General features: G+C 67.9%; 118 protein-coding genes, 3 tRNA genes, 2 pseudogenes and 1 riboswitch (2 of these 124 only partly in view). Of the genes and pseudogenes, 57 read left to right on the top strand and 66 right to left on the bottom strand.

From position 1 onward, the window contains the following. Both AB0E69_RS15090 and AB0E69_RS15085 read left to right on the top strand, forming a co-directional pair. Nucleotides 1-352, top strand: the final stretch of a protein-coding gene (locus AB0E69_RS15090; RefSeq protein ID WP_360144698.1) for a LacI family DNA-binding transcriptional regulator. Its footprint begins 653 nt before the window's first position; the window shows 352 of its 1,005 coding nt (coding positions 654-1,005); the start codon falls outside the window, past its left edge; it ends in the stop codon at nt 350-352. Nucleotides 353-438: 86 nt separating this feature from the next. Continuing rightward, nucleotides 439-837, top strand: a complete 399-nt coding sequence (locus AB0E69_RS15085; protein ID WP_360144695.1) for a hypothetical protein — start codon at nt 439-441, stop codon at nt 835-837. A gap of 85 nt (nt 838-922) precedes the next feature. Here the strand turns inward: AB0E69_RS15085 and AB0E69_RS15080 are convergent, their stop codons facing one another. After that, nucleotides 923-1,144, bottom strand: coding sequence for a hypothetical protein (locus tag AB0E69_RS15080; protein ID WP_360144692.1), 222 nt, complete (start codon nt 1,142-1,144; stop codon nt 923-925). An 83-nt stretch (nt 1,145-1,227) separates the two neighbouring features. Here AB0E69_RS15080 and AB0E69_RS15075 point away from each other — a divergent pair, with 83 nt between their 5' ends. Then, complete coding sequence (locus tag AB0E69_RS15075; RefSeq protein ID WP_360144689.1) at nt 1,228-1,818, top strand: helix-turn-helix domain-containing protein; 591 nt, start codon at nt 1,228-1,230, stop codon at nt 1,816-1,818. Here the strand turns inward: AB0E69_RS15075 and AB0E69_RS15070 are convergent. Both AB0E69_RS15070 and AB0E69_RS15065 read right to left on the bottom strand, forming a co-directional pair. Further along, nucleotides 1,801-2,658: an LLM class F420-dependent oxidoreductase gene (locus AB0E69_RS15070; protein ID WP_360144686.1), complete on the bottom strand. Its 858-nt coding sequence runs from the start codon at nt 2,656-2,658 to the stop codon at nt 1,801-1,803. The two genes, AB0E69_RS15075 and AB0E69_RS15070, sit on opposite strands and share 18 nt — an antisense overlap. Continuing rightward, a complete protein-coding gene (locus AB0E69_RS15065; RefSeq protein ID WP_360144683.1) occupies nt 2,655-3,218 on the bottom strand; it encodes a TetR/AcrR family transcriptional regulator in 564 nt (187 codons plus the stop codon). The genes AB0E69_RS15070 and AB0E69_RS15065 overlap by 4 nt, the downstream gene beginning before the upstream one ends. 77 nt (nt 3,219-3,295) lie before the next feature. Between AB0E69_RS15065 and AB0E69_RS15060 the strand changes: the two genes are divergently transcribed. The 5 genes from AB0E69_RS15060 to AB0E69_RS15040 all read left to right on the top strand — a co-directional run bounded on the left by AB0E69_RS15060 (nt 3,296) and on the right by AB0E69_RS15040 (nt 7,789). Continuing rightward, nucleotides 3,296-4,045: a hypothetical protein gene (locus AB0E69_RS15060; RefSeq protein ID WP_360144680.1), complete on the top strand. Its 750-nt coding sequence runs from the start codon at nt 3,296-3,298 to the stop codon at nt 4,043-4,045. Beyond that, complete coding sequence (locus AB0E69_RS15055) at nt 4,042-4,584, top strand: hypothetical protein (RefSeq protein WP_360144677.1); 543 nt, start codon at nt 4,042-4,044, stop codon at nt 4,582-4,584. The genes AB0E69_RS15060 and AB0E69_RS15055 overlap by 4 nt, the downstream gene beginning before the upstream one ends. Next, nucleotides 4,581-5,117 (top strand): GrpB family protein, encoded by a 537-nt coding sequence (locus AB0E69_RS15050; RefSeq protein WP_360144674.1) that lies wholly within the window; start codon nt 4,581-4,583, stop codon nt 5,115-5,117. The genes AB0E69_RS15055 and AB0E69_RS15050 overlap by 4 nt, the downstream gene beginning before the upstream one ends. Before the next feature lie 433 nt (nt 5,118-5,550). Then, nucleotides 5,551-6,639: a glycosyltransferase gene (locus AB0E69_RS15045; protein ID WP_360144671.1), complete on the top strand. Its 1,089-nt coding sequence runs from the start codon at nt 5,551-5,553 to the stop codon at nt 6,637-6,639. Then, nucleotides 6,623-7,789, top strand: coding sequence for a hypothetical protein (locus tag AB0E69_RS15040; RefSeq protein WP_360145952.1), 1,167 nt, complete (start codon nt 6,623-6,625; stop codon nt 7,787-7,789). The genes AB0E69_RS15045 and AB0E69_RS15040 overlap by 17 nt, the downstream gene beginning before the upstream one ends. Here the strand turns inward: AB0E69_RS15040 and AB0E69_RS15035 are convergent. Beyond that, nucleotides 7,760-8,329: a TIGR03086 family metal-binding protein gene (locus AB0E69_RS15035; RefSeq protein WP_360144668.1), complete on the bottom strand. Its 570-nt coding sequence runs from the start codon at nt 8,327-8,329 to the stop codon at nt 7,760-7,762. The two genes, AB0E69_RS15040 and AB0E69_RS15035, sit on opposite strands and share 30 nt — an antisense overlap. Nucleotides 8,330-8,450: 121 nt before the next feature. On the opposite strand from AB0E69_RS15035, the pseudogene AB0E69_RS15030 reads away from it, so the two are divergent. The 3 genes and pseudogenes from AB0E69_RS15030 (at nt 8,451) to AB0E69_RS15020 (ending at nt 10,369) form a co-directional block, all read left to right on the top strand. Continuing rightward, nucleotides 8,451-8,908, top strand: a pseudogene (locus AB0E69_RS15030) (SRPBCC family protein). Nucleotides 8,909-9,074: 166 nt separating this feature from the next. After that, nucleotides 9,075-10,028: an aldo/keto reductase gene (locus tag AB0E69_RS15025; RefSeq protein ID WP_360144665.1), complete on the top strand. Its 954-nt coding sequence runs from the start codon at nt 9,075-9,077 to the stop codon at nt 10,026-10,028. After that, nucleotides 10,025-10,369, top strand: coding sequence for a YciI family protein (locus AB0E69_RS15020; protein WP_360144662.1), 345 nt, complete (start codon nt 10,025-10,027; stop codon nt 10,367-10,369). The genes AB0E69_RS15025 and AB0E69_RS15020 overlap by 4 nt, the downstream gene beginning before the upstream one ends. Here AB0E69_RS15020 and AB0E69_RS15015 read toward each other — a convergent pair. The 10 genes from AB0E69_RS15015 to AB0E69_RS14970 form a co-directional block, all read right to left on the bottom strand. Next, a complete protein-coding gene (locus AB0E69_RS15015; RefSeq protein ID WP_360144659.1) occupies nt 10,366-10,797 on the bottom strand; it encodes a GNAT family N-acetyltransferase in 432 nt (143 codons plus the stop codon). The genes AB0E69_RS15020 and AB0E69_RS15015 overlap by 4 nt on opposite strands. Before the next feature lie 159 nt (nt 10,798-10,956). Further along, the gene (locus AB0E69_RS15010; RefSeq protein ID WP_360144656.1) at nt 10,957-11,220 is read right to left on the bottom strand and encodes a hypothetical protein; all 264 of its coding nucleotides are present in this window, start codon (nt 11,218-11,220) and stop codon (nt 10,957-10,959) included. A 497-nt stretch (nt 11,221-11,717) separates the two neighbouring features. Beyond that, a complete protein-coding gene (locus tag AB0E69_RS15005) occupies nt 11,718-12,002 on the bottom strand; it encodes a hypothetical protein (protein WP_360144653.1) in 285 nt (94 codons plus the stop codon). 11 nt (nt 12,003-12,013) lie between these two features. Beyond that, nucleotides 12,014-13,162, bottom strand: a complete 1,149-nt coding sequence (locus AB0E69_RS15000; protein ID WP_360144650.1) for a VWA domain-containing protein — start codon at nt 13,160-13,162, stop codon at nt 12,014-12,016. Further along, nucleotides 13,162-15,336, bottom strand: a complete 2,175-nt coding sequence (locus AB0E69_RS14995; RefSeq protein ID WP_360144647.1) for a DUF5682 family protein — start codon at nt 15,334-15,336, stop codon at nt 13,162-13,164. The genes AB0E69_RS15000 and AB0E69_RS14995 overlap by 1 nt, the downstream gene beginning before the upstream one ends. Beyond that, nucleotides 15,333-16,415: an AAA family ATPase gene (locus tag AB0E69_RS14990; protein WP_360144644.1), complete on the bottom strand. Its 1,083-nt coding sequence runs from the start codon at nt 16,413-16,415 to the stop codon at nt 15,333-15,335. The genes AB0E69_RS14995 and AB0E69_RS14990 overlap by 4 nt, the downstream gene beginning before the upstream one ends. Next, nucleotides 16,412-17,866 (bottom strand): DUF5691 domain-containing protein, encoded by a 1,455-nt coding sequence (locus AB0E69_RS14985; RefSeq protein WP_360144641.1) that lies wholly within the window; start codon nt 17,864-17,866, stop codon nt 16,412-16,414. Before AB0E69_RS14985 ends, AB0E69_RS14990 begins: the two co-directional genes overlap by 4 nt. Continuing rightward, complete coding sequence (locus AB0E69_RS14980) at nt 17,863-18,993, bottom strand: SWIM zinc finger family protein (RefSeq protein WP_360144638.1); 1,131 nt, start codon at nt 18,991-18,993, stop codon at nt 17,863-17,865. The genes AB0E69_RS14985 and AB0E69_RS14980 overlap by 4 nt, the downstream gene beginning before the upstream one ends. Before the next feature lie 344 nt (nt 18,994-19,337). Continuing rightward, a complete protein-coding gene (locus AB0E69_RS14975; RefSeq protein ID WP_360144635.1) occupies nt 19,338-21,764 on the bottom strand; it encodes an MFS transporter in 2,427 nt (808 codons plus the stop codon). A 358-nt stretch (nt 21,765-22,122) separates the two neighbouring features. After that, nucleotides 22,123-23,259, bottom strand: coding sequence for a LysR family transcriptional regulator (locus tag AB0E69_RS14970; RefSeq protein WP_360144632.1), 1,137 nt, complete (start codon nt 23,257-23,259; stop codon nt 22,123-22,125). An 88-nt stretch (nt 23,260-23,347) separates the two neighbouring features. Here AB0E69_RS14970 and AB0E69_RS14965 point away from each other — a divergent pair, with 88 nt between their 5' ends. Next, nucleotides 23,348-24,235 (top strand): LLM class flavin-dependent oxidoreductase, encoded by an 888-nt coding sequence (locus tag AB0E69_RS14965; RefSeq protein ID WP_360144629.1) that lies wholly within the window; start codon nt 23,348-23,350, stop codon nt 24,233-24,235. On the opposite strand, the gene AB0E69_RS14960 is transcribed toward AB0E69_RS14965, so the two are convergent. The 5 genes from AB0E69_RS14960 to AB0E69_RS14940 form a co-directional block, all read right to left on the bottom strand. Further along, the gene (locus AB0E69_RS14960; RefSeq protein ID WP_360144626.1) at nt 24,214-24,987 is read right to left on the bottom strand and encodes an amidohydrolase family protein; all 774 of its coding nucleotides are present in this window, start codon (nt 24,985-24,987) and stop codon (nt 24,214-24,216) included. The two genes, AB0E69_RS14965 and AB0E69_RS14960, sit on opposite strands and share 22 nt — an antisense overlap. Continuing rightward, nucleotides 24,984-25,712 carry an SDR family oxidoreductase gene (locus tag AB0E69_RS14955; protein WP_360144623.1) on the bottom strand — a complete coding sequence of 243 codons (729 nt, stop codon included), beginning with the start codon at nt 25,710-25,712 and terminating at the stop codon, nt 24,984-24,986. The genes AB0E69_RS14960 and AB0E69_RS14955 overlap by 4 nt, the downstream gene beginning before the upstream one ends. A 96-nt stretch (nt 25,713-25,808) precedes the next feature. Continuing rightward, nucleotides 25,809-26,234: a LysR substrate-binding domain-containing protein gene (locus tag AB0E69_RS14950; RefSeq protein ID WP_360145949.1), complete on the bottom strand. Its 426-nt coding sequence runs from the start codon at nt 26,232-26,234 to the stop codon at nt 25,809-25,811. Further along, nucleotides 26,167-26,742 carry a LysR family transcriptional regulator gene (locus AB0E69_RS14945; protein WP_360144620.1) on the bottom strand — a complete coding sequence of 192 codons (576 nt, stop codon included), beginning with the start codon at nt 26,740-26,742 and terminating at the stop codon, nt 26,167-26,169. The genes AB0E69_RS14950 and AB0E69_RS14945 overlap by 68 nt, the downstream gene beginning before the upstream one ends. 135 nt (nt 26,743-26,877) lie before the next feature. Then, nucleotides 26,878-27,060 (bottom strand): hypothetical protein, encoded by a 183-nt coding sequence (locus AB0E69_RS14940; protein WP_360144617.1) that lies wholly within the window; start codon nt 27,058-27,060, stop codon nt 26,878-26,880. 236 nt (nt 27,061-27,296) lie between these two features. Between AB0E69_RS14940 and AB0E69_RS14935 the strand changes: the two genes are divergently transcribed. The 3 genes from AB0E69_RS14935 to AB0E69_RS14925 all read left to right on the top strand — a co-directional run bounded on the left by AB0E69_RS14935 (nt 27,297) and on the right by AB0E69_RS14925 (nt 29,148). Then, nucleotides 27,297-28,088: a SigB/SigF/SigG family RNA polymerase sigma factor gene (locus tag AB0E69_RS14935; RefSeq protein WP_360144614.1), complete on the top strand. Its 792-nt coding sequence runs from the start codon at nt 27,297-27,299 to the stop codon at nt 28,086-28,088. Further along, a complete protein-coding gene (locus AB0E69_RS14930) occupies nt 28,085-28,579 on the top strand; it encodes a DNA polymerase ligase N-terminal domain-containing protein (protein ID WP_360144611.1) in 495 nt (164 codons plus the stop codon). Before AB0E69_RS14935 ends, AB0E69_RS14930 begins: the two co-directional genes overlap by 4 nt. A 224-nt stretch (nt 28,580-28,803) precedes the next feature. Continuing rightward, nucleotides 28,804-29,148 (top strand): hypothetical protein, encoded by a 345-nt coding sequence (locus AB0E69_RS14925; protein WP_360144608.1) that lies wholly within the window; start codon nt 28,804-28,806, stop codon nt 29,146-29,148. Here the strand turns inward: AB0E69_RS14925 and AB0E69_RS14920 are convergent. The 4 genes from AB0E69_RS14920 to AB0E69_RS14905 all read right to left on the bottom strand — a co-directional run bounded on the left by AB0E69_RS14920 (nt 29,109) and on the right by AB0E69_RS14905 (nt 31,903). Further along, the gene (locus AB0E69_RS14920) at nt 29,109-29,756 is read right to left on the bottom strand and encodes a nitroreductase family protein (protein WP_360144606.1); all 648 of its coding nucleotides are present in this window, start codon (nt 29,754-29,756) and stop codon (nt 29,109-29,111) included. The genes AB0E69_RS14925 and AB0E69_RS14920 overlap by 40 nt on opposite strands. Nucleotides 29,757-29,768: 12 nt before the next feature. After that, complete coding sequence (locus tag AB0E69_RS14915; protein ID WP_360144603.1) at nt 29,769-30,386, bottom strand: L-threonylcarbamoyladenylate synthase; 618 nt, start codon at nt 30,384-30,386, stop codon at nt 29,769-29,771. A gap of 18 nt (nt 30,387-30,404) precedes the next feature. After that, a complete protein-coding gene (locus AB0E69_RS14910; protein WP_360144600.1) occupies nt 30,405-30,977 on the bottom strand; it encodes a class F sortase in 573 nt (190 codons plus the stop codon). Between the two features lie 71 nt (nt 30,978-31,048). Further along, a complete protein-coding gene (locus AB0E69_RS14905; protein ID WP_360144597.1) occupies nt 31,049-31,903 on the bottom strand; it encodes a DUF4397 domain-containing protein in 855 nt (284 codons plus the stop codon). Nucleotides 31,904-32,158: 255 nt separating this feature from the next. Between AB0E69_RS14905 and AB0E69_RS14900 the strand changes: the two genes are divergently transcribed. Beyond that, complete coding sequence (locus AB0E69_RS14900) at nt 32,159-32,839, top strand: hypothetical protein (protein ID WP_360144594.1); 681 nt, start codon at nt 32,159-32,161, stop codon at nt 32,837-32,839. A gap of 4 nt (nt 32,840-32,843) precedes the next feature. After that, nucleotides 32,844-34,313 carry an MFS transporter gene (locus AB0E69_RS14895; protein ID WP_360144591.1) on the top strand — a complete coding sequence of 490 codons (1,470 nt, stop codon included), beginning with the start codon at nt 32,844-32,846 and terminating at the stop codon, nt 34,311-34,313. On the opposite strand, the gene AB0E69_RS14890 is transcribed toward AB0E69_RS14895, so the two are convergent. After that, a complete protein-coding gene (locus tag AB0E69_RS14890; protein WP_360144588.1) occupies nt 34,310-35,038 on the bottom strand; it encodes a DNA alkylation repair protein in 729 nt (242 codons plus the stop codon). The two genes, AB0E69_RS14895 and AB0E69_RS14890, sit on opposite strands and share 4 nt — an antisense overlap. Continuing rightward, a complete protein-coding gene (locus AB0E69_RS14885) occupies nt 35,035-35,778 on the bottom strand; it encodes an SDR family oxidoreductase (RefSeq protein ID WP_360144585.1) in 744 nt (247 codons plus the stop codon). The genes AB0E69_RS14890 and AB0E69_RS14885 overlap by 4 nt, the downstream gene beginning before the upstream one ends. A 196-nt stretch (nt 35,779-35,974) precedes the next feature. Between AB0E69_RS14885 and AB0E69_RS14880 the strand changes: the two genes are divergently transcribed. The 9 genes from AB0E69_RS14880 to AB0E69_RS14840 all read left to right on the top strand — a co-directional run bounded on the left by AB0E69_RS14880 (nt 35,975) and on the right by AB0E69_RS14840 (nt 45,711). Then, a complete protein-coding gene (locus tag AB0E69_RS14880) occupies nt 35,975-36,358 on the top strand; it encodes an STAS domain-containing protein (protein ID WP_360144582.1) in 384 nt (127 codons plus the stop codon). Between the two features lie 118 nt (nt 36,359-36,476). After that, nucleotides 36,477-37,529, top strand: coding sequence for a LacI family DNA-binding transcriptional regulator (locus tag AB0E69_RS14875; RefSeq protein ID WP_360144579.1), 1,053 nt, complete (start codon nt 36,477-36,479; stop codon nt 37,527-37,529). Between the two features lie 131 nt (nt 37,530-37,660). Then, entirely contained in the window at nt 37,661-39,028 is a 1,368-nt protein-coding gene (locus tag AB0E69_RS14870) for an extracellular solute-binding protein (protein ID WP_360144576.1), read from the top strand. Between the two features lie 3 nt (nt 39,029-39,031). Further along, a complete protein-coding gene (locus tag AB0E69_RS14865) occupies nt 39,032-40,015 on the top strand; it encodes a sugar ABC transporter permease (RefSeq protein WP_360144573.1) in 984 nt (327 codons plus the stop codon). After that, nucleotides 40,015-40,863 carry a carbohydrate ABC transporter permease gene (locus AB0E69_RS14860; protein ID WP_360144570.1) on the top strand — a complete coding sequence of 283 codons (849 nt, stop codon included), beginning with the start codon at nt 40,015-40,017 and terminating at the stop codon, nt 40,861-40,863. The genes AB0E69_RS14865 and AB0E69_RS14860 overlap by 1 nt, the downstream gene beginning before the upstream one ends. Nucleotides 40,864-40,865: 2 nt before the next feature. Next, a complete protein-coding gene (locus tag AB0E69_RS14855; RefSeq protein WP_360144567.1) occupies nt 40,866-41,810 on the top strand; it encodes an ROK family protein in 945 nt (314 codons plus the stop codon). Continuing rightward, on the top strand, nt 41,807-42,400 hold the full coding sequence (locus AB0E69_RS14850; RefSeq protein WP_360144564.1) for an SIS domain-containing protein: 594 nt from the start codon (nt 41,807-41,809) through the stop codon (nt 42,398-42,400). The genes AB0E69_RS14855 and AB0E69_RS14850 overlap by 4 nt, the downstream gene beginning before the upstream one ends. Continuing rightward, the gene (locus AB0E69_RS14845; protein ID WP_360144561.1) at nt 42,397-44,850 is read left to right on the top strand and encodes a glycoside hydrolase family 38 C-terminal domain-containing protein; all 2,454 of its coding nucleotides are present in this window, start codon (nt 42,397-42,399) and stop codon (nt 44,848-44,850) included. The genes AB0E69_RS14850 and AB0E69_RS14845 overlap by 4 nt, the downstream gene beginning before the upstream one ends. 135 nt (nt 44,851-44,985) lie before the next feature. Next, the gene (locus AB0E69_RS14840; RefSeq protein WP_360144558.1) at nt 44,986-45,711 is read left to right on the top strand and encodes a polyprenol monophosphomannose synthase; all 726 of its coding nucleotides are present in this window, start codon (nt 44,986-44,988) and stop codon (nt 45,709-45,711) included. Here the strand turns inward: AB0E69_RS14840 and AB0E69_RS14835 are convergent, their stop codons facing one another. Beyond that, the gene (locus tag AB0E69_RS14835; protein ID WP_360144555.1) at nt 45,712-46,062 is read right to left on the bottom strand and encodes a metallopeptidase family protein; all 351 of its coding nucleotides are present in this window, start codon (nt 46,060-46,062) and stop codon (nt 45,712-45,714) included. Nucleotides 46,063-46,084: 22 nt separating this feature from the next. Next, complete coding sequence (locus AB0E69_RS14830; protein WP_360144552.1) at nt 46,085-47,005, bottom strand: hypothetical protein; 921 nt, start codon at nt 47,003-47,005, stop codon at nt 46,085-46,087. A 118-nt stretch (nt 47,006-47,123) separates the two neighbouring features. On the opposite strand from AB0E69_RS14830, the gene AB0E69_RS14825 reads away from it, so the two are divergent. From AB0E69_RS14825 to AB0E69_RS14810, 4 genes are all read left to right on the top strand, one after another. Beyond that, entirely contained in the window at nt 47,124-48,296 is a 1,173-nt protein-coding gene (locus AB0E69_RS14825; protein WP_360144549.1) for a hypothetical protein, read from the top strand. A 163-nt stretch (nt 48,297-48,459) separates the two neighbouring features. Further along, nucleotides 48,460-48,532, top strand: a tRNA-Glu gene (locus tag AB0E69_RS14820). Between the two features lie 59 nt (nt 48,533-48,591). Next, nucleotides 48,592-48,668, top strand: a tRNA-Asp gene (locus tag AB0E69_RS14815). Nucleotides 48,669-48,713: 45 nt separating this feature from the next. Beyond that, nucleotides 48,714-48,786 (top strand) — tRNA-Phe (locus AB0E69_RS14810). 74 nt (nt 48,787-48,860) lie between these two features. On the opposite strand, the gene AB0E69_RS14805 is transcribed toward AB0E69_RS14810, so the two are convergent. From AB0E69_RS14805 to AB0E69_RS14760, 10 genes are all read right to left on the bottom strand, one after another. Then, complete coding sequence (locus tag AB0E69_RS14805; RefSeq protein WP_360144546.1) at nt 48,861-50,072, bottom strand: tyrosine-type recombinase/integrase; 1,212 nt, start codon at nt 50,070-50,072, stop codon at nt 48,861-48,863. Beyond that, nucleotides 50,069-50,311: a helix-turn-helix domain-containing protein gene (locus tag AB0E69_RS14800; protein WP_360144543.1), complete on the bottom strand. Its 243-nt coding sequence runs from the start codon at nt 50,309-50,311 to the stop codon at nt 50,069-50,071. The genes AB0E69_RS14805 and AB0E69_RS14800 overlap by 4 nt, the downstream gene beginning before the upstream one ends. Next, the gene (locus AB0E69_RS14795) at nt 50,308-51,618 is read right to left on the bottom strand and encodes a DUF3631 domain-containing protein (RefSeq protein ID WP_360144540.1); all 1,311 of its coding nucleotides are present in this window, start codon (nt 51,616-51,618) and stop codon (nt 50,308-50,310) included. The genes AB0E69_RS14800 and AB0E69_RS14795 overlap by 4 nt, the downstream gene beginning before the upstream one ends. Further along, nucleotides 51,615-52,487: a bifunctional DNA primase/polymerase gene (locus AB0E69_RS14790; protein WP_360144537.1), complete on the bottom strand. Its 873-nt coding sequence runs from the start codon at nt 52,485-52,487 to the stop codon at nt 51,615-51,617. The genes AB0E69_RS14795 and AB0E69_RS14790 overlap by 4 nt, the downstream gene beginning before the upstream one ends. 26 nt (nt 52,488-52,513) lie before the next feature. Beyond that, a complete protein-coding gene (locus tag AB0E69_RS14785) occupies nt 52,514-52,936 on the bottom strand; it encodes an RRQRL motif-containing zinc-binding protein (protein WP_360144534.1) in 423 nt (140 codons plus the stop codon). Beyond that, nucleotides 52,936-53,304, bottom strand: a complete 369-nt coding sequence (locus AB0E69_RS14780) for a hypothetical protein (RefSeq protein WP_360144531.1) — start codon at nt 53,302-53,304, stop codon at nt 52,936-52,938. The genes AB0E69_RS14785 and AB0E69_RS14780 overlap by 1 nt, the downstream gene beginning before the upstream one ends. 200 nt (nt 53,305-53,504) lie before the next feature. Further along, the gene (locus AB0E69_RS14775) at nt 53,505-55,721 is read right to left on the bottom strand and encodes a cell division protein FtsK (protein WP_360144528.1); all 2,217 of its coding nucleotides are present in this window, start codon (nt 55,719-55,721) and stop codon (nt 53,505-53,507) included. Between the two features lies 1 nt (nt 55,722). Beyond that, nucleotides 55,723-56,583, bottom strand: a complete 861-nt coding sequence (locus tag AB0E69_RS14770; RefSeq protein ID WP_360144525.1) for an ABC transporter permease — start codon at nt 56,581-56,583, stop codon at nt 55,723-55,725. After that, on the bottom strand, nt 56,580-56,807 hold the full coding sequence (locus tag AB0E69_RS14765; protein WP_360144522.1) for a hypothetical protein: 228 nt from the start codon (nt 56,805-56,807) through the stop codon (nt 56,580-56,582). Before AB0E69_RS14765 ends, AB0E69_RS14770 begins: the two co-directional genes overlap by 4 nt. Further along, the gene (locus tag AB0E69_RS14760) at nt 56,804-57,202 is read right to left on the bottom strand and encodes a DUF6284 family protein (RefSeq protein WP_360144519.1); all 399 of its coding nucleotides are present in this window, start codon (nt 57,200-57,202) and stop codon (nt 56,804-56,806) included. The genes AB0E69_RS14765 and AB0E69_RS14760 overlap by 4 nt, the downstream gene beginning before the upstream one ends. 172 nt (nt 57,203-57,374) lie before the next feature. Between AB0E69_RS14760 and AB0E69_RS14755 the strand changes: the two genes are divergently transcribed. From AB0E69_RS14755 to AB0E69_RS14730, 6 genes are all read left to right on the top strand, one after another. Beyond that, nucleotides 57,375-57,611 (top strand): hypothetical protein, encoded by a 237-nt coding sequence (locus tag AB0E69_RS14755; protein ID WP_360144516.1) that lies wholly within the window; start codon nt 57,375-57,377, stop codon nt 57,609-57,611. Nucleotides 57,612-57,752: 141 nt separating this feature from the next. Then, complete coding sequence (locus AB0E69_RS14750; protein WP_360144513.1) at nt 57,753-58,946, top strand: helix-turn-helix domain-containing protein; 1,194 nt, start codon at nt 57,753-57,755, stop codon at nt 58,944-58,946. Beyond that, the gene (locus AB0E69_RS14745; RefSeq protein ID WP_360144510.1) at nt 58,943-59,488 is read left to right on the top strand and encodes a flavoprotein; all 546 of its coding nucleotides are present in this window, start codon (nt 58,943-58,945) and stop codon (nt 59,486-59,488) included. Before AB0E69_RS14750 ends, AB0E69_RS14745 begins: the two co-directional genes overlap by 4 nt. Nucleotides 59,489-59,613: 125 nt before the next feature. After that, a complete protein-coding gene (locus AB0E69_RS14740; RefSeq protein WP_360144507.1) occupies nt 59,614-60,333 on the top strand; it encodes a hypothetical protein in 720 nt (239 codons plus the stop codon). A gap of 272 nt (nt 60,334-60,605) precedes the next feature. Next, nucleotides 60,606-60,917: a hypothetical protein gene (locus tag AB0E69_RS14735; protein WP_360144504.1), complete on the top strand. Its 312-nt coding sequence runs from the start codon at nt 60,606-60,608 to the stop codon at nt 60,915-60,917. Between the two features lie 85 nt (nt 60,918-61,002). Further along, nucleotides 61,003-62,007 (top strand): hypothetical protein, encoded by a 1,005-nt coding sequence (locus tag AB0E69_RS14730; RefSeq protein ID WP_360144501.1) that lies wholly within the window; start codon nt 61,003-61,005, stop codon nt 62,005-62,007. A gap of 238 nt (nt 62,008-62,245) precedes the next feature. Here the strand turns inward: AB0E69_RS14730 and AB0E69_RS14725 are convergent, their stop codons facing one another. From AB0E69_RS14725 to AB0E69_RS14685, 9 genes are all read right to left on the bottom strand, one after another. Continuing rightward, nucleotides 62,246-62,377 carry a hypothetical protein gene (locus AB0E69_RS14725; protein WP_360144498.1) on the bottom strand — a complete coding sequence of 44 codons (132 nt, stop codon included), beginning with the start codon at nt 62,375-62,377 and terminating at the stop codon, nt 62,246-62,248. A 127-nt stretch (nt 62,378-62,504) separates the two neighbouring features. Then, nucleotides 62,505-63,029, bottom strand: coding sequence for a hypothetical protein (locus tag AB0E69_RS14720; protein WP_360144495.1), 525 nt, complete (start codon nt 63,027-63,029; stop codon nt 62,505-62,507). 63 nt (nt 63,030-63,092) lie between these two features. After that, a complete protein-coding gene (locus tag AB0E69_RS14715) occupies nt 63,093-63,362 on the bottom strand; it encodes a hypothetical protein (protein WP_360144493.1) in 270 nt (89 codons plus the stop codon). A 257-nt stretch (nt 63,363-63,619) separates the two neighbouring features. Next, nucleotides 63,620-63,955 carry a tyrosine-type recombinase/integrase gene (locus AB0E69_RS14710; protein WP_360144490.1) on the bottom strand — a complete coding sequence of 112 codons (336 nt, stop codon included), beginning with the start codon at nt 63,953-63,955 and terminating at the stop codon, nt 63,620-63,622. A 728-nt stretch (nt 63,956-64,683) separates the two neighbouring features. Continuing rightward, nucleotides 64,684-66,702, bottom strand: a complete 2,019-nt coding sequence (locus tag AB0E69_RS14705) for a hypothetical protein (RefSeq protein WP_360144488.1) — start codon at nt 66,700-66,702, stop codon at nt 64,684-64,686. A 1,799-nt stretch (nt 66,703-68,501) separates the two neighbouring features. Further along, nucleotides 68,502-69,041 (bottom strand): hypothetical protein, encoded by a 540-nt coding sequence (locus tag AB0E69_RS14700; protein WP_360144485.1) that lies wholly within the window; start codon nt 69,039-69,041, stop codon nt 68,502-68,504. A gap of 44 nt (nt 69,042-69,085) precedes the next feature. Further along, nucleotides 69,086-69,409 carry a hypothetical protein gene (locus AB0E69_RS14695; RefSeq protein WP_360144482.1) on the bottom strand — a complete coding sequence of 108 codons (324 nt, stop codon included), beginning with the start codon at nt 69,407-69,409 and terminating at the stop codon, nt 69,086-69,088. A gap of 173 nt (nt 69,410-69,582) precedes the next feature. After that, nucleotides 69,583-70,881, bottom strand: a complete 1,299-nt coding sequence (locus tag AB0E69_RS14690) for a hypothetical protein (RefSeq protein ID WP_360144479.1) — start codon at nt 70,879-70,881, stop codon at nt 69,583-69,585. A 150-nt stretch (nt 70,882-71,031) separates the two neighbouring features. Next, entirely contained in the window at nt 71,032-71,778 is a 747-nt protein-coding gene (locus tag AB0E69_RS14685) for a hypothetical protein (protein WP_360144476.1), read from the bottom strand. A gap of 338 nt (nt 71,779-72,116) precedes the next feature. Here AB0E69_RS14685 and AB0E69_RS14680 point away from each other — a divergent pair, with 338 nt between their 5' ends. After that, on the top strand, nt 72,117-73,220 hold the full coding sequence (locus tag AB0E69_RS14680; RefSeq protein ID WP_360144474.1) for a hypothetical protein: 1,104 nt from the start codon (nt 72,117-72,119) through the stop codon (nt 73,218-73,220). Continuing rightward, nucleotides 73,217-74,422: a hypothetical protein gene (locus tag AB0E69_RS14675; RefSeq protein WP_360144471.1), complete on the top strand. Its 1,206-nt coding sequence runs from the start codon at nt 73,217-73,219 to the stop codon at nt 74,420-74,422. Before AB0E69_RS14680 ends, AB0E69_RS14675 begins: the two co-directional genes overlap by 4 nt. Here AB0E69_RS14675 and AB0E69_RS14670 read toward each other — a convergent pair. The 3 genes from AB0E69_RS14670 to AB0E69_RS14660 all read right to left on the bottom strand — a co-directional run bounded on the left by AB0E69_RS14670 (nt 74,378) and on the right by AB0E69_RS14660 (nt 77,555). Next, on the bottom strand, nt 74,378-74,857 hold the full coding sequence (locus AB0E69_RS14670; RefSeq protein WP_360144468.1) for a GNAT family N-acetyltransferase: 480 nt from the start codon (nt 74,855-74,857) through the stop codon (nt 74,378-74,380). The genes AB0E69_RS14675 and AB0E69_RS14670 overlap by 45 nt on opposite strands. 103 nt (nt 74,858-74,960) lie before the next feature. Beyond that, entirely contained in the window at nt 74,961-76,028 is a 1,068-nt protein-coding gene (locus tag AB0E69_RS14665) for a serine hydrolase domain-containing protein (protein ID WP_360144465.1), read from the bottom strand. 102 nt (nt 76,029-76,130) lie between these two features. Next, on the bottom strand, nt 76,131-77,555 hold the full coding sequence (locus AB0E69_RS14660; protein WP_360144462.1) for an MFS transporter: 1,425 nt from the start codon (nt 77,553-77,555) through the stop codon (nt 76,131-76,133). A gap of 91 nt (nt 77,556-77,646) precedes the next feature. Here AB0E69_RS14660 and AB0E69_RS14655 point away from each other — a divergent pair, with 91 nt between their 5' ends. Continuing rightward, nucleotides 77,647-78,318: a TetR/AcrR family transcriptional regulator C-terminal domain-containing protein gene (locus tag AB0E69_RS14655; protein ID WP_360144459.1), complete on the top strand. Its 672-nt coding sequence runs from the start codon at nt 77,647-77,649 to the stop codon at nt 78,316-78,318. A gap of 72 nt (nt 78,319-78,390) precedes the next feature. Then, a complete protein-coding gene (locus AB0E69_RS14650; protein WP_360144456.1) occupies nt 78,391-78,576 on the top strand; it encodes a YegP family protein in 186 nt (61 codons plus the stop codon). Nucleotides 78,577-78,629: 53 nt separating this feature from the next. Here the strand turns inward: AB0E69_RS14650 and AB0E69_RS14645 are convergent, their stop codons facing one another. Then, entirely contained in the window at nt 78,630-78,992 is a 363-nt protein-coding gene (locus tag AB0E69_RS14645; RefSeq protein ID WP_360144453.1) for a YciI family protein, read from the bottom strand. A gap of 367 nt (nt 78,993-79,359) precedes the next feature. Continuing rightward, a riboswitch (cyclic di-AMP (ydaO/yuaA leader) is annotated at nt 79,360-79,553 on the top strand. Here AB0E69_RS14645 and AB0E69_RS14640 point away from each other — a divergent pair. Then, the gene (locus AB0E69_RS14640; RefSeq protein WP_360144450.1) at nt 79,554-80,399 is read left to right on the top strand and encodes an NlpC/P60 family protein; all 846 of its coding nucleotides are present in this window, start codon (nt 79,554-79,556) and stop codon (nt 80,397-80,399) included. A gap of 148 nt (nt 80,400-80,547) precedes the next feature. On the opposite strand, the gene AB0E69_RS14635 is transcribed toward AB0E69_RS14640, so the two are convergent. After that, nucleotides 80,548-81,201 carry a response regulator transcription factor gene (locus tag AB0E69_RS14635; RefSeq protein WP_360144447.1) on the bottom strand — a complete coding sequence of 218 codons (654 nt, stop codon included), beginning with the start codon at nt 81,199-81,201 and terminating at the stop codon, nt 80,548-80,550. After that, the gene (locus AB0E69_RS14630) at nt 81,198-82,385 is read right to left on the bottom strand and encodes a histidine kinase (protein WP_360144445.1); all 1,188 of its coding nucleotides are present in this window, start codon (nt 82,383-82,385) and stop codon (nt 81,198-81,200) included. Before AB0E69_RS14630 ends, AB0E69_RS14635 begins: the two co-directional genes overlap by 4 nt. 142 nt (nt 82,386-82,527) lie before the next feature. On the opposite strand from AB0E69_RS14630, the gene AB0E69_RS14625 reads away from it, so the two are divergent. The 3 genes from AB0E69_RS14625 to AB0E69_RS14615 all read left to right on the top strand — a co-directional run bounded on the left by AB0E69_RS14625 (nt 82,528) and on the right by AB0E69_RS14615 (nt 84,648). Beyond that, nucleotides 82,528-83,415: an ABC transporter ATP-binding protein gene (locus AB0E69_RS14625; RefSeq protein ID WP_360144443.1), complete on the top strand. Its 888-nt coding sequence runs from the start codon at nt 82,528-82,530 to the stop codon at nt 83,413-83,415. A 26-nt stretch (nt 83,416-83,441) separates the two neighbouring features. Then, a complete protein-coding gene (locus tag AB0E69_RS14620) occupies nt 83,442-84,254 on the top strand; it encodes an ABC transporter permease (protein ID WP_360144440.1) in 813 nt (270 codons plus the stop codon). Between the two features lie 205 nt (nt 84,255-84,459). Then, nucleotides 84,460-84,648: a DUF3073 domain-containing protein gene (locus AB0E69_RS14615; protein ID WP_360144437.1), complete on the top strand. Its 189-nt coding sequence runs from the start codon at nt 84,460-84,462 to the stop codon at nt 84,646-84,648. 212 nt (nt 84,649-84,860) lie between these two features. On the opposite strand, the gene purM is transcribed toward AB0E69_RS14615, so the two are convergent. From purM to AB0E69_RS14600, 3 genes are read right to left on the bottom strand one after another with little or no spacing between them, the layout of a single operon-like run. Then, nucleotides 84,861-85,934, bottom strand: a complete 1,074-nt coding sequence (gene purM / locus AB0E69_RS14610; RefSeq protein WP_360144434.1) for a phosphoribosylformylglycinamidine cyclo-ligase — start codon at nt 85,932-85,934, stop codon at nt 84,861-84,863. A gap of 30 nt (nt 85,935-85,964) precedes the next feature. Continuing rightward, nucleotides 85,965-87,527: an amidophosphoribosyltransferase gene (gene purF / locus AB0E69_RS14605; RefSeq protein ID WP_360144431.1), complete on the bottom strand. Its 1,563-nt coding sequence runs from the start codon at nt 87,525-87,527 to the stop codon at nt 85,965-85,967. Nucleotides 87,528-87,565: 38 nt separating this feature from the next. Continuing rightward, nucleotides 87,566-87,697: a hypothetical protein gene (locus AB0E69_RS14600; RefSeq protein ID WP_360144428.1), complete on the bottom strand. Its 132-nt coding sequence runs from the start codon at nt 87,695-87,697 to the stop codon at nt 87,566-87,568. A gap of 100 nt (nt 87,698-87,797) precedes the next feature. Here AB0E69_RS14600 and AB0E69_RS14595 point away from each other — a divergent pair, with 100 nt between their 5' ends. Continuing rightward, entirely contained in the window at nt 87,798-88,781 is a 984-nt protein-coding gene (locus tag AB0E69_RS14595; RefSeq protein ID WP_360144425.1) for a LuxR C-terminal-related transcriptional regulator, read from the top strand. 462 nt (nt 88,782-89,243) lie between these two features. On the opposite strand, the gene AB0E69_RS14590 is transcribed toward AB0E69_RS14595, so the two are convergent. The 5 genes from AB0E69_RS14590 to AB0E69_RS14570 are packed head-to-tail and all read right to left on the bottom strand — an operon-like array spanning nt 89,244 to nt 94,872. Continuing rightward, nucleotides 89,244-90,614: an NAD(P)(+) transhydrogenase (Re/Si-specific) subunit beta gene (locus tag AB0E69_RS14590; protein WP_360144422.1), complete on the bottom strand. Its 1,371-nt coding sequence runs from the start codon at nt 90,612-90,614 to the stop codon at nt 89,244-89,246. Then, the gene (locus tag AB0E69_RS14585) at nt 90,611-90,916 is read right to left on the bottom strand and encodes an NAD(P) transhydrogenase subunit alpha (protein WP_360144419.1); all 306 of its coding nucleotides are present in this window, start codon (nt 90,914-90,916) and stop codon (nt 90,611-90,613) included. Before AB0E69_RS14585 ends, AB0E69_RS14590 begins: the two co-directional genes overlap by 4 nt. After that, on the bottom strand, nt 90,913-92,037 hold the full coding sequence (locus AB0E69_RS14580) for an NAD(P) transhydrogenase subunit alpha (RefSeq protein ID WP_360144416.1): 1,125 nt from the start codon (nt 92,035-92,037) through the stop codon (nt 90,913-90,915). The genes AB0E69_RS14585 and AB0E69_RS14580 overlap by 4 nt, the downstream gene beginning before the upstream one ends. 43 nt (nt 92,038-92,080) lie before the next feature. Beyond that, nucleotides 92,081-93,415: a dipeptidase gene (locus AB0E69_RS14575; RefSeq protein WP_360144413.1), complete on the bottom strand. Its 1,335-nt coding sequence runs from the start codon at nt 93,413-93,415 to the stop codon at nt 92,081-92,083. Nucleotides 93,416-93,462: 47 nt separating this feature from the next. After that, entirely contained in the window at nt 93,463-94,872 is a 1,410-nt protein-coding gene (locus AB0E69_RS14570; protein ID WP_360144410.1) for a serine/threonine-protein kinase, read from the bottom strand. 138 nt (nt 94,873-95,010) lie between these two features. On the opposite strand from AB0E69_RS14570, the gene AB0E69_RS14565 reads away from it, so the two are divergent. From AB0E69_RS14565 to AB0E69_RS14515, 11 genes are all read left to right on the top strand, one after another. After that, nucleotides 95,011-96,075, top strand: coding sequence for a hypothetical protein (locus tag AB0E69_RS14565; RefSeq protein ID WP_360144407.1), 1,065 nt, complete (start codon nt 95,011-95,013; stop codon nt 96,073-96,075). 14 nt (nt 96,076-96,089) lie between these two features. Beyond that, nucleotides 96,090-97,271 carry a hypothetical protein gene (locus AB0E69_RS14560; protein WP_360144404.1) on the top strand — a complete coding sequence of 394 codons (1,182 nt, stop codon included), beginning with the start codon at nt 96,090-96,092 and terminating at the stop codon, nt 97,269-97,271. A 269-nt stretch (nt 97,272-97,540) separates the two neighbouring features. Then, nucleotides 97,541-98,482, top strand: coding sequence for a hypothetical protein (locus tag AB0E69_RS14555; RefSeq protein ID WP_360144401.1), 942 nt, complete (start codon nt 97,541-97,543; stop codon nt 98,480-98,482). Nucleotide 98,483: 1 nt separating this feature from the next. Beyond that, a complete protein-coding gene (locus AB0E69_RS14550) occupies nt 98,484-99,719 on the top strand; it encodes a hypothetical protein (protein WP_360144398.1) in 1,236 nt (411 codons plus the stop codon). Nucleotides 99,720-99,774: 55 nt separating this feature from the next. Beyond that, nucleotides 99,775-100,512 carry a metallophosphoesterase family protein gene (locus AB0E69_RS14545; RefSeq protein ID WP_360144395.1) on the top strand — a complete coding sequence of 246 codons (738 nt, stop codon included), beginning with the start codon at nt 99,775-99,777 and terminating at the stop codon, nt 100,510-100,512. Nucleotides 100,513-100,529: 17 nt separating this feature from the next. Beyond that, on the top strand, nt 100,530-101,660 hold the full coding sequence (locus tag AB0E69_RS14540; RefSeq protein ID WP_360144392.1) for a histidine kinase: 1,131 nt from the start codon (nt 100,530-100,532) through the stop codon (nt 101,658-101,660). A 9-nt stretch (nt 101,661-101,669) separates the two neighbouring features. After that, on the top strand, nt 101,670-102,410 hold the full coding sequence (locus AB0E69_RS14535) for a LytTR family DNA-binding domain-containing protein (RefSeq protein WP_360144389.1): 741 nt from the start codon (nt 101,670-101,672) through the stop codon (nt 102,408-102,410). After that, nucleotides 102,407-102,787 (top strand): hypothetical protein, encoded by a 381-nt coding sequence (locus tag AB0E69_RS14530; protein WP_360144386.1) that lies wholly within the window; start codon nt 102,407-102,409, stop codon nt 102,785-102,787. Before AB0E69_RS14535 ends, AB0E69_RS14530 begins: the two co-directional genes overlap by 4 nt. Beyond that, entirely contained in the window at nt 102,788-104,326 is a 1,539-nt protein-coding gene (locus AB0E69_RS14525) for a cation acetate symporter (RefSeq protein WP_360144383.1), read from the top strand. 174 nt (nt 104,327-104,500) lie between these two features. Then, a complete protein-coding gene (locus AB0E69_RS14520; protein ID WP_360144380.1) occupies nt 104,501-104,833 on the top strand; it encodes a DUF485 domain-containing protein in 333 nt (110 codons plus the stop codon). Nucleotides 104,834-104,844: 11 nt separating this feature from the next. Then, a complete protein-coding gene (locus AB0E69_RS14515) occupies nt 104,845-106,476 on the top strand; it encodes a cation acetate symporter (RefSeq protein ID WP_360145946.1) in 1,632 nt (543 codons plus the stop codon). 121 nt (nt 106,477-106,597) lie between these two features. Here the strand turns inward: AB0E69_RS14515 and AB0E69_RS14510 are convergent, their stop codons facing one another. The 6 genes from AB0E69_RS14510 to AB0E69_RS14485 form a co-directional block, all read right to left on the bottom strand. Further along, entirely contained in the window at nt 106,598-107,218 is a 621-nt protein-coding gene (locus tag AB0E69_RS14510; RefSeq protein WP_360144377.1) for a hypothetical protein, read from the bottom strand. Next, the gene (locus tag AB0E69_RS14505; protein WP_360144374.1) at nt 107,215-108,060 is read right to left on the bottom strand and encodes an ImmA/IrrE family metallo-endopeptidase; all 846 of its coding nucleotides are present in this window, start codon (nt 108,058-108,060) and stop codon (nt 107,215-107,217) included. Before AB0E69_RS14505 ends, AB0E69_RS14510 begins: the two co-directional genes overlap by 4 nt. A 19-nt stretch (nt 108,061-108,079) precedes the next feature. Then, nucleotides 108,080-108,436, bottom strand: a complete 357-nt coding sequence (locus tag AB0E69_RS14500) for a helix-turn-helix transcriptional regulator (protein WP_360144371.1) — start codon at nt 108,434-108,436, stop codon at nt 108,080-108,082. A gap of 703 nt (nt 108,437-109,139) precedes the next feature. Beyond that, the gene (locus AB0E69_RS14495; protein WP_360144368.1) at nt 109,140-110,627 is read right to left on the bottom strand and encodes a CYTH and CHAD domain-containing protein; all 1,488 of its coding nucleotides are present in this window, start codon (nt 110,625-110,627) and stop codon (nt 109,140-109,142) included. A 31-nt stretch (nt 110,628-110,658) separates the two neighbouring features. Next, entirely contained in the window at nt 110,659-110,799 is a 141-nt protein-coding gene (locus tag AB0E69_RS14490) for a hypothetical protein (RefSeq protein ID WP_360144365.1), read from the bottom strand. Continuing rightward, nucleotides 110,796-111,596: a methyltransferase gene (locus tag AB0E69_RS14485; protein WP_360144362.1), complete on the bottom strand. Its 801-nt coding sequence runs from the start codon at nt 111,594-111,596 to the stop codon at nt 110,796-110,798. Before AB0E69_RS14485 ends, AB0E69_RS14490 begins: the two co-directional genes overlap by 4 nt. A 28-nt stretch (nt 111,597-111,624) precedes the next feature. Between AB0E69_RS14485 and AB0E69_RS14480 the strand changes: the two are divergent. Beyond that, nucleotides 111,625-111,733, top strand: a pseudogene (locus AB0E69_RS14480) (winged helix-turn-helix domain-containing protein) (its annotated part continues 188 nt past the right edge of the window); the annotation flags it as partial.

Here is a 111,733-nt window from a genome sequence, read left to right as displayed (position 1 = left end):
CGGCGTCCCGCACGCCGACGGTCATGCGGCGGCGCGCAAACTGCTGTCCCGCAAGAAGCCGCCGACGGCGATCTACACCGTCACCGACCTGCTCGCGTTCGGCGTCCTGGACGGCGCCCGCGCGGTCGGCGCCCGGGTCCCCGACGACGTCTGGGTGATCGGCTACGACAACACCGAGATGGCCGCCTGGGAGTCCTTCGACCTGACCTCGGTCGACCAGCCGGTGCACGCGATCGTCGAGCAGGGCATCGACCTGCTGCGGCAACGCATCTCCGACCCGACCCGGCCGACACAGACGATCACCCTGCCCTGCCCACTGGCGATCCGCGGGTCGACCGCCAACCGTCACTAGTTCGCTAGCAGGAGTAGGGCTGGCCCCACCCTGGTGTGTGGCTGACCCCGTACCGCGGGGTGCCGGAGATTTCTAGCGTTCTGGGTATGACGAAGACCGAGCTTTTCGAGTCCAGCAAGAAGTGCATCATGATCTTCGGCGTCGCGAGCGCCGTCGTCCTCTCGACAGTCATCGCATCCGCCGCGAGCCACGGCACCGTGAGCACGTTCATGTGGGTCCGCGCAGTGCTCCTCCTTGCGGCCGCGCCCGTCCTGCACCGCCTCACCACACGCGCCGCCAACGGCAACCGCCGCAGCCTCGACCGCCTCCGAACGGTCACCACAATCCTCCCGATCGCGATCGTCGCGGTCGACCTGATCCCCGGCATCTGCCCACCCTGGTACGCCGCCCTACAGGCCGTCTCAGCCATCCCCCTGATCGCAGTCGCCATCCTCACCCGCCGCCAGGAAGCACTCACCACCGAACCCCACCCCAACGCCACCTGACGCCCGGCGCCGCCCGGACTCGACCTACCGCCCGGCTTGCCGCGCCTCGACCTACCGCGCCCGACCTCTCGGGCCTCGACTCGGCCTATCGCGACTCAGCCTTGGTGCGGCGGGTGTCACCGAGCCAAGCCAGCGCCGCACCGCCGAGCACGAGCACGAGGTCGGCGACCAGCGCACCGCCGAACCCGCCCGGCATCCAGCCGACGAGACCGCGGTTGCCGTGGTCGACCAGCAGCCGAATCGCCCCCTGCACCCCGATCACCAGCACCACCATGCCCACCACCAGCACTCCGACCCACCCACTCATGACGCCTCTCCCTCCGTCCCGATTTTGATGCGATCGCACCATAACACGCATTGGTACGATCGCATCACAACGAGGAGGACGCGGTGGCCCGGGACGAGAACAGGGAGCGCCGGCGCCGGCAGATCGCCGAGGCCGTCTGGCGGTTGGCCGCTCGCGAGGGCCTGGAGGCCGTGACGCTGCGGCAGGTCGCGGACGAAGCCGAGGTCTCGATGCGCCTGGTGCAGTACTACTTCGGCAACCGCACGACATTGCTGGTATCGGCCCTGGAGATGCTCAACGCCGACGCGGAAGCGGTCGCCCAGGAGCGGGTCGGCGCGCTCGGTGACCTGTCGCCGCCCGAGCTGGTGCGCGCCGTACTGATGGAGCTCCTGCCGCTCGACGAGGACCGGAGGCGACGGTACGTCGTGCACTCGGCGTACTTCGTGCGCTTCCTCACCGACCCCCAACTGCAACAGGTCGCGCGGAACGCGGACCCGGCGCTGGAATCGTTGCTCGAGTCGCTCCTCGACGCCGATCCGTCGACCCGGTCGGACGATCCCCGCGCCGACGCGGAGCTGCTGATCGCGTTCGCGTTTGGGTTGCAGGCCCAAATGCTCCTCGACCAGCTCGACGGACCACACGCGCTCCGGTTGCTGGATCGCACACTCGACCGGTTGCTACCCGAGTCGCGGTAGTACCTCGCGGAGGACCTGGGCGTGGTCCTCGGGCTTCGCCAGGCCCATGTTCATCGTGTTGACGCAGAGGTGGGTGGCGCCGAGCTCGCGCCAGCCGTCGGCGTACGCGCGCCACTCGCTCTCCGGTACGGCGCCGAGCGTCAGCCGCGGCTCGATGCCGATCGTCTGCGGATCCCGGCCGGCCTTCTCGGCCGTCTCGCGGATCATCGTCAGCTTCGCGCGGGCCTCGTCGTCCGGCGCGAGCTGCGGCATCCAGCCGTCACCGATCCGGCCGGTACGACGCAGTACCGCATCCGCGCCACCGCCGAACCAGATCGGGATCTGCCTGCCCGGCAACGGGTTGAGGCCCGCCTCCTGGACCCGGTCGAACTCGCCCTCGAAGCTGATGACCGGTTCGGCCCACAGCTTGCGCAGCAGCTCCACCTGCTCGGTCAGCCGCGCGCCACGCTTCTCGAACGGGATGTCGAGCGCGTCGTACTCGACGTGATTCCACCCGATGCCGACACCGAGCCGGAGCCGGCCGCCGCTCAGTACGTCGACCTCGGCCGCCTGCTTCGCGACCAGGGCCGTCTGTCGCTGCGGCAGGACGAGCACCCCGGTCACGAGCTCGAGCTTCGTGGTGATCGCGGCCAGGTACCCGAACAGCACGAAAACCTCGTGGAACAAGGACTTGTCGGTGTACCCGGTCCAGCCGGGACGGTTCGTGGGGTCAGCGCCCAGGACGTGGTCGTACGCGAGCACGTGGTTGTAGCCGGCCGCCTCGACGATCGTCGTCCAGTCGCGGACCGTGCGGGGGTCCGCTCCGATCTCGAGCTGCGGGAACACCGCGCCGATCTTCACTTACTGGCCTCCTTGAGTAGGTCGGTCAAGCCGTGAACCGCCAGTTCGAACGGCTCGGGCGAGCCGGCCGCGCGGGCGAGTACATATCCACCCTGCAGTACCGCCGCGATCGTCGCCGCCGTCCGCGCGGCGTCCAGCGACTCCGGGAACTCACCACTTCGCTTGCCCTCAGCAACCACCTCGGCCAGCCGCTGCCGCAACCACGCGAACGTCTCGGCGACCGGTGCCCGCAGTACCGGATCCCCAACCACCTCCGGATCCGCTGCCAGCCGCCCCACCTGGCACCCCTTCAGCACCGCCCGCTCACGCCCGAGATACCCGTTGATCCGCTCACCCGCCGTACCCGCCCCACCCAACTGCTCGTCCGCCGCCGCCCGCAACTCCCCCGCCGACCGCTCGATCGCCACCTTGGCCAACTCCGCCTTCCCGGCAAAGTGGTGGTACATACTCCCCTGCCCCGCCCTCGCCGCCCGCTGAATCGCCTTCGGCGAAGTCCCCACATACCCCCGCTCCCACAGCAACTCCTGAGCACTACGAATCAACCGCTCCACCGTCTCCACCCCCCAACTGTACCCAGAGGTACAGCGGTGGTTTCTGAAAGGTTGAATCCACCGCTCAGAGCGACTACTCTGACGTCATGCAGACCGTCCCGGCGCCGATCGTTTCCTGGGAAACCGTCGTTCGGATGAGCGACCCCACCCACGAGCCCTCGCGCGAGCGACTGCGCACGCTGAAGCGTGCCCGGACGGCGTACGACGGGATTCGGGTCACCCACCGTGCCCACGGCCGCGCCAACGGCAGCGCGACGTACTACAGCGCGGTCACCGCGCTCGCCGCCGCCGTCAAGCAGACCGGGGACGAAGACACCGCCCAGCAACTGTCCGACTCGGGCAGCAAGATCGAGGCCAGGTTCAAGGAGCCGCTTCGACTGTTCCTGAGCGTCAGCTCGATGGACCAGCTCGAGGTCGCACCGTTCTACGCCGACCTGATCAAGGAGACCTGGAAGGCGCTCGACGTCGTCTGGCCGAAGCTCGACGGCAGCCTGATCGCCGGTCAGGTCAAAGAAACGCGGAACGACCTCACCCACATCCTGGTCGACTACTGGGACGAGCCGGCTCGCGTCGATCTCCCGGCCGGCCTGCTGGCGAAGCTCAACGTGCACACGGGCGACTGGGTCTGGATCATCCGGCGCCTGGTGCAGTCAGCTGCCGTGCTGACCGTGCTGCCGGCGGTGTCGGCGCGGATTGCCGGCGATGACGACAAGCTCGGCCGTGAGTACCTCGAGAGCGGGCCGGGCGCGCCGATCAGCCGGGCAGAGGCGGACTTCTTCGAAGCCCTCTCGGACGACGAGATCCCGACCGCTCGCGTTCTGAGGCTCGCGGGATGATCCTGGACTGGCGGGATGCCGAACGTGGCGATCGCTCGAGGATCCACTCCTTCACCTGCACAACGCCCCCTCCCAAGGACCCGGGCCGGCGAGCGAAAGCCCATCCCAAGCAGTGGGAGTACGCCGTCCAGAAGGCGATCCACCAACTCCACGTCCCGATCCGCGGTGCGGACGGCCGACTCCTGCTCGGCATGACGGAGGACGGCGCCGTAGGAGCCCTGTCGCTCTGGTCCGAGCTCCAGCACCGGCTGTACAAGACCCGGATCATCGCCGTCGCACAGGCCTTCCGTGGTCAGTCGACCAGTGCTGCTCTGCCGGGTGCCGTTGCCAGCGAGGCCCTCGACATCACCATCCAGGAGATGGCGAAAGACGGCCCTGGTGGCCGGGTCTTCGGCCTGATCGACCGCAACAACCGCGCAAGCCAACGCCTGGTGTCCGCACACGGCTTCCAACTCACGCCCAACTTCCCGGTCGCCGATCCCAACCTCCAGGCCTGGACAGCTCGCCTCCCCGGCGACGAAATGTCCGCCACCCGATGATCACGATCGAGTCCTACAACCCGGCCTGGGCAGCCGAATTCGCCCAGCTGGGACTACATCTCCGCAACGCACTGGGCGACGTCGCGCTCCGCATCGACCACATCGGCTCGACCGCCGTCGTCGGCCTGGCCGCCAAGCCCATCATCGACATCCAGATCTCGGTGGCTGCTCTGGAGCCTGTCGACCTGTATCGCTCTGGCCTGGAGTCCCTCGGTTACATCTACCGCGCCGACAACCCGGAGCGCACCAAGCGCTACTTCCGAGAGCCTCCCGGCACCCGCCGAACACACGTCCATGTCCGCAAGCTCGGATCCTTCTCCCAACAGTTCCCCCTCCTCCTCCGCGACTACCTCCGCACCCACCCCGCCGAACTGGCCCCCTACGAGTCCCTAAAACGCTCGTTGGCCGCCCAGCACCCCCACGACCGCACCGCCTACACCAACGCCAAACTCCCCTGGTTCTGGCAAACCATCCAAGCCGCCGACACCTGGTCCCAAACAACCGCCTGGGAACCCGGCCCCTCCGACGCGTAAACCGTCACCCCGTCTCCCCGTCAGGTCCATTCCACCCACACGCGCCCATCACCCCGTCCACCTAGATACGCCGGTCCTACCCACACCTGTCCGCTAGACCTGCACTCCGGCCCGCCACTCATCACTCCCTCCCGGCGACCACGCGCCTGCCGCAACCACGCTCGCCACCGCCGAAGGCGCAAAAGACTGCCGCCGCGAAGCGGTGTTCTCTGCCGCAGTTCCACACCACCACCCCGCCGCGTACACGCCCCGCTCGCCCGCCCCGCCACTCATCACCTCCCGCCTGGCGACCACCTCCGCCCACAACCACCTCCCCCGCCCGCCGGAGGCGCAAGAGAACTGCCGCCGCGGAGCGGTGTCCTTCGGGGGTTCTCGTGTCGGGACGTGTAGTTGGGTGAGCGGTTGTTGGGTTGGACCGATAGTCTCGGGCGCCATGAGCATGAGCGTCGCCATCGCGGTGATTACCTTCAGGCGACCTGCTCTTTTGCGGGGGTTGTTGACGAGTTTGCAGGCGCAGGAGCTGCCGGCCGACGGGGATTACTCCATCCGGGTCGTGGTGGTGGACAACGACGCGGACGGGTCGGCGGCCGGGGTGCTCGAGGAGTTCGGGGCGGGTACGCCGTACCCGATCGAGTCCGTCGTCGAACCGGAGCCGGGGATCCCCTTCGCCCGTGAGCGCTCCGTCGAGCTCTGCTGGAACGACGACGCCCTGATCTTCGTCGACGACGACGAGGTCGCCCCGCCGGGCTGGCTCAAGACCCTCCTCACCACCTGGGAGGCGACCGGCGCCGACGTCGTCACCGGACCGGTGAAGGGCAACCTCCCACCTGGCGCCCCGCCCTGGAACCACTACAGCGACGTCCACGACTCCACCGGCCGGCACACCACCGGCGAGGAGCTGCGTAAGGCGTACACGAACAACACCCTGGTCAGCCGCCGCGTCTACCACACCGTCACGCCGGGCTTCCATCCCGCGTTCCGCTACACCGGCTCCAGCGACCTGCACTTCTTCCTCCGCGTACACCGCGCCGGCTTCCGCATCGTCTGGTGCGAGGAGGCCTGCATCGCCGAAGAGGTGCCGGTGGGCCGCACCACCCTCCACTGGCTGGTACGTCGCGCCTTCCGCTCTGGCAGCGGCGACACCATCAGCCGGCTGCTGATCCGCCCGGGCGCGATCAGCTACGTCCTGGTGCTGGCCTATGCTTCGGCCCGGGTGATCTCGGCTTTCGGGCTCGCCCTCGCCGGGCTGCTGCTCGGCCGGAAGACGCACCTGCTGAAGGCAGTCCGCCGGTTCTTCTCGGGCGTCGGGAGTCTCGCCGGGATAGTTGGGATCAACCATGACGAGTACCGGGAACGGCACGGGGCCGAGTCAGGACCTGCCGACCCAAAAGCCGACCCAGAAGCCGACGGTAGCGACCCTGTGCGCCGCCATCTGGCAGGTGGAGAAGGATCTGGACCTGCTCGAGTGGCGGATCCGGGACACGCATCCCTGGCCGATCATCCGGATGCGCGTCTTCCATGAGCTGACCCGCCGCACCGGCATCCACGGCGCCTCGCACCCGGTACGCCGGACGAAGGCCGACAGCCTCGCCCTGGTCGCGAAGCACGTCACCGGCATCGTCACCCGCAACCCGTTCCCCGGCCGGTACGACGCCCTCGTCGTACCCCATCCGCGGAAACCGGGCGGTGTCGAGATCTACACCGACGAGCTCAGACGAGCCCTCCACGGCCGCGCCCTGATCCTCGACTCAGGCATCAACGGCACCCCGCTCCCGGGCAGCAAGAACCTCGACTTCTTCACCTCCGCCGCCGGCGCCATCCACCCCCGCACCGCCGACGACCGGGGCATCACCCAAGCACTGGAGAAACTGACCGGTGTCACGGTCCCGATCGGCCCGCTCCTCGCCCGCGAAGTACCGAAGCACCGCCGCCTGCGAGCCCTCTACCGAGCCCTCCTCAAGCGCCATCAGATCAAGACCGTGTACGTCGTGGTCGCGTACTTCCACCAGCACATCGTCGGCGCCGCGCGCGACCTCGGGATCCGCGTCGTCGAGCTGCAGCACGGCGCGATCAGCCCGTACCACCTCGGCTACAGCTACCCCGGCCGCCCGCAAGTCGCCAACCAGCCGGACGAGCTCTGGTGCTTCGGCGATTACTGGACCGACGTCGCGGACCTCCCGGCCGGCATGCGCACCGAGGTCGTCGGCGCCCCGTTCCTCCCGGCAAGACGCCCCAAGGACCCCGCGAAAGCGGTCTTCCTCTCCCAAGGCACCGTCGGCGCCGAACTCGTTCACGTCGCCGAGGCCGTCGCCAAGGCCAACCCCGACCTCGACGTCGTCTTCCGCCTGCACCCGAGCGAACGCGAGTCCGACTACACGATCCCGCCGAACGTGAGGGTGTCCACAGGCGGCAACACGCTCGACCTGCTGGCCGAGGCGACGTACCAGGTCGGAGTCTCGACCACGGCGCTCTTCGAGGGAATGGCGCTGGGCTGCCGTACGGCGGTCGCGAACCTCCCCGGCCACGAGTACCTCGACCCCGCGATCGCCAAGGGCCACGCGATGCTCCTCCAGCGCCCCACCGACCTCACCCGAGCGCCGCTCTGCACCGATCCGAGCGCGTACTACGCCCCCAGCGACATCTCACGGCTCACGGCCGAGCAACCCCAGTAGGCGGTCCTGCAGCGGAGCGTCCGGCGGCACCGCCACCTCGGGCCCGTACACCTCGACGCCGGCCCTCAATGCGCCCGGCGTCCGGTACTTCTCCATCAGCTCCGGCGAGATCGCGATCGCTTTCGACCACAATCGCTCGATGTCGACCGGATCGATCGTCTCGTCCTGATCAGTCGATCGCGCCAGATCCCATCCGTGCAGGACGAGATCGTCTGAGATCACTTGATCAATCTGCTGCTCAGCGGTCATTCGACCAGCCGGCGTATCGGTCTCGGTGAGCGCGAGGATCGGGTCGTCGAGCACGTCCTCGACCGCCGCCCGCGCCTCCTGGAAAGCGGTCAGCGGATCGTCGGCCGGCTCCAGCTTCCGCGCGACCGGTTTCAGCATCACGCCGTGCATTTCGATCACATGCTCAAGAACGTTCAGGGCGGTCCACTTCGCACAGGGCGACTGGTTCCTCCACTGGTCCGGCTGTACGGCGGCAACCTTCCGCTCGAACACCTCGGCCCGTCGCCGGTACCGCTCCGCGATCTCACCCATTCCCGCATAGTGCCGCCAGACCACGCCCTGCGGAAGACCGGGCATATGACGGAACCGCCGGGGTACCGGGCCGCTTCCCAACAAACGAATCCCGGCGAACGAATCCCGGCGAACGAGAGGAATGCAGATGAGTGGCATCACCCAGTCCGTCGACGTCGACGTACCGGTGACGACGGCGTACAACCAGTGGACGCAGTTCGAGTCCTTCCCGCACTTCATGGAAGGGGTCGAGGAGGTCAGGCAGCTCGACGCCACCCACACCACTGGGTGACGAAGGTGGGCGGTCAGCGGCGCGAGTTCGACGCGACGATCACCGAGCAGCACCCGGACGAGCGCGTGGCGTGGCGGGCGGACGCGGGTCCGCAGCACGCCGGAGTGGTCACCTTCCACCAGCTCACGCCGGAGCGGACCCGCGTGACCGCGCAGATGGACATCGACCCGGAGGGGTTCCTCGAGAAGGTCGGCGACAAGCTCGGCATGGTCGAGGGGCGGGTCAAGGGCGACCTGCAGCGGTTCAAGGAGTTCATCGAGCAGCGCCCCGGCGAGACCGGCGCCTGGCGCGGCGACGTACCCCGCTGAGACCGGCGCCTGGCGTGGCAACGTACCCCGCTGAGACCGGCGCCTGGCGCGGCGGCGTACCGCGCTGAGACCGGCCCTCTGACCGCCTGGAGCTGAGCACTCGCGGCCCGGCGCGGCAGATTGTGAACCGCCCGAACTGTCGGTGCGGCCTCCTAGCCTCGGCTCCATGCGGATGGTGGAGCTGGGGCAGACGGGGTTGCGGGTGAGCCGCCTCGGTTTGGGGCTGGCTTCGGTCGGGGGGATGTTTGCGGCGGTCGCGGAGCGTCAGGCGGTCGCGACGATCGACCGGGCCTGGGAGCTCGGGGTCCGGTTGTTCGACACCGCGCCGGTCTACGGCTACGGGCGATCAGAGGAGCGCACCGGGCTCGCGCTCCGCGGCCGCCCGCGGCACGAGTTCGTGCTGTGCACCAAGGTCGGCCGGCTGATCGAGCCCGGCGGACCGGACCTCCAGCCGATCTGGGCGGAGCCGCCCGCCGGCGTCAGTCCGCGGCTGGACTACTCGTACCGCGCCACGATCCGCTCGTTCGAGGACAGCCTGCAGCGGATGGGGATCGACCGGATCGACATCCTGCACATCCACGACCCCGAGCTCGACTTCGTCAGCGCGTCGACCGAGACCCTCCGCGCGCTCGCCGAGCTCCGCGGCCGCGGCACGATCCGCGCCATCTCGCTCGGCGTCAACCACGCCGACGTCGCGGCCCGGTTCCTCCGCGAGACCGGCCCGGACGGACCGGACTGCATCCTGCTCGGCGGTCGCTACACGCTCCTCGACCAGTCCGGCGCCGACGAGCTCCTCCCGCTGTGCGAGAAGCTCGGCGTGGTCGTCCTCGCGGCCGGCGTCTTCCAGGGCGGCGTCCTCGCCGACACCGCCAACGGCGCCCCTCACGGCTACGAACGCGTCCCACCCGAGGTACTGCGGACCATCGACGAGCTCCGCGGCCTCTGCCGGCGGTACGGCGTACCTCTCCTGGCCGCCGCTCTACAGTTCCCGCTCAGGCACCCCGCCGTACCGGCCGTCGTGGTCGGCGCGCGCAGCCCGCAGGAGATCACCGAAGTCGCGGCGTGGCTCGAGCACGACATACCCGAGAGGTTCTGGACCGCACTAAGGTCTCGGCTATGAGGTTCATGCTGCTGCACAAGACCAACGACAACCTGGAGGCCGGCAACCCGCCGGACCCGGAGATCCTGGCCCGGGCGGACGCGGTGCTCGAGGAGATGCGTCAGGCCGGCGTTCTCGTGCTCGGCGAGGGCCTGATGCCAAGCTCGCGCGGCGCCCGGATCACGTTCCCGGTGCCCGGCGACCCGCGGGTGGTGGACGGCCCGTTCGCCGAGACCAAGGAGCTGGTCGCGGGCGTCTCGATCATCCGCGTCGATTCCAAGGAGGACGCGGTCCGCTGGGCGCTCCGCTTCGCCGAGGCCGACCCGTACACCCCGATCGACATCCTGGAGATCGCCGGCTAGCGCTTCAGGTGCAGGATCGGGTACGGCTTCCCGGTCGAGTCCAGCGGGCTGCGGGAGACCAGGCGGAAGCCGTGGTGCTCGTAGAAACCGACGGCCTCCGGGTTCTGCTCGTTGACGTCGACCGTCGTGGCGGCGAAGTGATCGAAGGCGTGCGCGAGCAGCAGACTCCCGCCGCCCTGCCCGTGGTACGCCGGGTCGAGGAACAGCATCTCGACATTCCCTTCGGCGACGCCGATGAACCCGATCAGCAGCCCGTCGTCCGACCGCAGCCCGGCCAGCTGCGCGATCTCCCCGAACGACGCCCGCACCAACGGCCGGAACTCGTCCAGGTCCGCCTCGGTGACAAAGTCATGCGTCGCCCGCACCGACGCCTCCCACAACTCCGCCGCCCGCCCGTACTCCGTCGGCGCAATCTCCGTGACCCTCATACCGACCCCACCGACGCGTGCCTCAGCAGTTGCATCGGGATCGTCTTGCGGTTCCGTGTCCTGGCCCGTGGTCATAAGCCGTTCTAACACCTCGCTACCCCACCGGCCGAGCGCATTACGGGACGCTGACACGCTGGTCAGCGTGCCCGTCCCGGCCTGTCAGCCGGCGGGGAAGTAATAGCCGTTGTCCAAATCGGCGAGCAGGCTGGGCTGAGCGGGCTCCCAGCCGAGGGCCCGCCGGGTGACGAGGTTGGACGCCGGGTAGCTCTGCGTGACGATGTTCGCGAGGAACCCGAAGTATGTGGCAACTTGGCGGCGATGACGTTTCAAAGCGCGGTTGAGCACTCCAACCGACAAACTGCCGCCGCCGCTGGGTGCAGAGAAGTAGAGCAGGACGCCGTCACCGGTCGAGCGAATACACAACACACCACCTCACCCCCCGGCAAGAACCCTCAACCCCCGATCACCCTCCCCGCCCGCCGAAGGCGCAAGCTGCCGTCGCTCGCGGCAACGGTCACGGCACCGGTGGCCCGCCAGATCCCACCCACGAAACAGCCGCCGCGAAGCGGTGTCCTGTCGGGCAGCCACCCATTACAACCTCATCCCCGGCAAGAACCCCAGCACGCGACCCCCCCTCCCGCCCGCCGAAGGCGCGAGAGACAGGCGCCGCGAAGCGGTGACCTTTCCGGCGGCCACCACCTCACTGTCGGCAAGAACCCTCAGCCCGTAACCACCCTCGCCGCCCGCCGAAGGCGCAAGAAGCGGCCGCCGCGAAGCGGTGTCGTCTCCGGGTCACCACCTCACGCCGGGCGAGAACCCTCAACCCGCAACCACCCTCTCCGCTCGCCGAAGGCGCGAAAGACGGGCGCCGCGAAGCGGTGTCCTTTTCGGGTGGTTGACACCACCTCACGCCGGGGGGTTTAGGCGAGGGTGCCGTCTTCGGCGGAGACCAAGGTGTTGATTGCGGCGAAGAAGCGGGTTATTCCGGGGAGGTTTGCGCCTTTTGTGCGGGAGGCTTCGCGGTCTTCTGGGGTTTCCCATTCGACGATGTCCAGCCACTCGTCGTCGGGGAGGCGGACCAGGCGGGCGTTGAGGAAGCCGGCGCGGTCGGCTTCGAAGTCGAGGAGCATGTCGGCTCGGGCGGCGAGGAGCTCTTCCGTGTTCTCCGGGAGTACGCGGAAGCGGGTCAGTTCGACGGTCGTCATCAAAGGCCCTTTCAGGTGAGGTTGGTGGCTGCCCAGCCGGTGATGTCCTCGTGCCGGATCGCGGCAGCCATCAGGTCAGGAAATAGGTCCGGCGTACAGGCAAACGCGGGTACGCCGAGGTCCGCCAGCGCGGCCGCGTTCTCCGCGTCGTACGACGGTGTACCCGAGTCCGCCAGTGCGAGCAGAGCGATCACCTGCACCCCGGACTCCACCAAAGAACGCGCCCGGCGCAACATCTCTTCCCGGACCCCACCTTCGTACAGGTCGGAGATCAGCACGAGCACGGTCTCGGCCGGCTTCGTCACCAGCTCCTCGCAGTACGCGAGTGCCCGGTTGATGTCCGTCCCACCGCCCAGCTGCGTACCAAACAGCACGTCCACCGGATCATCCAGCTGATCGGTCAGGTCGACGACCGCGGTGTCGAACACGACCAGACTTGTCCGCAACGTACGGATCGACCCAAGCACCGCACCGAAGAGCGAGGCGTAAACAACCGACTCAGCCATCGACCCTGATTGATCGATCGCCAGGATCACATCGCGCTGCACGCTGTGGTTGCGGCGTGCATAACCGACCAATCGATCAGGAACGATCGTGCCGAGCGTCGGCGAGAAGTGCTTGAGGTTCGCTCTGATCGTTCGATCCCAATCGATGTCCGAGTGCCGCGGCCGACTCGCCCGGCCGGCCCGGTCGAGCGCGCCAGTGACCGCCGCCCGGGTCCGCTCCGCCAGTCGCGCCTCGAGCTCGCGCACGACCTTGCCGACGACCTCGCGCGCGGTCTGCTTCGTCTCCTCCGGCATCACCTCGTTGAGCGCGAGCAGCGTGGTCACCAGGTGTACGTCGGGCTCAACCGCACCCAGCAGCTCAGGCTCCATCAACATCCGGGTGATCCCGAGGCGCTCAACCGCATCCCGCTGCATGACCTGGACGACCGTGCTCGGGAAGTACTGCCGGATGTTCCCCAGCCACCGCGCAACCCGCGGCGCCGACGACCCCAGCCCGGCCGAGCGCTGCGTACCCGTCTCCCCCTCGGGTGCGTCGTACAGCGCGCCCAACGCGGCGTCGACCGACCGATCCTCGGCAGACAGCGTCGTACCGATCTCGTCCGAGGCCTCCCCGCCAAGGACCAGCCGCCAGCGCCGCATGCGTTCGTCGCTCATCACACCCCCAGCAACTGCGCGACCACCGGAAGCACGGTCACCGCCAGCTCGGTGTCCAGATCGTTGTCATCAGCAACAACCGTCGCGGTTGGATCAGCGAGGACCTGGGCCCGCGCACCGATCGACCGGCGCTCCGGCACGGCGAAGGTGCCGAAGGTACGCCGAAGCAGCGGGAGCACCTCGACGAATGCGTCGTCCGGGATCGTCCCCAACCAGCTGTCGACCATCGCCAGCAACCGCTCGTCATGCACCAGGAGCAGTCCCCCACCGGCGAGGAAGCCTTCGACATACCCGGCCGCGTCGGCCGTCGGAGTGCCTGGGGACAGCGCTCGCCCCAAGCGCAGAGCGATCTCGGAGTCCGGCAATCGCGAGGTGTCCAGCATCAGCCTGGTGAGTCGGCCGCGGATGAGTGGCGGCACAGCGGACCTGTCGCTGAGACCCTGCAGCGTAGTGAGCCAGTGATCCCGGGTGGCCTCAGGCAGCAGCTGGGTCGCATCCTGGACGCCGTCGATCTGCTGCTGTACGGCGGCCGCCGCATCGGGATCGAGCCCGTGCACAGTCCGGCCGAGGCCGGCGCACACCCGCGACACCATCCGCCCGGCGACCTCCGCGAGCCCGGCGCCGTCGGTACCGCGAACATCGCCGTACCGCGACGCACGAGCGAGGGCGGGCAGCGCGCTCATCAGGTGGCCGACGTCGGCATCGGCAGCAGCACGCGTGTCGACACCCTTCAGCAGCGTCGGCATTGCGTCCGCGAGATCGGCGAGCAGCGACTTCTCGAGCGCGGCTGTGACGTCGGCGAGGGTGGCGGATTCGGCGGCCTTGAGCATCACGGTCGTGGCCGCGCCGAGCACAGTCGTACCGTGGGCGCCGGCCGCGACCAGGTCGACCTCGAGGCCGGGATCCCAGGTCAACCGCCAGATCTCGCGGAACGTGCCCTGCGCCCGGCGCTCGTCGACGGCCGGCAGGCCCCAATGCACGCCGAGGACCCGCAGACGGTGTAAGAGCCGAGACTTCTCGAGGTCGTTCGGTTTGCGCAGGTCGAGCTCCACCACGCGCTCGGTCGCGTCCCGCTTCATCCGCAGCCGCCGCGCTTGAGCAGCCAGGTCGGCCGCGACCGGCGCCTGCGGAGTGTCGCCGGGAACCGTGCCGAGCAGTTCGCCGACGACGGCCTCGCGCGTCACGAGATCGAGCAGTACGTCGTTTCCGCCGCAGAGAACCGCGCGCGTCGCCTCGGTCACCTCGCTCAACCCCGCGAGTGGGCGCTCGCGCAGCGCGGCCAAGGTATCGGCGAGGCGAACCGCCTCGATCACATGAGCGCTGGAGACCGGAAGGTCTTCGGCGCGCAGCACCTGAGCCACCTTCGACAGCCATCGGGTGGTGATCTGGTCCGGCGCGGTGAACAGATGGTGATACCAGCCAGGTGACGTGATGCCGGCACCGTACCCGCTCGCCGCGGCCAGCCGCCCGTGCGTCCACGGCACCCACGTGCAGGCGACCTTGCGCTTCGGCAGACCCTTCAGGATCCGCTGGTCGTGAGTTGCTGGAGGCAACGGTACTTCGAGGGCGGGCACGTGCCAGGCACCGCAGATCACCGCGATGCGCTCGTAGCCTTCCCGCAGAGCCTTGCGGATGACCGTCCGCATGTACGCCTCGCGCTGCGCCTCACGCCCGGTCGCCTGCTCGCCGTGCCGGAGCTCGCGCATCGCGTCGGCGATAACCGTGAACGGTTCGGCGCCGCCGCGACGGGACTCGATCACGTCGTCCCACCAGCGCTCGGGATCGTCGTACCCACCCGCCTGAGCGAGCGTCGCCAGCGGGTCGATGGACGCAGTACGGCGCTCGCCCCCGCCCGACGACGCGAACTGGTTGGCGGCAGGCAGATCGCAGAACCGAACCGGTACGCCGGCAGCAAGTCCGTACTTGATCGCCTGCCACTCCGGACTGAAGACCGCGAACGGCCAGAACGCAGCACGAGTGGAGTCGTTGACGGCGTACGCGAGCAGCGCGACCGGCGGCTCCATCTCCTTCGACGCCGCCAACTCCACGATCTTGTCGGCGTCCGGCGGGCCCTCGATCAGGACGATGTCGGGCTGGAGCTCGGCCAGCGCGGTGGCGACCGCGCGCGCCGAGCCCGGCCCGTGGTGGCGGATCCCGAGGAGATGAACGGTCATCCGGAGATCTCGCGGCAGGCCCGGTAGAACGGCGCCCAGTCGTCGCGTTCCCGGACGACGGTCTCGAGGTACTCCGACCAGACCACGCGGTCCGCCGACGGATCCTTGATCACCGCGCCGAGGATGCCGCCGGCGACGTCGGTCGGCCGCAGTACGCCGTCACCGAAATGGGCGGCGAGGGCGAGACCGCCGGTCACGACGCTGATCGCCTCCGCGGTCGAGAGCGTGCCGGACGGGGACTTGACCGCCGTACGCCCGTCCTCGGTCCGGCCGGACCGGAGCTCGCGGAAGATCGTCACCACGCGGCGGATCTCGTCCAGCGCGTCGTCCGGTTGCGGGAGCTCGAGCGCCGTACCGAGCTGGGCGACGCGGCGGGAGACGATCTCGACCTCGTCGTCGGCGGAGTCGGGCAGCGGGAGTACGACGGTGTTGAACCGGCGGCGGAGCGCGCTCGAGAGCTCGTTGATGCCCTTGTCCCGATCGTTGGCGGTGGCAATGACGTTGAAACCCTTGCGGGCCTGCACCTCCGTGCCGAGCTCCGCGATCGGCAGCGTCTTCTCGGACAGGATCGTGATCAGCGCGTCCTGGACGTCGGACGGCATCCGGGTGAGCTCTTCGATGCGAGCGATCTTGGCGTCGGCCATCGCGCGCTGCACCGGGCTCGGGACCAGGGCGGCCTCGCTCGGACCTTGGGCGATCAGCTGGGCGTAGTTCCAGCCGTAGCGGATCGCTTCCTCGGCGGTGCCCGCCGTACCTTGCACCAGCAGGGTGGAGTCGCCGGAGATCGCGGCAGCCAGGTGCTCGCTGACCCAGGTCTTGGCAGTGCCCGGTACGCCGAGGAGCAGCAGCGCGCGGTCGGTGGCGAGGGTGGCGACCGCGACCTCGATCAGTCTGCGTGGCCCGACGTACTTCGGAGAGATCTCAAGGTCGCCGGCCTTCCCGCCGAGCAGGTAGGTCACCACTGCTGCCGGCGACAGCTGCCAGGCCGGCGGACGTGGCTTGTCGTCGGTCGCCTTGAGCGCCGCGAGCTCGTCGGCGTACTCGACTTCCGCATGCGGGCGCAGTACCTCAGTTGTCATGACAGCTCCTCATACATCTCGCGGCGGAAGGTCAGGGTCTCGATCAGGCGGCGCCGCCAGGTGTCTTCCTCGCTGGTCGCCTCGCGGGTGATCGGATGGTCCAGTACGGCGGGCGGCACCGCGCGCGCCGCGATACTCGCCAGCCGCGCCCAGGCCCGGTTGCTCCCCACCTTGCCCAACTGATCAAGAATCATCGTCCCCAACTCCTCAGGCCAAGGCACCGGCAACCCACCAACAAGCTCGGCAACATCGACGCTCTTCCGCAGTACATCCACAGCGCCGGCCCACTCGTTGCCCGGCAACAACCGCAACAGCTCCGCCGGACTCCGGGTCCCGGTATCTGCAGCCGCCCCCAACAACTCCCGGGCCCACACCGTCGACCTGCTTTCGCCGGACAGTTCAGGGCTATCACCACGGTCCGCGCCAGCGGAGCCTTCGCGGATGGCTGCCTCGGTCCAGCCGACCTGGAGCACCGCCGGCGCGCACCCCTCGACGGGCAGATGCAGCCAAGCAACGTCCATCTGCTCCAACGGCGTGTTCGCAACGATCTGCTCGAACAACCAGGCCCGCTTACCGACACCTTCAGGGTTCTGCGAGTCGATCCCATCGCGTTCCATCGACTGCGTCACGCGCCGCGGGAGGTCCACCGCCAGCACGCCCTGCGCGACGGTCAGGTGCGAATGCAACCGCTCGGCCATCCGTACGCCGTACTGAGCCCCCGGGACGCCCGCAAGCAACCGCGCCGCCGCTCGCCGTACCTCCTTGGAGCGGTCGTCGAGCGCCGCCTCCAGGAACTCCTCGTCCTCCAGCGACAACCCATCGGCGAGCACGTTCAGGAAGTCCATGCGAGTCGCAGCGGCCTCGCTCGGCCAGACCTCGGCGAGCGCCTCGCGAGCAGCCGCCGGATCCTCTCGCCGCAGCACGCGCAGCCAGGTCCTGCGCTGGATCGCGTTCCCGTGCGTCCACAGCTCCGGATCGTTGCCATCAGCAATCGCCGCGTGCAGGAACCGCCACTCCGGGTTGAGCTCCGCCATCCAGCGCGCCCGACGACCCGCGGCTTGAATCACCAGCGGCCGGTACTCCGCCCGGTTCCGCGCGTAGTCCGCCAACGCCGGCAGATGCTCGGGCGGCACGCCCCACCCCTTCGCGTCCGCCGCCCGCAACCACTCGCCGAGCGCCGAACTCTGGAACCCACCCAGCATCGCCGCCAACCGCCGAACCGCCCCGGACCTTGGCAACGGCCGATCCTCACCAGTTGCTGCAGGCAACGGCTCCAGGTCCGGCAACGGCTTGCGGCCGGCCCGCTTGTAGACGGTGGCGAGGGCGGCGGCGTCGAGCAGACCGCCGTCACCAAGGGCGTCCTGAATATGTTCGGGGAGTTCCTCGAAGTGCGGTGGTCGACGGTCGGTGCCGAGGAGCGCCGAGCTGACCAGCCCGTCCCAGCCCTTCACAGGATCACCGGCCGATCGCCGTGCCAGCAGGTCATCGGGCGGAAGCCGGCGCGGTTCCACTCGCCGGCAACCGTAATCGGGTCGCCGGCCGAGACCGCGAGCAGACGCCACACGTCCCAGCCGGGCAGGATCTCGAGGCCGTCGCCGTCCGCATCGACGAGCGCCCAGCCTTCGCCGTACCGAGCCGGGCGGACGTCCTGGAGGACGAGCGGCCAGCGTTCGTTCCACGGGTCGGCCGCGACGGATTCGACGTACGACGCCAACGCCTGGCGGGCGCTGAATCCGGACGGGCGCGGGGCGGGGCGACGCGGGTCGGACTGGGTGAGGAGGGCGCGCATCGGGAGGGCGCCGGGGTAGAACGAGAGCGCGCCCGGGACGTACTCGCCGGGGCGGCCCGGCAGCGGGTCGAGGGGTCTTCCGGCAGCGGCGAAGGTGAGGATCAGGCCGAGGCGACCAGTTGTTGCCCCGCGCAACCAGACGCGGCGGACGGTGAGGCGGTCGTCGGGTTCGATCACACGACCGAGGACGAGCCAGTCGTCCTCGACCCTCTCGCCTTCGACGAGAACGCGAGCGGTCTCGGTGCTCCAGCCAATCCGTGTCTGCACGGTGTCGGCGAGCGCCGGCGGCAGGTCGGCGAGGCGGTCGTGGGCGGAGACGATGAGGTGGATGAGGGAGAGCTCTTCGAGCAGTTCGCCCGGCCAGTTGTGACCGCGTCCGACGACGCCGGCAGCACGCCGTACCGCGCCGGCGACGCCCGGGGCCTGTGCGTCGACCATCCGTGCGGCGAGTCTGCTCAGCTCGGAGTACGCGCGCTGGTCGAAGCCGCCGAGCCCTTGCCGTACCTGGTCGTCGAGCCAGCTCGCAAGCTCCGCCATCCCCGCCGAAACCCGATCCGCCCGCCGCGCCGCCCGCGCCTGAGCCGCGATCGGATCCGCCACCTCACCCGGCTTCCGCTCCGGCCGCTCCGCTCGCGCTGCCCGCTGCTCCACCCAAGAACCGACCCACTCCGGCACATCCGCCGGCGCTACCTCGCCCTGGGCCCACAGGAGCAGGAGGCCGATCGCGTGCTTGCACGGGAACTTGCGGCTGGGACAGGAGCACTTGTACGCCGGACCTTCCAAGTCCACCGCTGTTTGGTAGGGCTGCTTCCCGCTGCCCTGACACAACCCCCACACGGCCCGGTCCGAGGCTCCCACCTCGGGCCACTTCGGCCGCCGAGCCAATCCCTGCCCGGCTTTCGCGGACGCGGCATCAGACGCCAGCCCCAGCACCTGCTCCACATCCCACAACCCCACACCTCCTCCACTCATCCCCCCGAAGCATGCCACCCACCCCCGACACCCCTGCCCCGCCCCCGCCCCGCCGCATTCGAGGGGATACCCACTGATCTTGAGCCTTCACCCCTGGTGTCCGAGGGGAGAAGGCTCAACTCGTGGGGTTAACCCCTCGAATGTTGTGGGGGTGGGGTGGTTCAGCCGAAGGGCTGGCGGGTGTGGAGGTCTTCGGGGTAGCCGTTGCCGGTGCTGGTGTGGGGGTAGCCGTTACCCGGTGTGGTGTGCTGCACGGTCAGCGGTTGGGTGGTGTGGGTGACCGTGGCGGACTGCGGCTCAGAGGTCGGAGAAGGGGCGGAGGATGGTTGAGCCGTGGAGGGTGCCGCAGTCGGTTGCTGGGGTGCGGTCGAAGAGAGGTTGTCGCGGATGGTGCCCAGGAGGCGGTGTTCGACGGCTTCGAGGTCGGCGATGCGCTGCCGGATCTCCCGTTCCTCGGCGCGGGCCTCGTGGAGGAGCTCTTCAGCTTCGGCCTTGGCGGTTTCGCGGAGGTGGTCGGCGGTGCGCTGACTCGAGCTGAGTACGGCGAGCTCGTACCGCCGGAGCTCGTCCACCAACTCACCCGACGACCGCTGCGAGTCGACAATCGCCGCGGCCGGCTGTGGCATGGTCGCACCGGGCAGCGTGCTCTCCAGTTCCGCGATCTGATGGTCGACGCGGGTGAACAGGTCAGCAACATCCGTCCGCATCTGCCGGATCGCATTCGCCGCAGCCTGCACGTGCTCGTTGGCTTCCCGTTCCCGCTCCCGAGCCGTCCGCTCGGCCGAGGCAATCACGTCCAATGCAACCACCGCAGACCGCGCCGCCGAATCAGCCTCCACAGGTTCGGTAGCAGGTCCGGGTTCTGTTGTGGAGTTGGGCGTTGGGGTCATCGCGACGGTGCGGCGGAGGGGGACCTCCTTGATGAAGAGGACTGCGAGGAGACTGGCCAGGGCAGCGCCGGCGGCGATGGTGAAGATGCGGCCGGTCGCGTCGCCGTACGCCTCTCGGACGATGGTGGCGACCGGCGCCGGCAGCGCATTGACGTCCAGGACGCTGCCAGAAGAACCGCTGGGAAGCGCGGCTGCGACGCCCAGCGCACGCAGGTGTCCGGTGATGAGGTCAGTGACTCGGTTGGCGAGAACCGCGCCGAGGACAGACACACCGACCGCACCGCCCAGGCTGCGGAAGAACGTGACCGTCGCGCTGGCCGCGCCGACCTGGCTGACGTCAACCGTGTTCTGCACCGCGAGCACCAGGTTCTGCATCGTCATGCCCATGCCGATGCCCATCCCGAGCATGCCGAGGCCGATGTACCAGTACGGCGACGTGTGGTCGATCGTGCCCAGCACGCCGAGCCCCGCGGTGAGGAACAGCCCGCCGATCACGAGGTACCGCTTCCACTTCCCGTACCGCGTGATCAGCTGCCCGGATCCGACCGACCCGAGGAACGACCCGAACATCATCGGGATCGTCAGCAATCCCGCCTCGGTCGCGCTGTATCCGCGCGCGACCTGGAAGTACTGACCGAGGAACACCGCGCTGCCGAACATCGCGATCCCCACCGCCAGGCTCGCCACGATCGCCAGCGCGGTCGTCCGCTCCCGGACCACCTTCACCGGTACGAGCGGCTCCCGCGCGTGCACCTCGACGATGACGGCCAGCAGCGCGAGCACCGCAGTACCGCCGAGGTAGGCGCCGGTCTGCCACGACCACCACGCGAAGCGCGTCCCGGCGAACGACACCCAGATCAGCGGCAGGCTCGCCGCGCCCGCGATCAGCACAGCGCCGAGGTAGTCCAGCTTGACCTTCCGCTTCACCAGCGGCAGGCGCAGGTACTTCTGCAGGACGATCAGCGACAGCACTGCGAGCGGCACGCACACGTAGAAGCACCACCGCCACCCGAGCCACGAGGTGTCGACGATGACGCCACCGACGAGCGGGCCGGATACGGTCGCGAGCGCCATCACGGCGCCCATGTAGCCGGAGTACCGGCCGCGGTTGCGCGGTGGGATCGCCGCGCCGATGATCGCCTGCGCGAGCGCCATCAGCCCGCCCATCGCGAGCCCCTGCAGCACCCGTGCCCCGATCAGGAACGGCACATTGTGCGACAGACCGGCCAGCATCGAGCCGATCACGAACAGGATGATCGCGAGCTGGACGAGCAGCTTCTTGCTCATCAGGTCCGACAACTTGCCCCACACCGGCGTCGACACCGTCATCGCGAGCAGGCTGGCGGTGATCACCCAGGTGTACTGCGTCTGCGTGCCCTCGAGGTCCGCGATGATCGTGGGGAGGGCGTTGCTGACGATGGTCGAGCTGAGCACAGCCGTGAACAGGGCGGCGAGCAGACCGGCGAGGATCTCGAGGATCTGCCGGTGGGTCAGCTCGGGGTCCGCGGGCGTTGGTACGGCGGTCTGCGGACCGCCGGGCTGCGGCGAACCGGCCGGGTGGCCGCCAGGTGGGGAGCCGGGCGTGGCTGCGGGCTCGGGGGCGTCGGCATAGATCGAGCGGTAGCTGGTCGGCCGGGGCTGATCGGCGGCGGGTTGCGCCGTCGCGTCGGCCGGGGCTTCGGACCGGGTGACTGACATCGGGATCCGTTCGTACGGGGGGTCGCTGCGGCCGGAGCGGCGGCCGGCGTGCACGGGCCTGATCGGTCCTGCACGGGCTGCTGCTCCGGGGCGGAAACGACCGGCGGGTGCGGTCGCCGTGGGGGTACGGCGGTCGCGCCCGGATCCTCACCCGGTCCGAGTATTTGGTTGCAACTCCCAACAATAATCCCGCTCCGTCAGCAACCGCTCACCGGGCGCCACCGACCGTCGCTCCGACGAACCCGACTCGTTATGAGACGGGCCCTCCTCGGAACGGGTTTTCCCGCGTACGATCCGGTGCTTGTTGAGCAATCAACACTCCCCCGGCGGAGCTGTCAGGGCCCGCCGGGGGACCCACTCAGGCGAAGGCCGCGACCAGTACGTCGACGCACGCATCCGGCCGGTCCGCGGCGACGACCAGGTTGACGGGCGCGCTGAGCGGCGGGTCGAACGGACCCATCCACAGGACACCCTCGGCCTGCTCGCACGCGGTCCCGTAGACGACGGTCCACGCCGGCGCCCCGGACGACATCTCCACGATCGCCGCCTCCAGATCATCCACCGGCCGCCCAATCGTCGGCTCGAACCCGGCCTCCCGGCACGCGCTCACCAGGTAACCCGCGAGCCAGGCGTCGGCCGGCAACCGAAGCGGCACTCCCGCGAGATCAACAACCTTCACCCCGCCCTCGGCCCGGTACGCCCACGGCACCAGAACAGACAACGGCTCCCGCCAAACCTCCACCACCCTGACACCCGCCGCAGCCACCTCCCCCCGAACGAATGCCGCATCCAGCTCCCCCGCCCTGACCGCCTCCAGATGCTCAGAAACAGAACCCGCGCGCAACTTCACTTCCAGCCCAGAACCACCACCCGCCGCACGCCCCACCGAACCTACACCCGCCCCGGGCTCCACCACCGACCCCACGCTCGAGCCGGGCTCCACCACCGACCCCACGCTCGAGCCGGGCTCCACCACCGAACCACCGCCCAGCCCAGGCACCACCGAGCCCACGCCCGGCCCGGGCTCCACCGGCGGGCTCGGTTTGTGCGGGGGCTCCGGCTTGCGGCTGACAGTTGCTTGTTTGCTGGGTCCTGGGTCTGCGTCGGCCTGGGCCCCGAGCGTCGAGGTTCGGCTGGCTTCTCCGGAGGTGTGGTTTTGGAGGATGGCGAGGCCGCGTTCGAGGCGGTCGCGGATGCCTGGGATGGTGCCGAGGCGGAGGGTGCCGGACTGGCCGGAGGCTAGGTCGGCGGCGATCGACGACGCGCGGTCTGCGGCGGCGAGGACTGCGCGGGCTTCGGTGAGCATGCGTTCGCCGTCGCCGGTGAGGCGGACGTGGCGGGAGGAGCGGTCGAGGAGTTTGAGGCCGAGTTCGCGTTCGAGGCGGGCGACCTGCTGGCTGACCGCGGGCTGGACGATGTTCAGCCGGTCGGCCGCGCGGCCGAAGTGGAGCTCCTCGGCGACGGTGACGAAGTACCGCAGCTGCCGCAGCTCCATCGGACCCCTCCGGCGATCACGCGTCCTTATCGCTGCACAGCCTAATTGCGTCTGGGTCCGCGGCTCCCGGATCCGTTGACTGGTGCCCATGAGGATCGGACTGTGGATCGACGAAGAAGGCCACCGCATCGACGAGGTCGGCGCCGCCGCGAAGGCCGCCGAGGATGCCGGCATCGACCGGATCTGGTTCAGCCAGCGTCTTGGCTGGGACGCGCTGACGCTGGTCGCCGGCGTAGCGCCGTACACCTCGACCATCCGCTTCGCGGCCGGCGCCGTACCCGTCTACCCACGCCATCCCCGCGCGCTCGCCGCCCAAGCCCTCAGCGTCCAGGCAATCTCCAACAATCGCCTCGCCCTCGTGCTCGGCGCCGGAGTCCCACCCGTCATCGAAGCCCTGCACGGCCTGTCGATGGAGCGCCCGGCCGACTACATGCGCGAGTACGTCGAAGCTCTCACACCGCTCCTCGCGGGCGAATCCGCCAACTACCAAGGCGACCGAATCACCGCCCGCGGCTCGATCGACATTGCCACCGCGGAACCCCCCGAGCTGCTCCTCGCCGCCCTCGGCCCGCACATGCTCCGCCTGGCCGCCGAATCGACCGCCGGCACCGTAACCACCTGGGTCCGCCCAGACCTGATCGAGTCCTACATCCGCCCAAGGATCGGTCCTGGGCGGGAGATCATCGCGACGGTCTGCGCGGCCTTGACGCAAGACGCGGACACAACGCGGCGATGGATCAAGGAGCGGTTCGGCGCGGCTGGAGACATGCCCGCGTACCGGAAGGTGATGGATCGGGGTGGAGTTGCCGGACCCGAGGACACCGCGGTCCTGGGAGACGAGGAGACGGTCACCCGGGAGCTCGAGCGGTTCGCCGCGGCCGGGGTCACCGAGTTTGTTTTCTGCCCGGTGGGGTCTCCGGAGGAGCAGCGGCGGACCGTGGAGTTCGCCTACGGCTACGCGGCGGGACAGCAGTAGCCGCTGCCGTAGAAGTCGTCGGTGGTGAGGTTCTTCAACGCACCCGACATGCCGCTGAAGTGGTCCACCCGCTCGGCCAGGGTCGGGAGGATCTCGCCGCAGACGGGAAACACTGACAGATCGGGGTGACGTGCCAGCACGCCGCTGAGGGCCAGGTCGGTGACAGCGCGGGCGGTGTCGAAGGGAAACTCGAGCATCGCCCGCGGCCGGTCCAGCGCGACCTGCCGCCACTGCGGCGGCGAGGTCGGGTGCAGCAGGACGGTCGCCGACCGCGCATTCAACCCGCGCCACAGCGGTTCCCACGACGGCTCCCCCGGATACAGCCCGCCGACGTTGCTCAGCAGGATCACACCGGCTGCGCCCAGTACGTCGTACGCATGGTCGACTTCCGCCAACGCCGCCTCCGCATCCGGCAACGGCAGGCTGGCAAAGAACCCGAACCGCTCCGGATGATCCGCGACCACACCAGCCGCCGCCTCGTTCATCCGCCGGGCCAGGACTCGCGCCCGGAAGTCGTCGCCGAAATGCACCCCGGGCGACGGCACCGACAACATCGCCTTCGCGATGCCAGCCGCATCCATCGCTTCCATGTGCCTGACAGCGGACCACTCCGGCCAGCCGGGCATCCCGTCCGGCCGCAGGTGGCCCGCCCGCTCCGCCGCCGCGACGTGCTCCGGCAGCACAAAATGCGCGTGCAGGTCGATCACCGGACCGGGGGCGGCAGATCGGCCGGCCCGATCCGTCGCGATCATGCCGCCGAGCCGCCGTTCGCGTAGATGACCTGGCCGTTGATCCAGCGCGCCGGCCCGGCCAGGAACGCGATGATCTCCGCGATGTCCTCCGGCTGCCCGAGGCGCTCGAGCGGCGGCTCGGCCGTGATCCGATCGATGAGCTCCTGCGGCTTGCCGTCGAGGAACAACGGTGTCGCGGTCGGACCGGGCGCCACGGCGTTGACGGTGACGTTCCGGCCGCGCAGCTCGCGGGCCAGGATCAGCGTGATCGCCTCGACCCCACCCTTGCTCGCGGCGTACGCCGAGTAGCCCGGCCGGGCCAGCCGCGTCAGCGAGCTGGAGATGTTGACGATCGCCCCGCCGTCACGGACGCGGCGGCTGGCCTGCTGGTCGACCACGAAGGTGCCGCGCAGGTTGGTCCGCACGATCCGGTCGAAGACCTCCAGGTCGAGCTCGGCTAGCGGCGCGAGCGGCATGATGCCGGCCGCGTTCACCACCACGTCAACCCCGCCGAACTCCTGCTCCGCCCGGTCGAACAGCGCCTCTACCGCGACCTCGTCGGCCACGTCGGCCTGGACGGCGATCGCCTTGCCGCCGGCCTGCTCGACCTCCTTGACGGCCTGCTCGGCGTTCTCCTTGCCGCTGCCGTACCCGATCACCACCGCGAAGCCGTCCCGCCCGAGCCGGGCCGCGGCCTCGCGCCCGATCCCACTCGACCCACCGGTCACGATCGCTACTCGCGTCATCGTCCTTGCTCCTGATCCTGGTGCCGTTTTCTTGCTGACACCTAGATCGTGCGTCGGGCGATGGATCAAGTCCAACGAATCAAAACGATGGGTAAATCAATGCTGTTGATTCAAGTCCCGACCCAGGGACGTCCCCGGCGGCTGCCGGAGGTGTGAGGCGACCAGCGTGAGCAGAGCACGCAAAGCAGCCGTCGGTTTCCGCTTCTTCAGCGTCGCCATGTACAGCGACCACTGGAACGGCTCGTCAACGATCGGTACGACACGGACCGCGTCGAGTCCCGCCACGGCGTACTCCGGGAGAATCCCGAGCCCGACCCCGTGCGTCAGGAACTGCACCCCGTTCTCGATACCGAGCGCCTCCACCACGACCCGCCGCCCGATCCCGGCCGCCTCGAACCGCTGGTCGATCAACGTCCGCGTCCCGAACCCAGGCGGGAAGTCCACGAACGCCTCGTCAGCCAGGTCCGCCAGCTTCACCGACCGCCGCCGCGCCAACCGGTGCCCGACCGGTACGGCGAGCACCTGCGGCACCCGGAGCAGCTCCCACGCGGTCAGCTCGCGCGGCACACTGCCCTCGGCGACCCCCAATGAACCCCACGTCGATATCGCCGTTCCGCAGCCCGAGCACTACTCCGGCCGAACCCTCCGCGTCGACTCGCAGCTGCAGCTCGACGTTCGGATACCGCCGGCGGAACTCACCGGCCGCGGCCGGGAGATCGATCAGACCGAGCCCCGGCAGCAGCCCGACCCGCACCGACCCACGCATCCCAGCGCCGAGCTCGTCGACCACATCCCGAGCGCCCTGGACCGCGTCCATCACGGACAGCGCCTCCGGGAGCAACGCCGTACCCGCTTCGGTCAGCACCACCCGCTGCGCGCTCCGCTCGAACAGGGTGACTTTTAAATCCTTCTCGAGCGCGGCGATCGCGGCGCTGACCGCACTCTGCACCACGTGCAGGCGCCGGGCGGCCAACGTGAAACTGCGCTCGTGCGCCACCGCCACGAAGTACTCCAGCTGCCGCAACTCCACCCCCGCAGTGTGTCAAAGAGCCGGCGCGGGACGCAGGCGGACGCTGTTCGACCCGACGGGGTCGAACTCGGCGGTCGAGATCGGCAATCTGGTTGCGAAAGTTCTTTGCTGAAAACCCTTGAGAATAAGGGGTTTTCAGCGGTCGGACTCGCGCACCGACTGCTGGTCGACCCAGACGAGATGGCCGTGGTGGCTGACGAGAACCTCGTCGGCCCCGGCCGTCCCGGTCCGGCGGCCCAGCTCCTGACCCGCGATCCAACGCCCTCCAATGAGGACCTGCACCGCAACAGCCCGAGCCGGTGAGGGGGCTACTGGCATGGCACCTGACTTCTGACAGGGGCGGATGTAATGAGGGGAAAGAAAGGGGCTGGTTTCTCAACCAGACGCAAGCCTACAACTCCTCCGCGAAACACTGTTAGCTGTAATTCGCTTTGGTTCGGACATACAGGTTGAGCGCTGGATCCGTGGGTAGGTTCCCTCCAGCAGGACTTCTGACCGCGGCCAAGCCAAGTGCCGCGCGGTGACCGACCAGTCACGCGAGGTCAGCTCGGCAGATGAACAACACACCGCACGGCACCCCAGACCACCAGGACGAGGAAACGCGAGCCCTGCTCACCAAGCGGGCGGCCACCGCCGACCGTGAGGTCCGGCAGTCCCTCTTCGACCAGGCCGTCGAACTGAATCTCGGGATCGCGTACAGCATCGCGACCCGGTTCCACGGCCGCGGCGTCGAGGCCGACGACATCGACCAGGTGGCGTCGCTCGGGCTGGTGAAGGCCGCCCGCAGCTACGACCCGGCGACCGAAACGCCGTTCCTGGCGTACGCCGTCCCGACCATCCGCGGCGAGGTGAAGCGCTACTTCCGGGACTGCTCGTGGACCGTCCGGATCCCGCGCCGGCTGCAGGAGCTGCAGGCGTCGATCGGCGCGACCAAGCCGAAGCTGTTCCAACAGCTGCACCGCGAGCCGACCCCTGCCGAGCTGGCCGACGCGCTCGACGTCGCTGCCGACGACGTGGTCGCGGCGCTCGCCGCCGACGGCTGTTTCCGCGCGCTGTCGCTCGACCTCCCGCTGGACGGCGCCGCGGCCGAGTCACTGGGTGAGTCGCTGGCCGCCGACGACACGTCGTACGAACGGTTCGAGGTGGCCGCCGTACTCCACCAGGCGCTCGGGAACCTGTCCCCGCGCGAGCGTAGGATCGTGGTCCTACGGTTCGTCGAGGAGCAGACCCAGGCGGACATCGGCGCGGAGATCGGGGTGAGCCAGATGCAGGTCTCCCGGCTGCTCCGGGACATCCTCGACCGGCTCCGGTCCCGGATCGACCGTCCCCTGGTTGCCGCCGCTTGAGCCAGAAGCCGATCTTCGTCGTCCAGCTGCACGATGCCCGGCGGCTGCACTACGACGTCCGGCTCGAGGTCGACGGGGTGCTGAAGTCGTGGGCGGTCCCGCGCGGGCCGTCGCTGGACCCGGTCGTGAAGCGGCTCGCGGTGTTCACCACGGATCACGACCTGGAGTACGCGTCGTACGAGGGTGTGCACGCGGACGCGCAGTACGGCAGTGGTGCCGTGATCGTCTGGGACGCCGGCGTCTGGACGAACCTCACCCGCGACGACCGGCGGCAGCTCGTCGACCCGGTGGAGGCGATCGAGCGCGGGCACTTGAAGGTGCAACTGCATGGCGTCAAGCTGAACGGCGCCTGGGCGTTCACCCGCACCGGCGCGGACTGGTTGCTGGTCAAGGTCAAGGACGACGCGGCCGATCCCGGCCTGGACCTGACCGTGGCTGAGCCGAGGTCCGTGCTCAGTGGTCTAACCATCGAGGAAATGGCCGCCTCCTGACCCGGAAGGTCAACGGACCTGACCGCTTCCGGCCAGCCCGGGCATCGATTGCAGCCTTGACCGTGCTCCGCGGCCTCCGCACACTCATGCGTAATTCTGAACCTCCTCGCCACCCGGAGGACATCAATGCGCATTTCTGCCGACCTACTAACCGGTGCCCTACCGGCCGCGCTTGGCCGACTGCGGTCCCTGGGTATGTCCCGGGTCAGCTGAGCCGGCTCCGCGTGGTAGCTCGCGGGAGCAAGATCGTCGTCTACGCCGGGTCGAACGCGGCGCCGTTGCTGACTGTCAACGACACCGCCTTCAAGTCCGGCGGGATCGGGCTGGCCAGCGGTGGCGCGAGCGTTGCCTTCGACAACGTACGGATCAACCCGGACGTCAACCCCGCGGAGGGATCCGCAGTAACGGTGTCGTCTACGTACGACCACGACGGCTGCAACTCGCAGGCCGCAGGTGCGCGGGCAGGAGCTGAGGCCGGACGAAGAGGGCGGCTACCGGATGCAGCTCGCCGAGGTCGAGGTGTGGTGACTCACCAGCTGTCGACGTGCAGGACCTCGTCGAGCGGTTGACGGGGTGCGGGCTTGAAGTTGGTCCCGATCGTGTACGCGGTCGGGATCAACACTGTCTGGCGGATCTCCTCGGGCAGGCCGAGCAGCTCGGCGACTTCCTGCTCGTAGTTCAGGTGCAGGGTGGTCCACGCCGTACCGAGGCCGCGGGCGCGGGCCGCGAGCATGTAGCTCCACGCCGACGGGAGGATCGATCCCCAAAGGCCGGCCTGGTTGCCCGCGGGCAGCTTGCGCGCTTCCAGGCACGGGATGACCAGCACGGGGACCTGCCCCATCCGCTCACCCAGGTACGCAACGCTGTCGCCGACGCGGCGCTGGACCGGACCACGCTCGGGGTCGTCGGCGTGCAACTTGCCGGCAGCGCCCGGGCCGGCGAGGTACTGCTCGACCGCACGCCGGTAGTACTCGCCGATGGCTGCTCGCTTGTCGGCATCCGTGATGACGAGCCAGTGCCATGTCTGCCGGTTGCTCCCCGACGGCGCCTGCAACCCGATCTCGATGCACTCCCGGATGACCTCCATCGGCACCGGCCGCTCCAGATCCAGCCGCTTCCGCACGGTCCTGGTGGTGGTCAGCAGCTCGTCCGGGTTCAGATCCAGGGTGTAGGTCACCCGGAGATGCTCTCACTCGAAGGGCGTCGGGTCCCCGGCGCCTACGCGGACCACCTCGGGGACGTCGTCGGAGAAGTCGATGACGGTGGTCGGCTCGGTGCCGGCCTCGCCCTCGATCACGGCGTCGATCTGGTTGTCGAGCTCTTCCTTGATCTCCCAGCCCTGCGTCATCGGCTCCTCGTGACCGGGGAGCAGCAGGGTGCTGGAGACGAGCGGCTCGCCGAGCTCGGCGACCAGCGCCTGGGTGACGACGTGGTCCGGGATCCGCACCCCGACGGTCTTCTTCTTCGGGTGCAGCAGCCGCCGCGGGACCTCCTTGGTGGCCGGCAGGATGAACGTGTAGCTGCCCGGCGTGGCCGCCTTGATCGACCGGAAGACCGCGTTGTTGATGTGCACGAACTGCCCGAGCTGGGAGAAGTTCTCGCAGACCAGTGTGAAGTGGTGCCGGTCGTCCAGGTGCCGGATGGTCCGGATCCGGTCGATCCCGTCCTTGTTCCCGAGCTGGCAGCCGAGGGCGTAGCAGGAGTCGGTCGGGTACGCGATCAGCCCGTCCTCGCGCAGCAGGTCCACCACCTGCCCGATCGACCGCCGCTGGGGATTCTCGGGATGCACATCGAAATACCTGGCCATGAAGGCCGAGCTTAGCGTTTACCGCGCCAGGCCGACGGGGGTCGCGATCACCACCAGGTTGTCCTCGTATCCACCGCGGGACGCGTCGTACGCGCCGGTGCAGGTGATCAGGACCAGCCGGTGGTCGCCGGTCTGGTCGAAGGCGCCGCTCTTGGTGGCCAGCGCGTCCTTCCGCACCGAGGTCCTGGACACGATCCGGTACGACGCCGTGTGGCGCTCACCGTTGAGTACTACGACCTCTCCGGGCTTCAGGTTCTCGAGGCGCGCGAAGAATCCGAAAGCATCGGTCTTGGTGTCCACGTGGCCGGCCAGCACGACCGAACCGAACGGATCGCCTGCCTCGGCGCCGCCGTCCCACCAGCCCACGCGTTGCGCCGTGGCCGGGACCTGTAGCTGGCCGTTGACCGTGGTGGCCGGCAGCACCGGCGCCTTCGCCCCACCGGGCAGCACCACCTGCTCCGGAGTGAAGCGGACGCGCTGGCTCGGTGCCGGCGTACCGATCCGCCCTGGTGGAGCGGACACCGGGTCAGTAGGCAGCGGCACCGTCGGTGTGATGCTGGTGTTGAAGCCTTCGCCACCGGGGGTCGGCACAGCGCTGTCCGCCCTGGCGGTGCAACCCGCCAGGGCGAGACAGCAAAGGGCCGTGCCGATCAGTCGGCGGCTCAGCGACGTACCGCCTTACGAACCGTGACCGCACCGGCTGCCGCTACCCCCAGCAGCAGGATGATCCACAGCCCGGAGGTGCCGGCAGAGCTCTGCGCCTGGTCGAGCCCTGCCGCCTGTCCTCCTGTCCCGGTGTTCACCAGGCTCGGCTTGACCGAACCGGTGGCGGGTACCTTGATGGTGCCGACGGCAACCGTCATGGTCTTCTGGCTCGGTGCGCCGACCGCGAACACCCGGGTCAGATAACCGGCCTGCAACGGCAGGTCCAACGGACCGAGAACAACAGGTGACGTCGCGCCGGTGGGCACGATGTCGACCTTGTAAGTGGCCGCCGGAACGACCAGGTCGAGCGATTCCCCGTTCGCCACGTTCTTGAACAGGACTTTGCCGTTCACCCGGATGTCGGCCGGCCCGACGGCGGCGTCGTGCGCGACCCGGACCGCGGCCTTGTCCTTCGGTACGGCGGTCAGCTTGTTCGGGTACGTGGTGAGCAGCGGACCACCCGTCGGCGAGACCGGCTGGTGGATCACGACGTCGAGGCTGGCCCCGGAACCGGCCGTGACCTCACGGCTGATGACCGTCTTCCCGCCTTGCTTCGCAGTGATCATCCGCTTGCCGGCCGCAACACCGAACGGCCCGATCAGCTTGGCGCCGGCCACCCCCTTGGCCACCTGGTGACCGTCGACGCTGATGTCCAGGCTCTTCCCCGGCAGCCCCTGGACGAAGTACAGGTTGGCCCCCGCGGCCACGTCGGTCGGTGCCGCCTCGGCCTGCACCGCGATCGCCGCCGGAGCCGCCACCACGGTTACTGCGAGCAGCAGTGGAATTACCGGACCGCGAATTCTCGAATACACTCCGCGAATTGCTACGGATACGCTCTGTTTCCGCATTCTCGTCCCCCTCGATGTTCATCGAAAAATGTGACCATAATTACTGTCCCCACCAATTCGGGCGTATCGTAAGCGCAAGTCCGACCTGGCCGCCAGAGGGCCGAGCTCCCGCTTTTGGGCCAGGTCCGTTATTGGGGAGACGGTGACTCATTGTCAGGACGCAGTTCTCCGCGGTTCCTCCCGGGCGGACCATCGGGGGTGGAGGAGCTCAGGCGGTGGTTGACAGCGGTCGCGCTGCTGCTTGCGCTCAGCGCGACCGCGGCCTGTTCCGGCGCGGTGAGCCCGGTCGCGCCCAGTCCGGGGATCGACAGCAGGACGCCGTCGGACACCACCCCGCAGGCCACACCCAGTACGCCGGGGCCTGGTGAGACCAGGCCGGGGATCCGGCTGACCGCCGTACCGCGGCCGGACGGGTCGTTCGACGTCACTGAGGACGTGATGCTGCCGCAGGCGACGGGCATCCTCCAGCTGCAGCTGCCGGCGTCCGGCGAGCACCTGCCGGGGATGATGTCGCGGACCACCCCGATCGTGACGAACCTGAAGGTGCTGGCCGACGGCACGTCCGTACCGCTGCAGAACACCACGGTCACCGGCGCCGACTACCTGCCGCTGACCACCGCGGCGACCAGGATCCGGATGACCTACCGGCTGTCCGGGTCGGTCGTCCTGGCCACGCCGTCGGAGTCACAGCGGGCCGGTGCGGCCCTCAGGCCGCTCGCCGGGATCACCGAAGGCACCCTGCCGACCAACGTCGCGGTGACCACCGGACTGCTCAACGCGGTGTGTCCGCTGCTCACCGAACCACGGTGCGCAGTCGGCGATCCACCCAGGCTCAGCATCCAGAGCGGTATCCCGGCCAACAAGGCGCTCGTCGTTCTGCAACTGGATCTGCCACGCTGACTCCATGAGTGAAGATCGGATCGCGCTGGGCACCGCCCGGGGCCGGTGGGTGCTGGCGGCGACGGCGCTGGGATCGGGGATGGCGTTCCTCGACGGCACGGTGGTCAACGTCGCGCTGCCGGCCATGGGCAAGGACCTGAACGCCGATATGGCCGGCCTGCAGTGGATCGTCAACGGCTACATGCTGATGCTGGCGTCGCTGGTGCTGCTCAGCGGTTCGCTCGGGGACCGGCTCGGCCGGCGGCGGACGTTCGTGGTCGGGGTGATCTGGTTCGCGGCTGCCTCGATCGTGTGCGCGATCGCGCCGACGCTGCAGATCATGATCGCGGGCCGGGTCCTGCAGGGCATCGGTGGCGCCCTGCTGACGCCGGGCAGCCTGGCCATCCTGCAGACGACGTTCCAGCACTCCGACCGGGGCAAGGCGGTCGGGCTGTGGTCCGGGCTGACCTCGGTGGCGGCCGCGGTCGGGCCGTTCGTCGGCGGCACCCTGGTCGACAGCGGCTCGTGGCAGGCGATCTTCCTCCTGAACGCGCCGATCGCACTGGTGACTGTGCTCGTCACGCTCCGGCACGTGCCGGAAACGCGCGATGAGAGCGCGGGCGGCAAGCTCGACTTCAGCGGTGCGGTCCTGGCGACGGTCGGCCTGGCGGGGTTCACCTACGGCCTGATCAGTGCGGGTGACCACGGCTTCAGCGATCCGGTGGTGCTGGCGAGCCTGCTTGTCGGTGTCATCGCGTTCGGCGGGTTCATCGAGGTCGAGCGGCGCAGCTCGCACCCGATGCTGCCGCTCAGCATCTTCGCCAACCGCCGCTTCACCGGCGCCAACCTGGTCACGATCGTCGTGTACGGCGCGCTCGGTACGGCGACCTTCCTGGTCGTCGTCTACCTGCAGACCGGCCTCGGGTACTCCGCTCTGTGGGCCGGGGCCTCGCTGCTCCCGATGACGGCGCTGATGCTCGGCCTGTCCGGGTACGCCGGCGGCCTGTCCGACCGGATCGGCGCCCGGATCCCGATGACGGTCGGCCCGATCCTGATGGCCGGCGGCTTCCTGCTGATGCTCCGGATCAAGCCGGACGGGAACTACTTCACCGACGTACTCCCCGCGGTCGTCCTGCTCGGCCTGGGCCTGGTGTCGACTGTGGCGCCACTCACCGCGACCGTGCTCTCGTCGGTCGACGACCACCACGCCGGGATCGCGTCCGGCGTCAACAACGCGATCGCGCGGTCGGCGCAGCTGATGGCGGTTGCGGCGATCCCGATGGCGGCCGGCATCACCGGCGACGCTTACCGGAACCCGGCGGCCTTCCACGACGGCTTCGGCAACGCCCTGTGGATCTCGGCAGTCCTGGCTGTGGCCGGCGGGGTGATCGCGTGGGTCACGCTCGGCGACCGGGGCACGCTGGTTCCGATCCATCACCACACGCACTGTGCAATGGAGGCCCCGCCGTACGCCCACCAGAAGGCCACTGCCTAGCGTTGGGCCAGGTACCGCTTCCGGCTGGCTGGGTCGAGACGCTCGATGGTGTAGCGCAGCATCGTGCGGGGCATGCGCGGTGCGTACTCGTCCAGGAACTCGCGCAGCTCGTCCTCGTTGACCCGCTTGCCGGCTTCGCGGAGCATCCAGCCGGACGCCTTGTGGATGAGGTCCTGCTTGTCGTCGAGGACCTCGGTCGCCAGCCGGTACGTGTCGGCAGTCTGGCCGATCCCGATGAGGTACTGCGTAGCGACCAGCGCGATCCTGCGCTCCCACAGCGAGTCAGAGCGGATCAAGGTGTAGAGGGGGTCGCGTGGCTTGTCGCTGAGGTACCCACCGACGATCTGCGGTGCGCTGCAGTCGACGAGATCCCAGTTGTTGATGTACGGGGTGTTGCCTGTGTAGAGGTCGTAGATCGCGGCCAGCTCGGCCGGGTCCGCCGTACGTGGCTTGAGGCTGCGTGCTGCGCGGTCGGCCAGAAGGCAGAGGACAGTCAAGCGGTGCTCATGGAAAGGGCTTCTCAGTGCCTCGGCGAGCTCAGGCAGCGGCAGGCCTGTCCGCAGGTACGGCTTCATGATGCTGCGCAGCGTGGACAGCTTCACGCCGATCATCTCGTCGCCGTGACCGTAGCCACCGGGCTGGAGCTGAAAGTAGCGGGACAGGACCTCCGCCACGGCAGGGTCGGCGGCGGCGTCCACCGCGGCCAGCAGGTCTTTGGTGCTCACACGAGCATTCCACCAGTTGCCCTGAGGTTCTGTCCGGTCATCCAGCGGGCGTCAGGTCCGGCGAGGAAGGCAACGACATCCGCCACCTCGGCCGGCTCGCCCATCCGGCCGAGGGCCGTGATGCCGACCAGCAGCTCGGCGACTGCCGGCGGGTTGTGGTCGTGGAACATGTCGGTGTCCGTTGCCCCCGGCGACACCGCGTTGACGGTGATCGCGCGCGGGCCGTACTCGCGGGCGGCGATCTTCACGAACTGCTCGAGCGCGGCCTTGCTCGCGGCGTACAGCGAGATGCCGGGACCGGGCATCACCGTGTTCAGGGTGGAGAGCGCGACGATCCGGCCGCCGTCCGGCAGCACCCGGCCGGCGCGCTGGATGGCGAAGTACGGGCCGCGGGCGTTGACCGCGAACAGGTGGTCGTAGTCCTCGACCGTGGTGTCGTCGATCGGCTTGACCATCGCCTCGCCGGCGTTGAGGACCAGGATGTCCAGCGTCCTGGTCGGCTCGGCCGCCTGGTCGAAGAGGCCGTCGATCGCGGACAGGTCGGACTGGTCCGCCCGGACGGCGATCGCCGTACCGCCGGCTGCCTTGACCTCGGCAACGACCTCCGCCGCCGCGGACTCGCTGCGCGCATAGCTGAACGTGACCACCGCACCGTCCGCGGCCAGCCGCCGGACGATTGCCGCACCGATGCCGCGCGACCCACCGGTGACCAGAGCCGCCTTGCCGTCGAGAACGCCCATGTGGCTTGTCTACCACCGGTCCGGTCCAGCGTTGCAACGGTTTGCTGGAAACGCTTACACCAGGGAGATCACGCTCCGGGGTCATCCATGACACACGTTGTGACGGCCGGTCGTTGGGGCATACGGTGAACCCAGGGCAGTTCCAGACCGCCAGGACGGACCGGCGTTCGTGGCGCTACCCGGGGGAGAGACCGGCGTGACCAGCCAGCCAGAGCCGCGGGACGGCGACATGATCAGAACCACCTTCGACGCTGTGACCGAGGAGCTGGAGCCGGGAGTCCTTCTGGTCCGGCTGTCTGGTGAGATCGACATCGCCACGTCCGACTCCGCGGCCGCGGCCATCCGGGCCGCCGTCGCACCGCCGACCCGGCTGGTGCTGATCGAGCTCTCCGCCGTCACCTTCTGCAGTTCCGCCGGCCTGGGCAACCTGGTCGAGGCGCGTAACCTGGCCGGTCGGCACAACATCACCCTGGCCCTGGTCGGCGTCGGCCGCCCGGTCGACCGCCCCCTCAGCGTCACCGGCCTCGGCGGCCAGTTCCGCATCTACAGCACGATCCAGCAGGCCCTGGCCGACCTGTAAACGGCTCCGGCCGCGTGGAATCGATTCCAGGTCTCCGCTGCGGGCGCTTGCCGAGACGAACTTCCAGGCGGTCGAGCAGACGTGGAGCCAGGCGCGGCTGAGCATCTAGAATGCGGCCATGAGTCCCCGGGGGCAGGCGGCGCGGGCGGTGGTGTCACAACCGGCCGTGCGGCGTCCGACGGTGCAGGACGTGGCCAGGGAGGCCGGTGTCTCCGCGTCGACCGTGTCGCGCGCACTGCACACCCGCGGGTATGCCTCCCCGGCCGTCCGGGCCCGGGTGCAGGCGGCGGCCGAGCGGATCGGGTACGTCACCGACCACAACGCCCGCAACCTGCGCAGCCGTACGTCGACATCGATCGGCGTACTGATCTCGGACCTGCGCAACCCGTTCTACGCGGACCTGGCCGCCGGCATCGAGGAGGAGCTGCGGGCAGCGGAGTACCAGATGGTGCTCGTCAACGACAGCGGCAACCCGGCCGACGAGATGCAGGCGGCGGAGACGCTGCTGGCGATGCGGGTGCCCGGTGTGATCGTGACGCCGGTGACGGCCAAGTGTCCGCAGGTCCTCCAGGACAACGGGGTCCACGTGGTGTGCGCGGACCGGGAGCTGGGCCGGTCGAACAGTGACGTCGTGCTGAGCGACAACAAGACCGGTGCGCGGGAGCTGACCGAGCACCTGATCGCGCTCGGCCACACGCGGATCGGCCTGCTGATCGACGAGACGAAGTGGTCGACCGGTGCTGGCCGGCTGGCCGGCTTCCGGGCGGCGCACCTGGACAACTTCATCGACCTCGACGAGGACCTCATCGCGTACACCAGCTTCGACGCCGATGCGGCGCGGCTGACCACACGCAAGCTGCTCAACGACCACGAGGTCACCGCGATCATCTCCGCGAACAACGTGCTCGCGCAGGGCGCGCTGGCAGAGCTCAAGGACCGCCGGCTCAAGATCCCCCGCCAGATCAGCCTGGCGGCGTACGACGACGTGCCGTGGATGTCGCTGGTCCAGCCCGCGCTGACCACGGTCGACCAGAGCACGGTCGAGATGGGACGCAGCTGCGCGCGATTGCTGCTGGCCCGGATTCGCGGCGAGCTGCCGGCGAAGCGCCGCCTGATCAAGGTCCCCACGCGGCTCGTGGTCCGCGGGTCGACGGGTCCCGCTCCGCGCTGACGTTTGTCCACAAGCTGCTTCCTCACGCCTTGACGGCCGGCGAACCACGCCCGTACGGTTCGTGCCATCCACCAAATGTGGCATCGATGCCACATCGGCGCCCGTCCCCTGCTGAGGTTAGGAGCAACCTTATGAAGCACCTCCGCCTTCCCGTGGTGCTGGTCGCCGGCGCCTTGACCCTGACCGCTTGCGCGGGCGTCGGGAAGAAGGACGCCGGCGGGAGCACCGACCAGAGCTCGGCCGGCGCGACCCCGTCGGGCACGCTCAACGTCATGGGCTTCAGCGGTGAGGACGAGGTCGCACAGTCCCGGATCACTGCGTTCAAGACTGCGTTCCCGGGCGTCACGGTGAAGAACAACAAAGGCGACTTCGACGCCCAGCAGTTCCTCACCGCGGTCTCCAGCGGCAACCCGCCGGACGTCGTGTACATGGCCCGCAACCTGGTCGGCACCTACGCCGCCAAGGGCGCGATCCTGCCGATGGACGACTGCGTCAAGAATGCTGGAATCGATACCACACAGTACCGCGACGCCGCGATGAACGAGGTGAAGCTGAAGGACAAGACCTACGGCATCCCGGAGTTCTACACCGTCTCGGCCAACCTGATCAGCGAGACCGCGCTGAAGTCCGCCGGGGTTGCGGTCAGCGACATCCAGACCACCGACTGGGACAAGCTCGAGGCGACCACGAAGAAGCTCTACAAGGCGAAGAACGGCCGGCCGGCGCGGATCGGGTTCGACCCGAAGATGCCGGACTTCTTCCCGCTCTGGTCGATGGCGAACGGTGCCGAGCTGGTCAAGCCGGGCGGCGAGCCGAACCTGAACGACCCGAAGGCGGTCGAGGCGCTGCAGTACACGATCAAGCTGATCGACGACCAGGGCGGCTGGTCGAACTTCAAGACCTTCCGCGACACCTTCGACCTGTTCGGCGCGAAGAACCAGTTCACCAAGGACCAGCTGGCCGCCTTCCCGATCGAGAACTGGTACGTCAACGTCCTGCTCGACGCCCGGGCGAACGGGCTGAAGCTGCAGTCGACGCCGTTCACCGACAAGCAGGGTCAGCCGATCAGCACGATCGGTGGATCCGCGTGGGTGGTCCCGAAGGGCGCCAAGAACCCGAACGCGGCCTGTCAGTGGGCGAAGACGATGACCTCGGTCGAGACCTGGCACAAAGCGGCCGATGCCCGGATGCAGACCGTTGCCAAGAACAAGAGCTTCTTCACCGGGCTCTTCACCGGCAACAAGGTGGCCGACGACGAGATCAAGGCGCAGTACCTGAAGCCGAGCGGTGACGCCGGGTTCGACGCGGCGATCAAGAACTACTACGACGTCCTCGACAAGGCGAAGTCGCTGAACCCGTCGCCGGCCGGCGCGGAGATCGACGCCGCCTGGAAGGACGCGGTCGGCAAGGCGCTGGCCGGCTCGGCGACACCACAGGCCGCTCTCGACCAGGCGCAGACTGAGGCCAAGGCGGCCTTCGGCAAGGCCAGCCAGGGCTGACGGATGGCGACCACCAGCACCTCGAGGCCGGCTGCCGCGGCGGCGGCCGGGCCGGACTCCACAGCGCGGCGACAGGGGAAGCCGAAGCGGAGTCCGCTGGCCCGGCGCGAGGATCGGGCCGGCTGGCTGTTCGTGTCGCCGTGGGCGCTCGGCTTCCTGATCTTCACGCTGGGACCGATGATCGCGAGTCTGGTGCTGTCGTTCACCGACTACCAGATGATCCAGAAACCGCACGCGGTCGGGCTGGAGAACTACCGCCAGCTTCTCGACGACCCGCGGGTGCTGAAGTCGCTGAGCAACACCTTCATCTACGCCGCGATGTTCGTGCCGCTCGGGACGATCGTCGCGCTGGTGCTGGCGATGATGCTGCAGCGCGTCGGCCGGGCCGGCGGATTCTTCCGGACCGCGTTCTACCTGCCGGAGATGACGCCGGCCGTCGCGGCGGGAGCGATGTTCCTGCTGCTCCTCAACGGCCAGCAGGGTCTGGTGAACAAGGTGCTCGGCTGGATCGGTATCAACGGTCCGAACTGGACGACGGATCCACACTGGCTGAAGCCGTCCCTCGCGATCGTCAGCCTGTGGACGGTCGGCGGGACCGTGGTCATCTACCTCGCCGCGCTGAACGCCGTACCGAAGCAGCTGTACGAGGCAGCCGAGCTGGACGGTGCCGGTCCGGTGACGCGCTTCTTCCGGATCACCGTGCCGATGATCTCGGGCGCGCTGTTCTTCACGGTGATCACGCACACCATCGCAGCCATGCAGATGTTCGACCAGGCGTACACGATGTTCTACGGGCCGCAGCAGAAGGCGACGGCGTCGGAGGAGTCGCTGGTCTACATGGTCTACCTGTTCCAGAACGCCTTCCAGTTCTTCAAGATGGGTTTCGCGTCGGCGATGGCCTGGCTGCTGTTCGTGATCATCATGCTGATCACGTTCATCCAGGTCCGGATCGGCAACCGGTACGTCTACTACCACGGGGAGCGCTGATGACGTTGCCCTGGCTGCGTAGACTTTCCTGGCGGCGGTTGCCGTTCTTCACCTTCCTCACGCTGGCCACGATCGCGTTCGTGTATCCGCTGGTGTGGCTGGTCTCGGCGTCGCTCAAGCCGCGCGCGCAGGTGTTCGACAACCGGCTCGTCCCGGAGATCTTCCAGCCGTCGAACTACCTGCGGGTGTGGGACGCCGCGCCGGTCCTGCGCTGGCTGACCAACTCGCTGATGGTCGGCTTCATGGCCGCGGCGACGGTCACGCTGTCCAGCGCGCTGGTCGCCTTCGGGTTCGCGTACTTCCGCTTCCGCGGGCGGAACCTGCTGTTCGGGATCCTGCTCTCGACGATGATGCTGCCGGGCGCGGTGACGATGATCCCGGTCTACCTGATCTGGAACCAGCTGGGCATGATCGACACCCAGATCCCGCTCTGGGCGCAGAACCTGTTCGGTTCCGCGTTCTACGTCTTCCTGCTCCGGCAGTTCTTCCTCGGCATCCCGCGGGAGCTGTTCGAGGCCGCGCGGGTGGACGGCTGCGGGTACTTCGGGCTGTTCCGGCGGATCGCCTTCCCGCTGTGCAAGCCGGCGCTGGTGATCGTGTTCGTCTTCGAGTTCAAGGCGAGCTGGTCAGACCTGCTGAAACCGCTCATCTACCTGCAGACCCCGGAGTACTTCACGATGCCGCGCGGGCTGAAGCAGGTCATCGACGCGTTCGCGCTCTCCGGCCACTACGAGTGGGAGATCGCGGTCGCCGCCAGCGTGATCGCCGTGGTGCCAATGATCATCCTGTTCGCGTTCGGCCAGCGCTACATCCTCGACGGCGTGGCCACGACCGCGCAGAAAGGCTGAGTGTGAACCCGGATCAGCCCGTCCTCGCCCTCGACGTCGGCGGCACCAAACTCGCCGCCGGCGTCGTGACCCCCGACGGCACCGTGCGCTCGTTCGTCCAGATCGAGACCGCAGTGGACGAAGGCCCCACCGCCGCCGTCAAACGCCTCCTCGACCTGGGCGAACAGGCACTTGCCGAGGCCGGCGTGCCGGTCGCGGCGGTCGGCGTCGGGTGTGGTGGGCCTTTGGATCCGGCGACCGGGGTGATCTTGGGACCGCCCGGCTTACCTGGCTGGGACTCCGTGCCGCTCGGACGGCTTGTGGCTGAGCGGTTCCAGCTGCCGGCGTATGTCGACAACGACGCCACCGCCGCCGCGCTGGGCGAGTACCGCTGGGGAGGTTGGGACGTCGAGAACCTCGTCTACCTGACCGTCTCCACCGGCTTCGGCGGCGGAATCGTTGCCAACGGCAAAGTGTTCCACGGCACCGCCGGCCAGGGCGGCGAGCTGGGCCATGTGGTCGTCGACTGGCAGGGCCGCCAGTGCGGCTGCGGCGCCCGCGGCTGCGCCGAGGCCTACGTCTCCGGTACGTCGATCGCCCGCCGAGCCACCGAAGCCGTCGCCGGAACCAGTTCAACTCTCGCCAACCTGATGATCACCGCGAAGGACGTCGCCGAACACGCCGCCGCGGGCGACCCGATCGCACGCGCGATCTGGGACGAGACGACCGCGATGCTCGGTCGCATGGTCGCCGTACTCGTCAACGTCTGCGAACCGCAGCTCGTCGTACTGGGCGGCGGCGTGACCCGAGCCGGGGCACGACTCCTCGATCCGGTCCGCGAGGCGGCGTTGCACCAGGCGATGCCGCCGGCAGCACGCGCGTGCGACGTAGTACTCAGCAAGCACGGTGATGCGGTCGGCGTACTCGGCGCAGCCGCGATCGCCTACGAACAACTGGAGACATCGTGACCACGAGCCTGCGGGGTCTGCTCGACGGCCAACTGGACCGGCACTCCGAAGTCGCGGCAGCGATGCGGTCCCGACTGCCCCAGGTGCAGGCCGTCGCCGACGAGCTGATCCGACGTCTCGAGCGTGGCGGCGTGCTCTACACCTTCGGCAACGGCGGCTCTGCGGCCGACGCCCAGCACCTGGCCGGTGAACTCATCGGCCGCTACCTCCGCGAACGACGGCCACTGCCCGCGATCGCCCTGATCGGCGACGCCGCGGTGATCAGCTGCATCGCCAACGACTACGCGTACGACGAGGTGTTCGCCCGGCAGGTCACCGCCCTCGTTCGCCCCCAGGACATGGTCATCGGGTTCACCACCTCGGGCACCTCACCGACGGTGGTGAAGGGTCTCGCGGCAGCGCGCGCCGCCGGCGCCTGCTCGGTAGCGTTCACCTCGATCCGCGGGCAGGATCTCGCCGCAGCAGCCGATCTCGCGGTCGTCGTACCGGCCGAGGAGACGGCCCGGATCCAGGAGATGCACGTCCTCGCCCTGCACTTGGTCAGCGAGCTCGTCGACCGCTGGGCGTCCGACCACGGGGAGCACGCATGACGGCACGTGGACCGCTGCACCTGATCGGCAATGCACACATCGACGCGGTGTGGCTCTGGCAGTGGCAGGAGGGGTACCAGGAGGCGCGCGCCACGTTTCGATCGGCGCTGGACCGGATGGACGAGTATCCGGACTACGCCTTCACCGCCGACTCGGTCGCGTACTTCAGCTGGATCGCCGAGCACGATCCGGGCCTGTTCGAGCGGATCAAGAAGCGGGTCGCGGAGGGCCGCTTCGAGATCGTCGGCGGCTGGTGGGTGGAGCCGGACTGCAACCTCCCGGGTGGTGAGGCGTTCGTGCGGCACGCGCTGTACTCGCAGCGCTGGCTGGTCGAGCACCTCGGCGTGATCGCGACCGTCGGGTGCAACGTGGACCCGTTCGGGCACAACGCCACGCTGCCGCAGCTGCTCAGCAAGTCTCGGCTCGACTCCTACACCTTCCTGCGGCCGCAAAAGCACGAGCGCGAGCTGCCGGGGCAGAAGTTCTGGTGGGAATCGGCGGACGGCTCGCGGGTGCTGGCATACCGGATCCCGCACGAGTACTGCTCACCCGGTGGGGAGATCTCCGGTCATGTCGCCAAGGCGCTGCAACAGTTGCCGGTGACGACCGAGCCGCTGATGGTCTGCTACGGCGTCGGCAACCACGGCGGCGGACCGACGATCGAGAACATCGAGTCGATCAAGCAGCTCGCCGAGCGCGACCTGTACCCGGCGATGTTTCCCTCGACGATGCGCCGGTTCTTCGACGAGGCACGCACCTCCGACGACGTGCCGGTGCACACGACGGAGCTGCAGCCGCACGCCATCGGTTGCTACGCCGCACACTCCGGCGTCAAACGGCAGAATCGCCTCGCCGAGCAGGCCCTGCTCGCGGCCGAGAAGTGGAGCACGATCGCTTCCGTGGTGAGCGGGATGCCCGACGCGACCGGCGAGCTTGAGCACGCGTGGAAGCAGGTGCTGTTCAACCAGTTCCACGACATCGCGGCCGGCACCGCGATCGAGCCGGCGTACGACGATGCGCGCGACCAGCTCGGCGAGGCGAAGGCGATCGCAGCCCGGCTGGCGAACCGTTCGATCCAGTCGATCGCTCGGCAGATCGACATCCCGGCCGAGTCCGCGATGGTCCCGGTTGCCGTCTTCAACCCGCACGCCTGGCCGGTGACCGCGACGGTCGAGCACGAGCTCGGTTACCCGGCTCCGCTACGCGGCGCGATCGCTCTACGGGAGGGGCTCGACGGGCGGCTGCTCGACGTACAGGAGGTTCGGTCCGCGGCTACGGCGCATGGTCGGCGGCGGGTTGCGTTCACAGCGAGCGTGCCGCCGCTCGGGTACCAGCTCTATACGATGCGCCCGGGCGAAGGGTCGTACCACCTTGGTCAGCCCTCGGACGACCGGTTAGTTCTCGACAACGGTCGCGTCCGGGCTGAGCTCGATCCTCGGACCGGCTGGCTCTCCACCCTTGCCTGTGAAGACGGTCCGAACCTGCTGGCTTCCGGGGTCGCGCATGCGCAGGTGATCGACGACGACACCGACACCTGGAGCCACGGCGTCCGCTCACTCTGGAAGACGATCGACGCCTTCCACGTGACCCGGGTACGGCGTCTCGCCGACGGCCCGGTGCGGCAGCTGATCCGGGTGGAATCGGCGTACCGCAACTCGCGGCTGATCGAGGAGTTCGTCCTCGACGCGGAGTCGGACGCCGTCGAGGTCCGGGTGACCGTCGATTGGCGCGAGCAGCTGAAGGCACTCAAGCTCTGCTTCCCCTTCGCCGTAAAGGACTCCGAGGCGACCCACGAGATCCCGTACGGTCACCTGGTCCGTGAGCAGAACCGCGAAGAGGTTCCGTCGCACGCCTGGGTAGACATCTCCGGCCCCGGAGGAGGCGTTGCCCTCCTCAACGACGGCAAGTACTCCTTCGCCGTCGACGGCTCGAATCCGGACCAGCCGGTGCTGGCGATGACCGCTGTCCGATCCCCCGCGTACGCCTGGCACGACCCCCAGCAGCTGGACGACGACGGCATCTACTCCTACCTGGATCAGGGCATCCAGCACTTCACCTACCGCCTTCACCCACACGCCGCCGACTGGAGAGCCGCCCACGTGGTCCGCCACGCCGCGGAGCTGAATCAGCCGGTAACCCCGCTCATCGAGTGCTTCCACGACGGTCCCCTCCCGACCGCCCACTCCTACCTGAGCGTCGCCGGCGCCGACCACGTGCTCATCTCGGTCCTCAAACGCGCCGAGGACAACGACGGCGCCACCATCCTTCGCGGCTACGAAACCGCAGGCCACCCCGCCGAGGCGAGAATCGACCTACCGCTCCTCAACCGCTCATTCACCGCAACCTTCACCCCGCACGAGATCAAAACACTGCGCATCCCGCCCGAAGCCCCACCCACCACCCTCGACCTACTCGAGTGGCCCCCCGACCACCTCCCGCAACCGGTCTAGACTGGCCGGAATCGCCCGTCCGGAACTCGGCACACCTTCCGGTTCGTCGTACCGATATCGGCACCAAGCGGTATCACGTGCACGACCCTCATCCTGGGATGCGGTAGCTTTCGGTGTCTCCGACAAAGGAAAGTCATGGGTGAGCTGACCAAGATCGTGGTCGTCGTACCGACCTACAACGAGCGGGAGAACCTGCCCGTGCTGGCCGGACTGCTGGCCGACCTGAAACTGCCCGGTCTGGAGCTGCTCGTTGTCGACGACAACTCCCCGGACGGGACGGGTGACGTCGCCGACGAGCTGGCGAAGGAGTCGCCGGACACCGTCGGTGTCCTGCACCGGACCGTGAAGGACGGCCTCGGCCGCGCGTACGTCGCCGGGATCACCCGCGCGCTCGACGAGGGTGCCGACATCGTCATCCAGATGGACGCCGACCTGTCGCACCCGGCAGCGGTCATCCCGACCATGGTCGAGATGCTGCGGACCACCGACGCCGCCGTGGTGATCGGGTCCCGGTACGTCCCGGGTGGCTCGGCCGCGGCCGAGTGGGGCTGGCACCGGCGCGCGCTGTCCGCGTGGGCGAACTTCTACGTGAACGCGATCCTGCGCTTGCACGTGAAGGACGCCACCGCCGGGTTCAAGGCGTGGAAGGCCGAGACCCTGCGCTGGATCGACGTCGCGTCGATCGGGAGCAACGGGTACTCGTTCCAGGTCGAGATGAACTACCGGACCGTGAAGCGCGGGCTGAAGATCGCCGAGACGCCGATCCGCTTCGAGGAGCGCACCGAAGGCGTCTCGAAGATGTCGCTGAAGGTGCAGCTCGAGTCGGCGCTGATGCCGTGGAAGCTGCTCTTCAACCGCTAGTTATCCGTAGCCGAGCTCGTGCAGACGGGCGTCGTCGATGCCGAAGTGGTGCGCGATCTCGTGCACCACGGTGATGTTCACCTCGTCGACGACGTCCTCGAGCGTCGCGCAGATCTTGAGGGTCGGGTTGCGGTAGATCGTGATCCGGTCCGGCAGCACGCCGCCGTAGTAGTGCCCGCGCTCGGTCAGCGGGATGCCCTCGTAGATCCCGAGCAGGTCCGGGTCGCTCGCCGGCGGCTCGTCCTCGACGAAGATCGCCACGTTGTCGATCAACTGCGCCAGCTCAGGCGGCACCTCGTCCAGCGCCTGCGACACCAGCACTTCGAAGTCCGCCCGGCTCATTTCGATCACGCTGCCAGCGTAGTGACACCAGCTATAACCAGCCTTGACGGGACGCTTGTACGCCGAGCTGGAACCGCGTTTGCGCGCCCAGGGCCTCCTGCAGCCGGCCGATCCGCCGTGCGATCGTCCGCTCGCTCACCCCGAACTCGCGCGCGATCGACTCATCGGTCAGGCCCGCGCTCAGGTACGTCAGCAGCCGCTTCGCGTCCAGGCTCGGCCCAGCGGTCACGTCGTTCAGCTCGGTCGTGTTGGTGATCGGTACGGCGATCCGCCACAACGCCTCGAAGATCCGGGCGAACCCGCTGAGCAGCGGCGAGTCATGCACGACCAGGGCAACGAACTCAGGCCCCTTCTGGCCCTCCGCCCTCGCTCCGACCAGCGCCCAGCGGTCGTCGACGATGGTGATGTTGAGCGGTACGTGCGGGAACACGCGGGCCTGCTCGCCGGCCTCGATACATGCCTGGACCAGGTGCAGCGCGTTCGCGTCCTGGAGGACATGCGCGCCGTAGATGACGTCGTACCGGACACCGCGATCCAGCGCCTCGAACATGCCGTCGACGATGCGCAGCTCGCGTGCGGCGAGGTTGCCCGTCGTCATGGCGCGTACCTGCTCGCGGGCGTCGGTCTGGACGCTGTTCAGCACGGCCTGCGAGGCGGAGTACGTCGGAAGGACCTCTAGGTAGTCCTGCTTGCCCGCTGCGGCCTTCCAGAGCTCGTTGAGCAGCTCGGCGCTGTCACGGGCGAGCGCGGCTTGCCTGGTGTGCTGCTCCGCGAGCGCGTCCATCGCCCTGCGGGGCGGGCGGATCACGAGCTCGTCGTCGGACCGCTCGACCAGGCCGAGAGCGAGCAGCTCGGCCACCGCCGCGTCGTCGTACACCTGCTTGTCGTGCAGCAGGCCGACGTACGCCGCCTCCGCCTCGGCCGACAGGCCCAACGCCCGCAGCGGTTCCATGCCCCTGTCTACCACCGGGCGACAGATTCCCGCCATGCCGGATTCTGACAGCGCCAAACGCTCGTAGCGGGCGGCCGGGGCTGCAAATACTGATGCACCCCCGTCCATAGGAGTTTGTATGAGGAAGAGCATTGTCTGGTCGGCCGTTGCCGGCCTGGGCCTGTCGCTCGGCCTGCTGACCGCACCGGCCGTCGTTGCCACCGCAGCGACCGGGCCTGCTGCCGCACCGCCGGTGTCCGCCGAGGCACAGCAGGTCATCGACCACCTGCCGGAGATGCGCGCGCAGGCCGACGCTGTCCGGGAGCGGCTCGGGCTGCCGGACAACCCGGTCCGCGACGCGGTGCTGAACGCGATCGACCCCACGCAGTACCAGTGCTCGAACGCCACGCCCCCGGTACTGAGCGCGATCCTGCCGGACGTGGCGTCGATGACGATCGACCAGATCGTCGCGCTGCTGACCATCGTGATCTACGACGTCCCGCTGATGGATGCCCTGTACTTCCCGCAGAGCGGCCCCTTCACGTTCGGCGCGACGGGTGAGTTCACTCACACGGTGAACAAGACGTTCGAGAGCCTGAAGGGGTTCTGGGACATCCCGTCCCAGGACGTCGAACTGGTGCCGGCGCACGGGCGGATCATGCTCGACGCCGAGCGCGACTACCGGGTGTTCACCGTGCTGTACGGCGCGAACCCAGCGCAGTCGCGGTTCTCCGCCGACCTGATCGCGCGGGAGCTTCGCAGCCCCGTACTCGGGTGGGGCGACCTGCCGATCTTCTCGTTCAACGCGTTCGCGGCGCCGGGCGGCGAGAGCGTGCCGGGGTACGGGCTGTCGCACCGGCGGATCGCGTACGGCGACGGCGTACTGGACGGGTTTGCTCGGGTCGGTCTGGCGGACGTGGCGCCGTCGGCGATCCTGGCGCACGAGTTCGGTCACCAGGTGCAGTTCTCGGACAACTTGATGCGGCTCGACCTGTCCGGACCTGAGGCGTCGCGCTGGGCCGAGCTGCAGGCGGACGCGTTCAGCGCGTATTTCCTCACCCACGCCCGCGGCGAGTCGATGAACTGGAAGCGGGTGCAGGACTTCGGCCAGATGTTCTACCAGCTGGGCGACTGCGGCTTCACCGCCGCCGGCCATCACGGCACCCCCAACCAGCGGATGCGGTCGGCCCTGTGGGCGGCCGGGCTGGCGGCCTCGCTGCGGCCGCGCGGGTTCATCCTGCCGGCGCGGACGTTCAACGACGACTTCGCCGCTCAGTACCCGCAGCTGATCGCCCCTGACGCGACCACCTGACGTCGTCGCGCGACAGCTGCACGGGCCCGGCCCAGGGCGCCGTACGCCGTTCCCGGCGTACGGCGCCCGCGTCTTCAGGGGCCTCCGGAACTCGTTTTGGACAGTCGGCCCAACTCCTCTATGCTTACGGCTGTCCCTGGAGCTTCGGCTCCCGCGGGTCCGAGTCCCCATCGTCTAGTGGCCTAGGACGCTGCCCTTTCAAGGCGGTAACGCGGGTTCGAATCCCGTTGGGGATACGGTCGAAAGACCGGTGCAAGAAGTACCTCGAAGATGCTGTAGGATCATCGAGTCATTTGGCCCAGTGGCGCAGTTGGTTAGCGTGCCGCCCTGTCACGGCGGAGGTCGCGGGTTCGAGTCCCGTCTGGGTCGCCAGGAGAAGGCGGCGGTGTCCACAACACCGCCGCCGAACTTTCTCCCGGTCAGGTAGCTCAGCTGGTAGAGCGTCCGCCTGAAAAGCGGAAGGTCGGCGGTTCGAGACCGCCCCTGACCACCCTTCTCACCTGCGGTTTCTCGTTCTGAGAACCGCCGATCCTCCCGCTAGTCCAGCAACAGGTCCAGCAACGTCTACACGGCGACCGCCTCCGCGAGCTGGTCCAGCGCCTTCCGCTGGTCCTCCAGCGATGCGTGCGCGTAGATCGCCATGGTCACCTGTACGTCAGCGTGGCCCACGATCGCCTGGACGATGTGCGGCGGCACCTTGAGCCGTAGCAGCAAGGTCACGCACGAGTGCCGCAGGTCGTGGAAGCGCATCTCACCGAGCCCAGCTGCCTCGCGCAGCGGGTACCACGCCCGCCGCAGGTTGTCCGGCTCGATCGCCGTCCCGATCTCGGTCGTGAAGATGTAGCCGGTATCAACCCACTTCTCTCCGGCCGCCAACCGATCCTTTGCTTGTAGCGCCTTGTGGGTTCTCAGCTCGTCCAAGCAGAGATCGATCAGCGGCACCGTCCGGCGCGACTTCTTGGTCTTCGGCGTCACAGCTCGCAGCGCCCCATCGACCCGTTGCAAGGTGCGGCGAATCGTCACTGTCTTCTCCGCCCAGTCGACGTCTTCCCACTTCAGCCCCAGCAGCTCGCCGCGACGCAGCCCCATGAACAGCGCCAGCACGAACAGCGCATGCAGTCGCGTCGGCCTTGCCACCTTCAGCAATAGCCGGGCCTGTTCCTCGGTCGCTCCCCGATTCGTGTCGTACTGCGCGCCTTCCACCTGGACCAGCTTGGCCACATTCCGCTGCAAAACCTCTTCACGGACGGCGGCCTGCAACGCATTCCGCAGGACGGCGTGAACTTGCTCCACGAGCCGATCCGAGGGGAATCGCTCGCAGCACTGGCCGATCGCGCAGCACTTCGCCTTGTCGCCCCGGCGTCCGTCGTATCCGTGCTTGCAGCACAGGCACGTGTTCCGAACGCGCTTCATGAGTAGCCGAACGTCGGCCCCGGTCAGCTTGTGCAGCTTCTTCCGACCGAGGTGCGGAATGAGATGCACCCGCGCCACCACGTCGTACCCCTGGTGCGTCTTCGGCTTCCTCGCGGGTTTCACGATGTGCTCCAACCAGTACGTGAGATAGGCGTCGACGTGCCAGTTCGTCGCCTCAGCCGGGATTCCCTTGTCCGACTTCGATTGCAGATCACGCAGCTTGCGAACAACCGCGTCCTTCGTCTTGCTCGATACCTCCTTCCGCCGATAGGTGCCGTCAGCCATTAGCAAGTACGCCGATCCAACCCACAGTCCCCTGCTACTGCGGTAGTAGATCGACCCTTCACCGTTGGACGCCTTCATGCTGCGGTTTCCTCCTCCAGGAGTTGAATTGCTTCTTCCAGAGCCGAGACCCGCACCAACCGGCGAGCGCCGATCTTCACGGTCTTCAGTTTCCGAGTGCGGATCAGGTCGTAGAGAGTCGAGCGGTGAATGCCCAGCCGAGCGGCAGCGTCGTCCGTGGTGATCAACAGCCGTTCCGCGTCGGCAATCTGAACCGTCGTCATGTCGCGTGTGGCTCCGTTCTGTCCGGCCGTGCTCATGCAGTCGCTCGGGTGGCGTGGGTGTCGTCGGAGAGGTCGGGAACAGCTCGGGGGACCCAAGGCGTACCAGCCGTACCAGCCTCGTTTTGCCTGGTCAGGGTCGATGAGGCTTGGGTGGTTGGTACGGCTTGAGCCGTACCAGTGGCGGAAGGGTCCTCGGGGCTGACCTGCGATAACGAGGCTGGTACGGCTGGTACGGCTTCCTCCCCGGTTGGTTTTGGCTCGGGGCAGTAGCGGTTCCATGCGTCGGTGAAATCGCTGCGGTAGTAGCCCTTGGCCTGTCCGGTGGGGAACCGGATGGTGTCGCTGTGGATCTCGAAGTCCCGCAGCAGGTTGCCCATCCGCATTGCTGAAAGTCCGGCTTTCCCGATGGTTGCCCAGGGTGCTTCGGGGTCGCTGCGGAGCCGTTCGAGCAGGGTCGCGGTGGGCAGTGCGTCGGCGTCTTGGAACGCGGTGCGGCTGTCGGCCAGTAGCCGGGTCGGTGTCGATCCTTCGTCGCTGGCGTCGCGGTCGCTGGTGAGGGCTACGGCCGCTTTCCGTGCGGCGCGTGGCCACTGCCCGCCTGCGAGGTCGGCAACGGCGATCATCGGCTCCCAGGTGTCGGCGGCGCGGTCTTCGAGCGGCATGTCCGGCGCGGCCTTGGTCAGCTCGATCACCTGCGGCGCTAGCCACTGATTGAGGAGCTGGCGCAGCTCGTCCAGCTCCGGGCCGTCGCGCCGAACCCGGTACGGTGCGACCTGCTCACCGGGTGCGCGGCGGCGCATCCGGATGACGGCGGCGCGGTCCTCGATGGTGTCCGGCATGGCACCGATGCCCGCGAGCGCTGCCATGGCGAAGGTCTGGATCTGCTCCACGTTCTTGGTCCCGGCGTCGTAGCGCAGCGCCGGACGGCCGCGTTGGTGACCGGCGTTCAGCAGTCCGCGCAGGTCTTCGTTATCTCCGGCTTTGGGGCCAAAGATCGTGTCGGCCTCATCGATCAGCAGCGTGGGCGGGTCGGACGGTGCCATGCCAATTGAGCGGTAGACCGCTGACGGCGACGCGTTCACGGTCATCAGCGGCCGGTGGCACATCCCTTCCACCATGTCCAGCAGCCGCGACTTTCCGCAGCGTCGTTCGGGTGCCCGGATCACCAGCCGTGGCGCGCAGTTCCACGCCTTCACAGCGTGGCTGGCGGCGATCCACAGCACCACGGCAACCGCGGCTGATGTGCTGGGCAGGATGACGTAGCGGGCGATGGTGGCGGCCACGTCGTCCAGCAGCCGGGCACCGTCGATCGGCTGCGTCGGGTCGATGCTCTCGGTGGTCATGCGGCGATCCCTTCGTCATGGAAGCCACCGGTAATGGCGGCTCGAATGTCGCGGGCGGTTTGCTCGACTTGCTGCCCCACAGCAGTGAGTACGGCGATCGCGTCGGCGTGGGTGATCGCACCGGCCGCGACCATTCGCGCAACGCCTCGCGCAGCGCCGTACAGCGTCGTTCGGCGCTTGCCCTCGGGTGCATTCCGTACGGCGTCCAGGTGAGCGATCAGCAGGCGATCGGGGCGGGAGATGCCCCCCGCTTCCGTGATCCGGATCGGCGCGGCCGGGTGGGTGGTGGAGTTGGCCGGCGCACTGGGCAGGCACGCGTCGATCAGCGCGGGGGGCATCTCGACCGGGTCGCACAGTCCCTCGCCCCACCGGTACGGCTGGTGAGTGCGGTGGTGGATCGACGGCGGGAGAACGACGTACCCGCCGTCAGCCTTCACATCAATCCCTGACCGGTCCGGCATCGGACGCGAGCCGATCTCGCGGCCAGGGTGGCGGTAGTACAGGTGCACTCCACCTGAGCCGGTGCGAACCCACAGCGTGCGCGGCACCAGCTCATGCGCCACCAACTCCGCGAGGCTGTCGTTGCCTCCGTGCGCGGGGTCGACGTCGACCACCACAAGCCCGGACACGGCACCAGTTCGGACGGCGAGCTGTCCGGCCGGGACGGCAGCGACGATCTGCGCGATGCGTTCGGGGTCGGTGGTGGCGGCGTAGAAGCCATGGCAGGTCAGGTGCCCGCAGGTGGCCGGGTCGTGCGCGTCGCGTGGGCAGTCGTCGCAGTTGGCAACGGGGCGCTTGGAGCGACCGAGCATGAACACCGGCCAGCCACGCTCGGCGGCGTCCAGGGCGGCGGTCAGCAGGTCGTTCATCGGTGGTTCCTCCTCGAGGTGGTGGGCTAGGCGGCGTGTGGGTAGCTGGCGGCGTCGATGCAGGTGAGGCACCGACCGTCCGATGTGGGGATGCAGTAGGGCTCGATCCGCTCGCACAGTCCGCAGGTCCGGCGCGCTGTCATGGCCTTGTCGAGTGCGTTGAGCTGGGCGGGTGACGGGACGCGGGAGGGCTTGGCGAGGTCGAGCCGGTACAGCCACGCCCAGCGCTTGCCCTTGCGCCAGACCAGCAGTGCGTACGGCTCCTGTCCGCCCGGAGACATGCGCATCGCCCGGAGCTGGCGGCGGGTGGCGAGTCCTGCGGGTGCCCACCGGAACCGGAACACCGGGGTCCCGTGGTAGTCCCAGCCGAGAGCCTGCTTGCCGTTCCACAGCTCGACCCACTGCGACTTCGCCGGGTGCAGACTGAGACTGTCCAGCGCGGCGCACATCACTTGTCGCCCTTGCTGGTGGAGTTCTGTCCGGCACCGCGAACGGCGCGCATGTGGTTGATGACGTGCCGTCCGAGCCGGACCCGCAGACCGGAGCCGTCGCACTTCCCGCAGCGCCGGTACGCCTTGCCGAACGGGGACTTGAACTTGCCGACGCCCTTGCAGCGGCGGCACTTGCCGAACGGCCACACGAGGCAGGTGAACAGGTAGAACGCGGCAGCGGCGGTCACGATCAGTAGGACCGTGGCGACCTGCCCGGCCGTGTGGACGGCGGCGGTGAGGGTAGCGGCAGTGTCGGACGGGTCGCTACCCAGGTAGCTACGGTGGGTAGCGGCGGTGAGGGTGGCGGTAGCGGCGCGGGACAGCATGGGAAGCCTCCAACGGGCTGTTTTTGGGCGTGAGGAGCCGTGGCCGCTACTCGCTACGGGTGAGCGAACGGCCTGGTCAGGTTTGGGTTGCGGGGTAGCGGGACGGGTAGCGCAGCCGCTACCAGTAGCGTCGGGGCCGCTACTTCACCCGTCCCGCACCCACAGTTGAGTTGGTGACGCTCCGTAGAATGTTTCGGAGGTCAGTCGGTCTTGTCGCGGCGGGCCATGGCGGCGCGCAGGTCGTCGGCCTTGACGCCCTTGCGGACCACGCCGTCCCGCTTCACGTTCACGCTCGGGACGCCTTGGGCGCGGGCCTGTGCGGAGATCGCGTCCGGGGTGGTGCCCTCGTACTGCTCGGGCATCCGGTCCGCGAGCCGTCCGGCCGCCGTGTCCCAGTGCGCGGTGGCGTCCGGGCCCATCACGGCCAGCAGATCGGCCAGCACGTCACGGGAGGCGCGCTCCAGCTCCTCCCCAGCGGCCTCGCCGGTCAGGGTGCCGAGCTGCTCGCGGTGCTTCCTCGCGGCGGTGAGGATCTTGTCCGCGTCGGCCGCATCAGCCAGGAACGAACGCACGGTAGGCGTGCTGTCCGTGACCCCATACAGGTAGCCCACGCCCCGGTACTCGTCGCCCACCGGCAGCGTGGAGGCGTCGAACCCTTCCTGGTAGGCGTCGCCGCCCAGGATCGCCTCGGACACGGTGCGGTTGCCGCACTTGAGCGCGAACCGTGCCGAGTGGTTGTCCCGGTACCGGTTGAACAACCGGGACACGTCCCCCGCGCCGACACCAGACGGCTTCTGCGAGCTGGAGATCAGCACGACCCCCGCCGACGGACCGACCGCCTGAATCCGCGACAGCTTGGCCGCGATCTCCTTGTTCACCGCCTGGTCCTCGGTCTCGAAGTAGACCTGGAACTCCTCCATCACCATCACCAGCACCCGCAGATCCGGGTAGCGCGGGTCGCGCGCGAGTTCCCTTGTCAGCTTGCCGTCCGGGCACATCGTCACCGGCAACTGCGTCAGGATCGAGTTCACCCGGTCGATGTGCGCCAGCACCTCGTCCAGGATCGCTTGCAGCCGCTCCACCGGGTTGTCGTCGTTCGGGTTCGGGTGCGTGCCGAACACGGTCCGGTGGGCAACCTTCTTGAAGCCCAGCCAGTCCGGGGAGTTCTTGCCGTCAGCAACGATGAGCTTCACGTACGGGTCCAGCGACGCCCACAACGCCACCAGCCGGGCAAAGAATGTCTTGCCCTTACGCGGCTGAGCGCCGACTAGCAGCGAGTTCCACATCAGCAGCAGCGACACCAGCGCGTCCCGCTCGTCCTTGCCCAGCTTGACCGGTTCCCAGATCGAGCGCGGCTTGCAGTCCAGCATCTCCGTCCGGCCCACCGCGACGGCCAGCGGGTCGCGGTCGGACACGAACAGCGTGTGGCGGCGCGAGCTGGACTTGTCCGGCGTCAGGAATACCTGATTCACGTGCACATCCAGACCCGACGCGATCTTCTCCCGCGCACCAGCCACGTCCGACCAGCCCTTGCCGTAGGGGAGATCCACAACCACCTGAGACCCGGTATTGCGGGCGTCCCGCGACATGGGCGACCCGAACCGGACCTCCTGGTCGGCCTTGTCGGGCTTGCCGAGTCCGGCCGCGTAGTACGCCCGGAGCACGATGTCAGAGTTCAGCTTGCGGAACCGGGGCGCGACCACCGCCGTACCGACCAGGGTCTGACCGGCCGGGCGGCCATAGTGCGCCAGACCCGCGACCGCAGCAGCACCCACAGCCACCAGACCAGCGGCCGGGGCCGCATTCCACGCGATCGGCAACCCGATCAGCAACCCCAGGTTCTGCAACGCCAGCACACCGCCACGCCACAACCGGGTGGCCTTGAGCTGGCGGTGGATCTTCTCCCACTCCTTCAGCTCGCCCGCGTCGGCCGCCTTCTGCTCCAGCGCGACCGAGTTCGGCACCCACCACCAGCGCATCTGCTTGCCGATCAGCCGCGACAGGCCGCGACAGGCGAACCAGGCGAACTTCGTTGCATACCAGGGCGAACGGACCGCGTGGAACGCCGTCACGTGCCCGGCCCGGCCGCCAGCTCGGCGCATCGTTGCGGGCAGCGCCTTCGGCCGCAAATGCACCGGCACGATCGGCAGCCGCTCCCCCGACTGCACCGGCACCGGCAGCGACGGCGAATCCACCGGAACCAGCACGTTCCCCGTCGCCGGGTCATCGTCGGCGTCGCCGTCCAGCGCGATCTCGTAGGCGGTGTCCATCGACTCCACCTCGCCCGCCGACAGCGGTACTAGCGCGCCGGCCGATTCGGTCGGGCCCTGCGCGGACTCTGGTGCGTCGTCGCGGCGGGCGCGGTGCGCGTCCAGGTCGATCGGGTCGGGCAGGTTCTCAGCGTGGTTCTCGGACACGTCAGTGGCTCCCGTTCTCGCGGGTGTGGATCAGGTGGGCCAGCGCGGCGCCCATGCCGAGCACGGCAACGGGCAGGCAGGCAACGACAGTGGTGATCGGCCAGGGCGCGGCCGTGACGCCAGCGGCCTCCAGCAGGTGGTAGGCGACCTGCCCCAACGCGCCCAGGGCCAGCGCGGACAAGGCCGACCGCTTAGCGAACCGGCGAGCGCGGACCGGGACTCGGCCGGACAGCCAGACCCGCAGCGCGAACGCGGCGTACGTCTCGACACCGATCGGCAGCGTGATCGCAGAGTTCAGGGTGAACCCGTCCGCGATACCGGGCAGCGGATGCACGATCCCGAACCCGGTCAGCTCACCCAGCCCGACCCAGCCGGACCAGACCGCGACGAACGCAGGCAGCGCCAGCAGCAGCACCGGCCACGACCGAAGCGGGCGCATCTCGTCCCCGGTCTCAGCGTCGGCGTCCGTGGTTGCCTCGGAAGCCGGGGAGATGCCCCCGCGCCGGGCTAGCCGCGGGAACCAGCCCCGCCAGCCCGCACGGCGCGACGGGACCAGGTCTGCAGGCTGCGTGACCTGCGGAAACTCCTCCGCAGCAGCGTCGACAACCGCAGCACTACCGTCGGTCTCGGTGGTGGTCTCGTCCGGGTCGGGCACCGAGTGAAGGTGCGTCTCCGAGCGGTCCTCGGCGCGCTCCTCAATCAGCGCGGCGTGCACGGCCTTGGCCTTGTCCTTGCCGACCCGCAGATGCTTCATCAGCCGGTTCTGCGACGGGACCTCGCCCAGCTCGGCCGCAAGACGGCGTCCGGCCGGGATCAGGTCCTCGACCGGGACCGGATACGACGTGCGAAGCGGAGTACTCATGGCGTCTCACCTCCGGTGAGCTGGCTAGCGACCCAGCCGCCCGCGTCGGGCAGGGAGTCGGTGGTGTGCAAGACGTGATCGCCGCGCCAGACGATCCACGCCGTCCCCAGCGCCGTACGGGGCGAGACGACCTGGACCAGGTCATAGCCCGCGACCTTCCACCAGCCCAGGTCAACCTGGACGAGATCCGGCACCGCTGTACCGGCCGTCATCAGCGCGGTCATGCGGCACCTCCCGCGCCGGTGAGGTCCTCCGTGCCGCCGAAGTCGTAGAACGTGGTGATGCGATCGTGGCGATCCCACGTTGATCCGCACCGGCCGCACATCTCTCCGCCATTGCGGAGCGTGCTCCGCACCACGCTGCCGTGGCAGCCACACGGCGACGTCGGGGCACCAGCGAGGCAGGCAAGCCTGCGCTTAACGGTCATGACGCGGCGCTCGGCGCGCCGGACCCGGCGTCGATCGAGCGCCGACATCGCAGCGCCGGCGTTGAACACCGAAATCTCGGCGTTCAACAGGTCCAGCTCGGCCTCGATCAGCGGCCATTCCTGCTCGATAACGGCCAGGTCAGCTGCCGATGGTTCCTGGCTAGCGACAGCCGACAGGTGGATGATGCTCATTGGGTTGTGCTCCTGTTCGTGAAGGGACTGGACCGGCCCTGACGCCTCGGCGGTTGCACCCGCCGGGGCGTCGCTCTGTCGGGCCTGACCAGAACATGAAGCGAAACTATGGTGCGCACCACAGTAGCGCTTGACAGATGGTTGCGCAAGCGAGGTGCGATACCCTGGATGGGTGACTGATCTACGCGACGAGTTGAAGTCGGCGACGCTCCGGTATCGCGGGACCGAGGCGGCCCACGAGCAATCCCGGGCTGAGATGCTGGCGGCCGTCCTTGCGGCGCTCCGTGGCGGTGTGCCGCCTACTGAGGTCGAGCGACTGTCGCCGTTCACAGCGGCGTACATCCGCAGAGTTGCCCGCGCAGAAGGCGTCCCGCCAGCGGCACCGGGGCCGAAGCGGGTGAGCTCCTGAGTGATCGGCTCGTTCATGCCTCCAGCGTCAAGGCGAAACGAGCGATTGATGTGCACTCCGCACGCTGCGCACTTTTCTGCGCATTGTTCGGGCTGACAGCCGGTTCACTAGAGGGACCACATCAACCGAGGGGAAGTACAGATGCACGTAGGTGAGCGCATCGGGGCGTACCGCAAGCGACGCGGTATGTCGCAAGACGCCCTGGCGGGACTCATCGGAATGTCGCGCTCCTGGCTGTCGCAGGTCGAGCGCGGCATTCGTGGTGTCGATCGACTGTCCACCCTGAACGACCTAGCTACCGTTCTGCGCATCGACGTGACCGACCTCATCGGCCGGGAGTGGGTCCTCGCACCGGACGCACCGGAGCACGTCAAGGCCGTCGACGCCGTCCGAAGCCAACTGGCGAGCTACCACCATCTCCTGGGTGAGCCAGCAAGTCCATGGCCTCTCCCCCAGCTCCGTAACGGCGCTGTGCAGGTCCACCAGGCTTACCAGGCAGCCAACTACCACACGGCCACGACGATGCTCCCGGGCCTCATCCGCGCGGCCGACGCGTACGACGGCTACCAAGGCCGCGACGGCAGGGAGACCCACCTAGCGCGATGCTCGGTCTACTCGGCTGCCGCCAAGCTCCTTACGAAGGTCGGTGAGCATCAGCTCGGCTGGCTCGCCGCCGACCGCGCCACCCATGCAGCCATGGCCGCCGAATCCAAGGCAGCACAGGGTCTCGCGGCGTACCAGGTCGTCTGTGCTCTGCTCCGCAGCGAGCGCACCGACGACGCGGAACGGATCGCGGTCCGATCGGCCGAAGGTCTCATGTCGATGACCGGCTCCGACGCGCCTGACGCGGTGTCACTCGCCGGTTCCCTGTGGCTCATCTCCTCGGTCATCGCTGCGCGCCGTTCAGACCGCGCGACGGCAACCGAACGGCTCACGACTGCCGGGCAGCTCGGGGACCTCCTGGCGCACGATGGCAACCACTGGTGGACCGCGTTTGGGCCCACCAACGTCCTCATCCATCGCGCCTCTGTCGCAGCCGAGTTCGGGGAGCCGTCCAACGTCCTGCGGGTCGCTACGGAAATCGACCTGGACGCTATGCCGGCCGGACTCCAAGGCCGCCGTTCGCGCCTGCACATCGACCTGGCATGGGCGCAAACCCAAGCCAAGAACGACATGGAAGCGATCCTGCACCTCCAGGCAGCCGAGCGCGTAGCTCCCGAGTCGATCAAGTACCACACCATCGCCCGCGAGCTGGTCCGCGAACTCCTCCGCCGCTCCCGCAAGCCCAGCCCGTCCCTGACCGCTATCGCTACCCGCGCAGGAGTCCTCGCGTGACCAACCGAACCCTCTACATCGTCGTCTGCGGCGCACCCCTCGCCTCCCGGGCCGCAGACGGCGTCAAGGCCGCCCGAGCCAACGGCTGGGACCCCTATGTCATCCCAACGGAGGCAGCCCTCCCGTGGCTCGCAGACCAGGACCTAGGAGATGCTCCGGTCATCACCGGCAACCGCACCCCGGACCAGCCGCGGCGCACCCCATCACCCGACGCGGTTGCAGTCGTCCCTGCGACCTTCAACACCCTCAACGCCTGGGCCAACGGCAACGCTCACACGTACCCGTTGACCATCCTTTGTGCCGCCCTAGGCTCGCGCACACCGACGGTTGCCGTTCCTTTCGCGAAGTCTGACCTGACCGGCCACCCTGCCTGGCTGGCGTCGCTTGCCGTACTGCGATACGCAGGCGTCGGCATCTCCGATCCTCACGACGGCTCGTCCACCTCGCTTGCGCCAGTCGAACCCGGGACGGGGGAGCAGGTCGCAGAGACCTTCCGGTGGGAACCAATCCTCAGCCAGCTCGAAGCTCGGCTCGACTCATGAGCGAGCTCAAAGATCACCGGCGACGCCGCGATCCCGAGACGACCTATTGTCAGATCATGTCAGGGTGGCATCATGTTTGGTCCTGAGCAGATGCTCGCTGCCGTTCGCGATCGGAGTGGAGACACGTGCCGAGTGTGCCGCTGAGCAGCGAGAATCTCGCCATCGTAGTCAAGGGGCACTTCAAGGCTGCGATCTTCTCCCCTGCGTGGATGTGGAAGCAGGAACTCATCGGTCCAGTGGAGTATGAAGCCGCCGAGGTCGAAATCATTTCGGCAGATGTCGCCAAGTTTCGCTGCATGTGGCTGGATTGCTTCATAAGCCCGGACACCCTCCAGTTCAGCACAACAGACGACGCCGAATTTGAACGAGTTCGAGATGCCATGGTCGGGGTCCTCCGCATACTCGATCAAACTCCTATCGCCGCTTTGGGCATCAACAGATCCATGACTATTCAAATATCATCCCCGGATCGATGGCACTCGCTTGGCGATAAGCTGATCCCTAAAGAGCCATGGGAAGATGTCCTGAAGCTGCCCGGAATGGCTGAGCTAACCTTATGGGGAGTCCGCCCAGATCTTTATTCTGGTCGAATCGCTGTAGTCATCGGTCCCACGCCAGATCAGGGCGTTTCGATTGCGTACAACGATCATTACGAACTGGATCGGGTCGAAAGTCAGCCTACAAAGCGTGAAGATATGCCGGACTTTCGGCCGAATGCTGTGGTCGAGGCAACGCAAGAAAAGATTTCGATCGCAACGGAGATTCTGCTCGAAAATTTCGAGTCGTCACTGACTCGCGCCAACGATCTTGCAAACCATGTTTTCAAGATGGGGGAGAAGGAATGACCGTAATTCGGGACGAGACCCGAGTATTCTCCGATCGCGTCTTGCCGACGGCAACGGAGGACAGATCAGCATTCGATCGACTCCTGATCACGTCTCGCGGGAACGAGCAATTGTCGTCTTCCACCATGGCGCCGTCCCCGAGCACACGAGGCGCCGGCACAACCATCACTGATGCCGGTTTCGATGTAGAGCGGAAGACTCGGTTCGCTATAGAGCGATCAAGCCGCACCGTCAGCGTGCCACCATCTGCCGCAGAGGTGCGAGTAACTGGAATGCAGAAGTGGGAGGGTCGAGTGATATCCGTTGAAGGCGAGTACTTCACCGCGGAACTGACCCCACTGGGGGACACGGGCGGCCCTGTCGTTCACGCAGACTTCAATATCTCGAAGGTCGCGCCCGAGACCGTGGAAGCGGGCGACGTGGTGTACGTGACCGTTAGGACAGTCAAGCCCGCCCGCGGCTTGACTGACACAACATCGGCCATACGCCTCCGACGACTGGGCGTGTGGACTGAGGACGAACTTGAAAACATCCAGCAGCGCGCACGCGATAGGGCTCGGAGCGTTGCCAAAAACTTCAAGTGATCCACTCGCTGCAGGGGCGCCGCAGAACAATGAGATCGAGGTGTCAGTCTTTGGCCCCGGGCGTGGCGAATCCATACTGCTCCACTTGGGTGCAAATGAGTGGATCGTTGTGGATTCATGCCTAAATCAAAGCGACGGAACGCATCCCGTTCTTGATTACCTTAGAGGCATTGGCGTAGACATTGCTACGCAGGTCATTCTTGTAATCGGAACGCATGCTCATGACGATCATATTACAGGTCTGGCTTCAGTGTTCGCACAGGCCAAGTCTGCACAGTTCGTGTCATCAGTTGCGGCCACGACCGAAGAGTTCTTCGCACAATTCGAAGTTGACCTCAGCATACAACCGCACATGCGAGCGAAGATTCGTGCGGAGTATGAACAGATCCTTGATGAAGTCGACCGACGCGACAGGGACGGACTATTGGCAATGTCTCGTCGCGACCTTTGGACCCGGCAAGGCAGCAGCGAATCGTCGTCAGCGAGGGTATGTGCGCTATCACCATCCGATAAGGCCGTCCGCCGCTCACAGCGACTGCTCGCGGCAGGGCTCGCGAAGCCCGACAGTCGCTATAAGTTGTCCTCCGGCGACCCGAACGAAATGGCGGTCGCATTATGGGTTGAGGTTGCGAACCATGCGATCCTCCTGGGCGCTGACCTTCTGAGAGGCCCCAAGGGATGCGGCTGGCAGGCTGTCCTTGCTGAATTTACGCCACAGATCCCGGCATCTCTATTCAAGGTGCCTCATCACGGTGCGCCGAACGCGCACCATGATGACGTCTGGACGAAGCTGTTGGAGCCCGAAGCAGTCGCTGTGTTGGCTCCATTTAGGGCAGGCGTGACACCGCGACCCGCGCCAACTGATATCCAGCGGATACTTAGCCTGACACCAAATGCCTTCATCACCGCAACGCCGAAGAAGCCCGAGTCCAGAGCCGTCAAGCGGACAGCCGCAAGTCTTCGCGAACTCACATCTTCCGTCCGCGAGCCCTGGGGAGTACCTGGCCATGTTCGTGCCCGCCGTGAACTGGATGCCGACCAATGGGTGATCGAGACATTCCCGCCAGCTCGCCATCTGTCTCAGGCGTAGCCGCCAGCTCCGGGCAGTCCAGCGACAAGTCCAGCAACACCAGGCGTCAGCGACGACCCGAGTACCCCGCGCAGCCGCCTTCTGCCACGGTGCTGCCAATCCCCGCACGTAGCACAGTCGAACTGAAAAGCGGAAGGTCGGCGGTTCGAGACCGCCCCTGACCACCCTTTCTTGAGCGTGGATCTCGGTCCGAGATCCGCCGAACCTCCCGCGATTACCGCAACCAGTACCGCAACGCCTACCCGGCGACCACCTCCGCGAGCTGCTCCAGCGCCTTCCGCTGGTCCTCAAGGGACGCCTGCTGGTAGATCGTTATCGCCATATGAATGTCCGCCCGCCGGACGATCGCCTGCACGATGTGCGGAGGCACCTCCGAGCCGGAGGTGCAAGGTCACACACAAAGCTGCAGATCGTGCGGGCGCAATCTCCTCCAGCCGGGCCGCTTCTCGCGGCGGATACCAGATCCGTCGCACGTTGTCCGGCTCGATTGCCGACTGCTACCGGTCGCCGTCGATGATGTCCGCCAGGATGACGGACTCTTTGCCGCATTGGCTGTCGACATCGTCGGGGTTAATGCGCTCAAGCAACACCTGCTTCCGAATCCCTTCGCGCACCGCCTGGCTGACGTTGGCGTAGGCCGACGCACACACCGATTGTGAACTCGCCACCTCCAGTCGGCGCGGCGCGTCAAGAATTTCCGCCAGGATGACGGACTCTTCGCCGCATTGGCTGTCGACATCGTCGGAGTTGATGCGCTCAAGCAACACCTGCTTCCGAATCCCTTCGCGCACCGCCTGGCTGACGTTGGCGTAGGCCGACCCACAGACCGATTGTGAACTCCCCTCGTGCAGTCCGGGCAGTTTGTCCAAAAGAGTGGAGGTGATCGTGAAAAACCCCCCGCCCACCACCCCGATCAGCGCCATAGCCAGCGCCCACTTGTTCTGCGACTTGACCTTCTTACGCTCGCTATCCGTATCGCGCTGGGCCGCTTCTGCTCTACTCCTATCGAGCTCGGCCTCCAAAGCCCTGATTCTCTCGCGCGCCGCTCTCGCAGAGGACGATCCGGCTATGCGCATGATCGCGGCCTACAGCTCGTCGCTGCTGCGGGTGCGGGAACTAGGCCGCTCGGGCAGTTGCAGCTTCTCGCGGCGGCCTTGGGCAGACGCACGTTGAAGCCATAGGTAGTAGAAGCCTGCGCCGATCGCGACAACGCTCAGAGTCAGGCCCGCCGTCCTTGCCCAGATGACCGTCGCAGTCTGAGTCTCATCGGAGAAGACGCGACTCGCGAAGATCAGGTTGGTCAGCGCGGCTAGGACGATGAGGAAAGCGACGATCACCCGCGCAAGCCTGCTCATAACCGCAACGTACGGGCGCATCGATCAGGGTGCAATAGGTAGCGAGCGCCGGGTGAGGACGGCGCGTAAGCCGCCCACCACCCCGCGCGCCGCTGCGTGCTCTCTTACTCAATAAGTATGCGAAGTCTGCAATATTGAGCGTTGAGCGGCTGGTGCTCCTGCGGCCCGCGAATAGCGCAATGCCTACCCTGCGACCGCATCTGCAAGCTGCTCGAGCGCCTTCCGTTGGTCATCCAGAGATGCGTGCGCGTAGATCGTCATCGTGATGTGAATGTCGCGTGCCCGACGATCGCTTGGACGATGTGCCGCGGTACACCGAGCCGCAGGAGCAACGTCACACAGAAGTGCCGCAGATCGTGGAGACGCATCTCCCCGAGCCCGGCTGCATCCCGCAGCGGGTACCGGATACGGCGCAGATTGTCAGGCTCGATCGCCGTACCGATCTCGGTCGTGAACAGGTAACCGGTGTCCACCCACTTCTCCCCCGCCAGCAGCTGTTCCATCGCCTGCCGGCGCGTGTGACTCCTGAGAGCTTCGACACAGACCCCGATCAGCGGCACAGTACGACGGGACCGGTTGGTCTTCGGCGTCACGGCTTGCAGGGCACCGTCAACGCGCTGAAGGGTGCGCCGGATCTGCACCGTGTCTCTGCCCAGTCGATGTCTTCCCACTTCAGCCCCAGCACCTCACCGCGACGCGACCGAGGTAGAGCGCCAGCACGGGCTCCGAGACATGGCGTAGCTCCTCTCCCGCGACCGACTCACGGCCCGGGCCTGATGGAGCCCGCGACAGTCCGCGATTGGATCGCGGATCTGGAGAGAGATCCTGACGACGATGACCACTTGGCAATGCAACTGTCGGAACTGAACCGTCGCCGCATCCTGGCAACCGCCGAGGCGAAGGGACACGAGAGCTGGAGTGAAGATCTGCTGCTCGACTGCCACCACGGGCATCGCGGCCACTCCAACGTGTACGGGCGACTCGTTTGCGACAGGCCAGCTTCGGCCATGACAACCCGCTGCCCTTAGCTATTCGAACGGTCGGTACGGGCACCCAACGCATGCGCGGGCAATCAGCGTCCGCGAAGCGGTATGCGTCCAAACCTCCCCCCCGATCCTTCCAGTTCGCTGGTGGGATCACGTCCAGGGGACGACGAGTTGGCAACGCTGTGCCGCCACTCCAGGCACAGCGCATCGGAGAGGCGATCTTGGAGACGTCGTGAAGCGCGTCGAGCTACCGCGGGAGGAGCACCACCTAGGGCCGTTTGTCGGTGATGCCATACGAACGATGGCGTGTTCACGTCTCGTATGTTTGCGACTAGCTACAAAGTGCGCCATCGCATGTCGTCGGGCGGCTCAATGAGTTGAGGCTGGCGGTCGACATCGCTCTGACCTCGCTTGTCAGGGGTGATGCCTGGCAACCGCTCGACTGGTCCCCAGGTATCCCAGAAGTGCCGCAGCCGACCGACAGAACCGAGCGAGTCGATCAGCTCAGGCTGCGCATGTGCGCCGAGCTGTGCCAGATCGTCGCGCAATTCGCGAAGAGCGGCGAGAGTCACATTGATTCTTACCCGAGATTCGACAGGAACCGAGTCGACACAGACCTCCAACGCGAACACCGCTAGCTCGATCCGCACGTTGACCAACTCTTGAACCGCGGGGGTCCACCGCGGGGGACTTCCGTCCAGCGCACCGAGAGCGTCGTCAATAACGATCCAGGACACCGCTCGGACGGCCTTTATCATGCTCTCCCGAGCCAGCCGAGCCGCGAGGTTGATCGGCAGGAAGGTCGACAACGGTATGGAACTTAGCCTTCCGATTGCCCGATCCCACACAGGCATACCTCGATCTAAGTCGCTAGCACTCAGCGAGATCATGGGCTGGATCGCACCGACAACAGCTACCTCGAAGATCCGGACCTCAGGAAGTACCCGCCGGGCCAGAAGCAGGGCCTGGAAACACGGGTTGATGTCTGCATTTTCCAGCTTCGCAATCTCAATTGTCGCGGTGGCCGCATTGAAGGACGCTTTCATGATCTCCAGGCGGTTGGTGCCGAAGAATGCTTCTGCCCGAAGCCAGGCCGGCATCCTCCGCTTGTCATCTACACCGGGCGGTTCAGCAGAAGCCACGAGGTCAAGCGCTCGATAACAAGTCAGTCCGGCCTCACATCCCAACGCAAACGAGCTAGCCTCAGCCGTCGCAAATGCCACACGCGCGGGATCGACATCCTCGCCTTCCGCCACGAGAACGCCACGGTAGCCATCCCATTCCAGCGTTTCGTGCGCCTCACTGTTGCGTAGCTGTGGCAGCAAGAGAATCTCAGCCGTTTGCGCGATCCAGCCTCCCTGCGCGATCATCGCTTCACGCAACGGCGATGTGGTCGGCGGCTCAGACCAGGTCTGCTCACGTAGACATCGCATCGCCCATCCATACTGTCGTACAGGACCTTCGACCAAACGCTTATAGACTTCAGCCAGCCCTAGAGCACGAACCTCTCGATCTTCTTCATTCTCGATTGAATAGAGGGCCCGCAAGACTCGGAGATGAGTATGCCGGAGCGCCCTCGCTCGACTCTCAAGATGCTCTAGGACCTGCTCCGCAATAGACTTCGGTGATTCCAGGAATCGAATAATCATTGAATCCATCGAAGCGTAGGCCATCACCTGATCATGCGCGTTTACCACGGATCCAACGATCCAAACGCACGCCAGCACATCAGTCACTGGCGGCACCCCCAGCGAGGCCAGATGGGAAAATAGACGCTGAAGCAGGAGGGAGTTGCGGTATCCATAGAATTGGAAAACCAAGGAAGGTCTGAAGTCACCCAGCTGATCGAGCGGAGGAGAATCCATTCCGAAAGCAACCTGAACCGCCTTGTCGTACTCATATCCTGCGTCAACAGTCCAGGCCGCACCGATCTCCCGCAGGATCCGTATCCCGTCGGGAGCTACATTCTCTCCGGCTACTACCTGACCCGAACGCATGACAGCTGCCATCGCGTCCTTGAGACAGATCTGCATACCTTCAAGGATGGCGCTCGCATCCTCCTCCTTGAAGGGTTCGAAGGGTTGCAGCGAGAGCAGGCGCGACAGCACGTCCCCACGTTGCAATAGAACGCCCTCGATCCAGTCTCGCTGTGCTGCATACGGCGCGGCATCCCCTGGCCAGCGCAGAATCTGCCCGATGAAACCTAGAATTGAACCCTTCAATGAGGCCGAGTGAGCTGACCATGATTGACGATTGACCGGAATCGTGTGTGATTCTCGCAGGGTCCACTGCTGCTCTATCGCAGCGCGGAGGTTGGCAGCAAGCCGCTCGCGAGCAGGTGGCGGGAGTGACACCGCTCCAGATTAACGCCAGGCACCCACGGCGCTCCCGATCGGCCGACGGCGACGCGGTTGGGGAGGCCATGGCCCGGACGCGAGCCCACGACAACTGATGCGACCCGCTAATCGCCGCCAGGTTCGCTGTTGAACACGACTTCAGACATTCAAGTACGTCCCGATTGCAGCCTCTCCTTGAGCGTGAACCGGTCAATCTGACACAACCGCCAGTCACCGTGACGCCCCTTGAACGACCATCCGTAGTTGCACGCCCGTTGCACGCCACCGAGACTGGCTTTCGCTTGTGACAGTGACGATCTTCGCGGCCGTTACCGACCACTCAGCCCAAAACGGCTGGTTGCTTCCTTGCTGCGCAGAGCCAAGCGGAGACCGTGCGGTCGATACTGGCTCGGTGTCACCATCAGACTTTGGACCATCAGCGCTCAGACGATGCCAGTCCTAGCCCTCGCCATCGTGGTCGAAGCCCGCACGATCGTCAGCGACTGGAAGCCGGGCCGGAATCGTGGGACCAAAAGATTCCAGGGCTTCTTCTGGGGTGTGTCACTCCTCATTTTCGCCTTCGCGGAGCACGCGTGCTTTCGCGCTTTGGCTGGAGAAGAAGTCAGATCCGGGTGTTCCATCGTCATCCAACAGGGCGTGTACATCGGCATGGCCACACTCGTTGTCAACCCGGCCGTCGAGTTCCTGATCCGGTCGAACGCACGCGCCTTCGTGTGGCTGTCGCGGTGGAACCTTCAAGCCATGCGCGTTCTGACGACGACACGCTGGAGTCTGAATCGGCGTCTCCGCCGGCTGACGAAAGAACATGAAGAGCTGCGTCGCGTGACCGCCGTGTTCTTCGAGCGGGACCTACTGGTTGGAGAAGGCAGCGCAGGAGATTCAGGACGTCGACACACGGGAGGCAATGGTCCGAGACATCTCCGAAACGCCGGGCCAGAGTCGGCTTGCCGATCCCGGAGGGACGCCGTAGGCGCACTTGATGCGTGTCGTGGTGGACGTGCGATCGAGCGACCAGGGACGGGGCTACCTGCGCGGTCATACACATCAGCCGAGCTCTGTTCGGTGCCTCTGAGATGGGCGCCACTCGGATCGTCTCCGGGGGGTGAGGTTCGGCCGGCGGGCCGCATGGGCTCGCCCCGGCCCCGCGGGAGGCGCGCCCTTGATTCTTACGAGGTCAGTCCGTCAGCTGCCTCGGCCTGGCTAGTGTCCTCCGTCGATAGATGCGCGACGCTCGTCCGCCAGGTGATCTGCGACGGCCGAAACGCACGGATCGCGGCAAATCCGTGCATGTCGGATGACCGGTCGCGAGATGATGCGCCTATGGGCATGTACGACACATACGAGCCTCAGCCGCCGCTTGACTGCCCGATCTGCGGTGCGCCCTCCCTCGGCTGGCAGGGCAAGGACGGTCCGTGCGGCCTGTTCCTTTGGCGACAGGGGCACCGTCACCCGGTCGACCAACCGATCGACGAGGACGCACGAATCGAGCGGGATCGCTATAGCCAGCTCACGCTCCCACCGTCGTTTGGCCTGGTCGGGTGGTGCGTCCACGAACATCTCTACACAGCGGTAGGCCATGCCCCTGACGGCACATGGACCGCCACGGAGCTCGGCTGATCGCCGACCGAGCGCCTTGCCAATAACCGGCGCCACCGAGCACCGGAACCCCGATGAGAATGCGCTGTCATCGGCAGATCCGTGCGTTGCTCCGACACGCGGACAGATTTCTGACCTGTCGCATATCAGTGGGCGGAGTGACCTGCGACGGTGGACGGGCGCGGCAGGGTCAGAGCACGTCAGAGCATGGAGGTTGAGACGTAGATGACGTTGGCGAAGTCGTCGCGGGCGTAGGCGGTGGTGTTGGTCAGGTGGCTGTCGAACGGGCCGAGCTTGGTGATTGTGGTGCCGGCTCGGAGGACGAGTTGGAGGCCGTGTTCGGGCTCCCACGCGCATTCGCACTCGATGGAGACGTACACCTGACCGTCGGTGTCGCGCTCCACGTGGAACTCGTGACCGAGTGACACGTAGGCCCAGACTTGCTCTGGTTCGGCGATGTCGGGGAGAGGCTCGTTCCAGCCTTGTTCCCGGGACTCGCGGACGGTGTCGAGGTAGTACGCGAACGCGTCAGCACTAGCGGCGTGCAATGCGCTGTCATCGTTCGTCAAGAAGGCCGTCACTGCAGCGTGGACGGCCTCTTTGTCGTCATCAGCGACGTAGCTGCTGGGGAGGACGACCTGACCGACTACGCCGCCAAGTACGGAAGCGGTGACGGGACCGCTGAAGTAGCGGTGCAAGTCCTCGTCGAGCGTCAGCGGCCCGACTCCTGGCATCTCCATGAAAACGAACCTTCTCACACGACTCACGCCGGCGCGGCAGTCAGTTACGGGCGTAGGGCGCCGAAGAGGACGCGGCTCAGGAGGGCGCCGAGGATGAGGGCTACGAAGCCGGTTAGGGCGATGACGGAGATTACGCAGGCTAGGTTTTTGGCGAGGGAGAGGCGGCGGTCGAGGGTGGTGAAGCCGTCGGAGAGGACGGCGACGGTGGCTAGGGAGAGGAAGGCGACCGCGGCGATGATCAGGAGGATGACGTGGTGACCGCCCAGCGTCGCGGTGGCGGTGAACTTGGAGGCGTGGTCCAGCCAGGGACCGAGCGTGTACATCCAGATGACCGTGGCGAGGTCGGCTGACATCAGGAACCACAGCATGAGTGGTGGTTTGACGCGGGGGCGTGGGATCACCACTGCTGGGCGTGGAGTGTCGGAGAGGACAGGTGTCAGGTGGCGGCGGGGGGATCTTCTGGTGACGACGGCCATGGGGTCGGGCTCCTCACTCGAGCTGGCTGACCCCATTACGCGACGAGCGCGACGGACTGTTCCAGCTACGATGCCGCGGCGGCATCGTGCACAGCCGCGAGCTCCGCGACCAGCGGTTCGCCGGCGCCAGTGGTACTGCGGAACCACGCATGCGAGCCGCTACCGTCAATCAACCGCTTCACGTCAGCGGTAGACGGACCCCCGTAAAACAAGGGCTCCTCGGACGGTACGTCGACCAGCCGCGCGAGGCGGCGGTTGCGGGTGAGGATGCTGCGGGACAACCGCGACTCGGCGACCGCGCGGCGCCACTCGCCGAGGACGTACTGCGCGCGGCGTTGCCGGAGCAGCGTGCTGTCGGTCGCGGGGTCCGTGGAGCTGTCCGCATCGAAGACGTCGGCTCGCAGGTGCTCGAGTGGCGTGCCGCGAAGTGGGACCACCTCAGTGAAGACCGGAGTACGCGCGCCGACTTGCTCCGCATCTGCTCCGGACCGCAACGTCAGCAGCACCGGGTCCTGCGCCGCACCCGACCTGCGGTCCACCAAGCGGACCATGAGGCGGTCGGACACCGCAGAAGCCACCGCGCCAAACGCCGGGACCAGGACCCGAACCGCAGAACCCGTCGGCACCATGCGGACACCCTGGACGATGCGCGCCCGCAGCTGCCGCGGGTCGACCAGGCTGTCGCTGGAGTCGGTCAGCTGGACGGACTGGTCCCTCAGCTCGAACCTGCCCACGACAGGTACGAGTGCCTGCACCTCGTCCCAAGCAGTCAGTACGCCGTCCAGCTCGTTGTCGACACCGTCCACCGAGCGCGCCAGTACGCCGTACCCGTCGGCCAGCCGCGACAGTCCCGAGAAAAGGGCCCGCGGCAACGACCCGTCCGTCAGGCCGGTCAAGTAGACGGTGAACTCGCCGGCCGAGCGCCGGGCGAGTGTCAGCGCCCGACCGACGAGGTGCTGCCGCAGCGGTCCCAGGGGTAGCGCACGCGCCGCCCGTGCTCGGACCACTGCACGCTCTGCGTCCAGCAGCGCCTGGTCGAGCGGCAACTGCAGCCACCAGTCCAGCGCGTCGATCACTGCGAGCCGTCGCCAGGCCGGAGCCGGCGTCACCTCGAGCTCCATCTCGGCATCAGTGCCCAGTACGTCGCCCACCCGCCGAACCGCTTCAGCTCCGAGCAGCGTGGTCAACAGCACCGGGTCGGCATCGGCCCACCGGTCGACCTCGACGGCCCACCAGTGCTCCGGGCGCGCGAGATCGACCGATACCCGGACGCCCGGCGCCGGCTCGACCGTCCGCACCAGGTCCGCACGGCCATCGGCGGCCAGACGCACCTGGGGTTCCGACACGCTGAGGACGGCGAGCATCAGGCCGGATCCTCCTTCGCGCGTAGCCGGTCGGCATCCGGCATCGTTGATCAGATCAACGATCTCGAAGAGCACACCATGCGATGGACACGATCTCCAAAGGTTAGGACCCAAGTTCCGGCTGGTAAAGAGCGGGTAAAACCGGCCGGTTCAGGATGCCTGTGCCATCGTCCAGGCGATCCGGGCGCCGTTCCGGACCGGACAACCCTCCGGAGCGGCGACCTCGGTCCACGGCGGCGCGCCCCGGGCAGCCAGCTCCAGCATCGCCAGCCGGCGCAGTCCGTGGTACTGGTCGGCGCGGTCCCACACCGCCCGGGTCATGTCACCAGCAGCCGGGTTGTGCAGTCGCCGCAGCGACGTTGCGCTGGCGAGGAACCCGTCCCGTCGCCGGTCACGCAGTACGACGTGCTGGTCCGGCGGGAGCAGTGTGGTCTCCAGATCGAGCTCAACCCAGCACAGGTACTCGACGAAGGCCAGGACCAGCATGTACCGGTCTGGTGTCATCCCGTTGGGCCGATGAGCCGCCTGTCGCCGGAGCCGGCTCAGCTCGCCCTGCTCCCGCCAGATCAGCCGGAGCGCTCGGTAGCCGAGCCCTGGGTACTCCGGTGGCAGCGCGAGCCGGACACCATCTCCGGATGGGAGCTGCGGCAGACCCGGTTGACGGCGTACCATGCCAGCGGCCGCCTTACCAAGGGCGTCCCAAGCCTGACCGTGGTCCCCCGCAGCGCGAAAACCCATCGCGCGCGCGACCGTCCGCAGATTCGCCCCGAGATACGCATCGGCCACCTGACCCGATCCGAGGACCCCGAGCGCGGACCGCCAGTTCCCCGATTCCAAAGCCTGGACCGCCAGCAGATCGGCTGGCGTGCTCGTCGGTACTGCGGCCTCTCCGGTCATCGGGCACCTGCTCCGGTCGAAACGAACACTTCCGCTTGGGTCCTCGGAAATCTCCCGTCTCCCCGCGTACGCGTGGCTTCAGTTGGCTACAGGTAGAACTGAGTACTACGGTAGATCTCCGGTGCTGTACGGTCAATCGCGGGCGGGTCGGGGCTCATCGGCGGTCTAGGCAGGCAGGATGTCGATGGAATCCGGCAGGACCGACACACCGGAAGATTTCTCGTCCGAAGTACAGATGTAGTCGGGTGGAGTTCAGTAGAGTTGGTGTAAGGTTGGCAAGATCCGCCGTGGACCGAACCTTTCGGGAGTGACACACAGTGGCCCCTTCGCTAGAGGCCGTGCGGCTCGCCAGGAGATTGCGAGATCTCCGCGAGTCCCATCCGAAGCTGACGCAGGCTCAGCTCGCGCGCGCCCTGAGCGACGAGAGCCGGGTCGCGGTCGCGACGATCAGTTCCTGGGAGTCGCTGACCAACCCGAAGCTGCCGCCGGAGGACCGGCTGCGCTCCTACGCGTTGTACTTCGCCGGGACGGCGACCGGCGAGGGCGCACAGAAGCTGCCGCGCGAGGGCGACCTGACACCGGCTGAGCGTGAACGCTTCGGCACGCTGCACCGCGAGCTGATCGGGCTGCGCGACGCCGTTCGCCACCAGGTCGACTCTTCGGCCGGCACGCCGTACACCTTCGACTTCGAGACCGGACGGATCACGATCGTCTGCCCGGAGGCGCCCGAGGAAGGCCGCTCGCCGCTGGCCGACGAGCACAACCCGAACCACACCCGCCTCTACCGGTACGCCGACCTGGACGCGCTGATCGAGCTGTGGGGACACGTCCGCGCGTCCAACCCCGAGCTCCTGGTCCGGCACCGGCTGCCCAGCGAGGTCCTCGCTGACCACCTGTCCGGCCACCTGATCCTGGTCGGCGGCGTCGCGTGGAACCAGGTGACGCACCGCCTCCTGCGCGTCCTCGAAGACCTGCCGATCCGGCAGCTGTCGATCAAGGACATTGCCGACGGCGAGGTGTTCCGCTCGCGCGACGGCAAGGAGTACCTGCCGGTCTGGGAAGAGCAGAAGGGCACCGGCATCACACCGCCGAGCTCGGCCGAGCTCGTTGCCGAGCAAGCACAGGACGCCTGGCGCAGTGGCAATCCGCGCGAGCTGGTCGAGGATGTTGCGCTGCTCGCGCGACTGCGCAACCCGTACAACCACAGCCGCACCATCACCATTTGCAACGGGGTCTACTCCCGAGGAGTGCTGGGTGCGGTCCGGACGCTCACGGACGACGCCGTCCGCGAGCGCAACGAGGCCTTCATCGCGAGCCACTTCCCGAACGGTTCGTTCGCCCTGCTGATGCGGGTGCCGGTGGTCAACGGCGAGGCCATCACACCCGATCTCGAGATCGAAGACAACCGGCTCTTCGAATGGACCCCTCAGGAGAACGAATGAGCCGGGCGATCAAGCACGGACCCTCGCACGCGTCACTGCTCCGCGACGTCTCCGCGACCAATGTGTCGCCTGCTCGCAGCAAGCTCGACGCGATCGTCGTACCCGCCGGGCGGCCGGCGTCGGCCCTGCAAGAGGTCATCACGCTCAGCGCGAACCTGGGTGTCCCACTCGTCGTTCTGTGCAGCCTGCAGGCACAGGTCGAGCACGTGCGGCAACGAGTCGAGGACACGTTCGGTGCCCGCGCCCTGGTGGTCGACGTCAGCCCCGGGTATCAGCTGCCCTTCCGTCCGCAGACTTCCAGCGGCGACTTCACGAAGGCTTCGGCGGATCGGTCCAGTGACCTGAGCACCAAGCGGAACATCGGGCTCCTGCTCGGCCGGATGCTGGGCTGGAAGAAGATCCTCTTCGTCGACGACGACATCAGCCAGTTCCGCCGGGCGCACGTCGAGAAGCTGTCGGGCTTCCTCGACTTCCGCCCGGTCGCGTCGATGGTCAGCCGCGACTTCCCGGACAACTCGGTGGTTTGTCACGCGCGCCGGCTGGCAGGTTTCAAGCAGGACGTCTTCGTCAGTGGCGCGGCGCTCGGGGTCAATCTGCAGGACCCGAAACTGTCCTTCTTCGCCGATATCTACAACGAGGACTGGTTCTTCTTCGCCAAGCACGCGGCCGAGCGGTCGCTGCCGAAGATCGGTGAGGTTCGGCAGGCGAAGTACCGCCCGTTCGCCGACACCCGGCGGGCGGCCAGGGAAGAGTTCGGGGACCTGCTGGCCGAAGGGCTCTACGCACTCTTCGAGAGCACACCAGGCTGGAGCTTCAAGGAACAGCTCGCCATGGTGATGCGCGAGAACTACTGGCAGGACTTCAAGGACATTCGGCTCGACACCATCGTCGAAACGAGCAAGGCGCTCGAGACGACGCAGCTCAACGCGAGTCCGATGGACTACCTGACGATGCTGGACGCCCAGGAATCGCTCGAGGAAGCGAAGAAATGGGCGAACCTCATCACGCCGGGACTCTGTGTCGAGTTCATCGCGGAATGGCAGCAGGACGAGGCTCGCTGGCAGAAGTTCCTGCTGGATCTGCCGCTGGCCCGCACTGCCAACGACGCGCTGGCTGTGCTCGACCTGCCGGAAGGCGTCTCCTGCGGTTATGGCATCTCAACGACCTACGTGGATGCCCAGGCGAATCTCGAACCGGCCTGAGCCGTCTTCGAGGGGTTGTTGTTCGCCGGTCGGGGTGAAGCCGAGGCGGTCGTAGACCTTGCGGGCGATCTCGTTGGTGTCGAGGACCCAGATGCGCCAGTCGGTGACGTCCGGTTCGACGGCGCCGAGGTAGGCGAGCATGGCCCGCAGTACGCCGGTCCGCCGGTAGCGCGGGTCGACCCAGACGGACTCGATGTGCCGCTCCAGTGGGGGCCGGTCGTCGACGCGGACGGAGCTGGCGAGGCCGATGATGGCGCCCCCGCGCCGCACCACGACCCAGTGCCGGTACCGGAACCGCGCTCTCCACTCCGCCTCGCCCCAGGTCGATTCCACCTGGTACTCCGAGATGTAGGCCGCCGGCGAATCCTTGAGCGCTCGCAGGCGAACGTCCCGGAGAAGCCGCCAGTATTCGGCACCGAGCAACGCGAGTTCCAACGTCCGGCCCCCTCCGTCAACGGCGCACAGGCATCCATCCCAGTGTCGCCGTTTCACCCCAGCGCCAAACGGAGTACCGGCAATGTCACATCTCCTCAACGTTTCACGAGCAGATCGCCTTCTCGATGAACGCCTTGACGGAGGCGTCCGGATCGGTCTGGAAGTCGGGCGTGACAGCGACCGTCACCTGGTGCCGGGTGTCTTCCGTCGCGAACGCGTAGGCCTGGTACGCGAGGGCGTCGCCGTCGTTCCCGTAGACCCGGCCGCACGACGTCTCGTTCCAGGACAGGCCAAGTCCGTAGTGGCCGTCCTTGGTGCCCGGCTGCTTCATCTCGGCGAGCAGCCGGGGTTTGAGCAGCCGCCCGCCGAGCAGCGCGGCGAAGAACGCGTTCAGGTCGTGCGTCGTGGAGATCAGCTCGCCGGCCGCGCCCAGCACCGACGGGTTCCACTCGGTCAGGTCGACCAGACCATGCTCGCTCGGCACGTACCCGTGTGGGTGCGGTCCCGGGATGTACGGCGACGTACCGGGGAGCGTCGTACCGGTCAACCGCAGCGGCCGGATCAGGCGCCGGCGGATCTCGGTGGCGTAGGTGTGACCGGTGACCTTCTCGATGACCTCACCGAGCAAGAGGTAGTTGGTGTTCGAGTACGAGTACTGCGGGCCCGGCTCGAACATCGGCGGGTTCGCGAGCGCCTGCGCGATCATCTCCGGCGCCGTCCAGGTCCGCCACCGGTTGTCGAAGAACGCCTGGCCGGGCGGGAACGGAATGGTCCGGACGAAGTCGTACAACCCGCTCGTGTGGTTGAGCAACTGCCGGACAGTGATGTTCTCCCCGTTCGGTACGACGCCCGGCAACCACCGCTCCACCGAGTCCTCGAGCCGCATCCGCCGCTCGCCCACCAACTGCAGGACGACAGTCGCCACGAACGTCTTCGTGACGCTTCCCGCCCGGAACGACCCACCGACCGGCACCGGCCGATCCGTCCCCAACTCGGCGATCCCACTGCTCCCCCGCCACACCGCCCCCCGATCCCGAACCTCCGCCAGCTTCCCGATCCCGGCCACGTCGCCCAGGCCGTGGTCTGCCGGGACAGCAACCGCCAACCCCGGAACCGCTACCGCTATCGCTATCGCCGTCGTGAATGCTGCAACCTTCGCCCAGTAAGCCATTTCACCACCCTCACCAACCGGCGCCCGCGGCAACATCAGGGATCACCCTCGCAACACAACGAGTTCCACCCTGAGTGGGTGGAACTCGTTGTTGGGGGCAACTTAAGCGGCGGCGGCTGCCTCGGTGAGCTGTTCTGAGGTGGGCTGGAGCTGCGGGCTGGCGAGGGTGAGCAGGACGTTGGCGATGGCGAAGGCGGCCGCGGCCAGGAGGCCTCGTTCGTAGCCGGACTGCAGCGCCTGCAGCTGAGTGGCGCCGTGGGTCAGCTCGTTGGTGGTGTGGGTGATGGAGAGCGTGGTGACGATCGCCAGGCCGAGCGCCCCGCCCACCTGGTACATCGCGTTGACCACACCGGACGCCGCACCGGCCTCGGCGGGCCGGACTTCGGAGACGGCCGTGATCTGGCCCGGTACGCCGACGCCTATGATGCCGAAGCCGAAGATGATCAGACCGGGCAGGAGCTGGGTCGTGTAGCTGCCGGCGGCGTCGGCCTGCGACAGCAGGAGCAGACCAAGGACGCTGAGCACGGCACCGGCGAGCTGGACAGTCCTGGTACCGATTCGCTGTACCAACTGCGAGGCGAGCATCGCGCCGACGATCGCGGCACCGCCCATCGGCAGGAAGTGCAGGCCAGCGTCAAGGGCACTGTCACCACGCACCTGCTGCAGGTAGATGGCAGTCAGGAAGAACATCGACAAGAACGCAGCACCGTTCAGCGACAGCGATGCGCCGGACACACTCAGAGCGCGGGAGCGGAACAACCGCAGTGGCACGAGCGGCGCATCCGACCGCGACTCGACGACGACGAAGGCAGCCAGCAGGACCACACCCGCGGTCAGTACGCCGATCACCTCGAACGAGCCCCAACCAGCCGGCTCCGACCGGACCACGCCGTACACGATTGCCATCAGCCCGGAGGTCCCCAGCACCGCGCCGAGGGTGTCGAAGGTACGGCGACCGGTCGCGTGCCGCAGGTCCGGTACGAAGACCGGAATCAGCGCGACCAGCGCGAGCACGATCGGGACGTTGACGAAGAAGACCCACTGCCAGCTCAGGGAATCGACCAGGATGCCGCCGGCGACGACACCGAGCGTCCCGCCGAGACCGGCCAGACCGCCCCAGACGCCCATCGCGATGTTGCGGTCGCGGCCGTGGGCGAAGGTCATCGTCAGGATGGCCAGCGCCGCGGGTGACAGCAGCGCGCCGCCGAGCCCCTGGACCGCGCGGGCCGCGATCAGGAACTCAGGCGAGTTGGACAGGCCGGCGATCAGCGAGGTGGCACCGAAGAGCAGGAGGCCCGCGGTGAAGACCCGGCGCGCGCCGAGCAGGTCGGCCATCCGGCCGCCGAGGAGCAGGAAGCCGCCGAAGAGCAGCGTGTAGGCGTTGATCACCCACTGCAGGGAGTCGGCGGAGAAGTTCAGGTCCGCCTGGATGTGGGGCAGCGCGACGTTCACGATCGTCACGTCGAGCACCACGATGAACTGTGCGAGAGCCAGCACCGCCAGGGTGGCCCAAGGACTGCGTCGCATTGCGTACCTCACTCAGGAGAAGGTCTACACCGTATGTATACGCCGTAAGCTTACGTAGTAGACAGTAGGTCTACGGTGTAGACTTGTCAACGTGATCACCAAAGAGACCTCCCGCCGCCTCGACCCGGAGAAGGTCGTGGACAGTGCGCTCGCGATCGCCGACGACGAAGGACCGGCCGCCGTCTCGTTCCGGAAGCTGGCCGGCCTGCACGACGTGACCCCGATGGCGCTGTACCGGCACTTCAAGGACAAGGACGACCTGCTCGCGGCCCTGGGCGACCGCCTGCTCTCGGACGTCGTCCTGCCGGAGCCGAACGACGACCCGTGGGACCGGCAGCTGCACAAGCTGCTGACCGCGTTCGTCGACGCGCTCCGCGCGCATCCCCGGGTGGCGGATCTGACGCTGTCGCAGATGCTCATCGCCGAGCCCGGCCTGGCGCTGTCCGAGCGCGCGCTGGAGCTGCTCGTCGAGGGCGGGTTCGCGGTCGACGACGCGGCAGAGGTCGGCCGGCAGGCGATCTGCTCGCTGATCGCGCTCGTCACCAGCGACCCGATCGCCCGCGAGGTGAGCGATCCCGAGGCCCGCGAGGCGTCCCTGCGCCGCAAGCGCGCGGCGCTCGGCTCGCTGTCGCCGACGAAGTACCCCCGGATCACCTCGGCCGCGAACGCACTGGTCTGCCCGGCCTCACGCGACCGGTACTACGCCGTCGGCATCGACCTCACCGTCGCCGGAATCTGCGGGGTGCTCGACCGCGGCGTGTAGCACTCGGCAACGACCCGCCGTGAGGGCTACGCTCCGGAGCGGAGCGATACCACTCTCTATGGAGGTACGACGATGGCGGGGAAGTTCGAGCTCTACAAGGACAAGTCCGGGGAGTTCCGGTTCCGGCTGAAGGCCGGCAACGGCGAGGTGATCGCGACCAGCAGCGAGAGCTACGGAACCAAGGCCGGCGCGCTGAACGGGATCGACTCGATCAAGAGGCACGCCGCCGAGGCGAACCTCGACGACCAGACAGACTGAAAAGCCTGTAGAACAAGGGGGTTCTCCATCACCGTGGAGAACCCCCTTGTGGTTCAGATACCGTCGGAGAACACCACCGGCCGGAGCTCCACCCCGAGGCCCTCGATGGCCGCGTCCGGGATCAGCGCGGCCAGTTCGTAGGCCCGCTCCGGCGAGGCCACGTCGAGCACGTAGAAGCCGCCGAGGAACTCTTTCGACTCGACGAACGGCCCGTCGGTGACCGCCGGTACGCCGTCGCGCACCTTCACCACCACGCCCTTGGCCGGCTGCTCGAGCGCGATCGTGCCGAGAAACTCACCGGACGCCTTCGTGGTCTCCATGAACTTCCCGTGCGCGGCGCCGATGGCCTGCTGCTCCTCCTCGGACAGCGCGTCCAGGATCTCGGCGTTGATGTTCAGGATCAGTAGGTACTTCATGGGGTCTCTCCTCGATCTGCGGGGCCCCGCTCACGGGGTCTGTCACTCCTCAGTACGGAGCCGGCGCGACCACTTTGACATTGCGCCGGCGCAGTGGCTTGGAGCGGGTTTCAGGGGCCCTGAGCACGCACTGTGCTCGTTGTCACAGAAAGCGATCACGAGATGTGACCGAGGTCACATCAAAGCCCTCAGTTCCCGCCTGAACGCCGCTCAGCTGCGCTCAGGACACCCGGTGTTCACCTGGGCTTGCTGACCCGTCAGAGAGCCACCCAGGGCCTTTCCGGAGGGTCTTTGTCGATCTGAGGGTTTGCGTCGTGATCGTTCTGTTATACAGTCGTCGGCGGTTCGGTAAACAACACGAACCGCACACGGGTCAACGCCGAGCTCCGCCAAGGCTCGTGTGCTCCCCTCGAACACCATTGGCGGAGGTGGGGAACCCAAGATTTTGGGTCTTCGGCTGTGAGTGGCTGAAACCCTGGGGTGAAGTCCGCGGGAGCGGACCGGGCTATGAATCCCAGCCCGAACCCGACAGCTAACCTCGCAGGCGTCGGGAGACCAACCATGCCCGTCACTGCCCGACGGACTGCGCTTACGCACGCCGTCAGTCAGACCAACGAGACCCGGTCCACGGGCCGAAGTCTCGCCAAGCACCGCAAGCCCACCAAGGCCGGTGCACCTCGCGCCGCCGCTGCCGTCCTGTCGGTCGGTCTCGCGGTCGGCGGCGGAGCCGCTCTCAGCGTCGTCAGTAGCCCGGCGACCGCCTCCGCAACCACCCTGACCGCCGCGCAGCAGCGCGGTCACATGAGCATCCCGAGCCGGCCGTTGCTGCGACTCGGGGACTCCGGTCCGACCGTGAAGTACGTCCAGCGGGCCCTGCACCTGGGTCCGGACGGCTACTTCGGCACCAGCACCGTCCGGGTGCTGAAGAAGTTCCAGACCTCCTGGGGTCTGAAGGCCACCGGTTCCACCAACAAGGCCACCTGGGGCCGGCTCACCTGGGCCGCTAAGCACCACGTGCTCTACGGCAAGTACGGCGCCAAGTCGAGCAGCACCGGCACCTTCCGGGCGAAGGTGCTGCGCGAAGCGGCGAAGCTCAAGGGCACGCCGTACCGCTACGGCGGCACGACCCCCCGCGGCTTCGACTGCTCCGGCTACACCGGCTACGTCTACAAGTACGCCGGTCACAAGCTGCCCCGGACCGCCCGTCAGCAGTACGCCGCGACGAAGCACACGAGCCGCAAGGCCGCGAAGCCGGGCGACCTGGTGTTCTTCAAGAGCGGTGGCGGCGGCGTGTACCACGTCGGCATCTACGCCGGCGGGAACATGCTGTGGCACTCGTCGCACCCGGGCGCTCCGGTCAAGAAGGCGAAGATCTGGACCAGCAGCGTGGCGTTCGGCCACATCTGAGTCCTGACCGGTCCGCGCTCATCCCCCCACGAGCGCGACCGGTCGTCAGCGGTGCCGTCCCCCCAGGCACCCTGACCCCGAAACCGGCCCGCGCCGTCGTCCCCACCCCTCCGACGACCGGGCCGGTTTCTTATGATCAACCGAGTGTTCAGTCGAGCAAGCCGGCCTCGTAGGCCAGGATCGCGACCTGGACCCGGTTGGTCGCGTTCAGTTTGACCAGTGAGCGGGAGACGTGGGCCTTCACGGTGGCCTCGCTCATGAAGAGTTTGCGGCCGATGTCGGCGTTCTGCAGGCCCCGGCCGACCTCGACCAGGACCTCGCGCTCGCGGTCGGTGAGCTTGCTGATCCGCTCCTCCGCCGACCGCTTCCGGTCCGCGCGCGGGTCGCCGGCGAAGTGTCCGATCAGGCGCCGGGTCACCGCCGGCGACAGCATCGCGTCCCCGGCCGCCACCACCTTGATCGCCTGCACCAGCTCGCGCGGCGGCGTGTCCTTCAGCAGGAACCCGCTCGCCCCGGCCTGCAGCGCACGGAACACGTAGTCGTCCAGGTCGAACGTCGTCAGGACGACGATCTTCGGCGGATCCGGCAGCGCCTGCACCTCGCGGGTGGCGGCCAGCCCGTCCAGCCGGGGCATCCGGATGTCCATCAGCACGACGTCCGGGTGGTGCTCCTTCACCATCGAGGCGGCGTATGCGCCGTCCTCGGCCTCCGCGACCACCTGCAGCTCGTCGTCGGACTCGAGGATCATCTTCAGACCGGCCCGCACCAGCGCCTCGTCGTCCACGATCAGCAGCCGTGTCATCGTTCCCCTTCGTCCGCGTACACCGGTCCGGTCAGCCGGGTCTCCTGCCAGGGCAGCCAGGCCTCGACCTGCCAGCCTCCTTCGACGGTCGGTCCGGTCGTCAGCCGGCCACCGACCAGCTGGACCCGCTCCCGCAGTCCGACCAGGCCCGCACCGGCTCCAGGCAGCAGTGAACCAGCAGCCACCGGCCGTACGTTCGTCACCCTGACCGTGATGCCGGCACCCAGCGCCCCACGCACTTCGACATCGGTCGCCGCACCGCGGGCGTGCTTGTGCACGTTGGTCAGCGACTCCTGCACGACGCGGTACACGGTCCGGCCGACGGAGATGGGTACGTCGTCCGGGAGCGACACCTCGCAGGCCACGCTCACCCCGGCGTCGCGGGACGCGGCAACCAGCCGCTCCAGGTCCGCGGCCTGCGGTACGGGCGTCAGGTCGGCGCCGTCCACGCTGACGTCAGAGCGCAGTACGCCGAGAACCTCGCGGAGATCCTCCATCGCCTGCCGGGCCGTCTCGCGGATCAGCTTGGCCGAGCCCTCGACCTTGTCCGGGCCGACGGTCGGGTTCACCTCGAGGCCGCCGGCGTGCAGGGCGATCAGCGAGACCTTGTGGGCGAGGACGTCGTGCATCTCCTGGGCGATCCGGGCCCGCTCGCCCAGCCGGGCCTGCTCGCTGCGCAGCTCGCGCTCGGCCTCGGCCCGCTCGGCCCGGTCCCGCAGCGACGCCATCAGGTCCCGGCGAGCGCCGACGTACGCACCGATCGCGATCCAGGTCCCGATCAGAAACGGACCCGTGAACAGCGGCACCCAGATCTGACCCTGACCACCCCAGGAGTTCACGACGTAAGCGGCGTATGCGGCGACGCTGAGGATCGCCAGAGCCAGGTCGCGGCGGCGGATCGCCAGCGTCAGCAGGGCGAGGCCCATCGGGACGAAGATGCCGCCGGTGAGCATCGCCAGGACGGCGATCGCGGTCACCGTGACCGGGAAGCGGCGGCGCCAGAACAGCGCGAGCGAGGCGACCACGCCGCCGATCAGCACGTGCCAGTGCGTGATCGCGAAACCCTTGCTGCCGGAGGCGGCCTGCAACACGATCGTGAGCAGGCTGAAGCCGACGAAGATGATGTCGCGCAGGCGCGGGCCCATCCGGACCCACCAGGCGTACCACCTCCGCAACCGTCGCATTCCGTCACTGTAGTTCGGCGGTCTCGGGGTTCACCTCCCCCTTGCGGGTAGGTTCGGGGTGCTTCCGGACGACTTTCGTAGGGGGCGGCCGCAGCCGCTCGTCCGATGTGCGACCGGGGTCCCGACCGGTTGACTCGAGGTCATGATCACCGTCGAGAACCTGACCAAGCGCTACGGCAGCACCACGGCTGTCCAGGACGTGTCCTTCACCGTTCAGCCCGGCAGCATCACCGGCTTCCTCGGCCCGAACGGCGCCGGCAAGTCCACGACGCTGCGGATGCTCACCGGGCTGACGCCGCCGAGCTCCGGCACCGCCACCATCACCGGCAAGCGGTACGCCGACCTGCCGAACCCCGGCCGGGTCGTCGGCGTGATGCTGGACGCGGCCGCGCAGCACCCGGGCCGCACCGGCCGCGAGACGCTGACGCTGGCCGCGAGTCTGCTCGGCGTACCGCGGAGCCGCGTGGACGAGATGCTCGACGCCGTCGGCCTGGAGAACGCCGGGAAGCGCCGCGTCGGTCAGTACTCGCTCGGTATGCGGCAGCGGCTCGGGATCGCCGGCGCGCTACTCGGCGACCCCGCCGTACTGATCCTGGACGAGCCTGCCAACGGGATGGACCCAGAGGGCATCCGCTGGATGCGCGGGCTGCTGCAGGACTTCGCCGCCCGCGGCGGCACGGTGATCCTCTCCAGCCACCTGCTGGGCGAGGTCCAGGCGACCGTCGACCGGCTGGTCGTCATCGGCGGCGGCCGGATCGTCGCCAACGGTTCGCTGGACGAGCTCCTGGCCGGCTCCGGCACGCTGGTCCGCGGCCTCGACCCGATCGGCCTGCACCAGGCCCTGACCGCGGCCGGGCTGCAGCTCGAGCCGCTGGCGGACGGCTCGCTGCGCGTCGACGCCACCGCTGAGCAGGTCGGGCGCGCCGCCGCGGCCGCCGGCCAGATCCTGCTCGAACTCCGCCAGAGCGACGGCGCCGGCCTGGAGGACCTGTTCTTCCAGCTGACCGCCGCACCCGCTGCCGCCGCCTGACCTACCGACTCTTGGGAGCTCCCGAAATGACCACTGTCACCGATCTCGAAACCCCGGCACCGGCGCCGGCCAAGCACCGCGCCGAAGTCGCCACCAGCCTGCCGCCCGCGCGCGGCCAGTCGTTCCTGAAGCTCGTCACGATCGAGCTGCGCAAGTCCGTCGACACCCGCAGCGGCCGAGTACTGATCGCCGCCATCCTGGCGATCGCGCTGGCCGCGTTGACCTGGCAGATCACCCACCTGCCGGCGGGTGCCGCCGGCTTCGACGGCTTCCTCGGTGCCGCGTCCAGCGGTGTGATGCTGATCCTGCCCGTCATCGGAGTGATGGCGATGACGTCGGAGTGGACCCAGCGGACCGCGCTGACCACGTTCACGCTGTCGCCGCGGCGGGTGCGGGTCCAGCTCGCCAAGTTCGTGTCCGCGGTCGTGCTGAGCGCCGTCGTGATGACCGGCGTCGTCGTACTCGCTCTGGGCACCACCGCGTTGGCCGGTGGGGTCACCGATCACGCTGCGTCGTTCTCGGGGATCGGCGGCCAGCTCGCCGGGGCCTACCTGACCATGGCGCTGAACGTGGTCATGGGTGCCGCCTTCGGTGCGCTCATCGCGCAGACCGCGGTCGCGATCCTGGTGTTCTTCATCGCACCGACCGCCTGGTCGCTGGCCGGGCCGGCGCTGTTCAAGGACAACGCCAACTACCTGGACGTGTTCGGCGCGCTCGGACGGATCGCGGAGCGTGACCTGCACGGGATGGTGCCCGCGACGCTGACCGCGGTCGGGGTCTGGATCGTCCTCCCGACCATCGTCGGACTGTGGGCTAGCTCACGTCGCGAAGTGAAGTAACGGGGGCAGGACGCGCCTGCGCGGCCCGGTTCGAGGGGGCCGGACCGCGCCGGCGATGCGGTTGGAAGGCTGCTGGAGGTCCGGCTCTGGGGGCGGTGCGTGTGTCGATCCCCTGCTCCGGGTATCCTTGAACCACGATTACTGACGACTGATCCGTGGGCGCCACGCAGCGTACCCGGTTGACTTGTGCGAGGGGGTCGACGCTATGGGGCGCGGCCGTGCAAAGGCCAAGCAGACGAAGGTCGCTCGCGACCTGAAGTACCGCACCTGGGACACCGACTTGGACCAGCTCAAGCGAGAGCTGTCCGGCGGAGATCAGGGTGGCACCGCTTCTGCGAACGGCGACAACGACGGCGACGACTACGACGCCGACGATTACCACCCCCGTCGGTAGCAACACAGCCCGGGTAACTGCTCAGCGCTCCCTCAGGGTGCCTGAGCAGTTCACCGTGCGTCCGACGTAGTTCCACCACATCAGCGCCACAGGTGCGTTCCGTGCTGCCCCGGCCGGCGGGCTAGGGCAGCACGACCACCTCGACGGCACTCCTGTCGGTGGTTTCGCGTCCGCGCCTGGTCCAGCCAGGCGCGGGCTTTGTGCTGCCGGGCCTACGTTGCGTAGGTGCCCTCGAGGGTGACTGTGCCGCCGGTGGTCGCGGTGACCTCGCCGCATACCCAGGCGGGGATGTCGCGGGCGGCCAGCGCCTGGATCGCCGTGTCCGCGGACGACGGGTCGAGGACGGCGACCATGCCGGCGCCCATGTTGAGCGTCTTCTCGAGCTCGGGCAGCGCGACATCGCCGAGCAGGCCGACCAGGCCGAAGATCGGTGCCGGGGTCCACGTCGACCGGTCGATCCGCACCGACAGCTCGGCCGGAATGACCCGGGCCAGGTTGGCCGCGAAGCCGCCGCCGGTGATGTGGGACATGGCGTGCATCGGCTTCTCGTCGCCGCCGTTCAGCTCCTGGATCAGCTCCAGGCAGTGCTTCGCGTAGACCCGGGTCGGCGTCAGCAGCACCTCACCCAGCGTGGACCCCAGCTCCGGCACGACCCGGTCCAGCGTCCACTTCGCCCGGTCGAAGAACACGTGCCGCACCAGGCTGTAACCGTTCGAGTGCAGTCCCGACGACGCCATCGCCAGGACGACGTCGCCCGCGCGCACCCGCTCCGCGCCGAGGACCTCGTCCGCCTCGACCACACCGGTCGCCGCACCCGCCACGTCGTACTCGTCCGGCTCCAGCAGGCCCGGGTGCTCCGCGGTCTCGCCGCCGACGAGCGCCGTACCGGCCTCGACGCACGCCTCCGCGATGCCCTTCACGATCTGCGCGATCGTCTCCGGGACCACCTTGCCGGTGCAGATGTAGTCGGTCATGAACAGCGGCTCGGCGCCGCAGACGACCAGGTCGTCGACGACCATCCCGACCAGGTCGAACCCGATCGTGTCGTGCTTGCCGAGCTTCTGCGCGATCGCGACCTTGGTGCCGATCCCGTCCGTCGAGGTGGCCAGCAGCGGCCGCCGGTACGACGTCAGCGCGGTCGCGTCGAACAGCCCGGCGAACCCGCCGAGCCCACCGACCACCTCCGGGCGGGTCGCCTTCGCCACCCACTCCTTCATCAGCTCGACGGCCCGGTCACCGGCCTCGATGTCGACCCCGGCAGCGGCGTAGCTCGCGCCTTGACTCACGGTTGTCTCTCTCTGTTCGGGTAGGGCGTACTACGGCCGGCTGAGCGCGTCCGCGGCGCCGCCGGCCGCGGAGACCGCGGCCAGACCGTCGGCGTCGGTGGCCACCGGGACCTCGAGCAGGTGCTTGCCGAGGTACTCCGGGTCCGGCAGCGCGACCGGGTACACACCGTCGAAGCAGGCGCGGCAGAGCCGGTCCATCGGGACTGTGGTCGCCTCGACGAGGCCGTCCAGGCTGATGTACCCGAGCGAGTCGGCGCCGAGCGAGCGGCAGATCTCTTCGGTGTTCAGGCCGTTGGCGATCAGCTCGGCGCGGCTGGCGAAGTCGATGCCGTAGAAGCACGGCCACTTCACCGGCGGGGCCGTGATCCGGACGTGGATCTCCTTGGCGCCGGCCTCGCGGAGCATCCGGATCACCGCGCGCTGGGTGTTGCCACGCACGATCGTGTCGTCGACGACGACCAGGCGCTTGCCCTCGATCACCTCGCGCAGCGGGTTCAGCTTCAGGCGGATGCCGAGCTGGCGGATGGTCTGGCTCGGCTGGATGAACGTGCGGCCGACGTACGCGTTCTTGACCAGGCCGGATCCGTACGGGATGCCGGACGCCTCGGCGTACCCGATCGCGCCTGGCGTACCGGACTCGGGGGTGGCGATGACGAGGTCGGCGTCGGCCGGGTGCTCCTTGGCGAGCTTGCGGCCGATCTCGACGCGGGTCGAGTAGATCCGCTGGCCGGAGATCTGGGTGTCCGGGCGGGCCAGGTAGACGAACTCGAAGAGGCAGCCCTTCGGGTCCGGCTCGGCGAACTTGGTCGAGCGGAGGCCGTCGGCGTCGACCGCGACGATCTCACCCGGCTCGACCTCACGGATGAAGGAGGCGCCGACGATGTCCAGGGCGGCGGTCTCGCTGGCGATCACCCAGCCGCGCTCCAGGCGACCCAGCACCAGCGGGCGGATGCCCTGCGGGTCGCGCGCGGCGTACAGGGTGTTCTCGTCCATGAAGATCAGGCTGAACGCGCCCTTGACCTTCGGGAGGATCTTCGCGGCCGCCTGCTCGATGGTCAGGTCCGGGTAGCCGGCCAGCATCGAGGTCAGGATGTCGGTGTCGGACGAGGCGCTGTGCTTGGCGTTCGCCTTCGCGTGCTCGACCTCGACGTCCAGGCCGAGGTCCAGGTCGCCTTCGCCGCTCAGACTGGCGGCGAGCTCACCGGTGTTGGTCAGGTTCCCGTTGTGGCCGAGCGCAACGGACCCGGTCGCGGTCGACCGGAACGTCGGCTGGGCGTTGGCCCACACGCTCGATCCGGTCGTCGAGTACCGGCAGTGGCCGATCGCGATGTGCCCCCGGAGCGACGCCAGGGTGGCCTCGTCGAAGGCCTGGCTGACCAGCCCCATGTCCTTGTAAACGAGAATCTGACTCCCGTTACCGACCGCGATGCCGGCCGACTCCTGCCCTCGGTGCTGCAGCGCATACAGCCCGAAGTAGGTGAGTTTGGCAACCTCTTCCCCGGGCGCCCAGACACCGAAGACACCACAGGCGTCCTGCGGTCCCAGGTCCTGCGGGTCAAGATCCTGACTGAGCCGACCATCACCACGAGCCACACCCGCAGTCTACGGGACGCCGGCGGGTGCTTTTCGCGTTATGTCAGCCAGCAGCTCTGAGCTCCGCCGCAGGCCGGCTGGTCGCCCGCGGTGACCACGGACGCCTGCGCGGGTGCGAACACGCCGACTGTCAGGAGGACGCCAACTACCATCAGCAACTTCTTGATCACGACCGGTACCTTTCGAAATAATCCGAACCCACCTATTGAGTGCTCTTTGTCGACGCTCTCTGTATATGGTCGGTTCCGACAAGTTCGGAGGAGGAGGATCGTGCTCGAACCGCTGGGGCTCGACGAAGCCACTTTTGCGGTCTATCACGCCCTGCTCAACCACCCAGACAGTACGCCGGAAGAGATTGCTGCGCTAGTTAATCGCTCAGCAACAGAAGTCAGCGGACTGATGGACAAGTTGCGGCAGCTGCAGCTCCTGGTGCCGACCTGGACCAACCCCGACGGTGAGCACGCGGTGCACCCCCGGGTCGGTCTGACCAGCCTGGCCGAGCGCCGCCGCGCCGAGCTGGCTCGACTGTCCAGCGAGCTGAAGGACGCCGAGGCTTCGGCCGAGGTGATCGCGGAGCAGTACAACGAGTTGCTCACGGCCCGGACGAGCGGCGACGTCGAGGTGCTGAGAGGCCGCGCCAACGCCTCCCGGCGGATCGAGGAGCTCGGACTCAAGGCAAGAGACACCTTCTGGGGCCTGCTGCCGGCACACGTCGACGAGGCCGTCCAGCCGCTGGACCGCTCGCCCGACGTACCCCTGCTCGAGCGCGGCCTCAAGATGCGAACCGTCTACCTGCAGAGCATGACGACCTCGAAGCAGATCCTCGAGTACGCGGCGATGATCCATCGCCTGGGCGGCGAGGTGCGGGCCACCCCGACGCTCCCGATGCGCCTGCTGATCTTCGACCATGAGATCGCGATCATGCCGATGGACCCGGACAACCCGACCGCCGGCGCGGTGATCCACCGCAGCCCCGCAGTGGTCTCGGTGGCGCTCGCGCTGTTCGACGCCTACTGGTCGCGAGCCGTCGAACTGTTCGACCCCGAGGAACGCGAGAACGACACCCCGCTCACCCCTCACGAGGCCGAGGTACTGCGCCTCCTCGCCGGCGGCGCCAAGGACGAGCAGGTGGCCCGCCTCCTGGGCATCTCCCTCCGCACCGCCCGCCGCATTACCGCCAACCTCTCCGACCGCCTCGACGCCGCCAGCCGTTTCGAGCTGGGAGTAGCCGCGGCGAAACGCGGCTGGGTCTGAGCGCAGGTATTCGGCGGCGAAACTATTCGCCGGGCCGGCGATAATCTGCGCGTCGATCAGCAAACAGCAACACAATTCATCGCGGATTGCGGGGATTTCTGCTGAGCCTTCTTCGCCGCAGCCGGAATTTGTCATGAGCGCTATTTGGTGAGTCGGCGACGACAGGGACCGATCCGGTCGATGGCGGCGAAGTCGAGTGCACTGGTGGGGACTTCGGGCAGCCGGAGCTGGGGTGCGGGGGCGGGCGGATTGATCAGCCCGGTCCCGGGCGGGGGTTTCGGGCGGGCAAAGTGGTCTCCTCCGCGGCGGGCGGGTGGGAGCAATCCGTGCACGGCCTGGACCACTCGAGGAGACCAAACGGGTCACTGAATCCGGATATCAGGCAGGAAAGTGCCAAACGGTTGCCAGGAAAGCCGGAGTGTGGTTTAGTCCGCGGCTTTCCTGGCGACCGGTAATTCAGGTCTAGACCGTCTTCAAGGCGCCCAGGAGCTTCGTCAAGGACTCGCGGGCATCGCCGAACAGCAGCGTCGTGCGCGGGTCGTAGAGGAGCTCGTTCTCGATGCCGGCGAAGCCGGGGCGCATCGAGCGTTTGAGGAAGATGACTCGTTGGGCTTCGTCGGCGTTGAGGATCGGCATGCCGTAGATGGGCGCAGACGGGGTGTTGCGCGCCGCGGGGTTGACCACGTCGTTGGCGCCGACGACCAGGACGACGTCCGTGGACTTGAAGTCGCCGTTGATGTCGTCCATCTCGCGGAGCTGCTCGTACGGGACCTGCGCCTCCGCGAGCAGCACGTTCATGTGACCGGGCATCCGTCCGGCCACGGGATGGATCGCGTAGTCGACCTTCACCCCGCGCGACTGCAGCTCGTCGACCAGGTCCCGCAGCGTGTGCTGCGCCTGCGCGACTGCCAGCCCGTACCCGGGCACGACGATCACCCTGTTCGCGTACCCGAGCAGGATCGCCACGTCCTCCGGCCCACCCGAGATCACCGGCCGCTCGGACGCCGTACCGCCGCCCAGCGTCGACCCGCCCCGGACGGCGCCGAAGAGGATGTTGAACACGGACCGCCCCATCGCGTCCGCCATCAGCTTGGTCAGCAACGTACCGGCCGCGCCGACCAGGGTGCCCGCGATCAGCAGCAGTGTGTTGCCCAGCACATACCCACCCGCAGCCACCGTGAGCCCGGTGAACGCGTTCAGCAACGAGATCACGATCGGTACGTCGGCCCCGCCCACCGGCAGCACCAGCATCACACCGATCGCCAGGCCGACCAGGCACAGCAGTATGCCGACCCACACCCGCGGGTCCGACACGAGCCACACCCCGAGCGCCACGCCGCCCAGGATCGACGCGACGAACAGCACCGGCAGCCCCGGGAACGTCACCGGCCGGGTCGTCATCAGCTCCTGCAGCTTGGCGAACGTCACCACCGACCCGGAGAAGCTGATCGCCCCGACCAGGATCGTGAACGCCGTGGCGATCGCCGCCACCGTCGCGTCCGCCGAGACCTCGCCCAGCTCCAGCAGCGCGACCAGTGCCGCCGCGCCGCCGCCGACACCGTTGAACAGGGCAACGAGCTGCGGCATCTGGGTCATCTGCACCCGCCGCGACCCGATCACGCCGCCGATGGTGCCGATGATGAGCGCGATCAGGATCGGCGCGAGGTGGTCCGGCTTGTACGCCGCGAACGTGATCAGCACCGCGAGTACGGCGCCGGCCGCGCCGACCAGGTTGCCGGTCCGCGCGGTCCGCGGGTTGGAGAGCGCCTTCAGCGCGACGATGAAGCAGACCGCGGCGACCAGGTAACCGATCTGGGCCCAGGTGGGAATCACTTGTGCAGCTCCTTCTTGCGAGCCGCCGGGCCCTTGAACATCTCCAGCATCCGGTCGGTGACCACGAACCCGCCGACCATGTTCATCGTCGCCAGGACCACGGCCAGCAGCCCGACGATCAGCACGATCGTCGAGTCGGTCGCGCCGGTGACGATGATGGCGCCGACCAGGATGACGCCGTGGATCGCGTTCGCCCCGGACATCAGCGGGGTGTGCAGCGTCGAGGAGACCTTGCTGATCACCTCGACCCCGACGAACGCCGCCAGCACGAAGATCGTGAGCAAAGCTATGGACCCGGTCACGGGTACTGTCCTTCCAAGAGCTGGCGGGTGGGCTCGTGCAGGATGCTGCCGTCGTGGGTGACGCAGCAGCCGCGGACGATCTCGTCGTCGAAGTCGGGGTCGAAGGACGCGTTCCGGGTCATCAGCCGGATCAGGTTCGCGACGTTCTGCCCGTACAGCCGGCTGGCCGGCCCGGCCATCTGGGACGGGACGTTCGCGCCGCCCCAGACCAGTGCGTTGCCGATCGTCAGCTCGGTCCCGGCGACCGAACCCTCGACGTTCCCGCCCTGCTCGGACGCCAGGTCGACGACCACGGACCCCGGCTTCATCTGCTCGACCATGGACCGCGACACCAGCATCGGCGCGGTCCGGCCCGGTACGGCGGCGGTCGTGATCAGGGCGTCCGCGGCCGCGACGTACGGCGTGAGCAGTTCACGCTGGAGCTGCGCGCGTTCCGCGGTCATCTCGCGGGCGTAGCCGCCGGGGCCGTCCAGGGTGCCCAGCTCGAGCTCGATCGCGACGGCGCCCATCGAGGCGATCTCCTCGGCGGCCGCTGTCCGGACGTCGTACGCCTTGACCACCGCGCCGAGGCGCTTCGCGGTCGCGATCGCCTGCAGACCGGCCACGCCGGCACCGAGGACCAGGACCTGGGCTGGTGGGACCGTGCCGGCCGCGGTCATGTTCAGCGGGAAGAACCGGGGCAGCCGCTCGGCCGCGACGATCGCGGCGCGGTACCCGGCGACCAGCGCCTGGGAGGACAGCGCGTCCATCGACTGCGCCCGGGAGATCCGCGGGATCAGCTCCATCGCGAACACGGTCAGCTTGGCCCGCGTTGCGGTCCGCACCACATCCGGCGGGTTCGTCGGCAGGAACGACATCAGCGCCGTACCGGCGTGCAGCCGTTGCAGACGTTCGCGTTCCAGCGGCTGGACCGAGGTCACGATCGTGGCCGCGTGGTCCGCACCCCAGGCCACCTCGGCCCCGGCATCCCGGTACTGGTCGTCCGAGAACAGCGCCCGCTCACCGGCGGCCGGCTCGACCGCCACCTCGTACCCGAGCTGGACGAGCTTCGCGACTTGCTCCGGCACCAGCGCCACCCGGCGCTCCGCCGGTCTGGTCTCCCGTACGACTGCGATCTTCACTCGCCGAAACCTATGCCAAACACTGGGTCGCCGAAAAGCCCGGTCAGGCCTGGTTGGCGAGGTTCTGTAGTAGGAGGGCCTCGGCGAGGCAGACCTTGCGGAACTCGGCGAGGTGCAGGCCCTCGTCGATGCCGTGGGCGCGGGTGTCCGGATCCTCGACGCCGGTGACCAGGATGGAGGCCTGTGGGAAGGCCTGCTGGAACTCTGCGATGAAGGGGATCGAGCCGCCCATCCCCATGTCCACCGGCTCGACACCCCAGGCCTCCTGGAACGCCGACCGGGCTGCCTCGTAGCCGGCACCACGTGCGTTCACGCTGCACGGCTGGCCGGTCTGGCCCTCGGTCACGGTCACCTGCGCACCCCACGGCACATTGCGCTCCAGGTGGTCGGTCAGCGCCGCACTGGCCTTCACCGCGTCGTCACCCGGCGCCACCCGCAGGCTGATCTTGGCCCGAGCGACCGGGATGAGCGTGTTGCTGGCCTCCGCCACCGACGGCGCGTCAATGCCGACCACAGAGATCGCCGGACGCGTCCACAGCCGGTCCACCAGCGAGCCAGTGCCGGTCAGCCGAACAGAATCGAGTACCGACGACTCCGCACGCAGCCGGTCCTCTCCGTAGTCCACATCGGCCGCCCGCGACGCATGCAGGCCGTCGACCGCCACATCGCCCTTGGCGTCGTGCAGTGTGGCCAGCAACCGGCACAGCGCAGACAGGGCGTCCGGGATCGGTCCACCGAACAGCCCGGAGTGCACGGCGTGCTCCAGCGTGCGTACTTCGACGTACGTCTCGACCAGGCCGCGCAGCGAAACGGTCAGTGCGGGCCGGCCGATCTCCCAGTTGCCGGAGTCCGCGATGACGATCGCATCCGCGGCCAGTTCTTCGGAGTACTCCGCCAGCAGCTGCAGCAGGGTCGGCGAGCCGATCTCCTCCTCGCCCTCGACGAAGACCGTCACGCCCACCGGCAGGTCGTTGCCAAAGGCCCGTACGGCGGCCAGGTGCGCGGCGATCCCGGCCTTGTCGTCCGCGGCACCCCGTCCGTAGAGCCGGTCGCCGCGCTCGGTCGGTACGAACGGCTCCGATGTCCACTGCTCGACCGGTCCGGTCGGCTGTACGTCGTGGTGCGCGTACAGCAGCACGGTCGGCTTGCCGGCCGGCGCCGCCTTCTTCGCGATCACTGCCGGCGCGCCTTCGCCGGCCCGGACGATCTTGACCGCGAAGCCCTCCGCCTCGAAGAGGGCCGCGGTCGCCTCGGCGGACCGCTGGACGTCGGCCGCACGGGCCGGCTCGTAGCTGACCGACGGGATCCGGATGAGGTCCTCGAGGTCGGCACGGACGCTGGGCAGAACGCGGTCGATCGCCGCGGACAGATCGGTCATGAGGCCTACGGTACGGCGTCCGTTTCGCCGCTGACCTCGCTGGTGCGCTAGGGCCTGTACGACGCCGAGTCGGCGACCTGCTGCCGGGACGTGGCGTCGGCGTCGCGCACCTGGATCTGCAGCTGCTTGCCACCGTCGAGCTGCTTGAACCGCTCGATCACCGCCGGGCCGGAGCAGGTGTAGTTGAAGGTCACGGTGTTGCCTGACTGCTGCGGCGTGGCGGTCTGGCAACCCGGCGGTGGGATGGTGGTCTGCGGCAGCACTGTCCCGTTGTGGACGCCGACGAACACCCCCTCCACTCCCGCGTTGGTACGCCACTCGGAGGTGTTGGTGCTGACCAGCAGACCGTTGTCGGTGGACGCCTTCTGCGTCCAGTCGCGGGGCACCTGCACCGAGAGGTTCTTCGTCTTCACCTCCACTGGCCGGCTCAGCACGTAGCGGTAGCCGCCGTACCCACCACCCGCGGCCAGCACCAGGGCAGCCACGACGGCTATCGCCCGAGCCCGGCCCGAGCGCCTCGGCGCAGCAGGCGCGGTCTGCTGGCTCGCTGTCACCGGTGCGGTGGCTTGGTCGACGGCGCCAGTCACCGGCTTCACCGGAGTCGGCATGTCGGCGGCCGGAACGAGTCCGGGCGGCACCTTGCCCGTGGTGTGCGCTTCCTTGAGTGCGTTGAGGAAAGCGTCCAGGTCGGGCCAGCGCTTGTCCCGGTCCGGTTCGAGAGCACGCCGTACGACGACGTCGACCGCGTCGGGCACGTCCTCGCGCAGGGTGGTCATCGACGGCGGCGGCGTCTCGATCTGCATCACCGCACCGAGGCTGGCCACGCCATGCGGTGCCTGTCCGGTGAAGGCGGCGTACGCGACCGCACCGAGCGAGTACAGGTCCGCCCGGTGGTCCAGGCGCTCGCCACGGACCTGTTCGGGAGCGACGTACGCCGGGGTGCCGCCCGGCATGGTGATTCGCGACACCTCGGCCAGCGACTTGCCCAGACCGAGGTCGGACAGCATGGCCCGGTCGCCTGCGGGGTCGGTGCGGAACAGGACGTTGGCCGGCTTCACGTCCCGGTGCAGGACACCCCGGGCGTGCAGGTGCTTCAGGCCCCGGCCGACCTGGTCGATGATCCGGACGGCCTCGGCGAACTCCAGCGGAGCCGCCTTGATCTTGTCCGCGAGCGTGCCGCCGTCGGCGTACGTGAGCACCATGTACGGGCGGCCGTCGTCCGCCTCGCCGATGTCGTGCACGCCGACGACGTACAGCGAGTCGACCTTGCGCAGGAAGCGGCCCTCGGCCAGGAACCGGCGGCGGACGTCCTCGTCCTCGACCCAGTTGTCGGAGAGGATCTTGACCGCGACCTCGGCGTCCAGTTGCTCGTCCCGGGCCAGCCAGACGGTCGCGAAACCACCGGCACCCACCCGGCGGACCAGGGAGTACCGGCCGATCCGCGGTGGCTGGTCCATGGCGTAATTATGCTCGATGTTCCTGCGACTCGTTCGCCACAGGGGGCGCTGAGCGAACAAAAGGGCGCGATCCGGCGTCTGAAACCGTGATGGGAACGGGACGAAATGGCAGCTAGGAACCGCCTGCTGGTGGTCGTTGTGACCGCAACCGCAGTCGCTGCCGTGACGGGTGGCGGCGTGCTGGCTGCTGCCCGCGAACCGCGCAACCAGGCCGGTGTCGCGGCCGCTCCCCTCAGCGCGACGCCCAGGGCCTTACCGCAGACCACGGTGGCGCTGGACGCTCGGAAGCTGACCGCAGGTCGTGCCCCGCAGCTGACGTACCTCCGCGGCCGCACTATCTACAGTGACCCGGGCAACCCCGTCAAGGTGTCCGCCACGGACGAGGTGGGTGCCACCGCACGGCTCTGGGATCTCACGCTGACTGTGCTGGTGAGGAGCGCGACCAGCAGCTCACTGGTGATCCAGGACGACCAGGGCAAGCTCATCAAGCAGGTGCCGAAGGTCGACTCGCTGACTGTCGGCATCGACGGCCAGTACGCCGCCTATGCCTCGGGAGGCCAGTACGCGCGGGGCGCCGTCGGCGGGACGGTCTACTACCAGCCGCCGACGCTGCGTCAGGTAGAGGAGCTGCACCGCCCCAAGGACTACAACCTGAAGGTCCTCGCGGTCGTCGGCCACAAGGTCTACTTCCAGAGCGCACCAGCCGCAGACAAGCCGAGCAGCCTGTACCGCTGGGACGTCGACCACCACACCGTCACACCGGTGAGCAAAGTCATCGCTCCGTTATCCCTGACTGCAGACGGCGCGCTGGCAGCCGGTACGCCGGTCTTTACCGACAGCGGGCTGTGCAGCGTCGTCACGACGGTCAGCACAGGCCTGCAGAAGTGGCGGACCTGCCAGTACCGCCTGGACCACTTCAGCCCCAGCAACGCGTACGTCGTCGGCTGGGCGCCAGGAGCGGGCGAGCCGTACGGCGAGAACCGGGTCTCCCTGCTCGACGCCAAGACCGGCAAGCTGCTGCGCGCCTGGACCGCGCCCTCGATCCGTGGCGCCGTAGCGGAGGATGACGACCACGTCCTCCTGTTGTGGAACGACTCGCAGAACCCACAGTCCCGCTCTGCTGTCGTCCGCTGCACGGTCAGCACCGGCCAGTGCGAACTGGCCACCCCCCTGTCCTCCGAGCCGCTCCTCCTCGGATCGTAAGTAAGGAATCGCCGATGCGGCCGAACAACGGGCGCCTGATCGCCCTCGTAGCAGCAGTCGCCGTGGCAGCCATTGCCACCGGCGGCGCTTTGGCGTATCGCCAGGGACCCCACAACGGGTCCGAGGCCGAGGCCGCCCCGCTGACCGGTTCGCCCACTCCGGTTCCGCCGACCACCACGCCGAAGCCGAGCCTGACGCCGTCGGCGACCCCGGTGAAGACTCCGACGGCGCCACCGAGCGGTACCCCCTCGGACAAGCCGTCAGGCACTGGGAAGTCACAGGTCGTCCTGACCAAGCTGCCCACCGGCCGCACGCCACAGGTCCCGTATCTGAGCGGTCGTACGGTCAAGGGTGGCGCCGGCCAGGACGTGAAGATCCCGGGCAGCCAGGAGATCCAGGAGGTTGCCCGGCTCAATCAGTCCGTCCTGGCGGTCCTCAGCACGGCCGACAACGGCAGCGAGTTGCTGAAGCTGGACGGGTTCAACGGATCCCGACGTACCCCCAACGTCAGTCAGGTGGTCAGCACCGAGGACGGCATGGCCGCGGCGTACCTGACCACGGTGACGTCGGACACCGGCGAGCAGGAGAAGGGGACGACCATCTACGCCGAGCGATCGACAGTCCAGAAGGTCAACGTGCCCGACGTTTGGAACGCGTACCTCCTCGGCTACCTGAGCGGGAAGGTGTACTTCCGCGCCACCGCAACGGAAGGCTCGAGCACCTGGACCCTGTACGAGTGGACTCCTGGCTCGTCGAAGGTCAGCGCGATCAAGTCGGTTCCGAAGGTGACCGCTGTGAGCAGCAACGGCGAACTGGCGGCCTCGCTGACCGCAGTGACCGACTACAGCACCTGCAGCAGCATGCTGTCGCTGAGCGCCGGCAAACGGCTGTGGCGGACCTGCGACTACATGATCGACGGCTTCACGCTGGACGGCGCGACTGCGATCGCCGGTCCGTTCTACCGGGACGGGTACGGCGACGGGCTCGCCGCCGTCCTGGATGCGAAGACCGGCACGTTGCTGCACGAGTGGAAGGGTGTGTTCCGCCAGGCGGTCCCGGAGGACGACCAGCACCTGCTCCTGCTGGCTGACACCGGTGAGGAGACGCCCGCGTCCATCATCCGCTGCACGATGACCACGGGTGCCTGCGAGCTGGCGACGCCGCTGGCCAAGGGCACTCTGTTGCTCGGGTCATGAGGCTCGCACCTCGGCGCCACGCGCACCTGGTCGCGGTGGTTGCTGCGGTCGCGGTGACGGCCGTCCTGGGTGGCGGTGCGGCGGCATACAGCCAGCGACCACGGTCAACGGCAGCCAGCGGAGCCGCGGCGCCGCTGGGCCCCAGCGCCAGCAGCACGCCAACCCCTACACCTACGCCCAGGTCCACGCTTACGCCGCCGCCGCCGCCGCCGACGACGACGACACCCAAGCCGACGCAAGCCGCGCCGAGGACGGTCACAGCTACCCCTGTGGGTCCGCTCCAGACAGTGGTCGACCTCGTCAAGCTGGCGCGCGGCCGCACACCACAGGTCCCCTACCTGTCGGGCACTACCGTCAAGGGCGGCGCCGGCCGCGACGTGACGATCCAGGTCCCGAAGGGGTCGTACATCACCGACGTCGCACGGCTGCGGCAGACGGTCCTCGCCATCGTCAACGACGGTGTGAGCAAGAGCGACCTGCTGACGATCGACGAGTTCACCGGCAAGGTGCTCACCACGACGCCGCACGTCAGCTCGATCCTCACTGCCGACGACGGCCAGTTCGCCGTCTACATCGGCGACGGACCTCTCCCTGGCAAAGCCAACGGCACGACCGTGTACTTCGCGGGCAGTTCGGTCCAACGGTTGGTACTGCCAACGGTCAACAACTCGTATCCGCTCGGCTTCGTGAACGGGAAGGTGTACTACCGCGGCTCGCCCACCGACGACTACCAGACCTGGTCCCTCTACGAGTGGAGGCCGGGAACCACAACGGCGAGGCGGGTCTCGACGATCCCGTCTGCCACGGCACTGTCCAACGACGGCACCGTCGCTGCGTCCTCCAGCAACGTGACCGACTACGTCAGCTGCACCAACGTGGCTTCGGTGGCCACCGGGAGCCGGCTGTGGCGCAGTTGCGACTACCGGGTGACGGGCTTCAGCCCCGACGACCGAACCGCTCTGGGCGGCCCGTACTACCGCGAGGGGACCGGCGACTTCGTCGTCGCGGCCATCGACGCGAAGAGCGGCACTGTTCTGCACGAGTGGAAAGGTCCGTTCCGGGACCCGGTGGCGGAGGACGATGAGCACGTGCTGATCACGACCTTCCGCGGTGAGAACGCGCCGAACGCGATCCTCCGCTGCACGATCGCGACCGGTGCCTGCGAGCTCGCCACCCCGCTCACCAAAACCGCTGTCGAGCTCGGGACCTGACATGCCGGCACGCCCGAGCAGCCGCCGGCTGATCGCGATCGTCGCGGCGGTTGCGGTGGCCGCAGTCGCCGTCGGCAGCGCGATCGCCTACCGCCAGGGCCCACGGGACGGGCTTCAGGCCGATGCGGGGCCACTGACCGGCTCCCCCACACCGGCGCCGTCCACCACGCGGACGACGCCGCCACCAACCCCGACGCCGACTCCCAGTGCCCCGACGACGTCCGTCGTCGCCCCGACGACCCCGCCTTCGTCGCAGACGCCGTCGTCCGAGCCGCCGCCGCGCACCGGCCTGGTGAAGAGCAATGTCACGGTCGCCAAGCTCCCGAAGGGCCGCACGCCGCAGATCACCTACCTCGAGGGTCGCACGGTCCGTGGCGGGCCGGGTGCGCCCGTTACCGTCCCTGGGACCACCGAGATCCGGGCGGTCGCCCGGGTGAATGACAACGTGCTGGCCGCGGTCGCGAAGGACCAGCAGACCGAGATGCTGACCATCGGCCTGGGCGGCAAGGTCATCCGGCGTACGCCGGACGTTACCTCGATCGTGACCACGGCCGACGGTGGCGCGGCGGCGTACCTCGCCACCCGGACCGACGACGGCGGCGGTGCGCTCGCCGGTGCGACGTTGTACGCCGAGGACTCCTCGGTGCACCAGTTGGCGCTGCCGAACGTGTGGCGCGCGTACCTGTTCGGCTACGTCAACGGCAAGGTCTACTTCCGCGCGCAGGCGAGCGAGGGTGCGGACAGCTGGACCCTGTACCAGTGGGTGCCCGGCCGGTCGAAGGCCGACGTGGTCAAGGCTGTGCCGAACCCGACAGCGCTCTCCGCCGACGGTACCAACGCCGTGTCGCTCAAGGTGCTCACCGACTTCCACAGCTGCAGCAGTCTGGTCGACGTGGCCAGCGGGAAGCAGCAGTGGCGGACCTGCGACTACCAGCTGATGCGCTTCACGCCGGACGGCTCGACGGTGGTCGGCGGTTCCTTCAACCAGGAGGGGTACGGCGATCCGGTCACCGCGGCCGTGGACGTGCGCAGCGGGAACGTACTGAACGAGTGGAAGGGCACCTTCCTCAACAGCGCGCTCGAGGACGATCAGCACGTCCTGATGGTGGCCGTCGCGTCAGGTGGTGGCGGTGACCCGGGGACGAAGAGCGCCATCATCCGCTGCACGATCGGTACGGGTGCGTGCGAGCTGGCGACCCCGATCAGCACCGACGTACCGCTGAGCTTCGGTCGCTGATCTGCTCTGAGCAGATGTCCCTTGTTCTGCGGGGCTTTGGGGGCAGACTGCGGGCATGACCACGGTTGCGGTGCTCGCTGACATTCACGGGGTCCTGCCGGCGCTGGAGGCGGTGCTGGCGGAGCCGGACGTGCTGGCCGCCGATGCGGTGGTGCTGGCGGGAGACATCGCCAGCGGTCCGCAGCCGGTGGAGACGCTGGATCTCTTGTCGGCTCTGGGCGACCGTGCGGTCTGGGTGCGGGGCAATGCGGACCGGGAGCTCGTCGAGATGGCCCGTGCGAGGTTTGACGGCGAGCCGCCAGACCAGGTGAGTCCCTGGGCCGCTACGCAGCTGCGGGCGGACCAGGTGGAGTTGCTGGCCGGTCTGCCGACCACAGTGACGATCGGCGAGGCCCTGTATTGCCACGCGACCCCACGGGACGACGAGGAGATGGTGCTGGTCGACAGCCCGATCACTCGGTGGGTTCAGGTCTTCAGCGACCTACCTGACTCCGTCCGGACAGTGGTCTGCGGCCACACGCACATGCCGTTCGCCCGGCAGGTCGACCGGCGGCTCGTGGTGAACGCCGGCAGCGTCGGGATGCCGTACGGCGCTCCCGGTCCGAGCTGGGCGTTGCTGACCGATCATGGCGTACAGCTGCGTCGGTCTGCGCTGGAGGCGACGGCCGCGGCCGAGCGGGTCGTCGCGGAGTCGTCGTACCCCGAGCGGGAGGCGTGGGTGGCGGAGTACCTGCTGAGCAACTACTCCGACACGGAGGCCCTGGAGGCGTTCAGGCCGCGCGCGGAGGGCTGAGAGGTTACCGTCGTGGAGTGTTCGCGCGGCGGCGGAAGCATTTCGGGACTCCGGCTGACAAGGCGACGTATGCGACCCTGCATACCGCCTCGCTGGCCAGCCCGCACCTGCGCGAGGGTCTGACCCCGGCAGCGGCCGGCAAAGCCAGCAAACACTTGAGGGACCTGCTGGGTACGGCGGCGATCGCGATCTGCGACTCGTCCGGCGTCCTCGCCTGGGACGGCATCGGCGGGCCCTACGAGAGCAACCACCGCCGCGACGCCAAGCTCATCGCCGCACCGACCCTGCGTTCGGGCCGTACGGCGGTGCTCGGCGCGCACGACGTGGCCTGTGGCGACCCGCAGTGCCCGATCCGGACCGCGGTGGTCGCTCCGATCGTCACCGAGGAGCGCGTGGTCGCCGTACTGGTCGCGTACAGCAACAACACCTCCGCCGCGCTGGTCAGGGCGACTGAGGAGGTGGCTCGGTGGGTGTCCGGTCAGGTGGAGCTGGCAGAGCTCAACAAGGAGCGCACGCGGGCCATGGAGGCCGAGCTGCGGGCGCTACGCGCTCAGATCAGCCCGCACTTCATCTACAACGCGCTGGCGGCTATCGCTTCGTTTGTGCGGACCGACCCGGAGCGGGCGCGCGAGCTGCTGCTGGAGTTCGCTGACTTCTCCCGGTACGCGCTGCGGCGGGGTGGGGAGTTCACCACGCTGTCGGACGAGCTGCGGAACGTGGAGCGGTACCTGGTGCTCGAGCAGGCTCGCTTCGGCGACCGGCTCAAGGTGTCGCTGCTGATCGCCCCAGAGGTGCTGCCGGTGGTCATCCCGTTCCTGGTGGTGCAGCCGCTGGTCGAGAACGCCGTACGGCACGGTCTGGAGGGCACCAGCGGGGTCGGCCACATCACTATCCACGCCCGGGACCGGATCAACGAGGCCGAGATCAGCGTCGAGGACAACGGCGCCGGCAGCGAGCCCGAGGTGATCCGGGCCGCGCTGTCCGGCGAGTCCGGCAGCGACTCGGTCGGCCTCGGCAACGTCGACGCCCGGCTCCGCCAGGTGTACGGCGACGCGTACGGCCTGATCGTCGAGACCGCGGTCGACGCCGGGACGAAGGTGACGTTCCGGGTCCCCAAATACTCCTCAGGGGTGCACGCGTCCCCTTAGTGTGAGGTCATGGCCGACACTCCGCTGCGTGCGCTGGTCGCGGACGACGAGGAGCCCGCGCTGGCCGAGCTGGTGTACCTGCTGGACCAGGACCCGCGGATCGGGCCGATCCAGACCGCCTCGAACGGGCCGGAGGCGCTGAAGATCCTGCAGGCCACCGACCTGGACGTGGTGTTCTGCGACATCAAGATGCCCGGGCTGGACGGCATCGACCTGGCGCGCGTGCTCTCCAAGTTCAAGTCGCCGCCCAAGATCGTCTTCGTCACCGCCTACGACGAGCACGCGGTAGCGGCCTTCGAGCTCGATGCCGCCGACTACGTGATGAAGCCGGTCCGCGCCGAGCGGCTGGCCGAGGCCGTCCGGCGGGTCACGCAGGGCACACCGGCCGCGCTGAAGTCGCCGGACGAGACGGACGACGAGGTGATCTCGGTGGAGCTCGCCGGAGTGACTCGCTTCGTCCAGCGCTCCACAGTCCGGTACGTCGAGGCGCAGGGCGACTACGCCCGCCTCCACACCGGTCAGAACTCGCACCTGGTCCGCATCCCGCTCAGCACGCTGGAGGAGCGCTGGCGGGACGCCGGCTTCACCCGGATCCACCGCAGTACGCTCGTCGCCCTCGCGCACGTGGATGAGATGCGGGTCGACAGCGGCCGGTGTTCGGTGCGGGTCGGAGACGACTGGTTGCCGGTCAGCCGGCGACACACGCGTGAGCTACGCGACCTCCTGGTCCGTTCGACGTCACTGAGATGAGTACGCCGGAGGGACCGCGCCGGGTCCGCGTCACCAGCCCCCGGACCAGCGCCGCCAGGCGCCCGCTGATCCCTACCGGCGCGCGCGAGATCGACGAGCAGACCCGGCTCGGCGAGGTGTACATGCACACGCTGGTGCAGTCCCAGCTGCGGCTGACGCTCGCGGTGATCGGCAGCGTACTGCTCGTCCTCGGCAGCATCCCGCTGCTGTTCTGGCTGGTCCCGCCCGCACGTACGCTGTCCGTCTTCGGGCTGCCGCTGCCCTGGGTGCTGCTCGGCATCGTCGTCTACCCCGTGGTTTATGTTGCCGCGCGCATCTATGTCCGCAACGCCGAGCGGATCGAGGCGGAGTTCACCGAGTTCGTCGGACGGCAGTAGATGTCCCCGGCGCTCAGCCTGACGGCGATCGGACTGGTGGTGGTGGCAACCATCGCCATCGGTCTGTTCGGGCTGCGGATCTCCCGGACCACCAGCGACTTCTACGTGGCCAGCCGGGCGGTCACGCCGCGCTGGAACGCGTCTGCGATCAGCGGGGAGTATCTGTCCGCTGCATCGTTCCTCGGGGTGGCTGGTCTGGTGCTGGTGAACGGCGCCGACATGCTGTGGTTCTCGGTCGGCTACACCGTGGGCTACCTGATGCTGCTGGTCCTGGTTGCGGCTCCGCTGCGGCGGTCCGGTGCTTACACGCTGCCGGACTTCGCAGAGACACGCTTCGAGTCCGCAGCGGTTCGGCGGATCTGCTCTGGTCTCGTTGTCGGGATCGGGACGCTCTATCTGTTGCCACAGCTGCAGGGAGCCGGGCTGGCGGTCCAGACGGTTACTGGCGCACCACCTCAGTTGGGTGCGGCGATCGTGGCCGTCATCGTGGTCATCAACGTTGCCGCTGGCGGCATGCGGTCGATCACGTTTGTGCAGGCCTTCCAGTACTGGCTCAAGCTGACTGCGCTGGCCGCGCCGGTCTTCGTGATCCTGGTCGCCTGGCATCATCCGGTCGGCGTACTCGACTCGCTCCATGGGGCGGCGGCTGCGTGGGCAGAGCCGTTGTCTCGCGCCGGCGGCCGGGCCCATCCGCTCTACGCCACATACTCGTTGCTATTGGCTCTCTGCTTCGGGACGATGGGGCTTCCCCACGTTCTGGTTCGGTTCTATACCAATCCGGACGGTCGAGCGGCCCGCCGTACGACCGTTGTCGTCCTCGCCTTGCTCGGGCTCTTCTACCTGTTCCCGCCGCTGTACGCCGTGCTCGGGCGGACGTTCGCGCCGGACCTGGTGAGCAGTGGCGCGGACACCGTCGTACTCGCGCTGCCTGGACGGATTTTCCCTGGTACAGCGGGGGATCTGCTCGGTGCGCTGGTCGCGGCTGGTGCGTTTGCGGCCTTCCTGTCCACCTCGTCCGGGTTGACGGTTGCCATCGCTGGAGTGATCGACCAGGACCTGTTGCGGAGCCGGCTGCACAGGTGGACCGGTGGTGACTACGTCGCGGTGAACAGCTTCCGGATCGCCGCACTGGTGGCGATGGTCGTGCCGTACCTGGCCTTCACAGTGACTGGGGCGTTGAGTCTGGCTGACACTGTGGGGCTGGCGTTCGCCGTGGCGTCCTCGACGTTCTGTCCGCTGCTGGTGCTGGGCATCTGGTGGCGCCGGGTGTCCACCACGGGCGCCGCAGCCGGCCTGGTCGTCGGCGGAATCGCAGCCAGCGTCGCCGCCTTGGTGAACGTCGCAGGCGCACCGCACGGCGGTTGGCCACGCGCCCTCGTCGGCCAGCCCGCCGCCTGGACGATGCCCCTCGCCTTCCTCACCGTCATCGTCATCTCCAAACTCACCCCGGACCGCATCCCCGCCGGCACCGCCCGCAGCATGGTCCGCCTCCACACCCCCGAAGCCGTCGACGTCGACCGCGGTCTCCCGAGCCGCTGAACCGCTCGTCGTGGGATTCCTACCGCTCGCCGCAGGGCGGTGATCCACCGGACGACTGGTGTGGTCCGCTGAGCGCTCGTTGCGTGTGGGTGCTCGCGGCGCGACGTGACCCGCGCAACAGTACGGGCAGCCGGCATTACCCCGCCCGGCGTGATCCCTCCTGGAGGTCTCGCGATGAGTGATACGCGCGATCCGGACCTGTCGACGTACCGGGATGTCCAGCTGTCGCCGGACTTCTCCGAGCTGCGCCGCCGGTTCCGGAACTTCGTGTTCCCGATGACTGCGCTGTTCCTGGTCTGGTACTTCGCCTACGTCCTGCTGGCCGACTACGCGCACGGCTTCATGGCGCACAAGGTCGGCGGCAACATCACCGTGGCGCTGCTGTTCGGGCTCGGCCAGTTCGTGTCGACCTTCGCCATCACGCTGATCTACGTCCGGTGGGCCGACCGCCGGCTCGACCCGGATGCGAAGAAGCTGCGTCACCAGATTGAGGGAGCCGACCAGTGAGCGCACCACTCATGTTGCCGTTGGCAACCGACATCGGGAACCCGACCGTCAACATCGTCATCTTCGCGCTGTTCGTGGTCGCCACCCTGGCGATCGTGTTCCGCGCCTCCCGGAACAACCGGACCGCGGCCGACTTCTACGCCGGCGGGCGTTCCTTCACCGGCCCGCAGAACGGCATCGCGATCTCCGGCGACTACCTGTCCGCCGCGTCGTTCCTCGGCATCGCCGGCGCGATCGCGATCAACGGGTACGACGGCTTCCTCTACTCGATCGGCTTCCTGGTCGCGTGGCTAGTTGCGCTGCTACTAGTTGCAGAGCTACTACGGAACACCGGCCGCTTCACGATGGCCGACGTACTGTCGTTCCGCCTCAAGCAGCGTCCGGTCCGGATGGCCGCCGCGATCTCGACGCTGGTGGTCTGCTTCTTCTACCTGCTGGCGCAGATGGCGGGCGCCGGCGGTCTGGTCGCGCTGCTGCTCGGCGTGGACAGCAAGACCGGTCAAGGCATCGTGATCGCCGTTGTCGGCATCATCATGATCACGTACGTGCTGGTCGGTGGCATGAAGGGCACCACCTGGGTCCAGATCATCAAGGCGGCCCTGCTGGTCGTCGGCGCCGGTCTGATGACGCTCTGGGTGCTGGCGAAGTACTCGTTCAACCTCTCCGGCGTGATGGGTGCGGCCGTCGGCAACAGCCCGAAGGCGGGCGACAAGCTGCTCGGCCCGGGTCTCCAGTACGGCGTCACGGGAGTCACCAAGCTCGACTTCATCTCGCTCGCGCTGGCCCTGGTCCTCGGCACCGCGGGGCTCCCGCACGTGCTGATGCGCTTCTACACCGTGCCGGACTCCAAGGAGGCCCGGCGCAGCGTCAGCTGGGCGATCTGGATCATCGGCATCTTCTACCTGTTCACGCTGGTCCTCGGGTACGGCGCGGCCGCGATCGTCGGCCCGGACCGGATCAAGGCCGCACCGGGCAAGGCGAACTCCGCTGCTCCACTGCTCGCCTTCGAGCTCGGTGGCGAAGTACTCCTCGGCGTGATCTCGGCGGTCGCGTTCGCGACGATCCTGGCGGTCGTCGCCGGTCTGACCATCACCGCGAGTACGTCGTTCGCCCACGACATCTACGGTCAGGTGATCAAGAAGGGCCAGATCAGCGGCACCGGCGAGGTCCGCGTGGCGCGGTACACCGCGGTCGTCATCGGCATCGTCGCGATCGTCGGCGGCATCTTCGCCAACGGCCAGAACGTCGCGTTCCTGGTGGCGCTGGCCTTCGCGGTCGCAGCCAGTGCGAACCTGCCGACGATCCTCTACTCGCTGTTCTGGCGCCGCTTCAACACCCGCGGCGCGCTGTGGAGCATCTACGGCGGCTTGGCCTCGGCCATCATCCTGATCGCGTTCAGCCCGGTCGTCTCCGGCAAGGTCGACGCGAAGACCCACAAGAGCCTGTCGATGATCACCGACACCGGCGTCGACTTCCACTGGTTCCCCCTGGACAACCCCGGCATCATCTCCATCCCCCTGGCCTTCCTCCTCGGCATCGTCGGCACCCTCACCAGCAAGGAGCCGGTCGACGTAGACCGCTGGGCCGAAATGGAAGTCCGCTCCCTCACCGGAGCCGGCGCCGAAAAAGCAGTCCACCACTAGACCTGCCAGGCAGGCCCTGCGAACTCAAGCGAACCTGCCTGGCAGCCCCACTCAACAAAAGAAGAAGAGTCAACGAAGCGGGTGGTCAGGTCAACACAGACCTGACCACCCGCTTCATCAGTCAGCCCCGTACCCAGACTTCTCGCGACATCAGCTTCGTCGCGTCGATCGGCGGCAGACCGTCATCGAGTCCACGAAGACGCTGGTAGAGGTCGCGCATCGCCACCTTGTCCGGCAGATGCTCAGTGCCGGCCGCGCTCTCCAGGACCGTGAGTGTGTTGACCAACCGGATCCCACCCACGCCTCGTCCAGCGGCCCGCAAGCGGTCCAGCCGCCTGATCTCGCTGGCCGCTTCGCGCGCGCCTCGTCCGTCATCGATGAGAACGGTGACGGTCTCACCCGTTTCAGCTGCTACGACGGCGTGCGCGATGACCATGGTTTCGCCAAGGTCCTTCGACTGCGCCTTGCGCTCGTGCATGGGCAGCCCAGACAACCTCAGCACAACGGCGGCAAGCTCTGGAGTGAGGTCATCGGACAGGATCTGCATCAGATGATCCGGCAGCTTCCGCCAGACCCGAGCAGCAGTGGCGAACCGTCGATCCTGCGCTGCTTTTCGGAGAACCTCTTGTTGCACGGCCTCTGGGGCACTCAGTGACCCCAACGTGCCGATCAGCAGACGCTCTCTGTTCAGGGAGAAGAAATTCAGACCGGGCCCGGCATCGATGATCGGCCTCGGACTCATCCACCGCTCCGCTGCTGCTGGCCCGAGACGTCTGCGTCATCCAGGCCCGACAGGTCAACGTCGGGCGGCGGTAGCTCAGCACTGCCCGTCCACGGGACAAAGGACTCCCTGACAACGACCCCTGCCTCGCGCAGCTCTGCCTCTGCCTCCTGGACCGTGACGCCGCGCAAAGTAGCGATCGCCTGCACGGGCAGCACGCCTTCGATATACCCATTGATCGCGCGTGCCAGTAAGCGTTGTGGTGCTCGTCGCTGATCCGCGTCGGCCTGCAGGACGTGGTAGTGGTCGCTCCAGCCGAGGCGAACCGCGAGCGTTGGCGTGGTCCACTGTCGCCACTCGTCCTTGACCTGGGTGTCGATCAGATCCGCCTGACACGCCGCGATCGCCGCCATTGCCGGTGACACGAGGAATCGCTGAACGATCGATGAAAGCGTCGACAAGCTGCTCGCATCATGACCGCTGACGAACTGCCTGAGGCCTTCGCGCGGAACGATCAGATTCCGGGCGAAGGCGTCGGCCCGCAGCTCCGTCGGCGTCCGGGCGCTCCACGGCGCCGATGCGCTGTCGCTCCAGTCCTCGAAGAGCACGTGGGCGAGCTCATGTGCCAGGGTGCTCCGCTGGCGCATCGGGTGACGCGTGCGGGCCACACCGATAAATACGGCGTTGCGGCTGGGGTCGCGCATCGTCAGTCCATGCTCATCCGGCCCGGCATCGAGCACCGCGACGTCGATACCCGTCGTCTGTTCGATGGTCGCGACGAGATCGCCCAACGGCTGAACGCCTAGGCGATGCTCCGCGCGGAACCGCTCAGCCGCCTCCCGGCCTTCGGCCTCGGCATCCATCACTCACTCATTTCGCGCATCAGATCGCCACCGGAATCGCCTGATCGTCCAAGTAGCTGTCCAACTCGAGGAAATGGAGCAGAGCCTCACGCATGCCCTGCATGTCGGAGTCATTGGTTGCACGCGCCGCACACTGCACTCGACCGGCCACGTCGCTCAAGCCGGTGAGCTGGGCAACGGTATGGCCAGTCGCTTGAGCGATAGCGATGACTTCCGGCACCTTGGCCACCCGATCGCCGGCGATGATTCGAGACAACGTCGACTGCGAGATACCAGCAGCGTCGGCAAGCCCTCGCTGACTCAGACCCGCTGCCACCCGAGCGCGCTCTATCAGGGCACCGACGTCCGCGGGCAAACTCTCCACCTCCTGAATCACTCTCCTCGTCCGTGATTCAGTATAGCCCCAACAGCCCACCCTTCACCAACACATCAGGCGAGGACAACGGGCCTGATCAGCCCAGTGGCGGCGCAGCGGACGACGACGCCGATCTCCGCCGGAGGAGTCCACTTCGGCGAGCGCCCGTCCCGTCACGGCACAAGGAGGCGCGTGTAGCCCCCGGAAAGGACGCCACTCGCCCCCGCAGCTCAGGCCATCAGCACCCTCGCGTAATGGGCGTGGGAATGACACCACTCACCACTGGAGCACAGGTCACGAGCAGCACCCGGTGACCACGCCGTAGTCACCCGCGAGCGCCAGCGAGCAACCCGCGGGCGGCAGCCCGCAACAAGCCAGCGGCAGCTGGCAGAACGCGAGCGCCAGCTCGCAGGGAGCCGGCGCTAAGCCGGAGTGGGGTGGGAGCGGCGCGTGGCACGGCGAGGAACGAGCCGCGCGTAGCGGCGCGTGGGAATGACACCACTCACCACCTCATCCTCAACTCACCAGCAGCGCCCCGCGGCCACGCTGTCGTCACACGCGAGCGCAGCGAGCAACCCGCGGGCGCCAGCCTGCAACAAGCCAGCGGCAGCTGGCAGGGTGGGTGCGGTAGCTCGCAGCATGCCGGCGCTGAGCCGGAGGGTGGGTGGGAGCGGCGCGTACCACGGCGACGAAGGAGCCGGGCGTTGCGGTGCGTGGGAGGGTTTTAGAACTTGAGGGTGGGCCAGAGTTTGAAGAAGGCTTTGCGGGAGGTGTGGCCTCGGTGTTCTTCGGCTGCGTGGAGGCGGCCGAAGGTGAAGGCGTTGCCGCCGTCGAGGTGGACCTGGACTGCTAGGTCGCGGAGGAGGTCGCGGGAGACCACGCTGTCCTGGTGTTCGCCGAGGACCTCCTGGACTTCTTCGGCGCGGGTCGCGAGGTCCTTGGCTTCGGAGCCGAGGACGGGCAGCGCGGACTCCCCGGCGTACCGCAGGCGCTTCGCCGACTTGCGGACCTCGTGCAGCTCGTGGTCCTGCGCCTCGACCGTCTCCGCCTTCTCAGATCGGCGGACCGCCTTGCGCATCCGCTTGTAGTCGTGCTCGAGCAGCTCGTGCAGCTGCTTCTTCGCCTTCCGGTCACCCCCGGTCACCGGCGGCTTCGCGAGCAGATCGTCCAGCATGTCGAGCAGCCGGAAGTACCGCTCGCTCTCCAGCGCCGCCAGCGCATCCACCCGGCCCTTCTTGTACACCGCCCGCAGGTGGTCGTCGATCCGACCGGCTACGCGACCCATCACCAGCTCGGCCGGCTGCTCCGCGACCTCCGCGGCAAAGTGCTCCCGCTGGACCTCCGCGTCCCGTGCCGCGCCCAGCTCGCCGGCCAGCCACTTCAGCTCGTCCCGGATCGGGTCGCCGATCTCCCGGTCGATCACCGGGCGGTACGTCGCCAGCGCCGACCGCAGCCGCCGCGTCGCCACCCGGAACTTGTGGATCGCGTCCGGGACGTCCCGCCGTACTTCGGGGTCGCGCTCGTGGATCGCCCGCACCTGCGCCGCGGCGTACGCGCGGAACAGGTCCGACGTGAGCGGCTTCGCCGGTACCTCGAACTCCTCCTTCACCGGGACCCGCTTGCCGAGCGCACGCGCCAGCTTGCTCGGCCCAGCGGCCGGACGGGCACCAGCGGCCTTCAACAGCTCGCCTGCGTCCTCCAGCAGGAGCTTGTCGCCCCCGACAAGCTCCACCTCCCACTCACGCCAGCTCTCGGGCTCGCCACCCGCTACGGTCGCCGTGACGTGGTCGTCGGCAAGCTCCGCGAGTACTGCGCCCTCCGCGTCGAGCAACCGGTGTACGACGCGCCGCGTGGCCAATGTCACCACCGGCGAGAGCTCGTGATCCCGCACGTACACCCGCACCGAGCGAACCACGGCGATCGGCACACTGCGCGTGGATCGACCCAGCGGGTGCTGGACCTCGAGCCGCTCACCAGAAGACACCGGGAACTTCACGTGCCACCCATCGTCCTCGCCACCGGTCCGTCGGCGCAGCGTCACCTTGTTGGCCGCCAGGTCGAGCGCAGGGGTGTCGTAGTACTCAGCCACGAGGTCGAGCTCCACCGGCTGGGCCACACTCGCGACACCGGGCAGCTCGTGCAACGGCGGCAGGATCACGCTCTCGTCGACGTCGTACTTCGTCTCGATTTCTCGCTGCTCAGTGGGGGGCATGGTTCCTGTTTACCAGGCGTTCATGAACTGGTCAGCTGATCGCCCGCAGTTCGGCGACGAGCCGTTCCAGATCCCGGTCGGGTACTCCGTTGGTCCGCCCGCGGAGCTGTTTGCGCTGATTCCGGTTCAGCCGCCACCAGACCAGAGTCACCAAGCCGAGTAGTCCGATCATCGTCGCCCCAATGCCTTGAAGAACGTGTAGTGAAAGGTGCCGCCGGGTTCCGCGGACCGCTCGAGGTCGCGGCGGCCGGTGGCCCACTCCTGTTCGGTGCGGAGGCCGGCGGCGAGCGCGCGGTCGCGGACGGAGTCGACCATCGCGATGAAGGTCTTGCGGGTGAAGCCGTCGACCAGGTGCGGGAGGGTCTGGTCGGCGTACACGGTGCGCGGTACGGCGTGGACGTCGTCGTACCCGGCGTCGGTCAGGAGCGGCTGGAGGCGCCGCCCGATGAGCGAGTCGCCGCCGGCCCGGGCCTGCAGGTCGACGAGGCAGTTGATGTTCGCCTGCGCCGCCGGGCTGTGCGGATGGAAGAACGCGGACCCGTGGTCGCCCTCGATCACGGTGATGGTGCCACCGGGTTTGAGCCGCGCGCGGAGGTTGCGGAGGGTGGCGCGCGGGTCGGGGACGTGCTCCAGCACGAAGCAGACGAACACGTGGTCGAAGTCTCCGTCCGGGAGGTCGTGCAGGTCGGTGTGCCGCCAGTCGACCCGGGCCTCCGGAGCCTCCGCCGCGACCCGTGCCTTCGCCTGGGTCAGCGACTCCTCTGACAGATCAACCGCCACCAGCTCGATCCCCGGACTCCGGGTGACGAGCTGCACGGTCTGCGCGCCCACCCCGCAGCCCGCCTCGAGCACCCGACTCCCGGCCGGGTACTGCGTACCTCCGTGCAGCAGCTCCGCCAGCGTCGACGCCTGGTCCGCCAGCCGCCGCGTCTCCGCCGCCGTGTACCCGTGCACGTAGTCAGTTCCCATACCTCCACGGTCCCGCCACAATGGACCAGTGAACAGGTCCAATCCACCCAAAATTGGCCAGTCCAAACCTCGGACACCCATCGGCCACCAAGGCTCGGGCGCGGATTTCCTGCAGCTGGATCCGTCCGAGGCGCCGC

The sequence above is a fragment of the Kribbella sp. NPDC026611 genome, assembly GCF_040638345.1.
Classification (GTDB): Bacteria; Actinomycetota; Actinomycetes; order Propionibacteriales; family Kribbellaceae; genus Kribbella.
Note: the sequence above shows the minus strand (reverse complement) of the source record. Positions and strands in the feature narration are given on the sequence as shown.

Excerpts from the sequence above, each read along its gene's own strand:
- AB0E69_RS15085 (WP_360144695.1), top strand. The coding sequence starts at position 439 with ATGACGAAGACCGAGCTTTTCGAGTCCAGCAAGAAGTGCATCATGATC.
- AB0E69_RS15080 (WP_360144692.1), bottom strand. The coding sequence starts at position 1,144 with ATGAGTGGGTGGGTCGGAGTGCTGGTGGTGGGCATGGTGGTGCTGGTG.
- AB0E69_RS15060 (WP_360144680.1), top strand. The coding sequence starts at position 3,296 with ATGCAGACCGTCCCGGCGCCGATCGTTTCCTGGGAAACCGTCGTTCGG.
- AB0E69_RS15055 (WP_360144677.1), top strand. The coding sequence starts at position 4,042 with ATGATCCTGGACTGGCGGGATGCCGAACGTGGCGATCGCTCGAGGATC.
- AB0E69_RS15050 (WP_360144674.1), top strand. The coding sequence starts at position 4,581 with ATGATCACGATCGAGTCCTACAACCCGGCCTGGGCAGCCGAATTCGCC.
- AB0E69_RS15045 (WP_360144671.1), top strand. The coding sequence starts at position 5,551 with ATGAGCATGAGCGTCGCCATCGCGGTGATTACCTTCAGGCGACCTGCT.
- AB0E69_RS15040 (WP_360145952.1), top strand. The coding sequence starts at position 6,623 with ATGCGCGTCTTCCATGAGCTGACCCGCCGCACCGGCATCCACGGCGCC.
- AB0E69_RS15035 (WP_360144668.1), bottom strand. The coding sequence starts at position 8,329 with ATGGGTGAGATCGCGGAGCGGTACCGGCGACGGGCCGAGGTGTTCGAG.
- AB0E69_RS15025 (WP_360144665.1), top strand. The coding sequence starts at position 9,075 with ATGCGGATGGTGGAGCTGGGGCAGACGGGGTTGCGGGTGAGCCGCCTC.
- AB0E69_RS15020 (WP_360144662.1), top strand. The coding sequence starts at position 10,025 with ATGAGGTTCATGCTGCTGCACAAGACCAACGACAACCTGGAGGCCGGC.
- AB0E69_RS15015 (WP_360144659.1), bottom strand. The coding sequence starts at position 10,797 with ATGAGGGTCACGGAGATTGCGCCGACGGAGTACGGGCGGGCGGCGGAG.
- AB0E69_RS15005 (WP_360144653.1), bottom strand. The coding sequence starts at position 12,002 with ATGACGACCGTCGAACTGACCCGCTTCCGCGTACTCCCGGAGAACACG.
- AB0E69_RS15000 (WP_360144650.1), bottom strand. The coding sequence starts at position 13,162 with ATGAGCGACGAACGCATGCGGCGCTGGCGGCTGGTCCTTGGCGGGGAG.
- AB0E69_RS14995 (WP_360144647.1), bottom strand. The coding sequence starts at position 15,336 with ATGACCGTTCATCTCCTCGGGATCCGCCACCACGGGCCGGGCTCGGCG.
- AB0E69_RS14990 (WP_360144644.1), bottom strand. The coding sequence starts at position 16,415 with ATGACAACTGAGGTACTGCGCCCGCATGCGGAAGTCGAGTACGCCGAC.
- AB0E69_RS14975 (WP_360144635.1), bottom strand. The coding sequence starts at position 21,764 with ATGTCAGTCACCCGGTCCGAAGCCCCGGCCGACGCGACGGCGCAACCC.
- AB0E69_RS14970 (WP_360144632.1), bottom strand. The coding sequence starts at position 23,259 with ATGGAGCTGCGGCAGCTGCGGTACTTCGTCACCGTCGCCGAGGAGCTC.
- AB0E69_RS14965 (WP_360144629.1), top strand. The coding sequence starts at position 23,348 with ATGAGGATCGGACTGTGGATCGACGAAGAAGGCCACCGCATCGACGAG.
- AB0E69_RS14960 (WP_360144626.1), bottom strand. The coding sequence starts at position 24,987 with ATGATCGCGACGGATCGGGCCGGCCGATCTGCCGCCCCCGGTCCGGTG.
- AB0E69_RS14955 (WP_360144623.1), bottom strand. The coding sequence starts at position 25,712 with ATGACGCGAGTAGCGATCGTGACCGGTGGGTCGAGTGGGATCGGGCGC.
- AB0E69_RS14940 (WP_360144617.1), bottom strand. The coding sequence starts at position 27,060 with ATGCCAGTAGCCCCCTCACCGGCTCGGGCTGTTGCGGTGCAGGTCCTC.
- AB0E69_RS14935 (WP_360144614.1), top strand. The coding sequence starts at position 27,297 with ATGAACAACACACCGCACGGCACCCCAGACCACCAGGACGAGGAAACG.
- AB0E69_RS14915 (WP_360144603.1), bottom strand. The coding sequence starts at position 30,386 with ATGGCCAGGTATTTCGATGTGCATCCCGAGAATCCCCAGCGGCGGTCG.
- AB0E69_RS14895 (WP_360144591.1), top strand. The coding sequence starts at position 32,844 with ATGAGTGAAGATCGGATCGCGCTGGGCACCGCCCGGGGCCGGTGGGTG.
- AB0E69_RS14885 (WP_360144585.1), bottom strand. The coding sequence starts at position 35,778 with ATGGGCGTTCTCGACGGCAAGGCGGCTCTGGTCACCGGTGGGTCGCGC.
- AB0E69_RS14875 (WP_360144579.1), top strand. The coding sequence starts at position 36,477 with ATGAGTCCCCGGGGGCAGGCGGCGCGGGCGGTGGTGTCACAACCGGCC.
- AB0E69_RS14870 (WP_360144576.1), top strand. The coding sequence starts at position 37,661 with ATGAAGCACCTCCGCCTTCCCGTGGTGCTGGTCGCCGGCGCCTTGACC.
- AB0E69_RS14865 (WP_360144573.1), top strand. The coding sequence starts at position 39,032 with ATGGCGACCACCAGCACCTCGAGGCCGGCTGCCGCGGCGGCGGCCGGG.
- AB0E69_RS14860 (WP_360144570.1), top strand. The coding sequence starts at position 40,015 with ATGACGTTGCCCTGGCTGCGTAGACTTTCCTGGCGGCGGTTGCCGTTC.
- AB0E69_RS14845 (WP_360144561.1), top strand. The coding sequence starts at position 42,397 with ATGACGGCACGTGGACCGCTGCACCTGATCGGCAATGCACACATCGAC.
- AB0E69_RS14840 (WP_360144558.1), top strand. The coding sequence starts at position 44,986 with ATGGGTGAGCTGACCAAGATCGTGGTCGTCGTACCGACCTACAACGAG.
- AB0E69_RS14830 (WP_360144552.1), bottom strand. The coding sequence starts at position 47,005 with ATGGAACCGCTGCGGGCGTTGGGCCTGTCGGCCGAGGCGGAGGCGGCG.
- AB0E69_RS14825 (WP_360144549.1), top strand. The coding sequence starts at position 47,124 with ATGAGGAAGAGCATTGTCTGGTCGGCCGTTGCCGGCCTGGGCCTGTCG.
- AB0E69_RS14805 (WP_360144546.1), bottom strand. The coding sequence starts at position 50,072 with ATGAAGGCGTCCAACGGTGAAGGGTCGATCTACTACCGCAGTAGCAGG.
- AB0E69_RS14800 (WP_360144543.1), bottom strand. The coding sequence starts at position 50,311 with ATGAGCACGGCCGGACAGAACGGAGCCACACGCGACATGACGACGGTT.
- AB0E69_RS14795 (WP_360144540.1), bottom strand. The coding sequence starts at position 51,618 with ATGACCACCGAGAGCATCGACCCGACGCAGCCGATCGACGGTGCCCGG.
- AB0E69_RS14790 (WP_360144537.1), bottom strand. The coding sequence starts at position 52,487 with ATGAACGACCTGCTGACCGCCGCCCTGGACGCCGCCGAGCGTGGCTGG.
- AB0E69_RS14785 (WP_360144534.1), bottom strand. The coding sequence starts at position 52,936 with ATGTGCGCCGCGCTGGACAGTCTCAGTCTGCACCCGGCGAAGTCGCAG.
- AB0E69_RS14780 (WP_360144531.1), bottom strand. The coding sequence starts at position 53,304 with ATGCTGTCCCGCGCCGCTACCGCCACCCTCACCGCCGCTACCCACCGT.
- AB0E69_RS14770 (WP_360144525.1), bottom strand. The coding sequence starts at position 56,583 with ATGAGTACTCCGCTTCGCACGTCGTATCCGGTCCCGGTCGAGGACCTG.
- AB0E69_RS14765 (WP_360144522.1), bottom strand. The coding sequence starts at position 56,807 with ATGACCGCGCTGATGACGGCCGGTACAGCGGTGCCGGATCTCGTCCAG.
- AB0E69_RS14760 (WP_360144519.1), bottom strand. The coding sequence starts at position 57,202 with ATGAGCATCATCCACCTGTCGGCTGTCGCTAGCCAGGAACCATCGGCA.
- AB0E69_RS14750 (WP_360144513.1), top strand. The coding sequence starts at position 57,753 with ATGCACGTAGGTGAGCGCATCGGGGCGTACCGCAAGCGACGCGGTATG.
- AB0E69_RS14735 (WP_360144504.1), top strand. The coding sequence starts at position 60,606 with ATGCAGAAGTGGGAGGGTCGAGTGATATCCGTTGAAGGCGAGTACTTC.
- AB0E69_RS14715 (WP_360144493.1), bottom strand. The coding sequence starts at position 63,362 with ATGAGCAGGCTTGCGCGGGTGATCGTCGCTTTCCTCATCGTCCTAGCC.
- AB0E69_RS14700 (WP_360144485.1), bottom strand. The coding sequence starts at position 69,041 with ATGGAGATGCCAGGAGTCGGGCCGCTGACGCTCGACGAGGACTTGCAC.
- AB0E69_RS14695 (WP_360144482.1), bottom strand. The coding sequence starts at position 69,409 with ATGCTGTGGTTCCTGATGTCAGCCGACCTCGCCACGGTCATCTGGATG.
- AB0E69_RS14690 (WP_360144479.1), bottom strand. The coding sequence starts at position 70,881 with ATGCTCGCCGTCCTCAGCGTGTCGGAACCCCAGGTGCGTCTGGCCGCC.
- AB0E69_RS14685 (WP_360144476.1), bottom strand. The coding sequence starts at position 71,778 with ATGACCGGAGAGGCCGCAGTACCGACGAGCACGCCAGCCGATCTGCTG.
- AB0E69_RS14675 (WP_360144471.1), top strand. The coding sequence starts at position 73,217 with ATGAGCCGGGCGATCAAGCACGGACCCTCGCACGCGTCACTGCTCCGC.
- AB0E69_RS14665 (WP_360144465.1), bottom strand. The coding sequence starts at position 76,028 with ATGGCTTACTGGGCGAAGGTTGCAGCATTCACGACGGCGATAGCGATA.
- AB0E69_RS14660 (WP_360144462.1), bottom strand. The coding sequence starts at position 77,555 with ATGCGACGCAGTCCTTGGGCCACCCTGGCGGTGCTGGCTCTCGCACAG.
- AB0E69_RS14650 (WP_360144456.1), top strand. The coding sequence starts at position 78,391 with ATGGCGGGGAAGTTCGAGCTCTACAAGGACAAGTCCGGGGAGTTCCGG.
- AB0E69_RS14645 (WP_360144453.1), bottom strand. The coding sequence starts at position 78,992 with ATGAAGTACCTACTGATCCTGAACATCAACGCCGAGATCCTGGACGCG.
- AB0E69_RS14640 (WP_360144450.1), top strand. The coding sequence starts at position 79,554 with ATGCCCGTCACTGCCCGACGGACTGCGCTTACGCACGCCGTCAGTCAG.
- AB0E69_RS14635 (WP_360144447.1), bottom strand. The coding sequence starts at position 81,201 with ATGACACGGCTGCTGATCGTGGACGACGAGGCGCTGGTGCGGGCCGGT.
- AB0E69_RS14630 (WP_360144445.1), bottom strand. The coding sequence starts at position 82,385 with ATGCGACGGTTGCGGAGGTGGTACGCCTGGTGGGTCCGGATGGGCCCG.
- AB0E69_RS14625 (WP_360144443.1), top strand. The coding sequence starts at position 82,528 with ATGATCACCGTCGAGAACCTGACCAAGCGCTACGGCAGCACCACGGCT.
- AB0E69_RS14620 (WP_360144440.1), top strand. The coding sequence starts at position 83,442 with ATGACCACTGTCACCGATCTCGAAACCCCGGCACCGGCGCCGGCCAAG.
- AB0E69_RS14615 (WP_360144437.1), top strand. The coding sequence starts at position 84,460 with ATGGGGCGCGGCCGTGCAAAGGCCAAGCAGACGAAGGTCGCTCGCGAC.
- AB0E69_RS14575 (WP_360144413.1), bottom strand. The coding sequence starts at position 93,415 with ATGACCGATCTGTCCGCGGCGATCGACCGCGTTCTGCCCAGCGTCCGT.
- AB0E69_RS14570 (WP_360144410.1), bottom strand. The coding sequence starts at position 94,872 with ATGGACCAGCCACCGCGGATCGGCCGGTACTCCCTGGTCCGCCGGGTG.
- AB0E69_RS14560 (WP_360144404.1), top strand. The coding sequence starts at position 96,090 with ATGCGGCCGAACAACGGGCGCCTGATCGCCCTCGTAGCAGCAGTCGCC.
- AB0E69_RS14550 (WP_360144398.1), top strand. The coding sequence starts at position 98,484 with ATGCCGGCACGCCCGAGCAGCCGCCGGCTGATCGCGATCGTCGCGGCG.
- AB0E69_RS14545 (WP_360144395.1), top strand. The coding sequence starts at position 99,775 with ATGACCACGGTTGCGGTGCTCGCTGACATTCACGGGGTCCTGCCGGCG.
- AB0E69_RS14535 (WP_360144389.1), top strand. The coding sequence starts at position 101,670 with ATGGCCGACACTCCGCTGCGTGCGCTGGTCGCGGACGACGAGGAGCCC.
- AB0E69_RS14530 (WP_360144386.1), top strand. The coding sequence starts at position 102,407 with ATGAGTACGCCGGAGGGACCGCGCCGGGTCCGCGTCACCAGCCCCCGG.
- AB0E69_RS14525 (WP_360144383.1), top strand. The coding sequence starts at position 102,788 with ATGTCCCCGGCGCTCAGCCTGACGGCGATCGGACTGGTGGTGGTGGCA.
- AB0E69_RS14520 (WP_360144380.1), top strand. The coding sequence starts at position 104,501 with ATGAGTGATACGCGCGATCCGGACCTGTCGACGTACCGGGATGTCCAG.
- AB0E69_RS14515 (WP_360145946.1), top strand. The coding sequence starts at position 104,845 with ATGTTGCCGTTGGCAACCGACATCGGGAACCCGACCGTCAACATCGTC.
- AB0E69_RS14510 (WP_360144377.1), bottom strand. The coding sequence starts at position 107,218 with ATGAGTCCGAGGCCGATCATCGATGCCGGGCCCGGTCTGAATTTCTTC.
- AB0E69_RS14505 (WP_360144374.1), bottom strand. The coding sequence starts at position 108,060 with ATGGATGCCGAGGCCGAAGGCCGGGAGGCGGCTGAGCGGTTCCGCGCG.
- AB0E69_RS14495 (WP_360144368.1), bottom strand. The coding sequence starts at position 110,627 with ATGCCCCCCACTGAGCAGCGAGAAATCGAGACGAAGTACGACGTCGAC.
- AB0E69_RS14490 (WP_360144365.1), bottom strand. The coding sequence starts at position 110,799 with ATGATCGGACTACTCGGCTTGGTGACTCTGGTCTGGTGGCGGCTGAAC.
- AB0E69_RS14485 (WP_360144362.1), bottom strand. The coding sequence starts at position 111,596 with ATGGGAACTGACTACGTGCACGGGTACACGGCGGCGGAGACGCGGCGG.